78 protein-coding genes and 1 pseudogene (1 of these 79 only partly in view) are annotated in these 83065 nt (G+C 63.9%); 17 read left to right on the top strand and 62 right to left on the bottom strand.

Translation table 11 applies throughout. From position 1 onward, the window contains the following. From HNS03_RS14060 to HNS03_RS13925, 28 genes and pseudogenes are all read right to left on the bottom strand, one after another. A pseudogene (locus HNS03_RS14060) lies at positions 1–290 on the bottom strand (hypothetical protein); the annotation flags it as partial. Between the two features lie 60 nt (positions 291–350). Then, positions 351–1088 (bottom strand): energy-coupling factor ABC transporter ATP-binding protein, encoded by a 738-nt coding sequence (locus HNS03_RS14055; RefSeq protein ID WP_367196133.1) that lies wholly within the window; start codon positions 1086–1088, stop codon positions 351–353. Beyond that, positions 1085–1798 carry a cobalt ECF transporter T component CbiQ gene (gene cbiQ, locus HNS03_RS14050; RefSeq protein ID WP_367196132.1) on the bottom strand — a complete coding sequence of 238 codons (714 nt, stop codon included), beginning with the start codon at positions 1796–1798 and terminating at the stop codon, positions 1085–1087. Before cbiQ ends, HNS03_RS14055 begins: the two co-directional genes overlap by 4 nt. Beyond that, entirely contained in the window at positions 1795–2358 is a 564-nt protein-coding gene (locus HNS03_RS14045) for a cobalamin biosynthesis protein CbiL (RefSeq protein ID WP_367196131.1), read from the bottom strand. Before HNS03_RS14045 ends, cbiQ begins: the two co-directional genes overlap by 4 nt. Continuing rightward, a complete protein-coding gene (gene cbiM / locus HNS03_RS14040) occupies positions 2355–2969 on the bottom strand; it encodes a cobalt transporter CbiM (RefSeq protein ID WP_367196130.1) in 615 nt (204 codons plus the stop codon). The genes HNS03_RS14045 and cbiM overlap by 4 nt, the downstream gene beginning before the upstream one ends. A 6-nt stretch (positions 2970–2975) precedes the next feature. Continuing rightward, entirely contained in the window at positions 2976–3761 is a 786-nt protein-coding gene (locus HNS03_RS14035) for a DUF4198 domain-containing protein (RefSeq protein ID WP_367196129.1), read from the bottom strand. Between the two features lie 129 nt (positions 3762–3890). Then, positions 3891–5282 (bottom strand): SLC13 family permease, encoded by a 1392-nt coding sequence (locus HNS03_RS14030; RefSeq protein ID WP_367196128.1) that lies wholly within the window; start codon positions 5280–5282, stop codon positions 3891–3893. Between the two features lie 92 nt (positions 5283–5374). Beyond that, positions 5375–6616, bottom strand: a complete 1242-nt coding sequence (locus tag HNS03_RS14025) for an ammonium transporter (protein WP_367196127.1) — start codon at positions 6614–6616, stop codon at positions 5375–5377. 96 nt (positions 6617–6712) lie between these two features. Beyond that, complete coding sequence (gene yut, locus HNS03_RS14020) at positions 6713–7699, bottom strand: urea transporter (RefSeq protein WP_367196126.1); 987 nt, start codon at positions 7697–7699, stop codon at positions 6713–6715. 23 nt (positions 7700–7722) lie between these two features. Then, positions 7723–8658, bottom strand: coding sequence for an urease accessory protein UreD (locus HNS03_RS14015; protein ID WP_367196125.1), 936 nt, complete (start codon positions 8656–8658; stop codon positions 7723–7725). Between the two features lie 17 nt (positions 8659–8675). Then, positions 8676–9314, bottom strand: a complete 639-nt coding sequence (gene ureG / locus HNS03_RS14010; RefSeq protein ID WP_367196124.1) for an urease accessory protein UreG — start codon at positions 9312–9314, stop codon at positions 8676–8678. A gap of 26 nt (positions 9315–9340) precedes the next feature. Continuing rightward, the gene (locus HNS03_RS14005; protein WP_367196123.1) at positions 9341–10063 is read right to left on the bottom strand and encodes an urease accessory protein UreF; all 723 of its coding nucleotides are present in this window, start codon (positions 10061–10063) and stop codon (positions 9341–9343) included. 8 nt (positions 10064–10071) lie between these two features. After that, on the bottom strand, positions 10072–10692 hold the full coding sequence (gene ureE / locus HNS03_RS14000) for an urease accessory protein UreE (RefSeq protein WP_367196134.1): 621 nt from the start codon (positions 10690–10692) through the stop codon (positions 10072–10074). A 27-nt stretch (positions 10693–10719) separates the two neighbouring features. Beyond that, positions 10720–11106, bottom strand: a complete 387-nt coding sequence (crcB, locus tag HNS03_RS13995; RefSeq protein WP_367196122.1) for a fluoride efflux transporter CrcB — start codon at positions 11104–11106, stop codon at positions 10720–10722. Positions 11107–11115: 9 nt separating this feature from the next. Next, a complete protein-coding gene (locus tag HNS03_RS13990) occupies positions 11116–11499 on the bottom strand; it encodes a CrcB family protein (protein ID WP_367196121.1) in 384 nt (127 codons plus the stop codon). 59 nt (positions 11500–11558) lie between these two features. Then, positions 11559–13277 (bottom strand): urease subunit alpha, encoded by a 1719-nt coding sequence (locus HNS03_RS13985; RefSeq protein WP_367196120.1) that lies wholly within the window; start codon positions 13275–13277, stop codon positions 11559–11561. A 36-nt stretch (positions 13278–13313) separates the two neighbouring features. Continuing rightward, positions 13314–13724, bottom strand: coding sequence for an urease subunit beta (locus tag HNS03_RS13980; RefSeq protein ID WP_367196119.1), 411 nt, complete (start codon positions 13722–13724; stop codon positions 13314–13316). Positions 13725–13747: 23 nt separating this feature from the next. Further along, positions 13748–14050 (bottom strand): urease subunit gamma, encoded by a 303-nt coding sequence (locus HNS03_RS13975; RefSeq protein WP_367196118.1) that lies wholly within the window; start codon positions 14048–14050, stop codon positions 13748–13750. 830 nt (positions 14051–14880) lie between these two features. Beyond that, complete coding sequence (locus HNS03_RS13970) at positions 14881–15783, bottom strand: LysR family transcriptional regulator (RefSeq protein ID WP_367196117.1); 903 nt, start codon at positions 15781–15783, stop codon at positions 14881–14883. Positions 15784–16017: 234 nt separating this feature from the next. Beyond that, positions 16018–17235: a cytochrome c gene (locus HNS03_RS13965; protein WP_367196116.1), complete on the bottom strand. Its 1218-nt coding sequence runs from the start codon at positions 17233–17235 to the stop codon at positions 16018–16020. Positions 17236–17246: 11 nt separating this feature from the next. Continuing rightward, complete coding sequence (locus HNS03_RS13960) at positions 17247–19007, bottom strand: GMC family oxidoreductase (RefSeq protein WP_367196115.1); 1761 nt, start codon at positions 19005–19007, stop codon at positions 17247–17249. A gap of 5 nt (positions 19008–19012) precedes the next feature. Continuing rightward, complete coding sequence (locus HNS03_RS13955; RefSeq protein ID WP_367196114.1) at positions 19013–19780, bottom strand: gluconate 2-dehydrogenase subunit 3 family protein; 768 nt, start codon at positions 19778–19780, stop codon at positions 19013–19015. A 418-nt stretch (positions 19781–20198) separates the two neighbouring features. Next, on the bottom strand, positions 20199–20909 hold the full coding sequence (locus HNS03_RS13950) for a dimethylsulfonioproprionate lyase family protein (protein ID WP_367196113.1): 711 nt from the start codon (positions 20907–20909) through the stop codon (positions 20199–20201). 305 nt (positions 20910–21214) lie between these two features. Then, positions 21215–22234 carry an NAD(P)-dependent alcohol dehydrogenase gene (locus tag HNS03_RS13945; protein WP_367196112.1) on the bottom strand — a complete coding sequence of 340 codons (1020 nt, stop codon included), beginning with the start codon at positions 22232–22234 and terminating at the stop codon, positions 21215–21217. A gap of 42 nt (positions 22235–22276) precedes the next feature. Next, positions 22277–24238: a TRAP transporter permease gene (locus HNS03_RS13940; protein ID WP_367196111.1), complete on the bottom strand. Its 1962-nt coding sequence runs from the start codon at positions 24236–24238 to the stop codon at positions 22277–22279. A gap of 170 nt (positions 24239–24408) precedes the next feature. Then, entirely contained in the window at positions 24409–25392 is a 984-nt protein-coding gene (locus tag HNS03_RS13935) for a TAXI family TRAP transporter solute-binding subunit (protein ID WP_367196110.1), read from the bottom strand. A 79-nt stretch (positions 25393–25471) separates the two neighbouring features. Next, complete coding sequence (locus HNS03_RS13930) at positions 25472–26137, bottom strand: NADPH-dependent FMN reductase (protein ID WP_367196109.1); 666 nt, start codon at positions 26135–26137, stop codon at positions 25472–25474. Positions 26138–26151: 14 nt separating this feature from the next. Beyond that, on the bottom strand, positions 26152–27000 hold the full coding sequence (locus HNS03_RS13925) for an SDR family NAD(P)-dependent oxidoreductase (protein ID WP_367196108.1): 849 nt from the start codon (positions 26998–27000) through the stop codon (positions 26152–26154). 276 nt (positions 27001–27276) lie between these two features. Here HNS03_RS13925 and HNS03_RS13920 point away from each other — a divergent pair, with 276 nt between their 5' ends. Next, the gene (locus tag HNS03_RS13920; RefSeq protein ID WP_367196107.1) at positions 27277–27987 is read left to right on the top strand and encodes a GntR family transcriptional regulator; all 711 of its coding nucleotides are present in this window, start codon (positions 27277–27279) and stop codon (positions 27985–27987) included. A gap of 34 nt (positions 27988–28021) precedes the next feature. Here HNS03_RS13920 and HNS03_RS13915 read toward each other — a convergent pair whose 3' ends face one another. Further along, a complete protein-coding gene (locus HNS03_RS13915; protein WP_367196106.1) occupies positions 28022–29188 on the bottom strand; it encodes an LLM class flavin-dependent oxidoreductase in 1167 nt (388 codons plus the stop codon). Beyond that, entirely contained in the window at positions 29188–29964 is a 777-nt protein-coding gene (locus HNS03_RS13910) for an alpha/beta fold hydrolase (protein ID WP_367196105.1), read from the bottom strand. Before HNS03_RS13910 ends, HNS03_RS13915 begins: the two co-directional genes overlap by 1 nt. A gap of 232 nt (positions 29965–30196) precedes the next feature. Here HNS03_RS13910 and HNS03_RS13905 point away from each other — a divergent pair, with 232 nt between their 5' ends. The 10 genes from HNS03_RS13905 to HNS03_RS13860 all read left to right on the top strand — a co-directional run bounded on the left by HNS03_RS13905 (position 30197) and on the right by HNS03_RS13860 (position 41385). Next, positions 30197–30985, top strand: coding sequence for an SDR family NAD(P)-dependent oxidoreductase (locus HNS03_RS13905; RefSeq protein WP_367196104.1), 789 nt, complete (start codon positions 30197–30199; stop codon positions 30983–30985). Positions 30986–31122: 137 nt separating this feature from the next. Next, positions 31123–32184: a gentisate 1,2-dioxygenase gene (gene gtdA, locus HNS03_RS13900; protein WP_367196103.1), complete on the top strand. Its 1062-nt coding sequence runs from the start codon at positions 31123–31125 to the stop codon at positions 32182–32184. 87 nt (positions 32185–32271) lie between these two features. Then, complete coding sequence (locus HNS03_RS13895) at positions 32272–33132, top strand: fumarylacetoacetate hydrolase family protein (protein ID WP_367196102.1); 861 nt, start codon at positions 32272–32274, stop codon at positions 33130–33132. Then, positions 33126–33635 (top strand): MarR family winged helix-turn-helix transcriptional regulator, encoded by a 510-nt coding sequence (locus tag HNS03_RS13890; protein WP_367196101.1) that lies wholly within the window; start codon positions 33126–33128, stop codon positions 33633–33635. The genes HNS03_RS13895 and HNS03_RS13890 overlap by 7 nt, the downstream gene beginning before the upstream one ends. Positions 33636–33724: 89 nt before the next feature. Further along, positions 33725–34099 carry a cupin domain-containing protein gene (locus tag HNS03_RS13885; protein ID WP_367196100.1) on the top strand — a complete coding sequence of 125 codons (375 nt, stop codon included), beginning with the start codon at positions 33725–33727 and terminating at the stop codon, positions 34097–34099. 390 nt (positions 34100–34489) lie between these two features. After that, on the top strand, positions 34490–36562 hold the full coding sequence (locus tag HNS03_RS13880) for a TonB-dependent siderophore receptor (protein ID WP_367196099.1): 2073 nt from the start codon (positions 34490–34492) through the stop codon (positions 36560–36562). Positions 36563–36570: 8 nt separating this feature from the next. After that, positions 36571–37380, top strand: coding sequence for an ABC transporter ATP-binding protein (locus tag HNS03_RS13875; RefSeq protein ID WP_367196098.1), 810 nt, complete (start codon positions 36571–36573; stop codon positions 37378–37380). A gap of 4 nt (positions 37381–37384) precedes the next feature. Next, complete coding sequence (locus HNS03_RS13870; protein WP_367196097.1) at positions 37385–38287, top strand: iron-siderophore ABC transporter substrate-binding protein; 903 nt, start codon at positions 37385–37387, stop codon at positions 38285–38287. Continuing rightward, on the top strand, positions 38284–40257 hold the full coding sequence (gene fhuB, locus HNS03_RS13865) for a Fe(3+)-hydroxamate ABC transporter permease FhuB (RefSeq protein ID WP_367196096.1): 1974 nt from the start codon (positions 38284–38286) through the stop codon (positions 40255–40257). Before HNS03_RS13870 ends, fhuB begins: the two co-directional genes overlap by 4 nt. A 54-nt stretch (positions 40258–40311) precedes the next feature. After that, positions 40312–41385 (top strand): DUF2218 domain-containing protein, encoded by a 1074-nt coding sequence (locus HNS03_RS13860; protein ID WP_367196095.1) that lies wholly within the window; start codon positions 40312–40314, stop codon positions 41383–41385. A gap of 101 nt (positions 41386–41486) precedes the next feature. Here the strand turns inward: HNS03_RS13860 and HNS03_RS13855 are convergent, their stop codons facing one another. The 18 genes from HNS03_RS13855 to HNS03_RS13770 all read right to left on the bottom strand — a co-directional run bounded on the left by HNS03_RS13855 (position 41487) and on the right by HNS03_RS13770 (position 60526). Then, positions 41487–42359, bottom strand: a complete 873-nt coding sequence (locus HNS03_RS13855) for a PRC-barrel domain-containing protein (RefSeq protein WP_367196094.1) — start codon at positions 42357–42359, stop codon at positions 41487–41489. A gap of 473 nt (positions 42360–42832) precedes the next feature. Beyond that, positions 42833–43516, bottom strand: coding sequence for a protein-L-isoaspartate(D-aspartate) O-methyltransferase (locus tag HNS03_RS13850; RefSeq protein WP_367196093.1), 684 nt, complete (start codon positions 43514–43516; stop codon positions 42833–42835). A gap of 32 nt (positions 43517–43548) precedes the next feature. Continuing rightward, the gene (surE, locus tag HNS03_RS13845) at positions 43549–44316 is read right to left on the bottom strand and encodes a 5'/3'-nucleotidase SurE (protein ID WP_367196092.1); all 768 of its coding nucleotides are present in this window, start codon (positions 44314–44316) and stop codon (positions 43549–43551) included. Positions 44317–44324: 8 nt separating this feature from the next. After that, entirely contained in the window at positions 44325–45605 is a 1281-nt protein-coding gene (gene serS / locus HNS03_RS13840; RefSeq protein ID WP_367196091.1) for a serine--tRNA ligase, read from the bottom strand. Positions 45606–45649: 44 nt separating this feature from the next. Further along, positions 45650–46441 (bottom strand): twin-arginine translocase subunit TatC, encoded by a 792-nt coding sequence (tatC, locus tag HNS03_RS13835; RefSeq protein ID WP_367196090.1) that lies wholly within the window; start codon positions 46439–46441, stop codon positions 45650–45652. Further along, on the bottom strand, positions 46438–46932 hold the full coding sequence (gene tatB, locus HNS03_RS13830; RefSeq protein ID WP_367196089.1) for a Sec-independent protein translocase protein TatB: 495 nt from the start codon (positions 46930–46932) through the stop codon (positions 46438–46440). The genes tatC and tatB overlap by 4 nt, the downstream gene beginning before the upstream one ends. A 163-nt stretch (positions 46933–47095) precedes the next feature. Further along, positions 47096–47341, bottom strand: coding sequence for a twin-arginine translocase TatA/TatE family subunit (locus tag HNS03_RS13825; protein ID WP_367196088.1), 246 nt, complete (start codon positions 47339–47341; stop codon positions 47096–47098). Between the two features lie 453 nt (positions 47342–47794). Next, complete coding sequence (locus HNS03_RS13820; protein ID WP_367196087.1) at positions 47795–48916, bottom strand: ABC transporter ATP-binding protein; 1122 nt, start codon at positions 48914–48916, stop codon at positions 47795–47797. Positions 48917–49103: 187 nt separating this feature from the next. Beyond that, entirely contained in the window at positions 49104–50642 is a 1539-nt protein-coding gene (locus HNS03_RS13815) for a putative bifunctional diguanylate cyclase/phosphodiesterase (protein WP_367196086.1), read from the bottom strand. Positions 50643–50897: 255 nt separating this feature from the next. Beyond that, the gene (scpB, locus tag HNS03_RS13810) at positions 50898–51566 is read right to left on the bottom strand and encodes an SMC-Scp complex subunit ScpB (protein WP_367196085.1); all 669 of its coding nucleotides are present in this window, start codon (positions 51564–51566) and stop codon (positions 50898–50900) included. Further along, positions 51563–52369, bottom strand: coding sequence for a ScpA family protein (locus HNS03_RS13805; RefSeq protein WP_367196084.1), 807 nt, complete (start codon positions 52367–52369; stop codon positions 51563–51565). The genes scpB and HNS03_RS13805 overlap by 4 nt, the downstream gene beginning before the upstream one ends. Then, positions 52366–53403: a beta-N-acetylhexosaminidase gene (gene nagZ / locus HNS03_RS13800; protein WP_367196083.1), complete on the bottom strand. Its 1038-nt coding sequence runs from the start codon at positions 53401–53403 to the stop codon at positions 52366–52368. Before nagZ ends, HNS03_RS13805 begins: the two co-directional genes overlap by 4 nt. A 123-nt stretch (positions 53404–53526) precedes the next feature. Then, entirely contained in the window at positions 53527–55002 is a 1476-nt protein-coding gene (locus tag HNS03_RS13795) for a mannitol dehydrogenase family protein (RefSeq protein ID WP_367196082.1), read from the bottom strand. A 62-nt stretch (positions 55003–55064) separates the two neighbouring features. Continuing rightward, positions 55065–56066, bottom strand: a complete 1002-nt coding sequence (locus HNS03_RS13790; RefSeq protein WP_367196081.1) for an ABC transporter ATP-binding protein — start codon at positions 56064–56066, stop codon at positions 55065–55067. Positions 56067–56075: 9 nt separating this feature from the next. Next, on the bottom strand, positions 56076–56906 hold the full coding sequence (locus tag HNS03_RS13785) for a carbohydrate ABC transporter permease (RefSeq protein WP_367196080.1): 831 nt from the start codon (positions 56904–56906) through the stop codon (positions 56076–56078). A gap of 1 nt (position 56907) precedes the next feature. Beyond that, positions 56908–57780 (bottom strand): carbohydrate ABC transporter permease, encoded by an 873-nt coding sequence (locus HNS03_RS13780; RefSeq protein ID WP_367196079.1) that lies wholly within the window; start codon positions 57778–57780, stop codon positions 56908–56910. Between the two features lie 172 nt (positions 57781–57952). Next, complete coding sequence (locus HNS03_RS13775; RefSeq protein WP_367196078.1) at positions 57953–59266, bottom strand: sugar ABC transporter substrate-binding protein; 1314 nt, start codon at positions 59264–59266, stop codon at positions 57953–57955. Positions 59267–59569: 303 nt separating this feature from the next. Continuing rightward, on the bottom strand, positions 59570–60526 hold the full coding sequence (locus HNS03_RS13770) for a carbohydrate kinase (protein ID WP_367196077.1): 957 nt from the start codon (positions 60524–60526) through the stop codon (positions 59570–59572). Between the two features lie 247 nt (positions 60527–60773). Here HNS03_RS13770 and HNS03_RS13765 point away from each other — a divergent pair, with 247 nt between their 5' ends. Continuing rightward, entirely contained in the window at positions 60774–62003 is a 1230-nt protein-coding gene (locus tag HNS03_RS13765) for an ROK family transcriptional regulator (RefSeq protein ID WP_367196076.1), read from the top strand. Between the two features lie 24 nt (positions 62004–62027). Here HNS03_RS13765 and xylB read toward each other — a convergent pair whose 3' ends face one another. After that, positions 62028–63473, bottom strand: coding sequence for a xylulokinase (gene xylB, locus HNS03_RS13760; protein WP_367196075.1), 1446 nt, complete (start codon positions 63471–63473; stop codon positions 62028–62030). Between the two features lie 126 nt (positions 63474–63599). After that, complete coding sequence (locus HNS03_RS13755; RefSeq protein ID WP_367196074.1) at positions 63600–66047, bottom strand: heavy metal translocating P-type ATPase; 2448 nt, start codon at positions 66045–66047, stop codon at positions 63600–63602. A 142-nt stretch (positions 66048–66189) separates the two neighbouring features. On the opposite strand from HNS03_RS13755, the gene cueR reads away from it, so the two are divergent. Further along, positions 66190–66591, top strand: coding sequence for a Cu(I)-responsive transcriptional regulator (gene cueR, locus HNS03_RS13750; protein ID WP_367196073.1), 402 nt, complete (start codon positions 66190–66192; stop codon positions 66589–66591). 754 nt (positions 66592–67345) lie between these two features. Continuing rightward, positions 67346–68578, top strand: coding sequence for a porin (locus HNS03_RS13745; RefSeq protein ID WP_367196072.1), 1233 nt, complete (start codon positions 67346–67348; stop codon positions 68576–68578). A gap of 433 nt (positions 68579–69011) precedes the next feature. On the opposite strand, the gene HNS03_RS13740 is transcribed toward HNS03_RS13745, so the two are convergent. Then, complete coding sequence (locus tag HNS03_RS13740; protein ID WP_367196071.1) at positions 69012–69416, bottom strand: SWIM zinc finger domain-containing protein; 405 nt, start codon at positions 69414–69416, stop codon at positions 69012–69014. 905 nt (positions 69417–70321) lie between these two features. Here HNS03_RS13740 and HNS03_RS13735 point away from each other — a divergent pair. Then, entirely contained in the window at positions 70322–70828 is a 507-nt protein-coding gene (locus HNS03_RS13735; protein ID WP_367196070.1) for a bacterioferritin, read from the top strand. A gap of 234 nt (positions 70829–71062) precedes the next feature. After that, complete coding sequence (locus HNS03_RS13730; protein ID WP_367196069.1) at positions 71063–72055, top strand: FUSC family protein; 993 nt, start codon at positions 71063–71065, stop codon at positions 72053–72055. Positions 72056–72075: 20 nt separating this feature from the next. Here HNS03_RS13730 and HNS03_RS13725 read toward each other — a convergent pair whose 3' ends face one another. The 7 genes from HNS03_RS13725 to HNS03_RS13695 form a co-directional block, all read right to left on the bottom strand. Then, positions 72076–72930, bottom strand: a complete 855-nt coding sequence (locus tag HNS03_RS13725) for a dioxygenase (RefSeq protein ID WP_367196068.1) — start codon at positions 72928–72930, stop codon at positions 72076–72078. After that, entirely contained in the window at positions 72927–74012 is a 1086-nt protein-coding gene (locus HNS03_RS13720; protein WP_367196067.1) for a maleylacetate reductase, read from the bottom strand. Before HNS03_RS13720 ends, HNS03_RS13725 begins: the two co-directional genes overlap by 4 nt. Beyond that, positions 74009–75001: a gamma-resorcylate decarboxylase gene (tsdA, locus tag HNS03_RS13715; RefSeq protein ID WP_367196066.1), complete on the bottom strand. Its 993-nt coding sequence runs from the start codon at positions 74999–75001 to the stop codon at positions 74009–74011. Before tsdA ends, HNS03_RS13720 begins: the two co-directional genes overlap by 4 nt. A 25-nt stretch (positions 75002–75026) precedes the next feature. Continuing rightward, a complete protein-coding gene (locus HNS03_RS13710; protein ID WP_367196065.1) occupies positions 75027–76553 on the bottom strand; it encodes a bifunctional 3-(3-hydroxy-phenyl)propionate/3-hydroxycinnamic acid hydroxylase in 1527 nt (508 codons plus the stop codon). 108 nt (positions 76554–76661) lie between these two features. Continuing rightward, a complete protein-coding gene (locus tag HNS03_RS13705) occupies positions 76662–77942 on the bottom strand; it encodes a TRAP transporter large permease (protein ID WP_367196064.1) in 1281 nt (426 codons plus the stop codon). After that, positions 77939–78424, bottom strand: coding sequence for a TRAP transporter small permease (locus tag HNS03_RS13700; RefSeq protein ID WP_367196063.1), 486 nt, complete (start codon positions 78422–78424; stop codon positions 77939–77941). Before HNS03_RS13700 ends, HNS03_RS13705 begins: the two co-directional genes overlap by 4 nt. Before the next feature lie 55 nt (positions 78425–78479). Further along, positions 78480–79487: a TRAP transporter substrate-binding protein gene (locus HNS03_RS13695; protein ID WP_367196062.1), complete on the bottom strand. Its 1008-nt coding sequence runs from the start codon at positions 79485–79487 to the stop codon at positions 78480–78482. Between the two features lie 219 nt (positions 79488–79706). On the opposite strand from HNS03_RS13695, the gene HNS03_RS13690 reads away from it, so the two are divergent. Further along, positions 79707–80138, top strand: coding sequence for a MarR family winged helix-turn-helix transcriptional regulator (locus tag HNS03_RS13690; RefSeq protein ID WP_367196061.1), 432 nt, complete (start codon positions 79707–79709; stop codon positions 80136–80138). A 67-nt stretch (positions 80139–80205) separates the two neighbouring features. Here the strand turns inward: HNS03_RS13690 and HNS03_RS13685 are convergent, their stop codons facing one another. From HNS03_RS13685 to HNS03_RS13670, 4 genes are all read right to left on the bottom strand, one after another. Continuing rightward, a complete protein-coding gene (locus HNS03_RS13685) occupies positions 80206–80736 on the bottom strand; it encodes an O-methyltransferase (protein WP_367196060.1) in 531 nt (176 codons plus the stop codon). A gap of 239 nt (positions 80737–80975) precedes the next feature. After that, positions 80976–81860: a VOC family protein gene (locus tag HNS03_RS13680; RefSeq protein WP_367196059.1), complete on the bottom strand. Its 885-nt coding sequence runs from the start codon at positions 81858–81860 to the stop codon at positions 80976–80978. 13 nt (positions 81861–81873) lie between these two features. Further along, positions 81874–82755 (bottom strand): fumarylacetoacetate hydrolase family protein, encoded by an 882-nt coding sequence (locus tag HNS03_RS13675; RefSeq protein WP_367196058.1) that lies wholly within the window; start codon positions 82753–82755, stop codon positions 81874–81876. A 13-nt stretch (positions 82756–82768) separates the two neighbouring features. Further along, positions 82769–83065, bottom strand: partial view of an NAD(P)-dependent oxidoreductase gene (locus tag HNS03_RS13670; RefSeq protein WP_367196057.1) — the final stretch only. 591 nt of this gene lie beyond the right edge of the window; only the last 297 of its 888 coding nucleotides appear in the window; its start codon lies beyond the right edge, outside the window; the stop codon is at positions 82769–82771.

Here is an 83065-nt window from a genome sequence, read left to right as displayed (position 1 = left end):
TTGTCCGCCTTCAGGCCGAGAAAGGGCGCGACCGAGGCCGCCGCCGCCCCGACCAGCAGGGCGCGGCGGGAGAAATCGGCCGTCACCTTCTCGCTGACGGCCAGCGCGGCCGGCCCGCCGCAGCCGCAGGCATGCCCGCCCCCATGAAGATGCTCATGCAATACTGAACAATTCGTCTGCCGCGCGAGAAACGTCTTCGAATGAAAAGACATGCTTGCCCCCAGTTGAAAGGACGGGACCTCGGCGCCGCAACCATCGTCGCGTCGATAGCTCGGAACATAAACGCCCATTATTCTGACCTCCGGAGAACCGCCGCAGCCCGATATTGAGACTCAGCGGGATTGGAATATTCACGTGTCCGGATCGGACCGCTTCGAAACGTCACCGTTGCGCGCGTGGACGTGAGCGTGCGTGTGGACATGCGCATGGGAGTGGATCTCCGCGTCTTGCAGCCGTCCGTCTTCCAGAAGCATCGCCCGGCTCGCCAATTCGGCGACGAATGCGCTGTCGTGGGAAACCAGTAGGATCGCCCCTTCGAAGTCCCGAAGGGCGCAGAACAAGGTCCGGCCGTTGACCGCGTCCACCCCGTTCGTCGGCTCGTCGAGAAGCAGCACGTCCGGGCGCATGGCGAACAGGCCGGCCAGACACGCCAGCCGCTTTTCCCCGCCCGACAGCCGGTGACTGAACCGATCGGCCAAGTGGGCGATCCCGAGCTTGGCGAGCGCCTCCGTTGCTCGGGATCGGGCTTCGTCCTCGCTACAGCCGATGTTGAGCGGACCGAACGCGACGTCTTCGATCACGGTCGGCGAGAAGAGCTGATCGTCGCTCTCCTGGAACAGGAAGCCGATGCGGGGGCGCAAAGCACGGAAATGCTTTTCCTCGCTGCACACGTCGCCGAACAGGCAAACAGTGCCTGCCTCCGCACGCTCCAAGCCGACGATCGTTCGCAAAAGCGTGGTCTTGCCAGCCCCGTTGGGCCCGACGATCGCCAAACGCTCGCCCTGGTGAAGCGCCAGGGAGGCCTTCCGGAGAACCGGCACGCCATTGCGGCTCACGGTCAGATCGCCGAGGCTCAGAAGCGCGGTCATGGCCACCCCGATATCAACATGACGACCGACAAGGCCGCGAGCAGGGAGAAGCCGATCCAGTCACCGACGGCCGGCGCTGGCAGTGCCGTGTGCAGAAAACGTCCGCTGAAGCCCCGGCACAGCATCGCCTCCTCGACCCGCTTGCCGCGTTCGAGCGCCCTGACCAGCAACATGCCGATCAGATAGCCGTAGCTGCGCCAGGTATGGCGGTTCGATCGGGGCGAGAACGCCCGCGCCCGCATGGATTCGTGCAGGCGAAGCGCCTCCTCGCGAAGGATCGACAGATAGCGCACCGTCGTGACGAACAGCCGGACGATGGTGTCCGGCACGCGCAGGGCCTGCATCGCGGCCCCGATCCGCGTGGGCTCGATCGGTCCGAGGAGCGTCATCACGATCAGCACCGAGGCCGAGACCTTGCAGGCGACCAGTCCCGCGCGGATCGCGCCTTCAACTGTCGCCGTCAGCGGACCGACGGAGAAAAGCGGCGTACCGGCCACGCTGAAAGGCAGCGACAGAAACAACAGAAGCACAAAGCCTTCCACATGGAGCAGGCGCCGCCACAAACGCCTGTTCGTTCGCTCGATCAGCGCAACGAGGCAGGCCACCCCCAATGCGAGCGCGGCCGTCCGGATATCCTCGACCTGGGAAAGCGCCGCCACCAGCACAAAGGCGGCGACCAGGCGCAACCGCTCGTCCTTCGGCAGGATCATCGCAAGCGCCCCCGCGCCCAAAGCGCCATTCCCGCCAAGCCGATGATCAGAAAGATCCCCGACAGGATATCGGCGAAGCGCAACCGAGCGTCCATCTCCTCGATCCGTTCCAGCAACGGCTCGACCTGGCGCTGAACGGCCGCATCGACCAACGCGGCGATGTCCTCTTTTCCCGCCTCCGACGCGTCGTCGGTCGCGGATACGTCAGCGGGTGCATCCGACGCCGCAGCAGGAACCGCCCCGAAGCGCGACGCGGCGAGCGTGGCGGACGCGATATGCCCTTCCTGGGTATCGACCGTTATGGTGATGGCGGACGCAAGCGACGGTGGCGGGACGAACCGGAAGTTCCCCTCCTCGTCCGTCTTGCCTTCGGCGATCACGGCACCCTCGCCGTCCTTGGCCACCCAGGGTGTCTTTTTCGCCCGCCCTCCCCCGATGAAGAAGGCATAACCCATCACGGCCTCGCCCTTCACGGCCGCGAAGACCTTAAGCTTGTGCGCGGCGGCAGGTGCGGTCAAAGCCAGAACCACCGCCAAGCCGATAACGAGCCGCCGGATCATGTTTGCGCCCACCTCAAGGCATCGGGTTGGATGCGGGCGAGGAACGTCACCACCGTCGCCGTCACGAAGGCCTCCCCGATGGCGAGCGGCACGTAGGTCGCCAAAAGCACTGCAGCCACCGGCGTATAGTCCGGCGAAGAGAGCCAGATCGACAGCGCCACGAGGCCACCGGTGCCCAAAACGGACAGCCCGCCGACGAGACCGGCCAGCGCGAGGCGGACTCCGGCCGACTTCGTCGAGCGGATCGCGGGGCCAAGCACCGCCGCCAACAGCACGCCGGGGAGAGCGATGTTGACCATGTTGACGCCCAGCGTCGTCAGCCCGCCGAAACCGAACAGCAGCGCCTGAAGCAACAACGCGATCGCCACGGCCAGGAAGGTTGCGGGGCCGAGCATGATGCCCATCAACCCCGCAAACAGAAGATGGACGCTCGACGGCCCGACGGGCACCGCGATCAGCGATCCGGCGAAGAAGGCGGCGGACAGGATCGCGACCTTGGGGATCGCCCTGTCGTCGAGCCGGCGCAGGCCAAAGGCCAGGCCGGCCGCGGCAACGACCGCACCGCCAACGAGAACCGGAGCCGACAGGATGCCGTCAGGAATGTGAGCCACGTCGGGTCATTCCTCTCCCATGGTGGTCGCCTTCACCCACATCAGCGCGCCGAGTTCCACCGGAACCTGCTCGCCCTCCGGGGACGTCATCGCCTCGTCGCCTTCGAGCAGGGCGGCAAAGCCCCACCAGCCGGCGCGCGGCATGGCGTAGGTGAAGGTGCCGTTGGCATCCGCTTTGATGACCTGCGTGACGAAGGCATCGTTCGGCGCCTCAACGGATCCATCGTTGATGAACTCCACCTCGATCTCGGCGAACGGAACCGGCTCGCCGGACTTGAGCACCACACCGGAGAAGACGTTGCCGGCCCACACGCCCGTCGGCCGGGTCAGCGGCTGGATCTCCACCGGAAGTCCGACCAGGTCGTCCCACCCCTCACCCGAGGCGTAGCTGTCGACGACGGTCTTGGTGTAGTGAACGATGAACTTTCCTTCCGCCGGCTCCCAGTAAGGCTGCGGCTCCACGAAGAAGATCGACGCGCCGGGCTCGACGAGCGTGTCCGTAACGCTCCAAGCCGTGACGCCTTCCTGCGATGTCTCAGTGATCTTCGGCAGAAGATCGACGACCTCGCCGCCGGAATAGACCCCGAGCCGCGCCGGCTTCTTCATGGTCATCACCGGCCCGCCATCGAAGGGATGGGTAAAGACCATATCCACGGTGACCTCACCGCCTTCCGGCAGCACGTCCCGGGACGGGATGAGCTCTTGGAAATGCGCCATGGCCGGCGTCGCCAGAGCGACGATACCGATCAAGCCTGCAAGCGAGCCAGCGACCGATGAAGATGTAAATCGCATTTTATCCTCTTGGGTGTTGTGCCGCTTCCGACAGTTTTCGGAATACAGCGCGGTTGAAACCTTTCCCTTGTCTGCCGATTGGCTTCGGCCCTCACATCGCCGCGTGCACCGAGGCTTTGATAAGCACGGTCACATGGGGCTCCCGATCCATTGCTGGGCCGTCCGCAAATCGGCCACAGGCACGCGATGCGGTTCGTCCACCCTCGCCGCGGCGTCCTGCAAAACGCCAAGGCTGGCCGGCTTCCGCCCTTGATCGTTGTCGGAAAGACCCGGCGCGCTCATTGTCAGAAACGCGATCCAGCCAAGTGCCAGCACCATGCACAGGACCGAAACCGGAATGCCGGCACGACAGAATTCGCGCATTCCAATCTTGATGCCGCGACCTGCCGCCTGCTCCACCACGATGATGCCGGCAAGACTTCCGAAGATGATCAGGTTGCTGGAAAAGCCGGTTCCGAGGGCGAGCGCCGCGCCGAGCGCGTCGACATTTCCGGTGTGCGGAAGAAATGGCGCCAGCAGCATCACCGCCGGGTTGTTGCCGACGACGTTGCTCAACACCGATGAGACCAGAAACAAAATCGACGGATCGGTGAGGTCGAGCCCCGACGACTGCAGGTCATGGATCACCTTCTGCGGCAACCCGGCCTGGGCGAGCGTCGCGTTGACGACGAAAAGCCCCGCCAGAAGCAGAAGCAGGTTGCCATCGACAGTCCCCAGCACCTCTTTGGAGGAGACCCGGCGGCTGACCAGGATGATTGCGGCCGCCGACAACGCGATCATCTCTCGCGGCCAGTCGGAAAAGACGAAGGCGGCGATGACGGCGATCGTGACGATGCCGGCCTTTGCCGTTTCCCCAAGATCATGTCGCGGGCTTCGCGGCACGTCGACGCGAGCGGCTTCACCCGCCGCGGAGGCCTGCAAGGTCCACCTGCGCCGATAAAGCAGCGAAACCATCCCCCACACGAGCGGCAAGGAAATCAACGCCGGGACGAACGCGACCTTCATGAACCCGAGGAACGACAGGCCAAGCGTCTGCGCGGCAATCATGTTTTGCGGGCTACCGATGATGGTCGCGACCGACCCGGTATTGCTTGCGAAGCAAAAGCCAAGAAGAAACGGCGTCGGATTCAAGCCGCGTGACATGGTGATCGTCACCAACAACGGCGTCATGGCGACCACGACGACATCGTTGGTCAAGACAGCGGACAATCCTCCGCTCGCCGCCACCAGAAATGCCAGCAAGACGGGCGGCGACACGCGCAGCGAGGCGATCTTTTCGGCAACCGCGGAGTAGAAGCCCGACACGGTGAAGGCTCCCGACACGATCATCAGGCCGAAGAGCAGGCCGATCGTGTGGTAGTCGATGGCCGCCCAGGCCCCCTCGTCCGTGATCTGGCGAAAACCGATCATGGCGAGCGCGCCGGCCACCGCCGCACCGGTGCGATCGACCCGGAAGCCCGGCAGATAACCCAGCGCCAGCGCCAGATAGACCAGGAGGAAGATGATGACACTGATATCCACAGTGTTTCCTGCCGCTCGCCCGCCACCCAAAGAAATACTGGTTCCGGACCACCTCGACCCGGAACCAGCACGCCTGAGCGAAAGAAAGACCTCTATTTATTGATGTCGTTCTTCATGTTCCAAAGATTGAAGGCACGCTCTCCATACATCTTTTCATCCAGACCTTCTTCCTGAAGATCATCGGAGACGCGCAAGTGTCCGAATGCTGCCAAAACCTTTAAGATGATCATGGTGACGATCCAGGAATAGACCGCGACAACGACCACAGCGAGAATTTGAACCAGAAGCTGATGCGTGCTCGCCGACACCGCATTGATGTGCGAACTCGCCGCCACACCGATCAGGATCGCACCGGTCATGCCACCCACGCCGTGGGCGCGCCAGACTTCAAGCGTGTCGTCGACCTTGAGCCACTTCTGGACATATTTCGCATTGAAGCAGACCGTCGCGCCGATCGCGCCGATCAACAGGGCAGCGATAGGCTCCACGTAACCGGCGGCCGGCGTAATGGTCGCAAGGCCGGTGACCGCGCCGACGAGAACGCCGGAGAACGAGGCTCGTCTCGTTTCAAGCCATTCCCAGGCCATCCACACCAGCATGGCCACCGCACCGGCGAGCATGGTGTTGGTGAAGGCATAGACGGCCAGCGCGTCCGCGGCATAGGCGCCGCCGGCATTGAAGCCGAACCATCCGAACCAGAGCAGCCCCGCCCCCAGCGCCACCAACGGCAGGCTTGCAGGCTGGCTCTCCGGGTCCCCGACCGCGACCTTGCGCTTTCCGAGGAAGCGGGCGGCGGCGAGCGCGGAAAATCCGGCCGACGTGTGGATTACGATGCCGCCCGCGAAATCGACGACGCCGAGCTTGGCGAGGAAGCCGCCGCCCCAGACCCAGTGCGCGGCCGGCAAGTAAATGAGAATGGTCCAAAACGCGACGAAGAAAAGGTAGGCCCCAAACTTGAAGCGTCCGACGAACGCACCCGTCATCAGCGCCGGCGTGATGATGGCGAACATCATCTGGTAGGCGAACACCATCATAAACGGAATGTTGGGCGCATAGGTGGGATTTGGCTCTATCCCAACGTGGTACATTCCGAAGAAGGGGCGGATGTCGCCAATAATACCGTTGATCGATGGACCGAACGCAAGGCTGAAGCCACCGAAGACCCAGATAAGACTGACGATGCCGATACAGACGAAATTCTGGATCATGATGGACAAGACATCGCGCTGCTTGACCAGCCCGCCATAAAACAGCGCAAGTGCCGGCGTCATCATGCAAACCAACGCCGTACACATCAGGACAAAGGCTGTATCGCCCGCATTGATCCCGTGCATTGTCTTTCCTTTTGAGTTCGATCGATATTCGAGCGAGCGCGATCTAGACGTTCCGGGTCGTCGGCCCGCGCCCGCGTGGATTGGCTTGCGCGCCGGTCAGCTTGTGCTTTCCGTCACGAGATGATTTTCGACAGCTCTGTGGGGATGCGGCGCCAACAACTTCTTCGGCGCGATGAAGAGATACATCGTCACCACGTAGGGCGCGGTGAAAGACGGCAGCCCGAGCGGAGAGGTCAGCACGTCGTAGGACCCTTGCAGGAACACCGTGACGATCGTCGCCAACAACGCATAGACAACGACCTTCGCCGAAGTCTTGAGGAACACCACCCCGACCGCCATGGCCGTCAAAACGGCGCTGAAGCCATAGAGACCCTGGATCACCGAGTGCGGATCGGCACGCAGGACGATAGCCGTCGCCATCGCGATCACCGACCCCAGCGCGGCCGCTACTCCCGCGGGTCGTGAGGCGATGAAGATCCCGACAAGAATAATGGCGCCCGAAATCTCGTTGCCGAGAAGGAAAACCTGGCCAATATTCCGGAAGAAGATCTGCACAAGCTCCAGATTGGACGGGATCGTCGCGACACCCTGGACATAGTCCGAAACCAGTTCGGGCCGGTCTCCGGACACTTCCAACGCGCCGAACGTGTAGGCGCCGGCAACAAGCAGCCAGCCCGTCAGCACGAACGGTCCGGTCGAACCGGGAATGCCCCAGCTCTTGGTGATCATGGCGCCGAGGGCCGCCGTAACGACCGTACTCATGGCGGAGCCGATGACGATATAGAACCAGAGTTCCGGTGAAGCGCTGATAAAGGTGGGGATCGCGATCCCGACCAGAACGCCGTTGAAGCCGAACAGTCCGGACGTAACGGACTCCTCGTCGCACTCTAGAAAGCGGGCGGTAAGGGTTGCCACGACCAGGCCGATCACGGCCCCGATCGTCGTCGTCCAGTTTTCGCCCGCGTAGCTCGCATAGGCGATCGCGACGAGAAACAGCGCGCCGGTCAAGGCGTTTTCCATGAAGAACACTTGACCAGCACCGCGCAGGCACTGTGTCAGGATATCTTTTCTTTTCTCGGTCATGATCAACACCCCCTCTTTTCTGCTCAGCGCCACAAAAATTCCGCCGGCAGCGTGTGCCCGCGCGCTTCCTCGCGAACGATTTTCCAGAACCGCCGAACCTCAGCGCGCACGTCGTAGCTCTCGACACCGACCGCGCGCAGCATCAGGCCGGCACCATTCGGCAGCCTCGAAACGCCGGAGATCGCGCGCGGACGATCGTCTCCGAAGTGGATCTCCATCCGCTCCCAGATCTTCTGGGCGATCTCGGGTGGCGTAATGCACACAATATTCGCGAAGACGTCGTAGCCGCGCATGACCGCGGCATAGTCGAGCGTCTCGTTGTTCTTTTCGATGAGAAGTCTTTCGGAAAACAATTTTTGCCCATCCGGACGGCGGGCATTGACCATCGTCAGCAGAAGGTCGAATCCGAAGCGCTCGTTCGCCTGATGATGCTTGCGCCCGCACATGGTCATTTCGCCGTAGAGTAGCGTAGCGCTGTCATGCACGACGAGATCGGTATCGCTGATGAAGCGGGAGTCCCGGTAGGGAATGGTGAAGTCCGGCAGATATTCCAGGTATGACCCGGCCTCCAGGACGACCGTCTGATGTTGGGACGCGTAGTTGGCATCCATCTGATGGATGCGGTTCGCCCCTTGAGACGTGACGTGTGCGCAGGCCCCCTCGCCGACGGTGATGTCGATCGTATAGCGATCGCCCTGCAGAATGCCGCCGCCGACCGAGATGATCGAACAGATCGGCAGCTCCGGCATCGCCTCGTCCCAGTAAAGCGCCTGCTGAACCAGCAACGGGGCGACGCGATAAAGATCGGAGAGCACAGAGCGGCCGCGCTTCAGGGTAAACCCCAGCCTCAGCTCGCCGATCTTTCCTGGGCCGGCCGCACGCATTTGCGGCGGCTCGCTCTGGAAACCACTCAGCTCCGAAAACGTGTCGATCCGGCGGAGGCGCTCGTGCAGGCTCATGGTGTCGCGTGGCCGTCTTACTTCGCCGCTGCGACGGGCGTGACGTCGAAGAGAGCCATGTCCATGATGAGATCGATCAAGGTGTCGATCCCCTCACCCGTCTTGCAGTTGGTGAAGACGAACGGCTTCTTGCCCCGCATCAGCTTGGAATCGCGGTCCATCACCTCGAGGCTGGCGCCGACATAAGGGGCGAGATCGGTCTTGTTGATCACCAGGATGTCGGACTGGCACACGCCCGCCCCGTTCTTGCGCGGGATCTTGTCGCCGGCGGCCACGTCGATGACGTAGATGTAGAAATCCGCCAGCGCCGGGCTGAAGGTGAGCGTGAGGTTGTCCCCGCCGGACTCGATCAGGATCACGTCGCTGTCGGGATATTTCTCCTCCAGCTCCTCGACGGCGGCGATGTTCATGGAAGGGTCTTCCCGCACGGCGGTGTGCGGACATGCGCCGGTCTCCACGCCGACGATCTTTTCCTCCACAAGGACGCCATTCAGCGTCCGTCGCACCTGCTTGGCGTCTTCCGTCGTCACCACGTCGTTGGTGATGATAAGCGGCTTGATCCCCATTTCGATCAGCCTCGGCGTGATCGTTTCGATGACCGCCGTCTTTCCGGAGCCAACAGGGCCACCGATACCGATGCGCGTAATCTTCTTCATTGCGGGTCCTTTCCCACAGCCGAAGTTCAGTTCATGAACAAGCGGAGATGTGTTTTGCTGTGATGCGCGACGAGAACATCGAAGACCGGTGCGAAGACGGCCATCTCGTCGAGCCCGGCCGCACAAATCTCGAGATAATCCGCTTCCACCCGCGACTGGGTCGCGAACAGGATGCGCTGGGTGGCGAGATGGTCGATCCGCATCAGCCGCACCGCCGCGCTGAGGATCATGGCGGCCACGCCATATTGATGCGCGACGAAGGCTTCGGTCTCCTCCGCCCCCATGTGCGCGAAGGCTAGCGCCTGACCGATCGGGAAGCAGCCCGGCGTCGCCCCTGACCGGATATCTCCGAGCCAGCGATCAAGCTGAGGAAATGCATCGATCTTCAGCGCCAGCTCGGCGAGTTTCCGGCCCATGCGCGACAGCATGAGCTGCTGCTCCTCGCCCACCCGGCGGCACCACAGCTCGCGATCGGCCTGGACGACGGCCTCGTAGTCGTCGCGGCGAGCGGCCCGATAGGCATGGAGGAAGGCGATGCCGTCCATGCGCGCCGCCTGTCTCACGACGAGATCGACATAGTCCGCGAGGCTGTCCGCATCCGCGACCACGCCGGTCTGGATGGCCGACTCCAATCCGTTGGAAAAGGCGAAGGCCCCAACGGGAAGCGTCGAGTCGGAAAACTGCAGCAGGCGCCCGAGCCGCACCATGCCGGCCGTCGCCGTCCCCAAGGGCGAAGTGTCCTGGCCCATCCCGCGCCCTATGCGTGTGAGTGGTCGGGCCCGTGGGCGCCATGGTGATGGTGCCCATGCCCGTGCTCGTGCGTGTCGGGATGGTGGTGATGCGGCGTGGCGTCGGCGCCGGCGAACAGCATCCGCACCTCCCGGGCATCCAACTTCGCGGCGATTTCCTCGCCCGGCGCAAAACGGGTCTTCACATGCTCGAAGGCATGCGTGCGCATGACCGAGGCCATGACTTTCTGATCGACCGAGAGCGGAACGTAGACCGTCGAACCCTTGATGACGGCCGGCCAGTGCTGGTTGCCGAGCCCATGGCCGAGCTCAAAGGCGATGCGCAGAATCTCCACCGGCGCCAGCTCGTCCAACCCCTCCAGCTCGATGACCAGCACCTCCTTCAACGCCACGCGCGCCACGACGATCACGTTCGTCTGCGCATCGTGGTAAAGGACATCGCCGTCATGCAGGTGCTGATCGCGGGGCAGCGAAATCGCGAGCTCGACGCCGCCCTCGCTGGCCTTGCGCAGACGGTTCTTCGGCGCTTCCCACTGCTCGATAACGAGCGGATCGATCGTCGCCGCCTGGGCACGCTCCTGCCAGACCGAGTCGTGCAGATTGCCGAGCTTCTCTTCAACGAGGATCATGTCGATCTCCAACGAATGCTTGAAAACTCATGCCGCGCGGCGCCGTGTCTTCGCCGCTGCGAGGCCCAGCCAGGTCGCGAGATAGCCAACGACGGCGCTCGCCACGACATAGAGCGAGGCCACCAACAGGTGGCCGGGCATCATCATCTCGGAGTAGGCGCCGTAAACGTAGGTCGAGAATGTCGACATGCCGCCCATGACCCCGGTTCCCACCAGAAGGACGAACTCGTCCGACACCTGGTTCAGTCGCCGGTTCCCGAAGGTCAGCCCGAGAATGAACGATGCCCCCACGTTGGCGACGAAGATGTCCGTCGGGAAATCGCCGCGCGCCTGCGGAATAAGAAGAATGATGAATTCGCGGACGACGGCTCCCATGCCGCCACCCAGAAAAACCAGGATGATCTTCGACCACATCCGATCACCCTAAATCGAAGCCAGCGCGACCCCGGCCGCAGCCGCCAATAAGCCGCTCGCGATCGAGGAAACGATGTAAAACAGCGCGAGGGCGTGCCGCCCTTCTTCCGACATCTGCACGGTGTCGAGCTGCATCGAACTGAAGGTGGTGTAACCACCGAGCAGGCCAGTGAGCAGGAAGGAGGACATCATGTCTCCATACCGGTGCTGCCAGCCGATCATGAACGCCGTCGACAGGTAGGCGATCACGAACGCGCCGGAGACGTTGGCGACATAGGTGCCGAGCCGGAACCGCATCCCGACATGCGCATCGACGAGCGCTCCGACCTGCCAGCGCGCCAGCGATCCGATGCCTCCGCCCAGGCAGATCCACATGATATCGATGGCGCCCATGGCATCGGATCCGCGGCCCGGCTGCGGAAGGTAGCCCCTCCGCAGCCGAAGCCCTTGCGTCAGCTAAAGAAGTGAAGCTGCGTCAGCGGCACGTTCACCGCCGGTTCGACGGTTGCGTGCACCCCATCCACCGTCACGGCGAAGGTCTCGGGATTGACCTCGATGGTGGGCTGGCTGGCGTTGCGAACCATCGAGCCCTTGCTGATCGTGCGTGTCCCGTAGACCGGCACCACCTGGGACTTCAGATCGTAGCGATCCACGATCCCGTCCTCGAAGGCGGCGTTGGAGGTGAAGGTCACCCGCGTTTTCGGCAGCGTCGAGCCCATTGCCCCGAACATCGGACGATAGCTTACCGGCTGCGGCGTCGGCAGCGAGGCATTGGGATCGCCCATCAGTGCCCAGGACACCATGCCGCCCTTGATCACCAGCTTCGGCTTCGCACCGAAGAAGGCCGGCTCCCAAAGCACCAGATCGGCCATCTTGCCGACCTCGATCGAGCCGATAACGCTGTTCACGCCCTGGGCGATCGCCGGATTGATCGTCACCTTGGAAACGAAGCGCAGCACGCGCTCGTTGTCGTTACCCGAGGTGTCGCCAGAATAGGCGCCGCGGCGCTCCTTCATCAGGTGCGCGGTCTGGATCGTGCGCATCCAGTTCTCGCCGACCCGGCCCATCGCCTGGCTGTCGCTCGACAGGATCGAGATCGCGCCCATGTCGTGCAGCACGTTCTCGGCCGCGATCGTCTCGGCCCGGACACGGCTTTCGGCAAAGGCCACATCGGTCGGGATCTTCGGGCTGAGGTTGTGACAGATCATCGTCATGTCGAACAGCTCGGCCTGGGAGTTGACGCCGTAGGGCAGCGTCGGGTTGGTCGAGCTCGGGATCACGTTCGACAGACCCGCCACGCGGATGATGTCGGGGGCATGGCCGCCGCCGGCGCCTTCCGTGTGGTAAGTATGGATGGTCCGACCTTCGAAGGCGGCGATCGTGTTCTCCACGAAGCCCGCCTCGTTCAGCGTGTCGGTGTGGATGCAGACCTGCACGTCGTACTCGTCCGCAACCGTCAGCGCGGCTCGGATCGCGCTCGGCGTGCTTCCCCAGTCCTCATGGATCTTGAGGCCCATCGCGCCGGCGTGGACTTGCTCCTTCAGTGGCGCGGAACCGGAACAGTTGCCCTTGCCGAGGACGCCCGCATTGACCGGCCACCCGTCGAAGGAGCGCAGCATCATCTCGACATTCCACGTACCCGGCGTGATCGTGGTGCCGTTGGTCCCGTCGGTCGGGCCAATGCCGCCGCCGAAGAGCGTCGTCACGCCGTTGCTCAGGGCCGCGTCCGCCTGCTGCGGCGAGATGAAGTGCACGTGGGCGTCGATGCCGCCGGCGGTCAGGATGAGGTGTTCGCCTGAAATGGCGTCGGTTCCCGGGCCGAGCGCCAGCGCCGGCGTCACGCCGGACATGGTGGACGGATTGCCGGCCTTGCCGATGCCGCAGATCAGGCCGTCCTTCACCCCCACGTCAGCCTTGACGACGCCCTGGATGGGATCGACGATGGTCACGTTGGTGATAACCAGATCCGGGGCGCCAGCCGCGTTGGTCAGCTCGTTGTCGAAGCCCATCCCATCGCGCAGCGTCTTGCCGCCGCCATACACGGCTTCCTCGCCGTATACCCGCAGGTCCTTCTCGATTTCGATGTAAAGATCGGTGTCCCCGAGACGGATCTTATCGCCGGTGGTAGGCCCGAACAGATCCGAATACTGCCGCCTGGAAATCGTTGCCATTTCGTAGTCCTTTCAAACCGGATCGACGTCGGGCGATTAGGCCTTGCTCTTGAAGCCGTATCGCTGAACACGCTCCATCGCGTCGGTCAGCCGGGGGCGGGAACTGTCGTAGTTCTCGTCGCCAACCCAGCCATCGACGAGACCGTTGAAGCCGAGGACCCGCTGCTTGCCCTGATAGGGAACCAGCGTGACTTCTTTCTCGTCGCCCGGTTCGAAGCGCAAAGCAGTGGTGGCCGGGATGTTCAAGCGTTTCCCAAAGGCCTGTTCTCGGTCGAATTCCAAGGCGGAGTTCACTTCGAAGAAGTGGAAATGCGAGCCGACCTGGACCGGCCGGTCGCCCGTATTGCGGACCTTCAGAACTGTCGTCGGATAACCGGCGTTGATTTCGATGTCGCCGTCGGCGAGGACCAAGCCTCCAACCGGCGCCTTTGTCGTTACTTCAGCCATCTTGAAGCCCTCCCGGCCCACATTTACTGAATAGGATCGTGAATCGTGACGAGGCGACTGCCGTCCGTGAACACTGCTTCGACTTGTACGTACGGAATCATCTCGACGACTCCGTCCATGACGTCGTCGCGCGTGATTTCCTTGCGGGCGATCTCCATCACTTCTTCGACGGTCTTCCCCGCCCGGGCGCCGTTCAAGGCTGCAACGGAGATAAGAGATACGGTCTCAGGATGATTGAGCTTCAAGCCCTGATCTTTGCGCTGCTGGGCGACCTGCGCGAGCGTATAGATCATTAACTTATCGACTTCTCTCGGCGTAAAGTGCATCTTTTCTCCTCACCAGGGCAACAACATCGAAGTCACGCCAATTTTGTCTACAAAAACTGCCGAAAGACGCGTCCTTTACAGGACTTTTTGCGGTCGCCGTTCAATCTCTCAAAAAGAGAGGCGCACTCACCTTCCCTTCAACGAAGAAGGGAGCTTTCGATCGTTCCACAGAAGGCATCCCTACGAGAGGATCCTTCCGATCAATGTCCGCCGCTCGCTTGCCGGAAAGCGGGACAACGCAATCGCTGGAAATGACCGAGAGGTGCCCCCAAACAGCCAAAAGCAACCTAAGCGTGTAAATCCGTCTTCCATCGATAGAAACGGAAGACGAACGCAAACCACATTGTCGAAGCCAATCTCACAAGGCAGCCATTTTCTTGGAAAAAGCCAAATATTTGAGCGAATTTCCAATCGACTATTTGCGCCATCTAAAGCGAGCGCCGATCTATACTCAAATACGAATTTCGTATTGCGCCATATTGATCTCCCTATCGACGTGAAGATCGTCAGACCTCGAGCATTGGGAGAAAAGGCGGACGCACGTTTTCGCCGGCGCTCGAAAGCGCCAGCGGGCCGGTACACGAGAGCGTTTCCAGGCCGAGTAGACGCCGGTTCGCCGTCAGAAAGCGCCAAAAGGGGGTGGGTTGTTCGCCTTACGGAGTCCGCAAAAAGGAGGCGGATCTTGGGCTCAGGCCCGCCAGGGCCTTTTGAATCCTGGCGGTTCTTATGTCAGACCGCCGCTCAAACAGGTTGCCGAAGCGCCCGTTTTAGAAAGGCATGTGGTGCAGGAGTAAGCCAGATTTTCAAACTATAAAATGCGGAGTGAGCGCTTAGGCCGACGCATATCCAATTTCCGAATTTTTCACGAAACGGATGAATTCGCGCACCACTTCGTTTCCACTCTCCCGATGCCAAATCATCGAGATACTATGCTCGGTGTTCTCGCCCTGAAAGTCCACGTAAACGACATTGCCGAGATTCATCCGCGCCAAGATGGCCGGCACGATGGCGACCCCGAGTTCCTGCCCCACCAGCGCGACAACGGTGAACCAGTTGCGAAGCTGATAGTCAGTATAGGGCTTTAGCCCATGTTCCTCAAGAATTTTGGAAATGCGATCGAAGTTTGCTTCGGCATATTCACGGGCGAAGACGAGAAAATTCTCGCCGGCCAACTGATCCAAAGAGATCTGGCTGCGACCGGCAAGCCGGTGCTCCCTGGGCAAGCAGCAAACCAGCCGCTGGGTTTCGATGAGACATTCCTCCACCACGTCTGGTCGGGGCACGTCGTGAATGAACCCAACGTCCAGCTCATGTTTGACAACACGCTCAAGCTGAGGCGCCGTATTGAGCTCATGCAGTACGAGCTCGACCTGAGGGTGGGCATCTTTGAACTGCCGCAAAATGGCGGGCAGATCGAGAAACAGCATCGACGGGACGGACCCCACGCTGAGCCGCCCGGTGGCACCTTTCGCGGTCTGTGCCGCGATCACCTCCGCCTGCTTGAGCTGGCTCAGCAACCGCGCCGCATGGCGAGCGAAAACGACACCAGCGGCCGTCAGGCGCACCGACCGGTTGCTCCGGATCATCAGCGGAAAGCCGAGATGATCTTCAAGCTGTTTCAGGCTCGCGGAAAGCGGGGGTTGCGAAATGTTCAGCTTTCGCGCCGCATTGCCGAAATGAAGCTCTTCCGAGAGAGCGAGAAAGTGTTCGAGCTGTCGAAAGGTGATGGCCATGGCCGCAAAAAATGAAAAGGATTCGGCTTTCAGTCAACGCGCATGATTGGCGGAGCAGACATGCACCTTTCCTAAATGGCCTGAGACCTTGTTGACTATTAACGCGAGCACACGTCGAAGTAGCCGGCGAAGAGTGATCGGGCGGCAAACGCACTGCGGCTTGGTCGATCCGGCTCAGCCAGCGTCTGGGGAGCGGGCTGAGCACGGAGCGATCCAATTCATGTGAACGGTGCCTCAATGCCGGTAGTCGGCTACCTCCTCCGCACTGACGGCCGGCGCCTGATTGCCAAATGCGTTGCGCACAAAGGTCGCGACCGCGGCAACCTCGTCGTCGCTCAACTTCCAGGCGAAGGACGGCATCGCGTGCTGGGTGGGATATTGGTCCGTCGCCACCCCTTGGCCACCTTCCAGGATCAGCTTGACGACGCTTTGCGGATTGTCGGCCTGGACGAACGAGGAGCCCTTCAACGGCGGCAACATGTGCGCTACGCCCGAGCCGTCCGACGCGTGACAGGCGGAACACTGGGTGGCGTAGATGAGCTCGCCGAGCGCCTGGGTGTCATCGTCGATCTCGTCCGTCTCGCCCGCGTCCGCGTCATCGTTCTCCGGCAGCGCCTTGATATAGGCGGCGATCGCCTGGAGATCGTCATCGCGCATATATTGAGTGGAATGTTTCACGACGTCGGCCATTGGCCCGAAGGCGATCGTCCGAGCGTTGCGGCCCTCCTTCAAGAAGGCGACGAGATCCTCCTCGCTCCAATCGCCGATCCCTTCGCGCGGGCCGCCGGTCAAGGGCGGGGCCAGCCACCCTTCGGCCGTGCCGCCTGTAAATCGGCTGTCGCCGCCTTTCTCGGCGCCGATGACATTTTTCGGCGAATGGCACATGCCGCAATGCATCAAGCCCTCGACCAGATATTTGCCGCGGTTATAGGCCTCGGAGCGGTCCGGATCGGGCTGAAACGTCTCATCCTCGAAGTTCATGACGTTCCAGCCGGTCATCAGGAAACGCCAGCCGAGCGGCCACGTCAGATCCGGTTCCGGCACCCGGTTGCGCACCGGATCGAGCGAATTCAGATAGGTGAAGATCGCGTCGATGTCGTCGCGGGTCGCATAGGTAAAATGGGTGTAGGGAAAGGCCGGATAGAGGTGCGATCCGTCCTTGGAGATGCCCTCGTTCATGGCGCGGTAGAAGTCGGCCTCGCTCCAGCTTCCAAGGCCAGTGTCCTGATCGGGCGTCAGGTTGGCCGAATAGATCGTCCCGAACGGCGTCTCCAAGGAGTAGCCTCCGGAATAGGGCGCCTGGCCCTTCACGGTGTGGCAGGCGGCGCAGTCCCCCGCGCGCACGAGATAGAGACCGCGCTGGATCTCGCTCCAGTCGTTGTCCTGAGCGATCGCCGGGGCGGCCGCGACGAGCACCGTCCCCACCCCGAGAGAAAGCAGCATCCGTTTCATGGCCGTCTCCTTCAGGCCTGGACCAGCGGCCCCGGCGCGCGCAGATATTGCTCGCGGATGGCCTGAGCGGCCTGGTAGGCGAGCGCCCCGACGGTGCCGGTCGGGTTGTAGCCCGGGTTTTGCGGAAAGGCGCCGGCGCCCAGAACGAACAGGTTCGGCATGTCCCAGCTCTGCAGATATTTGTTGACCACGCTGTTGCGCGGGTTCGACCCCATGATCGTGCCGCCGGTATTGTGGGTGGTCTGATAGGGCACGATGGAATAGTGGCCGGTGCGCCGGTTCACCTTCATTTCGCGGGGGTTCATCTCCTTCGCGATCTCCACCGCGCGATCGGTCAGGTAGTTCGACATCCGATGCTCGTTGTCGGTGAAGTCGAACGTCATGCGCAGCATCGGACGGCCGTAGACGTCGCGGTAGGTGGGATCGAGATCGAGATAGTTGCCGCGATGGCTCATCACCGCGCCATGGGTGCCGACGGAGATCGAACTCAGGTAGTTCTCGCGCACGGCCTTCTTCCAGCCGGCGCCCCAGCGCGGCGTGCCCTCCGGCGTCGGATGGGTCTCGATCGGCCGGCCATTGGTCTGGGACTGCACCAGAAAGCCTCCGCCGATGAAGCCGAGCCCGGTGTGGTCGAAATTGTCGCCGTTGAAGTCGTCGATGATCATCCCCAGCGCACCGGCGCCGACGAACGGATTGAACACCTTGTCGTCGTAGAAAAGGTTCACGCCGGAGGTGATCTGGTAGGCGTAATTCTTGCCAACCGCGCCCTGCCCCGTATCCGGATCGTAGGGCTCGCCGATATCGGAGACGAGCATCAGGTGGACGTTGTGGTTCACGTAAGCCGACAGCACCACGATGTCGGCGGGCTGCTCGTAGACGTCGCCGTTGGTGTCGACATATTCCACGCCGCGCGCGTGCTGTCCGTCCCGGCTCTTCAGCACGCGCAGCACCATGGATTCCGTGCGCAGCGTGAAGTTCGGCTTCTGCATCAGGACTGGCAGGATGGTGGTCTGCGCGGTCGCCTTTGAGTAGTTGCCGCAGGCGAATTTTTCGCAAAAGCCGCAATAGGTGCAGGGCGCCAGCCCCACCCCGAGCGGGTTGGTGTAGGCTTGGCTCATGTTCGCCGAGGGCGTCGGGAACGGATGGTAGCCGAGATTTGCCGCCGCATCGGCGAACAATGTCGGCCCATACACCATCTCCATCGGCGGATTGGGATAGTCCCGGCTCCGCGGCCCCTCGAAGGGATTGCCGCCGGGCTGGATCTCGCCGTTGAGATTGCCCGCCTTGCCGGAAATGCCGCACAAATACTCGAACTTGTCGTAGTGGGGCTCCAACTCGTCGTAGGTGATGCCCCAGTCTTGAACCGTCATGTTCTCCGGCAGCGGGCCGTAGCGGTCCTCGTTGTGCGAGCGCGCGTTGAAATCGGACGGCAGGAAGCGCCAGCACAGCCCGTTCCAGTGAACGCCGGAGCCACCGACATTGGTGCCCGGCAGGAACGAGCCGAGCTTGCGCATCGGCAGCGCGGTCTGGCTGCGGTCGTTGCGGAAAGTCAGCGAATTGCGCGACAGCTCCTCAAACAGCTCGCTGCGCCAGCGGTAGCGGACTTCGTCCTGGGCGTTGGTGACGGAAAAATCGGTGGAGGTATCGCGCCAGACGCCCCGCTCCAGCGCCAGCACGTTAAGGCCCTCGTCCGTCAGTTCCTGGGCCATGATGGCGCCGGTCCAACCGAACCCGACCAGCACGACGTCGACAGGCGGCAGCTTCTTGACCATTTCGGCTACTCCTTCCGTCCGCGAATGCTTGCCGCCGTCATGCCGGCGACGGACACTGGCTCCAGATCGAGACGCTCGTTGTGGCGGGAGACGTAGGGGCGATTGTCGTAACGCGCGCCGGGAAAGCCGATCATCTTCCAGGCGATCATGTCCCGGTTGCCGCCGTGCACGGGATCGCCGAAGAAGCCTTCGATGGTGTTTTGCAGAAACAGATCGAAGAATGTCTTGGCGCTCACACCCTCAAGCTCGATGGTCTCTTCGTCCAGTCCCTTGAGGACGTCGTCCTGTTGCTCCGCGCTCAGCTCCGCGAACCGCTGTCCGTCGAAGGCCGAGCGGCAATGGTCGTCGATCGCGGCGATCGCTCGGCGATAGAGCCCGGCCGGCGCAAAGCGGGACTGATAGCCCTGAGTGTCGGTCCCTTTCGGCCACGGGCCCTGCATGTACCAGCGGTCGCCGCGGCCGAACGAACCGGCGAGCTGATCGTCGAGGAAGTCGGGAACGCCTAGATCGGCCGCCCCCGGCCACTCCTCGTCCGGCGGGATCAGCCGGTCCACCGCCGCCGTCACGAACCGGCGCTCGTCGTCCGTGAAGAATTGGTTGGAGGGAACCGGCGCAACCGTCGGCGGCCTGGCGGCGTTGGGCTCCCACGGCCCTCCGTCGCCACCGTATTCGCGCGCCTCCGCCGGCTTGGCCGCAAGCACGGCCGGGGCCGCCACGAGCGAGCCGCGCAGAAAGCTCCGCCTATCGAGGGCGGTCTTGGACGATTTGGGCATGATCCTGCCTTTCGCGCTGTTGGGGCGAGCAGAAAAAAGCGAGCGGAGCGCGGCCGTGTTCGGCACGCTCCCGTCGCTGAAGACCAGACTTGGGCTGTCGGAAGGAAAGCCGCGATGGCGATTTCGCGGGAGGTCGCGACCGGGATGGAGAGCGCCCACACTCCCATTGCGGAACGTCGCCCGCTTGAGGGAGCGCGTTTAAGGCAAGATGCGATCCGGTTGGCGTCCGCCGGTGGGCACGTCGCAACCGGGCTGAGCCGGCCGGTGGGTCGCTGTCGGGCATGCGCCCTCCAGGATAAGAATTGCTATAGTTCTAGAGACCCAACAGCGACGTCAGCGCGGATGTTCCATAGGGCGCAAAATTTTTTGACGAGCAAAATCGGGCGGCAGGCGCCGGAGTGCCGAAAGCCGCGCCAGTTTAATGCACGGCGCGGGCTCTTCGTGTCGAACTCAGCTTCATGCTGGGATTGGCGAGCCGCGCCCGCGGCCCGGTCCAAGCATAGGCCAGCAGCGAAGGATCCACCTCGCCCGTCGTTATGCGATGCTCCTGGGCCGCCTTGTTGAGGATCAAAGATCCCGGCGCATAGACCGCCGCGTCGTTCTCCGACCAGGCCCCCGCGATCGAGATATAGCTTTCCTCGATGTCGGGATGGCTATGCTGCGGATAGGTCGTGGAAGGGGCGAACAGCACGAAGCCCAGAACCAAGTCCTCCGCATAGACCGGTCCCCTGGGGCCGAGAATTTCGCAGAAGGCATATTTCTGCCGCAGGCTCCGGGAGGCGCGATCGTAGCCATATTCCCAGGTCAATTGGCTGCGCACCTCGCGCAGGGCGCGCGCCACGTTCTGCATCGCTCCGCGCTCCGCAAGATCGAGAGCCCGGCCGAAATGCGCCGTGACCGGTTTCGTGGTCGGCTCCCGGACGACGATTTGCGGGTTGGTCCCGATCACCGCCGACAGCGTGTCCCGCACCCGCTTGCGGTGGCTGCGAATGGACGTGCTGCCGCCCGCGGATCCTTTTCGATAAAGCCCCTCGAACTCGCGGAGCAGATAGAGCCAGTCCGGCGTGTCTTTCAGCCGAGAGAGCGGGGTTTCCTTGTCGGTCTCTTCGCGGTCGAGCGTATCGGTCATCGAACGGCCCTCAGGATGGTTCGTCGCCAATCGGTGCCACTCAAACAGCGGCCCCCGTCAACAGATCCGCTTGCGCCATGCCGTCTGAAAAACGGCTGCAAGCGCTATCTATTCTACGCTGAACATGGCAACGCGTTCGTCGATCCGCGAGATCCGAAATCGGCCAGGAGCACGTTCTTACCGCTCAGAGTTTCCATCTGAGCGAAAAAGGCTGAAGGATCAGGATACGCCCCCTTTCGAACGACAACGCCGATCGCAGTCCTGCATCCGTCCGGAAGCATCGGCGGCAGGTTGCCTCTCCGCCCCTAAAACTCCAGGCAGATCTTGCCGAAGTGGGCGCCCGAGATTTCGTAGTGGAAGGCATCGGCGATCTCGCCGAGTTCGAAGCTGCGATCCAGCACCGGGCGGATACCGGTCGCCTCCAGCCCACGCACGAAGTCCGTCTGGTGGGCGCGACTGCCGACGATCAGGCCTTGCAGCCGCTGGTGCTTCGCCATCAACAGCGCGGTCGGGATTTCGCCTGCCCGCCCGGTCAGAACGCCGATCAGTGCGATATGCCCCCCGATGCGCGCAGCCGTGATCGACTGTGGCAGGGTCGCCGGTCCGCCGACCTCCACGACGTGGTCGGCACCCCGACCACCGGTCCACTTAAGCGCAAGCTCGCCCCAGTTCTCGTGGGTGCGGTAGTTGATGGTGTGGTCGGCGCCCATCGCCCTCAGGCGCTCAAGCTTTTCGTCCGACGAAGAGGTCGCGATCACCGTCGCCCCCATGGCCTTGGCGATCTGCAGCGCGAAGATCGAAACGCCGCCGGTGCCAAGCACCAGCACCACGTCGCCGGCCTTCAGTCCGCCATCGACGATCAGCGCGCGCCAGGCTGTCACGCCGGCGGTCGTCAGCGTCGCCGCCTCGGAGTGACTGTAGCCTTTCGGCGCGTGGGTGAAATAGTCGACCGAGCGCACCACGATTTCACGCGCGTAGCCGTCGACGCCGTCGCCGGGCGTGGTCTGAAAGTTCGCCACCGGCGGCGGGCCGGCTTGCCAGGTCGGGAAGAAGGTCGAGACGACCTGATCCCCGACCGCGAACTCCGTCACGCCCTCGCCCACCGCTTCGACGATGCCGGCCCCGTCCGCCATCGGGATCCGGCCGTCTTCGGTCGGCATCCGTCCGCTGACCACGCCGAGATCGTGGAAGTTCAACGAGCTGGCATGAATGCGCACGCGGATCTCGGCGGCGCCGGGAGCGCCGGGATCGGCCAATTCGGTGGCGACAAGCCTATCGAGACCACCCGGTGCCTGAAGCGTGATGCCCTTCAAACCTGCCTCCATTGGTCGCCGTCATCCCTCGCCGGAACCCGACGAGCGAGCGGTCTATTCGGCAGCCCCCTGCTCGGCCGGCGCTCCGCGGCCGCGACGGCCGGAGAGCTCCATGACGAGCACCGCAAGCACCATCACGACTCCGATCCCGTTGGCAATGGCGGAGCCACGGAACATCTCCACCGGGATCAAAAGCAGCGCACCGCCGACGACCGCGAGCACGCGGGTCAGGAGGCCCATCGGCTGCAAGCCGTAACCGATCGATCCGGCGGAGACAAACCAGACCGCGATGGTCGCCGTCGCCAGCGACACGATCGTCGCCGTCACCGAGGGACTCTGTAGCAAAAGCGTGGGCGAAAACACGAACAGGAACGGGATGATATAGGCGGTCCAGGAAAATCGCATGGCCGTCCAGCCGGTCTTCATTGGCGCGGCGCGCGCGATGTTGGCGGCGAAGAAGGCCGCGATCGCGAGCGGCGGCGTCACGAACGACATCATGCCGAGATAGAGGATGAACATGTGCGCGGCGAGCGGCTGGATGCCGACCTCCACCAGGCTCGGCGCGATCAGCACGGCGAGCAGCACATAGACGCCCAAGGTCGGCATGCCCATGCCGAGCACGATGCACATGATGCCCGCGATCACCAGGAGCGCGAGGATGCTGCCCGCCCCCAGCTTGACCAGAAGCAGTGTCAGCGCAAAGCCGAGCCCGGTAAGCTGAAGGATGCCCATGATGAAGCCGGCGGCGGCCGAGATCATCACGATGTCCACCGCCGAGATCCCGGTGGAGACCAGCGCCTTCCACACCGCCCCGGGCGTCAGCCGGCCACCGCCATAGCCGATCACGAAGCCCACCGCGATGATGGCGACGCAGGCGTAGATCGCCGCGTTCTCCGCCTCGCGGTTCAGCCAGAACAGCGCATAGATCAGCACCGCGAACGGCAGCACGAAGAACCAGCCCTTGGCGATCACCGCGATCAGGCGCGGGATCTCGCTCGCGGGCACCCGCCGGATCCCGGCCTTGCCCGCCTCCAGGTCGGCCTGGATGAACAGGGCGAGATAATAAAGGATCGCCGGTACGAGCGCGGCAAGCGCGACCTCCGCATAGGAAATCTGCAGGAAGTCGGCCATCAGGAAGGCGACGGCTCCCATCACCGGCGGCATCAACTGACCACCGTTGGAGGCGCTCGCCTCGATCGCCGCGGCCTGTTCCGGCTTAAAGCCGGATTTCTTCATCATCGGAATGGTGATGATGCCGGTCGCCATGATGTTCGACACCACGATGCCGGAGATGGATCCGAACAGCGTGGAGGCGAGAATGGATATTTTCGCCGCGCCGCCGCGATAGCGCCCCATCAGCCCCAGCGAGAGATCGTTGAAGAAGGACGCGCCACCAGAGGCGTGCAGCAGATTGCCGAAGAACAGGAACGGGATCACCACCGTGATGCCGACCAGAAGCACGATCCCGAACAGCCCGCTGGTGTCGACGCCCAGATAGAAGATCATGGTGTTGAGGTCGACTTCGTTGGTCTGAAGATCGCCGCCCACCAGATGCCCCACCAGGGCATAGACCGTGAACGCCAGGACCACGATGACCAGCGACCAGCCGGCCGTCCGCCTCAGCCCCTCGATCACCAGCACGAACAGGAGCCAGGAGGCGATCAAGCCGTCGCGCGGCGTGGAGAAGAAGTCCGATAAGATGGTGGGATAGCGCACCGCCATATAAAGGCTCGCGCCGAGAGAGACGAGCGCAAGCACCGCATCGTACCAGGGCAGGCGCCGCGCCCCCACGGCCAGGCGGTTCATCGGCCGCGTGATATAGACCAGCGCGAGGCTGAAGCCGAGCGTGGCGGCCAGGAACTGCTCGGTCAGAAAGGTCCACCCGACGAGGCGGTAGAGGTCGGCCGCCCATGCAAGGCCGGCCGTGGCGAGCAGCGCGCCCAGCGCGGTGCTCGTGATTTTCACCAGTCTTGCGTCCTTGACGCCGTCCTCGGCATCGCTCGTCTCGCCGCCCATCAGGCAGTCCTTCGCTGGATCCACTTGCGTTCGGGCGACACCCGTCCGAAAGCCAAAATCAGGATGGATTCAAATCCGCTCCGTCGGGAGGCAGGCGGAGACCCGAGCTCCGCCTGTCCTCATCGCCCTAGGTCATGGACCCATAAATGCGGGCAATGCGGCGGGGGCGATCAGTCGCCCTGCCAGATGCCGACTTCCTTGAAGAACTTCACCGCGCCGGGGTGATAGGCGACCCGGGGCTGAGGCGTGGCGAGCCCGTCCTGGGTCATGGCGTTGAAGGAGGGATGGCCGGCGACGAGAGCTTTCTTGTTGCCGTAGATCGCCTTGACCAGCTCGTAGACGGTGTCGTCGGGCACATTCTTGTTGGCGACCACGACCATGGCGTACTCCATCAGAGTGGTGTCGCCGTCGATGCCCGCCAGATGCGGCGCCGGCTTCTGCACAGCCAGCTGATATTCCGGCCGGACGGCCGCCATCGCCTCGCGCGCTTCCGGCGTGTCCTTCAGGTTCAGAAAACGAATGCCGCCGGGAATGGACGAGTCCAGCTCCGCCATCTTCGGCGCTCCTACGGCGAACTGGGTCACGTCGATGCGATCGGCCTTCAGGTCGTCCGCGCCGCGCAGAAGGTTCGCCGTCGGCACGCCGTCGGCCTCCGCCACCAGCTTGTCCAGGCTGGTTCCGCCCGTCGCCAGCATGGCGTCGAGCAGGTAAAGCCCCTGCTGGAAGCCCTGCCAGCCGGTGGGAATGCGCTTGCCCTTCAAATCGGCGATGGAGTGGATGTCGGAATCGTTGCGCACCACCAGGCCGACCTTGAACGGGAAGATCGTCGCCGCAACGCGCAGGTCCTTCATCGCCTTGCCGTCATAGGGCGGCGCGCCATCGAAGGCGGCGCCCGTCTCGTCGGTGGAAATGAAGGAGAAATCGGTCTGCCCGGCCTGGGTCGACCCCATGATCGCGCCGGGCGAATTGTAGGTCACCACCCGCATCTGCAGGTCGGAATGTTCCTGCACGACCTTGGCGATCGCCTGGGCCTGAACGTTGTTGATGGCGCCGGGCGGCAGCGTCGAGATCGAAACCGTCTCGGCAAGCGCAGGCGTCGCGGCAATGGCGCCTGCCGTAAGCGCGGCAGCCGTAAAGCGGAAAAACATCTTCATCTTGTTTCCTCCCGGATCTGGGTCCGCTTCGCTGGACCTCGTTTTGTGTGATCGCCCGCTCGTGCCGAACGGCCGAACGCTATCTCCCCTCTGCCACCTCCACGGCCGCGTCGGCCGGGTTGCCATAGCCGGAAAATGCCCCCATCGCACGGGCGAACTGGACGACCTGGCCCGCCACGGTGGCGAGCTGAACCTCGACCTCGGGCTGGGTCACACGGCCGTTTTCGAACGGGGTCGTCTGGGCGTTGATGGCGGCGGCGAACGGCGTCGGCCAGCCACGCAGCGCGTGTACGATGGAGCGCACGCCGGAGAGCGTCGTGCCGAGCGCCTGCGTCCCATAGGCGGTGACGATCACGCCGACGGCGCGGCCGTCGAAATAGGGCCGCGCGTCGCCGCGCATATCCTCCGCATAGTCGATGGCGTTCTTGATGATGCCCGACATGCCGCCGTGATAGCTCGGCGTGGCGATGATGATCCCGTCGGCGCGTCTGAGCGCCTGCACAAGTCGCTGGGCGGACGGGCTGCGATGGTCGTTGGCGGGATCGTAGGCCGGCAGGTCGAGCAGTGGGCCCGCGATCATCTCCGCGGTTGCGCCGAGACGCACCGCTTCGGCAAGCGCCAGCCGCAGCGCGGTCTCCGAGGAGGAGCCGATCCGGGTGGTCCCGCCGATGCCGACGATATGGGGGGCGTCGCCGGAATGGGTCGGCCGAAAGGCGCGCAAGGTGATGTCGAGATCGTGCCGCATATCTGCCTCTCCCCTCATTCCGCCGCTTGCCGGCGATCGCCGGCGGCGCGCAGGCGATCGAAGCCGGAGAGGATCCGCGCGCAGCGATTTGCCAGCCACTCCTCCGTCTCCGGATGGGTGAAGACGTAGAGCGCGTCGGCCTCGATCGCGTCGACCACATGCCTGCCGATTTCCAGCGGATCGGCGCCATCCTGGATCAGCTCGCCCATGAAGTGGTTTTCCGGGCGGACATAGGCGCCGCCAAGCCGCTCCGGCCGGCTGCGCTCGGAGAGATGGATCGACGTGTTCACCGCCGCCGGCGCCAGGATCGAGACCCCGATCGGCGCGTCCGTCAGCTCGTTGGCGAGCGCTTCGCTCAGCGCCACCACGGCATATTTCGTGGTCGAATAGGGGCCAGTGAGAAAGGCCGCGTTGACCTGGAAACCGCCGATCGAGGCGGTGTTGACGATATGGCCCGATCCGCCGTGGGCCAGAAGCCGGGGCACGAACGTCTGAACCCCGTGTATAACGCCATAAAGATTGACGCCGACGACCCAGTCCCACTCTTCGGAGCTAACCTCATGCACCGGGACGCCGTGCATGGCGACGCCGGCATTGTTGCAGACGATCGAGATCCGCCCGAACGCCTGCTCGATCGCGTCGGCCGCGGCCTCCACCGACGCCTTGTCGGAGACGTCGACCTGAAGCGCGATCGCCTCGCCGCCGTCGGCCGTAATCAGCCGAACGGTCTCCGCCGCCGCCTCTTCGCGGATGTCGGCGACACCGACGCGCACGCCGCGGCCCGCCAGCACCCGGGCAACGCCCCGTCCGATGCCCGAACCCGCGCCGGAAATATAGGCGACCATCCCCGCCTGGATATCCATCTAATCCCCTCGTGCGTGATCAATATTATGAAGGTCGGTCGGAATGCGGACGGAAGACCGGCTCCCGCTTTTCCTCATCCCGCTCGTGCGCCACGCGTTGGTTGGTATCGTATGCCACTTCTCAAGCCAATCAATCCCGCCATCGCGGCTATCGACCGAAATCCGTGCATTTCGTGAGCCCGCGGTCGCATGAGTTGCCCATTTCGCATACCATCGACGCCTGTTCGCCCCTCCGACCACCACCGCGCGACCCCGTTCGAGCCGACCACAGAGACCATGACGGACACCCGAAACGCTCCGGACACGACCTCTCCCTCGCCCCGCGCCTCCGACGCCAACGGCGCGGTCGACACGGCCTATCGCTACATTCGCGCCGCCATCATCTCCGGAGACCTGAAATCCGGCGAGACCCTGCAGGAGGCCAAGCTCGCCAAGCTGATCGGGCTCAGCCGGACCCCGGTGCGCGAGGCGCTCAGCCGGCTCCACAACGAGGGCCTGGTCGTGCTGGAGCGCTATCGGCGCGGCCAAGTGGCGAGCTTCTCGCTCGCCGACGTGGCCGAGATCTTCCGCCTGCGCGCCAAGCTGGAGGCCCATGGCGCCCGCCGGGCCGCCCTCAGGATCACGCCGGAACAGATCGCCCACCTGGAGGCCGTCGAGGCGGAGATGGAGGCCCATTTCAACGACGTCGGCTGGCACAAGCACCTGGCGCGCTTCGACGAGCTCAACAACGAGTTCCACGCCACCATCGCCCGCGCCGCCGACAGTCCGCGGCTGGAACGCATCCTCGCCGCCTCGCTGGAGCTGCCGGCGTCGATCTTCAACACCTATTCCGAGCCGGTCGACGAACGGACCCGGCGCACCCACCGCCAGCATCACGAGATCCTCTCCGCGCTCAGGACGCGCAACCCGGATTGGGCGGAGGCGGCGATGGCCGCCCACCTGTTCTCCATCCTGGTCGAGCCCAACCCGGACCCAGAGGGCTGGTAGATCCAGCCCGCCCGGCACCGGGACCGGACGTCCGTCACTGCGCCGCTTCGACCGAGGCGCCGACGGTCTGCCGGAGATAGGGCATCACCTCGCCGGCATAGAGTTCCATGTTCTTGCGGGTGAGATCCGCCGGCAGGGTACCGAACTGCAGCAACGACAGAAGGTGACCGAAGCCGATTTCCTTCTGATAGGTCTCCAGCCGCTGGCGTACCGTCTCCGGGCTGCCGCAAATGAACATGCCTTTATCGATGACGTCGTCGATGGTCTGCTTGCCGCCGATCGACGACTTCGCCTTCATCACGCCGAGCATGGACTTCAAGGAGAGATAGCCCGGCGGCAGCAGCATCTCCTTCGGCATGCGCAGGAACTTGTTCAAGAACGCCTCGATGTGGGGCTTGGCTTCCCGGCGCGCGGCCTCGTCGGTCTCCGCGATATACATCGGCACAGACCAGCCGAGCTGGTCCTCGGTCGCCTCGTAGCCGTGCTCGGCCGCCATGTCCTTATACATCTGCATATACTTGGCGAGCATCGCTACCGGCGTGAACGTCTGCAGATAGGTGTAGCGCCGGTCCGGGTGCGAGGCCCATTCGATGGTCTCGCTGGAACCCTGTGAGGGAATCCAGATCGGCGGATGCGGCTCCTGATAGGGGCGCGGCCACAAATTCACATATTGGAACTCGTAGTGCTTACCCTCGAAGGCGAACGGCCCCGTCTCCGTCCAGGCGCGGACGATCAGGTCGTGGGCCTCGTGAAAGCGTTCGTGGGACAGCGCCGGATTCGCGCTCCAGGAATGATATTCGGAGCCGATGCCGCGCACGAAGCCGGCGATGAAGCGCCCCTCGGTGATGTTGTCGACCATCGCGAACTCCTCCGCGACGGTGACCGGATTATTGAGCAGCGGCAGAGCCCGCCCCAGGATCGCGATCTTCACCTTCTTGGTGCGCCGCGCCAGCGCGCCCGCCATGACGCCGGGCTGCGGCATCAGCCCGTAGGCGGTCTGGTGGTGCTCGTTGACGCAGACGCCATCGAAGCCGAGCTGGTCGGCATATTCCAGCTCGTCGAGATAGCGGTTGTAGAGCTTCGCGCCCTTTTTCGGGTCGTAGTAGCTGTTGGGGAGCGTCACCCAGGCGGAGTTGTGGTCCTGGTCGTAGTCCGGATCGAGCTCGGAATACGGCATCAGGTGCATCAGATAGAATTTCATCACGCGGCTCCCTCGATGAAGTTGACGACCTTCGCCGTGAACTCGTTGGCCTTCTCCACGTGGGGCAGATGCCCGCACTCAGGGAAGGTCTCGAGCGCCGAGCCGGGAATGAGATCGCGATAGGCCGGACCGTAGTCCGGCGGCAGCAGCTTGTCCTCCGCGCCCCACAAGATCAGCGTCGGCACCGAAATGCGGTGCAACCACTTCTTGAGATCCGGATTGTGCATGCGCGGATGCCAGCCGAGCTTGGCCGTGGTGAGCCGGTTCTTCAGGACGACCAGCAGCTCGTCCTCGTCGGCGGGCGCCGGCACCGCCTTGGCGATCTCCTGGTTATGGAACAGGTTGTGGGTCAGCTCTTCCGGCGACCAGGTGAACATGTCGCCGCGCTTGACGCCCTGCACGTGAATGCCCGCCGGCGCCACCAGCGTCAGCGTCTTGAGCTTCTCGCAGTTGCGGGTCGCCATCTCCGCCGCGATCCAGCCGCCGATCGAGGTGCCCACCAGATGGACATCCTCAAGGCCGAACTGATCGATCAGATCGAGATAGAAGAAGGCGAGATCGCCGACATTGTCGAGCCATTCGGGCGTGTCTGAGCCGCCGAAGCCGGGATGCTCCGGCACGATCACGTCATAGCGCTCGGCCAGCGTGTCCATGAACGGGAGCCACGCGCCCGCCCCTCCCGCGCCATGCAGGAACAGCAGCGGCGCCCCCTCCCCTTTGCGCATCACCCGGATGCGACAGCCGGCGACCGTTTCCATCGTTTCGGCGTGAGCCATGCGCTCTTGCCCTCCCTTGATCGCGGCGCCGTTCGTCGGATGCGGCGCCTTTCGCAAGATTGTACACCTTTTTAGATCATATGCGTCAAGCTGCCTCAGGCAACATTCCAAAGGCTTGACGCAATAATTTCATAATATATTGTTTTATCTATATTTTTTAGCCAAAATCATTCCCTTGCCAGGTCAGCGTCTCCGAGATAAGAAATACCAAACAAGAAATGGGAGGAATGCCATGGTGATGGACCGGTTCGCCCTGGAAGGCCGGCTTGGACTGGTCACCGGCGCCGCCAGCGGACTCGGCAAGGCCGCGGCCGAAGTGCTCGCCGAGGCGGGTGCGACGGTCGTCCTCACCGATATCGACCAGGCCGGGCTCAACGCCGTTGCCGATGCGATCACGGATGCCGGCGGGCGGGCGGAGTGCGTTCCGCTCGACGTGTCGGATCGGCCGGCGATTCGAACTGCGATCGACGACGTGGTCGCACGGCATGGGCGCCTCGACGTGGTGGTCGCAAGCGCGGGCATCACCGCCGGTCCGAGCTATCGCACCGAAGCCGGCCGGATCGAAGCGATCGAAGATACCGCCTGGGACACTGTCGTCGCCGTCAACCTGTCCGGCGTGTTCGCAACGGTCCAGGCCGCATCCCGGCATATGAAATCGCAGGGCGATGGCCGCATCGTCGTGGTCGCGTCGGTCGCCGGGCTAAAGTCGGACCCGATGGTCGGCTACGCCTATGCCGCGACCAAGTCCGCCCTGGTCAATCTGGTGCGCCAGGCAGCGATGGAGCTCGCCCCGCACGGGGTGCTGATCAACGCCGTCGCCCCCGGCCCCTTCCGCACCAACATCGCCGGCGGCCGCATTCGTCAGCCCGAAATCGAGGCGGCCTTCTCCGCCCTCGTGCCGCTCGGCCGGATCGCGGATCCCGAGGAGATCAAGGGGCTCATGCTGCTTCTGGCGTCGCCCGCGTCGAGCTTCATGACCGGGACGACGATCCCGATCGACGGCGGCATGGCGGCGCGCTGAGGCATTTCCGCCCATGGGCCGCATTGCGAACCGGCATAATGATTAGTATACCTAATTAATTCACGCCGCCCCGACGCGACGATCGGGATCTCAAGACGCCGCCCGCAAGATGCGCAAGAGCGGCAGGGAGGATCATCATGAACGAACATGCGACCATCGCATCCGACGAGGCCACCCGCGCCAAGCGGCAGGATTTCTACGACCGGCTGGCACCCCACAATCTGGCTCCGCTCTGGGAGGTGCTGAAAGGGCTGATGCCGCGCGAGCCAACCTCGCAGGCCGTGCCGTTTCAGTGGCGCTACGAGGACGTGCGGCCGCTGCTGATGGAGGCCGGCGGCCTGCTCACTGCGGAAGAAGCCGAGCGTCGCGTGCTGGTGCTGGAGAACCCGTCCTTCGTGGGCGAAAGTCGCGCCACGTCCACGATCTATGCCGGCCTGCAGCTTATCCTGCCGGGCGAGACCGCGCCGGCCCATCGCCACACCGCGTCGGCGCTGCGCTTCATGCTGGAAGGCGAAGGCGCCTTCACTGCCGTCGGCGGCGAGCGCACCACCATGAAGGCGGGCGATTTCGTCATCACGCCGAACTGGGCCTACCATGATCACGGCAACGAGGGCGGCGGCCCCTGCGTCTGGCTCGATGGCCTCGATCTGCCGATGGTGCGCTTCTTCGAAGCCGGCTTTTCCGAAGGCTACAACGACAAGAGCCAGAGCCTGACGCGCCCCGAAGGGGACGCGCTTGCGCGCTTTGGCTCTGGCCTTCTGCCGCTCGACGACTCCGGGCGCCGCTACGGCCTGACGACCCCGATCTTCAACTATCCTTACGAGCGCACCCGCGAAGCGCTTGTCGCCGCGGCGAAGGGAGAAGATCCGGACCCGCATACCGCGACCACGCTGCGTTATGCCAACCCGGTCGACGGCGGCTGGACCATGCCGACCATGTCGGCCTGGATGACCCATGTCCCCAAGGGCTTTACCACCAAGCGGATGCGCTCCACCGACGGCATCGTGATGTGCGTCGCGGAAGGACGGGGCGAAATCACCACCCGCGACAAGACCTTCTCCTTCGGTCCGCGCGACGTGATGGTGCTCCCGGCCTGGGCCTGGCGTTCGGTGAAAGCCAGCGAAGACTGCTTCCTGTTCTGCCTGTCCGACCGCGTCGCCCAGGAAAAGCTCGGCTTCTTCCGCGAAGAGCGCGCCTGACCCGGTCCTTTCGTTCGTTTTCCGCGTCGGAGGGGGCTCTCCGGCGCGGCCCCTTTCTCCTGATCCTTTTCCACAAAGAGGCATCGCATGCGCTTCTGCCGCTTCGACGACGATCGTCTGGGCCTCGTCGAGGGCGACGCCGTCCGTGACGTGACGGCCGCCACCGACATTCTTCCCGCTCTGCGCTGGCCATTCCCGCGGGGAGACCAGTTCATGACCCATTTCGAGGATGTACGTCGCGAGATGGAGCGGCTTGCGCCGAGCGCGCCGTCGAAGCCGATTGCCGAGGTCAAACTGCTCAGCCCGATCGCCAATCCGGGCAAGATCGTCGCCGCGCCGGTGAACTATCAGCTCCACCTCGACGAATCGCGCGTCGATACCGAGATCAATTTCGGCAGCCACGTGCGCACCATCGAGGAATATGGCGTCTTCCTGAAAGCGCCGAGTTCGCTGATCGGCCCGGGTGAAGGCGTCGTCGCCGACTGGGCGGATCGCCGGATCGACCACGAGATCGAGCTGGCGGTGGTGATCGGCAAGCAAGGCTTCCGCATCTCCGAAGCCGATGCGCTGTCGTACGTCGCCGGCTATACGATCGGCCTCGACATGACGATCCGCGGCACCGAGGACCGCAGCTTCCGCAAGTCGCTCGACACGTTCTCCGTGCTCGGGCCTTGGGTCGTCACCACCGACGAGCTGCCCGACGCCAGCGCGCTCGACTTCGAGATCAAGGTCAACGGCGTGACCAAGCAGAAGTCGAACACCAGCCTTCTGATCTTCGACATCCCCCGGCTGATCTCCTACGCATCGAAGGCCTACACGCTCTATCCCGGCGACGTGATCATGACTGGTACGCCGGAAGGGGTGGCGCCGGTCGTGCCGGGCGACGTCATGCACGCCTGGATCGACAAGATCGGCGAAACCGAGGTCGCCGTGCGCGGCACATGGTGACCCAAGCCGCCCAGGAGGACGAGTCGGAGACGGCAGCGCCGGAGGAGGCGCTGTCGCTCGCGCCGTTGGAGGGGGTGATCGGCTTCCGACTGCGTCGCCTCCAAGGCCGATTCGTCAGCCACTGGAGCCGGCTGTTTCGCGACCTGCATCCGCAGATTACGCCGGTGCAGGGCGGTATCCTGCTGCTGGTGGAGGGCAATCCCGGCCTCACACAGGTCGGCCTCTCCCGTCTTCTTCAGGTGGAAACCCCCACGCTCCTGCAGTCCCTCTCTCCCCTGATCGAGGCCGACCTGATCGCGCGCCAGCGCTCGCCCCGCGACCGGCGTGCCTACGAGCTCCGGCTGACCGACGCCGGTCACAGCGCGGCCGACACCGTGCGCAGCGTTACGGCCCGGCACGAATCCGCTCTCCTCGGTGCGCTGACCGCGCGCGAACGAGATACCCTGCTGCGCCTGCTCGACAAGGCGATCGCGGGCGGCGAGGAGCGGTCGGGGAACCAATAGCCGGGTCGGCTGCGTTCAAGGAGCACGATCGGAGGCAGATGCGACGACCCTCCGCGTGCCTGGAACATGCAGCTCAGGGAGCGACCGCGATGGCCGGCTCGCACTTCGATTTGGCCGAATCGGCATGGCAGGCCTGGACCGATCCGGTCCATGGCCGCAACGACCGCGTGCGCTGGACCACCGCGTTCCCCGAAAGCTTCGCCCCGATGCTCGGCATCGTCGAGATCGATCCGGGCGGCATCCTGCCCTTCCACCATCACGAACCGGCGGAGATCTACCATGTCGCCGCCGGCTTCGGCGAAGTCGAGATCTCCGGCGAACGGCACCCGCTCCACCCGGGCATCACCGCCTACGTGCCCAGCGACTGCTGGCACGAGACGCGCAACACCGGCGCCGAACCGCTGCGCATTCTTTTCTTCTTTCCCGAGGTTCCGCTCCAGGACGTGGCCTATCGGTTTTCTTAAGCCGACCGGCCAAGGGGACCGGAGCGACGCTCCGAACCGTCCCAAACAAAACTCCAAAATATTGATTTTAAAAGAGAAATTGGCGCGAAATCGGCAAAATCCGTGACCCAAACGCAACACGTTGGGCAAAGCCAGCCGGTGCACGTTGACCTATGCGTCAAAAGCTGACTAGTAGAGTCAAGTTTTGTTGACGCGCCCCTCCCGTGCCGTCTGCAATCTGACAGTCAATCCATGCTTTGCATAGGTCAAGACCTCAGTCTGTCCCAGCCAGTCCACTGGCTTGACGAGACGTGCCAAGACCGTGGCGCACGACCGCCCGACACCGCGTTGGCGACAGACGACCGACCGCGACCTCGCCGGAGCGTGCCCGAAATAACCCAGGACGTCGTCATGTTCGATCCGACTGCCAACCGATCCCGTCCGGCCCTCGTCACAGCGGCCCTCGTGCTCCCGTTGACCGCGATCCCGGCCCTTGCCCAAGACGACACCATCGTTCTGGACACCATCAGCGTCGCGGCCCAGAGCAACCAGGGTCTGGTGCAGGATGGCTATGTCCCGATTTCCGGGCGTATCGGCGCCAAATCGGAAACCCCGATCGTCGATATTCCGCAGTCGATCTCGATCGTCAGCCAGAAGCAGCTGGAAGATCTGAACCCGCAGTCCGTCGAGGACGCGGTCAGCTACGTCCCCGGCATCACGGCGGGCATGTACGGCTTCGAGCCACGCTTCGATTCCTTCTTCCTGCGCGGCTTCAACGTCACCTACAACGGTCTCTACCGCGATGGCCTGCGCCAGTTCGCGGCCCCCTCCGGCCAGTTCCGCACGGAGACCTACGGCCTTGAGGCAATCGAGGTGCTGAAAGGACCGTCGGGCACGCTCTACGGCGCCTCGAGCCCGGGCGGCATCGTCAATCTCGTCACCAAGAAGCCGACCGAGCAGCCGTTCCGCGAAGTCATGATCGAGGCCGGCACCTACGACCGCATCCAGGGCAACATGGACCTCTCCGGTCCGCTCAACGAGGCCGGGACCGTGCTCTACCGCCTCACCGGCGTGCTGCGCGACGCCGACACCGAGATCAGCGGCGTGCCGGACGACCGCGTCTACATCGCCCCCGCGATCACCTTCAAGCCGACCGACGACACCACCTTGACCGTGCTCGGCGAGTACATGAACGCCACCACGGGCGGCGGCGCCTTCCCCTACAACGACGCCGACGGCGCGACCAACATCCTGCTGCACGACGACTCCTACAACGAGTTCACCCAGGACCAGTGGCGGATCGGTTACGAGTTCGAACACCGTTTCGACGAGACCTTTTCGGTCTTCTCCAACAGCCGCTACGCCTACGTCGACACCGACGAACAGTATTCGGGCATCGTGACGCTGTCGCCGCGCAGCTACTATGCCGGCCTGGTCAAGGACGAGATGAAGACGTTCGTAACCGACAACTTCGGAAAGGCGGAGTTCGACACCGGGCTCGCCAGCCACACCCTGATCGTCGGCGCCGCTTACAACTGGGTCGACTACGACGACTATCAGGGCACCGGCACCCTGCCGCGCGACGGCGCCCCGCCGATTGCCACCTGGAACGAAAGCCAGACCCAGCAGCAGTTCGGCCTCTACGCCAACGACGAGATCGAGATCGACAACTTCATCATCAATCTCGGCACTCGCTACGACTGGCTGACGGCGGAAACCAACACGGCGGCCGCAAGTCAGGTCGACCAGAACGACGAGGAGTGGACCTATCGCGCCGCCCTCTCCTACCGCACGCCTTGGGGCTTCGTGCCCTATGTCAGCTACGGCACCACCTTCACGCCGAATGTGGGCACGCTCATCACCGGCGAGCCGGCCGCGCCGACCACGGCGAACCAGATCGAAGGCGGCGTGAAATATGCCGTGCCCGGCCACAACGCGCTGATCACCGCCTCGGTCTACCAGATCGACATGGAAGACGGCGTCGTGTTCGATGCCTCGACCGGCATCAACGAGCAGGTCCAGCAGGACATGACGGCGCGCGGCTTTGAGATCCAAGGCCAGGCATCGCTCACCAATGGCCTCAGCGTCACGGCCTCCTATGCCTACACCAACGTGGAGATCAACGACGGCGCCCGCGACACCGAGGGCAACCGGCTGAACGGCATTCCCCTCCACCAAGCCTCGATCTTTGCCGACTACACCTTCCAGCAGGGCTTTGCGGCCGGGTTCGGTCTGGGCGCCGGCGTGCGCTATGTCGGCGAGAGCTACGGCGACGACTACAACATCATCGAGAACGACGCCCGCACCTTCGTCGATGCCGCCGCCCATTACGACTTCGGCTACCGCAATCCGAAGCTCGAAGGGCTCCGCTTCCAGCTCAACGCCACCAACCTGTTTGACGAGACGCCGGAAGCCTGCGCGGATGGCTACTGCTACTGGAGCCAGGGACGCACGATCATCGGCAGCCTGCGCTACCGGTTCTAGAGCCCGCCATGGCCGCGTCCCCATCCTTGTCCGAAGCCACGCCCCCGCCTCCCTTCGAGGCGAGGGCGCTCGGCTTTGAAGTCGATGGTCGCAAGATCCTCGACGCCATCGAGCTCGCGATCGCGCCGGGCTGCGTCACCGGCCTGATCGGCCACAACGGGTCCGGCAAGTCGACCCTGGTCAAGCTTCTGGCCGGCCAGCTTACGCCGAATGCCGGCAACCTCACCTATGCCGGACAGCCGGTCCGAGCCTGGCCAGAGCGCCAGTTCGCGCGCTCGGTGGCGTACCTGCCGCAGCAGGCGCCGGGCGCGACCGGCCTGACCGTGCGCGAGCTGGTTCGCCTCGGGCGCTACCCGTGGCACGGCGCGCTCGGCCGGTTCGGCAGCCGCGATCACGAGGTCGTCGACGACGCCATCGCCCAATGCGGCCTGGAGCCGCTTGCCGAGCGCATGGTCGACACGCTTTCCGGCGGCGAGCGCCAACGGGCCTGGATCGCCATGACGTTGGCCCAGGACCCGCAATGCCTGCTCCTGGACGAGCCGACCTCCGCGCTCGACATCGCCCACCAGATCGAAGTCTTGAGTCTGGTCCAGCGGCTCAGCCGCGAGCGCGGCATGACGGCCGTGGTCGTGCTGCACGATGTCAACATGGCCGCCCGGTTCTGCGACCGGCTTCATGCCCTCAAGGCCGGCCGATTGATCGCCTCCGGAACTCCTGTCGAGATCATGACGCAGGCCTCGCTCTCCGAGATCTATGGCGTGGAGATGCAGATCTTGCAGCATCCGACCCTTCAGATCCCGGTCGCGTGCGCGGGGTGATGCCATGGCCCCGGTTCGCCCGGCGCTGAGCCGCCGCGCCTTCGTCCTTGCCGGCGCCGCCTCGGCGGCAAGCGCCATCGCCGCTCCGTTGCCGGTGCGGGCCTCCGAGGGACCGCGCCTCGTTTCGCTCGACTACGGCCTCGCCAACACGGCGATGGCGCTCGGGGTCACGCCGGTCGGCGTAGCGGCCGCAGCCGGCTGGTCGAAATGGGTGGTCGAACCGCCGCTTCCCGCAAACGTCGCCGATCTCGGCATGGACCGGCTGATCAACCTGGAGCGCCTGGCCGCGCTGAAGCCGAACCTGATCCTCGCGACGCCCTACGTCGCATCCCTGCGCTCGCGGCTTGAGGACATCGCGCCGGTGCTGTCGCTCACGATTTACGCGCCCGACGGCGAACCCCTTGAGCGCGCCTACGCGGCAACGCGAACCCTCGGAGACCGGTTGGACCGAAGAGCGGACGCGGACGCTTATCTCGCCAAGGCCGATGCCGAATTCGCAGACTGGCGCACGCGCATCGCCAAGGCCCGCCCAGGCCCGGTCGTCCTGATCAATTTCATGGATGCCCGCCATGCGCGAGTCTACGGCGCCCACGCCCTGTTCCAGAATGCGCTCGACCGAATCGGCTTGAAAAATGGCTGGACGGGCCCGACCAATTTCTGGGGCTTCCAGACCATCGGACTTGAGCAATTGGCCCAGGCCGAACCCGGCTCGACCATCGTGGCCATCGAGCCGATCCCACCCGACGTCGAACCAACACTTGCCGAAAGCCCACTCTGGAATCGCCTGCCTGCGGTCGCCGCCGGTCGCTATGCGGAACTTCCCGGCGCGCTCGCCTATGGCGCCGTCCCCTCCGCACTGCGCTTTGCTCGCCTCATCACCGATCTGACTACGGCCGCCCACGGATGACGCACACCGCCCCCCTCCGGCTGCCGGTCATCGCGCTTCTGTTGTTCCTGCCGGCCGCCGCGCTCAGCCTCGCCCATCTCGGGCCGGAGCTGGCCCATCTCGGTACCGCGACCGACGGCTTCGACATCGACCGGCTCGTGCTGCTTTATTCCGATCTGCCGCGACTCGCGACCGCGCTCCTGGCCGGCGCCGGGCTCGGCCTCTCCGGCGTGTTGCTGCAGCAGGTCCTGAGAAATCCGCTCGCGTCTCCGACGACGCTCGGCCTTTCGGCGGGCGCGGAACTGGCGCTGGCGCTCGCGACGCTTTACGCCCCCGGCCTGCTGATGTTCGGGCGTGACGCCGTGGCGCTTCTGGGCAGCCTCGTCGCGGGGCTCGCGGTGTTCGCCATCGGCACACGCCGCAACTTCGCGCCCGTGGCGCTCGTGCTTGCCGGCCTGATCGTCAGCCTCTACGGCAAGGCCCTGTCGTCGCTCCTGATCCTGCTGCACGACCACTACCTGATGAGCCTGTTCATCTGGGGGGCCGGCTCGTTGCACCAGCAGGACTGGAGCATCCCGCTCGCTCTGCTGCCGCGCCTTGCCGTGCTGGCGCTCGCCGCCGCCTTGCTGATCCGGCCGCTTGGCCTGCTGACGCTCTCCGACGAGCAGGCCCAAGCCCTCGGCCTCAAGATCGCGCTCGTTCGCTGGGGCGGCGCAGCGATCGCGCTCGCCCTTGCCGCCGTCATCACCAGCGCGGTGGGCGTGATCGGCTTCGTCGGCCTGGTTGCTCCCACGATCGCCCGGATCGCAGGTGCCCGGCGCCTGTCCTCTCAGATCCTGTGGGCACCGGCGATCGGCGCCGGTCTTTTGTGGCTTACCGATGCGGTGGTGAACATGGCCGCAGGTCCGCTCGCCGCGTTCCTGCCGACCGGCGCGGTCACCGCCGTGTTCGGCTCGCCGCTCCTGCTGCTGCTGTTGCCCCGACTGAAGATCGGCGACCGCCGGGAGCCGCTTCCCACTGCGGTGGCCCGGGTCCGCAGGGCCAAGGGGCCGCTGGTTTTGATCCTGGCCACGCTCGCTCTCGTCGCCATCGCCGGCCTTGCGATCCTGATCGGGCGCGGCACCGACGGCGGCTGGGTGCTGGCCACCGGCGACGCCCTCTCCACCGTGCTGCCCTGGCGCATTCCGCGCGTGTTGGCGGCGATTGCCGCCGGTGGGATGCTGGCCGTTGCGGGCGTCATCCTGCAGCGGCTCACGGCGAACGAGATGGTGAGCCCGGAGGTCATCGGCGTCAGCGCGGGAGCCACCATGGGCCTGGCCGCCGCCCTCTTCCTCACCGCCGCGCCGACCCTGACAACCGAACTCTCCGCCGCCGCGGCAGGCGCCGCTCTCGTCCTGGTCGCGGTTCTGGCCATGGGCCGGCGCTCCGGCTTCGCCCCGGAACGGGTCGTGCTCGCCGGCATTGCGCTGACCGCCCTGCTCGATGCCCTGATCGGGCTGGTGTCGGCCTCGGGAGACCCCCGCGCGCTGCAGCTTCTGTCCTGGATCTCCGGCACCACCTACGGCATGGAGCTGAGGCCCGCGCTCGTCTCGCTCGCGCTCGCCGCCGGGTTGACAGGTGTCGCCTGCTTCGTCGCCCGCTGGCTGGACATCCTCCCGCTCGGCACGGCAACGGCGCGCGCCGTCGGCGTCGCCGTCTCTCCGGTCCGGCTGGCGCTTCTCGCCCTCGCGGTCGGCCTGACGGCAGCCGGCACGCTGGTTGTCGGGCCGCTCTCCTTCGTCGGCCTGATGGCGCCCCATGTCGCTCGCGAGCTCGGACTGCGCCGCGCCTTGCCGCAAATCATCGGCGCCGCGCTCTGCGGGGCCACCATCATGGTGGTCGCCGACTTCGTCGGCCGCAACGCCGGCTTCCCCTACGAGCTTCCCGCCGGTCTCGTCTCCGCCCTCGTCGGCGCGCCGGTCCTGCTGCTTCTTCTGCGGCGGCGGCAATGACCTGGCCGATGGCTTGTTTTCGCCCTCTATCCCCTTGTCCGTGAGTACGTGACCATGAGCGAACCAACATCCTTCGTTGCCCAAACCGTCGTCCGTCTCAGCGATCCCGCCGGGATTCTCGCCAAGATGTGCGATCACATCGCCGCTCATACCGCCGTGCGGGTCCGCTCCGACGGGGCCGAGGTCGACAGCCCGTATGGCCGGGTCGACATCGTGACGAAAACCGACGCACTTTCCGTCAAGGTCGCCGGCACCAACGCCACGGACCTTTCGGTCCTGAAGGCGGTGTTCGCCGAGCATCTCCACCAGTTCGCCGGGGACGACACCCCCGCCTTCACCTGGACCGGCGACGACGCCGCCCGGCGTGACCTGCCCTATCTCCACGAACTCGTGGTCGCCGGCGCGCAGCAGCTCACGCCGCGCATGCGCCGGGTTATCCTCAAGGGCAACACGGCAGCGTTCGACGTTCGCGGCTATCATGTCCGCGTTCTGATCGCACCGGAGGGGCGCGAGCCGGTCTGGCCGACGGCCGGCGCCGATGGTCGCACGGTCTGGCCGACGGGCCCGGACACGCTGCGCCCGCGGGTCTACACCATCCGCAGCATCGACCATGAGCGCGACGAAATCGCCATCGACGTGGTCCTGCACGACGGCTCGCCCGGTAGCGAATGGGCTCTGGATGCTGTGCCCGGCGATCGGGTCGGCCTGCTGGGTCCCGGAGGGACCGGCGCCGCGCCGAAGGCCGACGCTTACGTCTTCGCCGGCGACGAAACCGCGCTGCCCGCCATCGCCCGCATGCTGGAAGGCCTGCCGGAGACCGCCCACGCTATCGTCCGTCTGGAAATCGCCGACGCAGCGGAAGAGCAGGCGCTGGTTTCGCCCGCCACTCTCGATCTTGCCTGGCTGCATCGAGACGGGGCGCCGGCAGGCACCACCGACTATCTCGACACCGCCGTTCGGGCGCTCGATTGGACCGCCCTGCCGGAGAACACCTACGTCTTCGCCGCAGCGGAACAAACCACCACCCGCGCGATCCGCAGCTTCCTTGATAAGGACATCGGTTTCCAAAAGAGCCGGCGCATGGCAGCGGCGTACTGGCGCCTCGGCGCGGTCGGCGACGACGAGTAGTCCTCACGCGGCCTTTGGATAGAAAAAGCCCGCCGGGAAATCCCGACGGGCCGCTTCTGTTTAGAAAAACTTGGTCGTCAGAACAGGGTCAGCGAGGCTGATCAGCCCGCTTCACCGCTCGTGTTGTTCTTGACCGAGCTGAAATACTGGTCGTTCTTGGAGCGCCACTGCTCATCCTCGGTCCAGTCGAAGCTGCCCTGTTCGAAGCGCGGCGCATTCTCCAGCTCGCTTTCGGTCATCGGCAGATAGTAGACGTCGTTGTTCTGAGACACGCGCAACATCTTGAACGGAACCGCCGAAGCCTCTTCGCCGAGACCCAGGAACCCACCATAGGTCACGACCGCATAGGTCGGACGGCCATCGTTGCCGAGCACAAGCTCGTCCACTTCGCCGATAGAGTTTTCGTCACGTCCGCGAACGTCGGAGCCGAGGATCGTTTCGGCCCTGAGACGGCCTTGCATGTCGGAGACGGCCTGAGCGTTGGCAAAGCCCTGCTGACCATCCCTGCCGGACGTTCCGGCCTGCTGGTTCTCAGGCTGCGGCGCCGAGGCGGCCGACTGGTCGACCGTGTTGCCGGACGTCGTGCTGCCGCTCATGGACTGCTGGTTGCCGGTCGCCTGACGGTTGTCAGCGGAGGCCTGCTGCTGTCCGGTCTGCGGCTGTTCGGGGTTCTGGGTGATCTCGTGCATGGCCTCCGCGAGCGACTGGCAGGCTTCGGTCTTGCCATAGGACTGGAGCGTCTGCGCGGCGTCGCGAAGCTGGCGAAGGTCTCGCATCACCTGGCCGCTATACTCAGACCGCATCTCCGGATTGGCGGCCATCTGCTGTTCGATCTGCTGGTTGACGACCTGGCAATCGTTGTTGCCACTCGCGTTGGCGGTCGCCTTCATGTTGCCGCCGTCCTGAGCTGCCGCCGGAAGCGTCAGCGCAGCCAAGATCGCACCCGTGGCGACGGACGTCGTCATGCGCAACATTTCGGTCTCCTCCATCATTGATGGTCTGAATTCTACGTTTATGACTCGAACCAATAGGTGTTTTATTGGTTCCGACGATCGCTTTCGACCCCTCTCCTCGCCTATTGGCGATCTATAGAGGATTTCTATTTCGCGACCTCCCCGCCACAACGATCTTTTCGGACCCTTGTTCCATAAAAAGGGACCGATCCGGCCAATTTTTTGCCACTTCTATTTTCGTGCCTGCTGGCCAGAGCGGATCTCTGCGCATTGCGCGCCGCGCAGCCTTTGCGCGCGCGAGGGCATATCCAGGCAGAGCGGAAACCGGTTCGCCGTCCGGCGGGCGCATCAGACCAAAGACTTGGCGCTATTGCGCACTTTCGCGAAGGCGGGGACAACGCGCGCGCACCGTTTTGCGCACGACCGTGCGCGCCCCGTTGCGCAAAACGAGAGGCGACGCAGCCCTTGTTGATGCGGAAAAGGAGGCCGTCGCCTCACAACCGTTCGGCGATGCCGTGGACCATCGGCACGAACCGCACAGCGCAAATCGTCTGCTGTTCCAGCCGGGTCCCGACCTTCACCGCCTTGATCAGATCCTGGACGTTGCCTTGCTGGCCGATCGGGATGACGATCACACCATGGTCGCTAACGAGCTGCTCGACCAAGGTTTCCGGGATCTTTTCCGCCGCCGCCGTAACGATGATGCGATGAAAGGGAGCCGCCTCCGGCCACCCTTCGAACCCGTCGCCAATCCGGGTGTGAACGTTATCGAGCTTGAGGACGCGAAACCGGTCCTTGGCACCCTCCATCAGCGAGCGGTAGCGCTCGACCGTGTAGACCTCTTTGGCGAGCCGGGCGAGCACGGCGGCCTGATAGCCCGAGCCGGTGCCCACCTCCAGCACCCGATGCTCCGGCGAAACATCAAGCGCCTCCGTCATCATTGCGACGATGGTCGGCTGCGAAATGGTCTGGCCGCACTCGATCGGCATTGCCTGATCGGCATAGGCGAGCGCCTGATGGCGGGAGCCAAGAAACAGGCGACGCGGGATGCCCTCGATCGCCGAGAGCACGCGGCGGTCGCGGATCCCGTTGGTCCTGAGTTTCAGGATCAGCTCGGCAAGCGCGATCCGATCCTCTTCGGTCGGCTCCCCGTCCCGATCGTCGTCACGATCCTCCATGGCGCTCTCGATTGATTGCGATGGCCGCCCGGCTATTCGGCCGAACCAAGCGCCCGCTCCATATCCTCAAGCACTCTGTGAGCGGTCAGGTCGAGACGCAAGGGGGTAACGGAGACGAACCCGTCCCGCACCGCCTGAAGATCGGTCCCCGTAACGGGCTCGAACGGCTGGCGCTGGAAGGCAATCCAATAGTAGGGATTGCCGCGCCCGTCGAAGCGCTCGTCGATTTTCAGCATCGCCTGATCGCGCCGCCCCTGCACCGTCACCTTGACGCCGGCAACCTCCTCGGCCGCGACCGCCGGGAAGTTGATGTTGATCAGCACATCCTTAGGCAGGTCGATTGCGAGCAGATCGCGGATCAGCTCCGGCCCATGGGCCACGGCGGTCTCATAGGGCGGCTCAACGCCACGGGCATGGGAGAAGGCCTGGGAAACCGCGATCGAGCGCACGCCCAGGATGGTGCCTTCCATCGCGCCCGCGACGGTGCCGGAATAGGTGAGATCGTCCGCCAGGTTGTGGCCGCGATTGATGCCGGACAGCACCAGATCCGGCGGCGCGTCCAGGATCTGCCTCAACCCCATGATCACGCAGTCGGTCGGCGTGCCGCGCACGGCAAAGTGCCGCTCCGAAACGCTGCGAAGCCGCAGGGGATCGTTCACGGTCAACGAGTGGGACGAGCCCGACTGGTCGGTCTCCGGCGCCACCACCCACACGTCATCGGAAATGGCCTTGGCGATTTCCTCCAGCGCCCACAGGCCGGGCGAGTGAATGCCGTCGTCGTTCGTCACCAGAATCCGCATGGCACTCCTCAGGCTTGGCCGATCGTCTCAATACCGCCCATGTAGGGCTTCAGCGCGTCGGGAACGGCGATCGATCCGTCCGCCTGCTGGTAGGTTTCCATCACCGCGATCAACGCCCGCCCAACGGCGACGCCGGACCCGTTGAGAGTGTGGACGTAGCGGGTGCTGCCACCTTCCGCCGGCCGGAACCGCGCATCCATGCGCCGTGCCTGGAAGTCACCGCAAACGGAGCAGCTCGAAATCTCGCGATAGGTGTCCTGCCCGGGCAGCCAGACCTCGATGTCGTGGGTCTTGCGGGCGGCAAAGCCCATGTCGCCGGTCGACAGCACCACGACGCGATAGGCCAAGCCCAGCCGGCGCAGGATGGTCTCCGCGCAGGTCGTCATCCGCTCCAGCTCGTGGAGCGAGGCGTCCGGTGTCGTGATCGACACCATCTCGACCTTGTTGAACTGGTGCTGGCGCAGCATGCCGCGCGTGTCGCGCCCGGCGGAGCCCGCTTCGGAGCGGAAGCACGGAGTGAGCGCCGTCACCCGGATCGGCAGTTCGCCTTCTTCCAGAAGCCGTTCGCGAACGAGATTCGTCAGCGGCACCTCGGCCGTCGGAATCAGCCAGCGGTCATCGGTGGTGGCAAACAGGTCTTCGGCGAATTTCGGAAGCTGGGCGGTGCCGAACACGGCCGGGTCACGCACCAGCAACGGCGGCTGCACCTCGGTGTAACCGTGTTCGCTGGTGTGGATATCGAGCATGAACTGACCGAGCGCACGCTCCAGCCGCGCTAGCTGGCCGCGCAGGACGACGAATCGCGACCCGGAAATTCGGGCCGCCGTTTCGAAGTCCATCAGGCCAAGCGCCTCGCCGAGCTCGTAATGCTCCTTGGCCGGAAAATCCGCCTTGAGCGGTTCGCCGGACCGGCGAACCTCGACATTGGCGCTCTCGTCGGGGCCCACCGGCACATCGTCGAGCGGAATATTCGGGGTGGATGTGAGGATCGACTGGAGTTCGGCCTCCGCCGCGCGCTCGGCCTCCTCGCCCTCCTGGATCAGAGCCTTCAGACTGGCGACTTCGGCCATCAGCCGCTGGGCTTCGTCCTCGTCCCCAGCGCCCTTGGCCTTTCCGATTTGCTTGGAGGCGGTGTTGCGCCGGGTCTGGGCGTCCTGGAGGCGCTGAATGGCGCCACGGCGCGCCTCGTCGAGGGCCGCAAGTTTTTCAGCCAGAGGCGACAGACCACGGCTTCCCAGCGCGCGATCGAACGCCTCCGGGTTTTCACGGATCCAGCGGATATCCAACATCGGGGAACTCCGGACAAGTCGGCAGTGGCGGCAGAAAGCCGCCGTCAGCTCGCGTCGTCCGTCTCCGCTGCCGCCGCCGCTCTGGACCGCTCCACGTACCGGACCGCGATGATGGAAATCTCGTAGAGGAGCAGCGCGGGCACTGCAAGGCTGATCTGGCTGATCGGATCCGGCGGCGTCAGAACGGCCGCCAGGATGAAGGCGATCACCACCGCATATTTGCGGCGTTTCTTCAGCTCCGGCGCCGTCACCATGCCCGCGCGAGCAAGCAGCGTCAGCACCACCGGCAACTGGAACACGAGCCCGAACGCAAAGATCAGGATCATGATCAGGCCGAGATATTCGCTCACCCGCGGGAGGAGCTGAATGCTCGCTTTGCCGGCGCCTCCGTCCTGCTCCATCGACAGGAAGAAGTTCATCGCCAGCGGCATCACCACGAAATAGACCAGGCACGCCCCAATGAAGAACAGGATTGGCGTCGCGATCAAAAACGGCACGAAGGCCTTGCGCTCGTTGCGGTAAAGCCCTGGCGCAACGAACATATAGATCTGCGAAGCGATGATCGGAAACGCCAGGAACAGCGCGCCGAACAGCGCCAACTTCAGCTGGGTGAAGAAATATTCCTGCGGTGCGGTGTAGATCAGCTCGATCGACTTGGATTCGCCGGCCGCCTGCTCGTACGGCACCACCAGAATGTTGAAGATGTCGGAGGCGAAATAGAAGCAGACGACGAAGGCGATCGCGATCGCGATCAGCGCCTTCATCAAGCGGCCGCGCAACTCGATGATGTGATCGATCAGCGGGGCCTTGGAGGCATCAATATCGTCTTGGGTCATGTGCGCTGTCCGCCGCCGACGGCGGCATCGCGTTGGGGCTCGCTCACCGGAAGCGCCGATTCGGCGTCGCTCGCGACCTGTTGCGGCGGCGGAGCCTTCTCTTCCGTTGGCGTCTCGGTCGGTTCGCTGGCGGGCGTGTCGGCGGGCTTGGTTTCGGCGGCAGGCGCTTCAGCCGAATCGGAGGACGTGTCCGCGCTGGACCGCTTCTCGTCCGGCATCTTGGCGCCGGCTTTCGGATCGAGCGTGTGGCGGACAGACTTGAACGGATCCGTCACCCCCTCGATGTCCTTGCGAACCTCGTCCAGGTTGGCCTGGCGTTCCGCCTCTTTCAGCGCATCGTTGAAATGGGACTGGAACTCATTGGCCATGCGCCTCATCCGGCCGACGGTTCGGCCGAAAGTCATCAGCATCGAGGGAAGCTCTTTCGGGCCGACCACGAGAATGGCGACCACGGCGACCACCAAGAGTTCGGTCCAGCCGATATCGAACATCTGATTACGCCTCGGATCGGGCCGGACGCCGATCGGCCAAAAGAGGTCGGGAGGCGACCGACACGCGGGACCTGCCCGGCATCCGTCCGATTTGATCCCGGCCCGTCACATTACACGACATTGCGTGGCTTCATCCCAAAACCGTCGCGTCCTGGCGCGCCGATCAACCGGCCTTCGACCGGTCCTCCGTCTTCTGGCTGCTCATGGTCTCCGACGGCGAATGCTCGATGGTCTTGCCCGACGCGGACGACTGGTTGGTCTGCTCATCGTCGTCGTCATCGGCGAGCCCCTTCTTGAAGCTCTTCACGCCTTTGGCCACGTCACCCATCAGATCGGAGATCTTACCCCGGCCGAACAGAAGGATAACCACCACGGCAATGATGAGGATTTGCCAGACACTGATACCCATAATCAGACGTTCCTGTTAACTGCGGCCGAGCCGGACAGCGGCATTCGGAGACCGGCACTATTTCAAAAAGCAGCCGCGCCCGCAATGACGCAGCCGGATAGCCGCATCCAAGCAAGGCCAGATCGCACGCGGTTTTGCTCCCGGTCCGGTCACAAGGATTTCGACGCAATCCGGCCCGAACCCATAAAAACATGTCTTTCCAACAGCTTAGATCAATATCGAAACCGCTGTCGGATGCTCATCTTTTGCGCATTCCGGTTCAGATGCGCCTCATTGGGAGCAATTTGAAGGGATGAACTCAACTTTCAATCTTAGAGCGCAATCCGGGCAAAAAAGCGCCATTGAGCATGTACTGGTCAAATTGGTTCAATTTGAACGGGAAGGATTTGCTCAACCTGTTGGAGCTGCTGCCATTTCTTATCGCTCGGATTTGCCGTCCGAGCGGAAAAGGCGCTAGCCGGCGTTGGCTGAAAACACCAGGACGGCTTCAGGGTCGAGCGAGACGCCAACCGTATCCGCCTCACCGGAAAGGGCTGGCCCGAAACCGACCGGGATGCGGGCCACGATCGGCCGCTCAATGCCCGCGACCGACAGCTCGAAGCGCTCGATTTCACCCAGGAATCGGCGATCGAGGACGGTTGAGCGAACGCCCTCGGCGGCGCCTCGATGGACACGAATGCCGTGCGGGCGAACGGCGACCACGACCGGTTCGCCATTGGCATAGGTGCCGGCGGGCACCTCCCCCAGCGGCGTGTTGGCGACGCCGCCCTGCACCAGGGCCGGGATCTCGTTGAGCTCGGAGAAAAAGCGCGCCGTCTGCAGATCAACGGGACGACGATAGAGCTGTTCCGGCGGCCCGACCTGAATCACGTGCCCAGCCCGAAGCAGCACGATCCGGTCACCGATCTGCATTGCCTCTTCCGGATCGTGCGTCACGATCACCGCGGTCGAGCCGGTCTCGCGCAGGAGCGCCAGGGCATCCCGACGCACGCTCTGGCGCAAGGTGCGGTCGAGGCCGGAGAAGGGCTCGTCCATCAAGAGCACGCGCGGGCGCGGCATCAGCGCCCGCACCAGCGCGACACGCTGCTGTTCACCGCCGGAAAGCGCGTTCGGATAGGCGTTCATGTAGCGAACCAGCCCCATCCGATCGAGCGCCTCACGTGCAAGCCGAACAGAGGACGACCGGTCGCGCCGGTTCATGCCGAATAGGACGTTCTCCAGCACCGTCAGATGCGGAAACAGAGCGTAGTCCTGGAACACGAGCCCAAGCCCGCGCGCTTCGGCCGGCACGAATCCGGCCGGCCCGGCAACCTCCTCGCCATCGAGATAGATCCGCCCCTCGCTCTGCGGCTCCACCCCCGCCGCAAGGCGCAAGAGCGTGGTCTTACCACAACCGGAGGGCCCTAAGAGACACAGGATTTGGCCAGGATCCACCGAGAAAGAGACATGGTCCAGCACTGTCGCCGTGCGATAGCGGTGACTGACCTCTTCAAACCTCAGCCGAGCCGGCGTACCAGGGGCGGGCGACCCGGCGCCGCTGGCGCGCTCCTGAAGGTGCGAGGGTGCGTCGATCACCGGCGGCTCCTGAGTTAAGCGGGTGGCAAGGCGGATCCAGGCGAAGGGGGAAGCCAACTGTCCCGGCCGTCTCTCCCACCTCGTCGAATCGCGCGCACTTTATGAATTCGGAGCGGCCCGATCCACTCTTCTCGCCCGATCCGGGTTTTGCGGCCAGGCGCCCAGGAGGCCTCGGTCGGGACGCCGGTCAGCCTTCCCTGCCCGGATTCATCCGGGAAAGCACCTCAAACAGACGGCTGGCCTCGACGGGTTTGGAGAAGAGAAAGCCCTGTCCGACCTCGCAGCCGTGGTCGCGGACCCAATCCAACTCTTCCGGCGATTCCAGCCCCTCCGCGATGGTCGCAAGGCCGAGCGCCTGGCCAAGCCCGATCACCGAGGCGACGATCTTGCGGCTCTCCTCGTCGCTTCCCACTCGATGCACGAAGGTGCCATCGATCTTCACCTTGTCGAACGGGAGCTCGCGGAGCTGGCGCAACGAGGCGTAGCCGGTTCCGAAATCATCCAGCGCGATCCGGACACCGTGTCCTTTGAGCGTGGCAAGCGTGCGGCGGGTCGCCTCAATGTCCAGCAGAAGCGCCGTCTCGGTGATCTCGATTTCCAGGCGCGCGGGGTCGAAATCCTCCTCTTCCAGCACGGCCATGATCTTGTCGGCAAGCCGCAAATCGCGGAACTGGGTCGCCGAAATGTTGACGGCAACCGGAAGCGACATGCTCCAGGTGCGGGCGTCCTTGCAGACCTGACGCAGCAGCTTGCGGAAGATCTCGTTGATCAATCCGGTGTCTTCGGCAATGGCAATGAACTGGCTGGCTTCCACCACCCCTTTTTCCGGATGCAGCCAGCGCGCCAGCGCCTCAATGCCAGTCGGCTGCATGGTCTTGAGGTCCATCAGCGGCTGATAGTAGGGAACGATCGCATCTTCGCGGACCGCTGCCTTGAGCTCGGTCTCCATGTCCATGCGCGCCTTCAGCATCCGATCGAGCTCGGTGTCGTAGAGCGCATAGGTGTTCCGGCCGGCGGATTTCGACTGATACATGGCCTTGTCGGCGCACATCATCAGCGTTTCGGCGTCCTCGCCGTCGGCCGGGTAGACCGCGATCCCGATCGAGACCGACACGTCCGCCGAAATGCCGTCGGCCTCGAACGGAACGGCGACCGCGGTGAGAATGCGCTGGGCAATCCGAAACAGCGTTTCCTCGCCCGCTTGCGCGTTGACCAGAAGGGCGAATTCGTCGCCGCCGAGCCGGGCGATGAAGTCGCCATCGCGCAGCACGTTGGCAATCCGGTCCGACACGGCCTGCAACAGCTTGTCTCCGGCGGCGTGGCCAAAGGTATCGTTGATCACCTTGAAGCGGTCGAGATCGAGCAGGAACACGCCGAGATGCTGATCGCTCGAACGCAGGCCGTGCAGACGGTGCTGAAACTCCTCCTGCAGCATGCGCCGGTTCGGAAGCCCGGTCAGCGCATCGCTGCGCGCAAGCAGCGCCGCTTGGGCCTCCGCACGACGCCGGAGCACGATTTCGCGCCTCAAGTCGAAGTTGCGAACGATGAGAATCGCCAACAATGCCAAGGACAACGCGAAGAAGACGGTGAACGCTTCATCCAGTTGATAGTCTTCGTGCGCTCGGGTGAAATCGTAGATCCGATCAAACGTATCGATCGAGATTAGAAAGATTTGCAACGCGACAGCGAGCGCGGCAATCACAAGGTAGACGGGGCGAATGTGCATCAAACGGGACCACAGCGACGAAAGGACGGGCCTTTTTATCACTGTGATTGCGACATTTGCCATCCAAGTCCTTGCCGAAGGCATCGCCACCGCCGATTGTTTGAAGATCTGCCACGCATAGGGCTGATCGCCGGCCTCCTACCGCAGACGATAACGCGCAAAGACGGAGGTCGCTCCTTCCCAACATGGTGAGCGATCAGTCTGGCGCGGACCTTGCCCGGTGCGCTTGACAGGCAATCGGCAAGCGGCAGGCCGCTATTCGTCGTCGTCCTCGCCGAGAGGATCTTCATCGTCGGATAGCTCGTCGCCGTCACTCGGCACCGGAACCCGGAAGCCCGGCGGCGGCGTCCCTTCCAGTAGCCCTGCCCCTTTCAGCTCGTCGAGGCCCGGAAGGTCGTCGATCGCCTGCAGATTGAACTGGTCCAGGAAGGTCGGCGTGGTGCCGTAGGTCACCGGCCGGCCGGGCGTGCGGCGGCGGCCACGCAGCCGAATCCAGCCGGTTTCCAACAACACGTCGATGGTGCCCTTGGAGGTGGACACGCCACGGATCTCTTCGATCTCGGCGCGGGTGACGGGCTGGTGATAGGCAATGATCGCCAGCGTTTCCAATGCCGCACGTGACAGCTTGCGCGGCTCAACCGCCTCACGCGTCAGGAGGAAGGCGAGATCCTCTGCGGTGCGAAACGCCCAGCCCCCGGCGACTTCCACCAGATTGACGCCGCGCCCGGCATAGGCTTGCCGAAGATCGCGCAACAGGCCGGACACGTCGGCGGCACGTGGCAAGCGCTCGGCCAGCGTAGCCTCCGAGAGTGGCTCTGAGGACGCGAATAGGATCGCCTCCACCATCCTGAGATGATCGCGCCACTCCTTTGAGGACAGGTTGGTGACGTTGCCGCCGAACAGCCTGGGTTCGTCTTCACTCATTCCTGGCCGTCGTCCCCGCTCTTCGTCCTCACATAGATCGGCGCGAACGCCCCTGTCTGGCGCAGCTCAAGCCTGCCTTCGCGCACCAGCTCCAGGCTGGCGGAGAAGGTGCTGGCAAGCACCGTCGTGCGCTCCGACGGATCGGAGAGATAGCGCAGCAGAAGCTGATCGATCGGCGTCCAGTCGACGATCCGCCCGACCATCCGCTCCAGCGCCTGACGTGCATCGGTCAACGACCACACCACCCGCCGGCGCATGCGCACCACGGTGACCATCTCGCGCTGACGCTGGGAGGCATATGCCGACAATAGGTCGTAGATGGTGGCCTGCCAGCGGGTCTGGCGCTTCACGCCGATCGGCTCCGGCGCGCCGCGCGCCATCACGGCACGGCCAAGCTGCGGGCGCGCGGTCAGATCCTCCGCCGCCTTGCGCATGGCTTCCAGCCGCTTCAGCCGAAAAGCAAGTTCCGCCGCCAATTCCTCACCGGTCGGCTCGTCGTCGTTCTCCGGCTTCGGCACCAGCAGGCGCGACTTCAGGTAGGCAAGCCACGCGGCCATGACCAGATAGTCGGCGGCTAGCTCCAGCCGGATACGGCGCGCCTCCTCGATGAAGGCGAGATATTGTTCGGCCAGATCGCTGACGGAAATCCGCGTCAGATCCACTTTTTGGGAGCGGGCGAGCGCAAGCAACAGGTCGAGCGGTCCTTCGAAGCCGCGAATGTCGACATGCAGCGCGTCGGCGTCAGCGTCGGTGCGCTCGGCACGGACGGGCGCCTCGAACGAATCGCCCTCCGCCTCGCTCATTGCGCCGCTCCACCGGCAGCACTCAAAGGCGCGAGCAAGTCGGCCAGGCGCCGGCGCGCAGCCCTCACGTCGAACGGCTCCGGCGCCCGGCGCATCGAAAGAGCCCGCTCGGCGCGTTCCGCCGCACGGCCGGCAAGCTGCGGGACGTTGGCCGCGACCTGATCCATCTCGTCGAGCCGGCCGTTGCAGTGAAGCGCAAGATCGCATCCGGCCGCGATCGAAATCGCCGCCCGTTCGCCAAGCCCGCCGCTCAGCGCCTGCATGGAAAGATCGTCGCTCATCAGGCAACCATCATATCCGATCTGGCCGCGGATCACCTCCCCGATCACGGTTTTGGAGGTGGTCGCCGGCCGCAACGGGTCGAGCGCGGTGTAGACCACGTGCGCCGTCATCGCGAGCGGGCAATCGGCAAGTGTGGCGAACGGCACGAAGTCGCTCGCCTCCAGCTCCGTGCGGGCGGCCTCCACCACAGGCAGAGCCTCATGGCTGTCGGACCGGGCCCGGCCATGTCCGGGAATGTGCTTCATCACCGGCAGCACACCACCGGCCATCAGCGCGTCGCTGGCCACCCGACCGAAGGCGACAATCGTCCCCGGGTCCATCGCATAGGCACGATCGCCGATGATGTCGTGGGCGCCGGCGATCGGGACATCGAGCAGAGGAAGGCAATCGACATCGATGCCGAGGGCCGCAAGATCGGCGGCGATCAACCGGGTCGCCAGCCGGCATGCCTCCAGCCCGGTGGCCTGATCGGTCCGGAAGAGGTCACCGAAAGTTCGGGCCGCCGGGTAAGTTGACCAATAAGGCGGCTTCAGGCGCTGAACCCGCCCGCCCTCCTGGTCGATCAGGACCGGCGCCTGCCACCCCAGCACGGACCGCGCCTCGGCCACCAGCGCGCGCACCTGAGCAGGATCGACGCAATTGCGCTGGAACAGGATCAAACCCCAAGGGGCGGCGGTTTGCAGGAAGGAGACCTCGTCGGCGGTCAACGTCGTTCCCGACAGGCCGGTGATGAAGGCACGGGTTTCGCTCACGGCATCCCTTCGCGTCTGCCCGACGCCCAACGTTCGGACCGACCCTTTTTAGCGGAGAAGGGAACCCCGTTGAAAGCCATTCACGGCAGCTCGATGGACCCTCGGATTTCCACCCTTCCCGGATCAGAACGCCCCTGCCAGGTAGCGCTTCAGGACGGCTTCGGTGCCTTCCTCAGCGAGCGCCCGCACCGCATCGGCGAACCGGAGGCGGAACGGTTCGGCCTGCCCCACCTCCCCGTAAACCGACACCATCGCCAGCCAAGCGTCCGGATCGGTCTGAGCCGCCTTCGCGATCGGCACCAGAGCGTCCCAGTTCGGATCGTTCGGCTCGATGACGGCGCCGCTTTCCGTCGTACCGGTGCAGTAGCGGCACCAAAGTGCCGATTCCAGGGCAAGCCCGGTCACGTCGGCTCCCGCCTTCAGCCGGTCCGCGATGGTCGGCACGATGAACTTCGGCTGTCGGTTGGACCCGTCCAGGCACAATCGACGCACCGTGTCGCCAATCTTCGGATTGGAGAAGCGTCGAACGATTTCTCCGAAATACCAGTTCAGGTCCGTCTCGGGCACCGGCGGCACGACAGGCATGATCTCGTCGCGCTCAAGCTTGTCCAGGAACCGGCGCACCAGATCGTGCTCCATCGCCTCGTGCACGAAATGGATGTCGAGCAGCCCGGCCGGATAGGCGATCGCCGCGTGGCCGCCGTTCAGAATCCTAAGCTTCATGACTTCGAACGGCGATACGTCCGGCACAAACTGGACGCCGACGGCTTCCAGCGCCGGCCGGCCCGCCGGGAAATGGTCTTCCAACACCCACTGGCAAAAATCTTCGCAAAAGACCGGCCAGGCGTCCTTTATGCCGAAATCGCGGGCGAGCATTTCGCGCTCGCGGTCGCCGGTCGCAGGAGTAATCCGGTCGACCATGCCGTTCGGAAAGGCGACCGCTTCCCCAATCCAGTCGGCCAACTCACGGTCGGCAAGACGGGCAACACCGGTCACCGCATTCTTCGCCACCACGCCGTTGTGGGGAATATTATCGCACGACATCACGGTAAATGGGGTGATGCCCTCCGCTCGCCGGCGCTTGAGGCCGGCGGCGATCAGGCCGAACACGGTCTTCGGCGCGTCCGGCTCCGCCCCATCGGCCACGATCGCGGGATGAGTGGGATCAAACGTGCCGGTGGAATCGACGAAATAGCCGCCCTCGGTCACGGTCAGCGAGACGATACGAATGGCGGGATCGGCGAGCCGTTCGATCAGCGTCTCGATTTCGCCGACGGGCAACATGTCGATCATCGCGCCGGTGACCTGCGCGATGCTTTTCTCCGCCGATTGCTCGACCACGGTGGTCAGCCAATCCTGGCCTTGAAGCGCAAACCGCATGCTCGCATCGCCGGGCATCACGCCGGCCCCGACGATCGCCCAATCATGGTCACGCCCGGTGGCGAACAGATTGTCGAGATAGACCGCTTGGTGCGCCCGGTGAAAATTGCCGACGCCGAAATGTAGAATACCTGCCCTAAGCGCAGTCCGGTCGTAGGCCGGAATCCGCGCGGTCTCGGCGATTTCGGGAAGGAAGGCGGCGGAAAGCCGTGTCGTCATGGGTCTCCTTCGCCCGGCTGGTCGCGGCCGGTCAGTTCGTTCAGATTCAGCGCCAGGATTGATCAGGCAAGCGCCAGCCCTTCCGCATCGAAGCGATGCAGCTTCTCCTCCTGAGGCGTCAGCCAGACCGTGTCGCCATGATGGACCGGCCTTTCCCCATCGGCCCGGGCGGTCAGGACGCCGAGATCGTCTGTCTGGACGTGCAGCAACGTATCGGAGCCCAAGTGCTCGGAAATACTCACCCGGCCCTTCCAGAGACCGCTTTCTGTGGAGAGCGCAAGGTGTTCCGGGCGAATGCCGACAGTGGCTGCACCGTGCTCCTTCGCGACCTCGCCCTCGATGAAATTCATGCGCGGCGAGCCGATAAAGCCCGCCACGAAGCGATTGCGCGGGCGGGCGTAGAGCTCCAGCGGACTGCCCACTTGCTCGATACGACCAGCGTTCAGAACCACGATCCGGTCGGCCATGGTCATGGCCTCCACCTGGTCGTGGGTGACGTAAATCATGGTGGTCGACAGGTTGTTGTGGAGCTCCGAAATCTCCAAGCGCATGTTGACGCGCAGTGCCGCGTCCAGATTCGACAGCGGCTCGTCGAACAGGAACGCGGACGGCTCGCGCACGATCGCCCGCCCGATCGCGACGCGCTGTCGCTGGCCGCCGGAGAGCTGACCCGGACGTCGGTCCAGATAGTCGGTGAGGTTCAGGACCCGCGCCGCATCCGCCACGCGCTTTTCGATCTCCGTCTTGTCCAGCCCGGCCATTCGGAGCGGAAAAGCGATATTCTTGCGCACGCTCATGTGCGGATAGAGCGCATAGGACTGGAACACCATGGCGAGCCCGCGCTTGGCCGGCGGCACCTCGGTGGCGTCGCGTTCGTCGATTTCGATCACGCCGGAGGAGACGTCTTCCAGGCCCGCGATCAGCCGCAACAGCGTGGATTTTCCGCACCCTGACGGTCCGACGAAGACGATGAACTCGCCGTCGCGGATCTCCAGATCGAGCGGCGGAATCACCTCCACATCGCCGAAGGCTTTGGTGATTTTCTGAAGCGAGATATGGCCCATGGCGTGTTCCTATTTCACCGCGCCGAACGTCAGCCCGCGAACGAGCTGCTTCTGGCTGAACCAGCCGAGCAGCAGGATCGGCGCGACCGCCATCGTCGATGCCGCAGAAAGCTTCGCGTAGAAGAGCCCTTCGGGGCTGGAATAGCTGGCAATGAAGGCCGTCAGCGGCGCCGCGTTGGCCGCCGTCAGGTTCAAGGTCCAGAACGCCTCGTTCCACGCCAGGATGATGTTGAGGAGAAGCGTGGAGGCGATGCCCGGCACCGCCATCGGCGTCAGCACGTAGAGCACCTCCTCGCGCAAGGTGGCGCCGTCCATGCGGGCCGCCTCCAGGATCTCGCCCGGGATCTCGCGGAAATAGGTGAACAGCATCCAGATGATGATCGGGAGATTGATCAGCATGAGGACGATGACCAGGCCGAGCAGCGTGTCGAGCAGGCCGACATCGCGGAAAATCAGGTAGATCGGGATCAGCACACCCACCGGCGGCAGCATCTTGGTGGAGAGCATCCACATCAAGACGTCCTTGGTCCGACGGCCCGGTACGAACGCCATCGACCAGGCCGCGGGGATCGCGATTACCAGGCCGAGCGCGGTGGAGCCGAGCGAAATCACCACGGAGTTCCAGAAGTGGCGCAAATAGTTGGAGCGCTCCTGAACCTCCGCGTAGTTCTCCAGCGTCCAGTCGAACATCAGGAACGACGGCGGCGAAGCGATCGCCTCGGCCTCGGTCTTGAAACTGGTCAATACCGTCCAGAGCACGGGAAAGAAGATCAGAACCCCGATCACCCAGGCGATGACGGTGAAGACGAGTTTACGTTGGGGCGTGACGGCGCGGGCCATATCAAACGTCCAGATTCTTGCCGATCATCCGCATCAGGAAGATCGCAACGATGTTGGCCAGAATGACCGCGACCACGCCGCCGGCCGAGCCGCCGCCGACGTCGAACTGCAACAGCGACAGGGCGTAGACCAGATAGGTGATGTTGGTGGTGGCGTAGCCCGGCCCGCCATTGGTGGTGACCAGGATCTCCGCGAAGATCGAGAGCAGGAAGATCGTCTGAATCAGGATCACCACGGTGATCGCGCGGGCGAGATGCGGCAGCATGATGTGGAAGAAACGGCTGACCGGGCCGGCGCCGTCCATTTCCGCCGCCTCGAGCTGCTCGCTATCGAGGGACTGCAGCGCGGTCAGAAGGATCAGGGTGGCAAACGGCAGCCAGCGCCAGCCGACGATCCAGATCATCGACAAAAGCGGCGCCTCGGCCAGAAAGTCGAACGGCTGCATCCCGACCGACTTCGCCAGGAAGGCGAACAGGCCGTTGACGGGATTCATGAACATGTTCTTCCAGACCAGCGCCGACACCGTCGGCATGACGAAGAACGGCGCGATCACCAGGATGCGGACGATGCCACGCCCCCACATCGGCTGGTCCAGCAGAATGGCCAGAAGCACGCCGCCGACGATGGTCAGGATCAGCACACCGCCGACCAACATCAGCGTGTTGGTGAGGGCAGCGAAAAAGGCCGGATCGGTGAAGAAGAACTGATAGTTCAGGAACCCGATCCACTCGTTCATTCCCGGCATCAACAGATTGTAGCGCAGGAAAGAGAAGTAGATCGTCATCCCCAACGGGATCGCCATCCAGCAGAACAGCAGGATGACGGAAGGGGAGATCATGAACCGCGCGGCGGACCGCGAATGGGCGGTGGCCATCGTCTGACACTCCGCAGGAGGCGAGCGGCACCGAACCCGGGCGGCTCTTCGATTGCTTTATTTTAGACCGGGATGCGGACGGCACGCAGACCCGATCCTGGACGATTTTGGTTTCGAAGAGAAGGATCGGGCGCCCGCACAGCGCGGGCGCCTTCATCTTTGGTCCGGGCCGCTACTTGATGTAGCCAGCCTTGGTCATTTCACGCTTGGTCACGGCCTGGGCGTTCTGCAGCGCCTGGTCCGCCGACATCTGGCCGGCAAGCGCGGCAGAGAACATCTGCCCCACCGTGGTTCCCATGCCCTGGAACTCCGGGATCGCCACGAACTGGGCGCCGGTATAGGGGATTTCCTGAACCGACGGCTTCTTGGTGTTCACCGCGTTGATGGACTCAAGCGTCATCTTCGCGAACGGCGCGGCTTCCTGGTATTTTGGATTCTCGTAGAGCGAGGTCCGTGTGCCGGGAGGGGCGGCGGCCCAGCCTTCATTCTCGGCCACCAGATCGGTGTATTGCTTGGAGGTGGCCCAGGCGACGAACGCCTTCGCAGCGTCCGGCGCGTCGGTAGAAGCCGGGATCGCCAGGTTCCACGACCACAGCCAGTTGCCGTGGTTATCAACGCCCTGCTTGTTGGGAAACTGGGCGAAGCCGACTTTGTCGGCGACCTTGGACTCATCCTTGTCGGTCACGAACGAGGCGGCGACGGTAGCGTCGATCCACATGCCGCACTTGCCTTGCTGGAACAGCGCGAGGTTCTCGTTGAAGCCGTTGGAGGAGGCGCCGGGCGGACCGTACTTCTCCATCATGTCGAGATAGTCGGTGATCGTCGCCTTCCACTCGGGGCTGTCGAACTGCGGCTGCCAATCCATGTCGAACCAACGCGCGCCATAGGAGTTCGACATGGCGGTGATGAAGGCCATGTTCTCGCCCCAGCCCGCCTTGCCGCGCAGGCAGATGCCGTAAATCTCGTTGTCCTTGTCAGTCATTGCCTCGGCCGCCTTCTTGATATCGGCCCAGGTCGGCTGATCGGGAATGGCGATGCCGGCCTTTTCGGCAAGATCGGTGCGATACATCAGCATCGCCGACTCGCCGTAGAACGGCGCGGCATAGAGCGTGCCATCGACCGACAGACCGCCGCGGATCGCCGGCAGGATGTCGTCGACATCATAGCCGTCCGGCATGTTTTCCAGCGGCATCAGCCAGTTCTGCTTGGCCCAGAGCGGCACCTCGTAGTTGCCGATGGTCATGATGTCGAACTGGCCGCCCTTGGTGGCGATATCCTGGGTCACGCGCTGGCGCAGCGTGTTCTCCTCCAGCGTCACCCATTCCAAGTCGATGTCGGGATGATCCTTCGTGAAGTCGTCGGTGAGCTTCTGCATCCGGATCATGTCGCCATTGTTCACCGTGGCGATCGTGATCGTCTCCGCCTGGGCAGACACAGTCAGCGCCAGAACCGACGCCGCACCAACCAGCCATGCTGGATAGCTCATGCTTTCCTCCCATGCATATGCACGTGCCGTCATAGGGCATCGCGCTTATTGTTCAGGCGCGGCGATCGCGCCGTCCGTTCCAACTTCCGGCTGCACCGTGACCGCGCGCCCGAAGCCTGTGACGAAATTTCACGCTTCAAAAACTACATCACCCGACCTGGCGGCTGTCAATTATTAAATCACTTTGATTTTTCTATTCTAAAAAGTGACCTTGCCTAGCAATTGCGCATTCCCCAAGACGGACGGCAACGCATCATTGGCGCGTGCGCTGCAGCGAAATGCGGCCGGGAAACCGGGTCACGTTTATTCCGAACTTTCGTTCCAGGCTTTCGCGTTCGCACCGATGTCGCTGCGATGGGGCAAGTCGGCCCCGCGCCGGCTGCAAGTGATCGCAGCCGCATCGGAGGCAAAGCCGAGGAGCTGGAGCACATCCTCTGCGGACAGATCGGCGAGGTATCTGCGCGAGGTCAAACCTCGCTCCGCGAGCCGGGCAATCATGGCAGCCATGAAGCTGTCCCCGGCCCCGACGGTGTCGGCCACCGCGACCACCCGGCCCGGTTCGGAGACCTTTCCGAACGCGCCATAAGCGTCGGCCCCGCTCGCCCCGCCCGTTACGATGACCAGCGCAGCGCCAGCCTCCAGCCAGCGCGCGGCGACGTCATCAGTAGCAAAGCCCGGAAACAGGAGCTCCAGGTCCTCCGAGCTGACCTTCACCACATCGCTCACGCTGACGAAGTCGTCCACCCGCGCGCGCCAGAACGCCAGATCAGGCTCCGCGTTCAGCCGCACGTTCGGGTCCAGCGTGATAAGCCGGCGCCCCGCCTCGCGTCGGGCGAGCGCGAGCAACGACGAGCCGGTCGGCGCCGTCACCAGCGAAAAGGACCCGACATGGAAACCCCAGACGTTGGAACCGAACGCGGGCAGATCGGCCTCCGTCACGCATCGGTCCGCAGTCCCCTCCCCGTAGAAGGCATAGACGGGCGACCCATCCGGACCGAGATCGACCAGGCTCAACGTCGTCGGGCGCTCCGTGCGCACCAGATAGGAGGTCGAGACCCCTTCGCGCTCCAGCCGATCGAACAGGCGCTCGCCAAGCCGATCCCGCGACAGGCCGGTCAGCAGCGCAACGTCCTGATCGAGGCGGGCAAGACCGACCGCCACGTTGAACGGAGACCCACCGACGCGGGCATCGAACGACAGGCCCGAGGGCCTTTCCCGGCCGAAGAAATCCCACAGCGCTTCGCCGCAGACGACGAACATCCTCCCACCCGATCCTTATCTTGTTGCGCACCTGCTCTTGCCGGCGCGAGCCATTCGCCGCAATACATGCAGCCGGAAAGTTTAGCGAGACACAGCCGCCCGGAATCGTCAATAATTAAATCATATTGGTTTTATAATCCGCTTTCCGCTAGATTCGGATCGTCCCTTCGGCGATCCATCGCCAAAAGGACGCGGGCTCGGCGCGACCCACCCGGGTGGCATCGCCCGAAGGAGGGATGACGCGCGCATGCGAGGCGGAGATACCAGCGGCCTTCGTGCCTACAATGAACGGTTGATCGTTAGCGCCCTGATCCGAGAGGGAGCGCTCTCGAAAGCCGAGATCGCGCGCGAGACCGGCCTGAGCGGCCAGGCCGCTTCGGTCATCGTCAATCGCCTGCTAAGCGAGGGGCTTCTGGTCAAGCGTGAAAAGATCCGCGGCCAGGTCGGACAGCCCTCGACGCCGATCGCCCCCAATCCGCAAGGCGCCTTTTCGCTGGGCGTGAAGATCGGCCGGCGCTCGACGGAAGCGATCCTGGTCAACCTGTTGGGCGAGGTGATCGGCTCCAGCATCGAGGTCTACGACGCGCCCCTGCCCGACCGAACGATCCCCTCCGCCGTCACCCAGGCGAAGCGCCTTCTGGAGCGCTCGTCCGGAGCGGTACGCTCCCGCGTGGTCGGGCTCGGGATCGCCATGCCGGGCGAGATCTACGCCTGGTCGGAAGAGCTGGGGCTTGCCCCCGGCGCGCTCGACGGCTGGCGCGGTGCCGACGTCGCCGGCGCACTGGAAACCGCCACCGGGCTCGAAACCTCGCTCCACAACGACGCCACTGCGGCATGTGCGGCGGAAATGATCTCCGGCGAGGCGATCACGACCCGCAGCGCGCTCTATATCTATCTCGGCACGTTCATCGGCGGCGGGGTGGTGATCGACGGCAAGCTCTATCCCGGCGCCCAGCTTAACGCCGGAGCGATCGGCTCCATGCCGGTGGGCGACCGCGCCTTGGGCCAGCCGCCGAACCAGCTCATCCACACCGCCTCGGTGGTCAAGCTGGAGCGCGCGCTCTCCGCCGCGGGAATCGATCCATCGGAGGCGCTTGGATCAAGCTGCGGGAAACCTGAGACAACGGCCATCTTCGAGGCCTGGGCCGAGGCGGCGATCACGGATCTCTCGCGGGCGGTCGTGGCAGCCCTCAGCATTATCGATTTCGAAACGGTCGTGATCGACGGTCTGTTGCCGCCCCCATGGCGGGCGCACATGGCCGATCGGCTGTCGGCAGCGCTTGGCGATTTCAACCGCGCCGGGCTGGCGCCCACGGAAATCCGAACTGGTTCGATCGGGCCGATGGCGCGGGTGCTGGGGGCCGCGATGCTGCCGCTGCACGATCGCTTCTCGCCGGACACGGGCCTGCTCGTCCGTCTCAGAAGACAGCGGCCGACCACCTGGGCCGCGGCACGCGAGGAAGCCCAAAGCGCGTGAGTCCGAGCATGCGGCGAGGCGGGCTTATGCCTCGGCCACGCCCTTGAGCGCCGGATAGAGTGCACGGTAGCTGGCAAGCCGCTCCCGCCGGGCTTGGTGGCGATCCGGATCCGGCTCGATGGCACGGCGGATCGGCGGAACCGTGAAAACCCCGTCCAGCGAGCCAACCTCTGCCGCCATGGCGAGCCGCGCGGCGCCAAAAGCGGCGCCGTGCTCTCCCGTGACGGGAACGTCGAGCGAAATGCCCAGCGTATCGGCCAAGATCTGCAGCCAGACATCGGAGCGCGAGCCCCCACCGATGGCGATCGCCCGATCGAGTTCCGTTCCTGCCGCCGACAGCGCATCCAGATTGTCGGCGAAGGCAAATGCCACGCCTTCCATCACCGCCCCCGCCAGGACGGTACGGTCGGAGCCGTAGTCGAGACCTACGAACGCACCGCGGATTTCCGCGTCGTTGTGAGGCGTTCGTTCGCCCGCGAGATAGGGGAGGAAGATCGGCCCTTCGACGCGTGCTGGATCGACCCCTGCCCCAATCCGTCCGGCATCGGCCGCGTAGACATCGCCGAGCCACCGCATCGCCCCGCCTGCCGCCAGGATCACGCCCATCTGGTGCCAGGTGCCGGGCAGCGCATGACAGAAGGCGTGAACGGCGCTCTCCGGATTGGGCCGAAACCGGTCGTTGGCGGCAAACAGCACACCCGAAGTGCCGAGCGACAGGAAGCCTTGCCCCGGCTCCGTCACGCCCACCCCACAGGCCGACGCGGCATTGTCGCCGCCGCCCCCGGCCACCATCGCCGCCCCCATGCTCCAGCGCGCCGCCAAGTCCGGCCGCAGCGTTCCCGCTACCTCCGTGCCTTCCACCAGCCGTGGCATCTGCTCGACCGTAAGGCCGGTCGCCTCCAGAAGGGCGGAACTCCAAGTGCGCCCGGCCACGTCCAGCCACGCGGTGCCGGCGGCATCCGACATGTCGGAGACCGCTTCGCCCGTGAGCCAAAGACGCAGATAATCCTTCGGCAGAAGCACCCGCTTCACCTGGGCGAACGTCTCCGGTTCGTGGCGCTTCAACCAGGCGAGCTTCGGCGCAGTGAACCCGGGGAAGACGATGTTGCCCGTCAGCGCGCGGAAGCGCGGATCGCCATCGAGCGCTGCTGCCTCCTGATGAGCGCGGACATCATCCCAAAGGATGGCCGGCCGAAGCGGCCGCTCGTCCCCGCCGATCAGGGTCGCGCCGTGCATCTGGCCGGAAAGCCCGATCGCGCGGACCGCGGACATCTCGGCCGGCAAGCGGTCGGCCAGATCGTCGAGCGCGACGGTGCACGCCGCAATCCAGGCGCCCGGATCCTGTTCCGACCAGCCCGGATGGGGCCTCGAAACCGTTAACGGCGCCTCCGCATGACCGACGACCCTCTGGTCATCGTCGACGAGAAGCGCCTTGAGCCCGGAGGTGCCGAGATCGATACCGAGGAACATGAGGCCCCTGTTTTCGAGCGCCGAGCGACAAAGTGGATCCCGGCTTTTCGCAAAGGCCGGCGCGTCTGCCAATCGACCGGAACGGTGCACCAATCACACATTCCGGTCGAGAGGAAGCATCAAGCATCAGAGTTTGATGGTGCGCAGGCGCAGCGCGTTGCCGATCACCGACACCGACGAAAGGCTCATCGCCGCCGCCGCGATCATCGGCGACAACAGGACGCCGAAGACCGGGAACAGAATGCCGGCCGCAATCGGGACACCCGCAGTGTTATAGACGAAGGCAAAGAACAGGTTCTCGCGGATGTTGCGCATGGTCGCCTGCGCAAGCACGCGAGCGCGCACGATGCCGGTAAGATCGCCCTTCACCAGCGTCACGCCGGCGCTTTCGACGGCGACGTCCGCGCCGGTTCCCATGGCGATACCGACATCGGCCGCCGCCAGCGCGGGCGCGTCGTTGACGCCGTCGCCCGCCATCGCCACCGATCGGCCCTTGCTCTTATATTCCGAGATCAGCGCAGCCTTGTCCTCCGGCGAAACCTGGGCTCGCACCTCGTCGATCCCAAGCTCCTTCGCCACGGCAAGCGCCGTCGCTCGGCTATCGCCGGTCGCCATGACGACGGTTAGCCCCGCCTCGTGAAGCGCTCGGATCGCGCCCGGCGTGGTCTCCTTGATCCGGTCGGCGACCGCAACAATTCCGGCAAGCGCCCCATCGGCGGCCAGCAGCATGGCGGTCTTACCTTGCTCCTGAAGCTTGGTCACGGACGCCGACACCTCCGATAGATCGATGCCGAGCTCGCTCATGAGGTCCGCGTTACCGAGGACCACCGGGCTTCCCTCGACGCTTCCGCGCACGCCCTTGCCGGTCACGGCTTCGAAGTCGTCCGCCTGAAACTCCGGAACGCCGCGCTCGCGCGCGCCCCGAAGGATCGCCTCCGCCAACGGGTGCTCCGACCCGCGCTCCAAAGCCGCCGCAAGCGCCAGAACCCGCTCCTCGCCGGAATCGCCGAAGGGAACGACATCGGTCAGGCTCGGCTTACCTTCCGTGAGCGTGCCGGTCTTGTCGAGCACCAGCACGTCGACCTTGGCGAACCGTTCCAGCGCCTCCGCGTCGCGGATCAGCACGCCCGCCTGGGCGCCGCGCCCCGTCGCCACCATGATCGACATGGGTGTGGCGAGACCGAGCGCACAGGGACAGGCGATGATGAGCACGCTGACGCCCGCCACAACCGCATAACCGAGCGCCGGCGATGGCCCAACCAAGAGCCAGACCAGGAACGCGATGACGGCAATGGCAATGACGGTGGGCACGAAATAGCTCGCCACCCGATCGGCAAGGGCCTGAATCGGCGCGCGCGAGCGCTGGGCCTGAGCCACCATGGCGACGATCCGCGACAACACTGTGTCGCTGCCGACGGCCTTGGCCTCCATCACGAACGAGCCGGACTTGTTCAGCGTACCACCGGTCACCGTATCGTCGACGCTCTTTTCCACCGGAACCGGCTCGCCCGTGATCATGCTTTCGTCGACCGACGAGCGGCCTTCGATCACCAAGCCGTCGACCGGCACCGCCTCGCCCGGCCGCACGCGCAGCCGGTCGCCGGCCTTCACGACATCCAGCGACACTTCCTCGTCACCTGCGTCGGTGACGCGCCGAGCCGTCTTCGGCGACAGGTCCATCAGCGCGCGGATCGCATCACCGGTGCGGTCGCGTGCGGTCAGCTCCATGACCTGCCCGATCAGGACCAGGATCAGGATCACCGCAGAGGCTTCGAAATAAAGCGGCGGACCGTGCTCACCCCTGAGCGCCTCCGGGAAGATGCCCGGCAAAAGCAGCGACACGAGGCTGAAGGCGTAGGCGGCCCCCGTACCGATCGCGATCAGCGTCCACATGTTGAGCCGGCCGGTGACGATCGACGACCAGCCGCGCTTGAAGAAGGGCTTGGCGACCCAGACGACCACCGGGGTCGCAAACAGGAACTGCAGCCAGCGCACTGCCTCCGCCCCGAACCAATCGTTCCAGGGCAGGCCGATCATGCCGCCCATTTCCAGAAGGAACACGGCGAACGCCAGTGGCGCGCCGATCCACAGCCTGCGGCGGAAATCGATCAACTCCGGATTTGGCCCGGAATCCGCCGACGGCATCATCGGCTCCAGCGCCATCCCGCAGATCGGGCAGTCGCCAGGGCCTTCCTGAACGATTTCCGGATCCATCGGGCAGGTGTAGAGCGTGCCTTCCGGCATCGGTTCCGGTGCCGGCCGGTCGCCGAGATAGTCCTGCGGCGCCGCCTCGAACTTTTCCTGGCAGTGGCTGGAGCAGAAATAGAACTTCTCGCCCTCATGCTTCGACAGATAGCGCGCCGTTCCCCGGTTCACGGTCATCCCGCACACCGGGTCAATCGCTTGCGTGTACGCGGCGGGATCGGCGGCGAACTTGGTGCGGCAGCCTTCGCAGCAGAACCGATAGACGTGGCCATCGTGCTCGAAGCTCGGCTTGTCGGCGTTGGGGTCGACCGTCATCCCGCAAACGGGATCACGAGTGGGGGCTTGGTCCAGACCAGCGGTTTCGGACATGGCAGATCTCCTCAGTCCGCAGCAAGATAGGGACTCCAGTCACTGGAAGGTCAAGGGCCGGTCCCCATATTCTCGTAGGAGAGGGAGCGAACCTCGGCCTTCCCGTCGAGCGCATCGTTGCCTCATCCGAAGGAGACGCGACATGAATATCGGCGATGTGGCCGCCACGACCGGCCTGCCCGCGAAGACGATCCGCTACTACGAGGATATCGGCCTGGTACGTCCGGCCCGAGGCGAGAACGGCTACCGCGACTTCAGCCAGCGCGACGCTCACAAACTCGCTTTTCTGGGCCGGGCACGTTCGCTCGGCTTTTCAATCGAGGACTGCCGGACACTGCTGTCGCTCTACGAGGATCACAGCCGCGCCAGCGCCGATGTGAAGGACCTGGCTCGCCAGCACCTCGTCCGCATCGCAACCAAGATCGCGGAGTTGGAGGCCATGCGCGGCACATTGGAAGACCTCGTCACCCGCTGTCACGGCGATGATCGCCCCGACTGCCCGATCCTCGACGACCTCGCCGGCGATTCCCGACCGCCGGCTTAAGAGATGACGAGACCGATGTGCGCACGCCTTGCGCACTGCGCAGCGGCCTGCGTCAACGCACGGTCTGCGGTTTGGTCTGAGCGCGGGCCGCTCAACGGCAAAGGTAGGGTGAGACAGGCTCGTGTCCGACATTGAGATCACGGCCAGCGACGGACAGACGATCGCCGCCTTTCGCGATTGGATCGGCGGCGGCATCCGGCAGATCACGCGACAAGCCGTCTTTGGAGGGGTGTCGAAAAGAGAGAGAAGAGGGAAAGGGCACTGGCCGACTCGCCAAGCGGATCGGATCATCTGAGGCCTGCCGATCCAGACGGGATCTGCGTATCCGACCTTTTTTCTGCCCGATTCCCGCCACCCGACGGTCGCAGTCGCGCAAATAATGGCCAGTAAGCGCCAAGATGCGCTCGGACAGAAAAATATTTCACGAGCCGACGTTCAGGTATTCGTAGCCCCTTCGAATTTCCAATTCCTTGGTCGGAAATCAACTAATGCGATGGAATCCCTGATGGATTCGCCTTTGGACAGCTTGTCGCAGATTTCCAACCCATTTTCGGAAACATTTCCGAAAATCGTCTAGAAATTACTGTTGCCATTTTGCCATAGCCGCCATCGACGTCTTCGGTAGATTTTAGGCCATCCGGGTTGGTCAATGCCCGGCAGGCGCATGCGCCAACCGAGCCAAGGTCCATGTCAGTGGACTGAGAACAATGTTGAGTCAGGGTCCCGTGCGGGACGAAGCTTGGAGTTCCCTATGATGTTGAAGCGTCTCCTCCTGGGTGCCGCGGGCGGCATTCTGGCGGTGCCGGCTGCCCAGGCGGCCGACCTACCGGTCGCCCCAGAGCCCATCGACTATGTCCGCGTCTGCGATGCGTTCGGCGCTGGGTATTATTATATCCCGGGCACCGACACCTGCCTTTCGGTGCGCGGCCGCGTCCGCGCAGAATATCGCTTTGCCGAGAACGAGCTCGCACAGAGCTACGGCGCCCATTGGCGCGACATGAACTCGTCGCAGTTCCGCGCCCGTGGTTACCTCTACATGGACTCGCGCACCAACACCGAGTTCGGCCTGCTGCGCGCCTACAACGAGATCTGGGTCACCGACGACTCCTCGGGCCTGTTCGGCTTCAACGGCAACGGCGGCGGCTCCTCCGTGACGCTGTGGAACTCGTTCGTGCAGTTCGGCGGCTTCACCTTCGGTCGCACGCAGTCGTTCTACGACTTCGTGGGCTACCCGACCTGGGCGTCGGTGTTCACGCCGCAGATCTCCGACCAGCGTCAGACCCTCGGCGCCTACACCTTCGCGTTCGGCAACGGGTTCTCGACCTCGATCGCGGTCGAAAGCGCGGACGACCGTCGCAGCGGCATCGAAGGCTGGGGCTACGGCGGCACGAAGTATCCGGACCTCGTCGCCAACCTCCGTATCGACCAGGGTTGGGGTTCGGCCCAGTTGATGGGTGCCCTTCACCAGGTCTGGCCGGGCTACGATTCCTACGGAACCACGCCTGAGAGCGAACTCGGCTGGGCCATCGGCGGTGGCGTCGTGTTCAATCTTCCGTTCGCCGCGGGTGCCACTGTCAACCTGCAGGGCGCTTACACCAAGGGTGCGTTCGCCTACGCCACGTCCAGCTCGACCGGGCCGGGCAACGCGTTCGGCTTCACTGGCGACGCCGGCGGTTATGACGCCGTGCTCTCTTCGCCGGGCAACCTGGAGCTTTCGGAGGCTTGGACCGTTTCGGGTGGCTTCGGCTTTGCCGTGACCCCGACGGTGAACATCGCGGTCGCCGGTGGCTACCTCGACTACTCCAACGACGCCAACCCGATGAACGACTTCAAGAACTACGATGCCCAGGGCCAGATCGTCTGGTCGCCGGTCAACGGTCTGATCATGGGTCCGGCCGTGGAATACCGGTATGTGGACGCCGAGGATGCCTTCTATGAGGACGGCAGCATCTGGACCGGCCTGTTCCGCGTCCAGCGCACCTTCTAGTCAGTCGGACATCATATGAACGGCGCGCGTCCGGGTGAACACTGACGCTCGGGCGCGCGATTGACGACGGAGCACGCGCACAGGCGCAATCCAACGCATGCGGGACGGGAAAAATGGGCAACGGTTCCCCGCCCTTCTCCCGTTCCAACGCGTCGGAGGTGATCACATAGGGCGGTACGGGGTCGCATCGGCCCGACGACATCGCCCTGATCTCGGAGCGTCTCGCCAGCCCCGTCGTCTTTTCCTTTTGGGGGGCCTTGCCCTCCCTTCCCTCTTCGCGGACCTGACCTCCAAGCGCCTTTTACGGCAAGAAGATCCGCGGGGTCCGCTTCGGGTCGACTGAGCTTACCGGCAAATGTCGACCCGGAGCGGGTCATGCCACGTCCACGCATCCAGACCGCATGAGTATTCGGGCCGGGGCCCTATCCGCGCCTCAATTCTCGTCGCTGTGGTCGATCGAGCCGGACGCATCGGCGGCAATTTCCAGCTCGCTCAACAGTTCCGGGTCCCACTCCGCGATGCTTACGATCATCCCGGCGAGAGTGTCGACGTCCTTGGTCTCAAGATAGGCTTGGATCTTCTTCAGCACGTCACCGGCCCCCGTCGCCCCCTCGGCCAGGCCCGCGTTGACCGCCAAAGCCACCGCGACCATGTGCTTGCAAAACCCGTCACGCTCGAAGGCCGGACACGAGCACTCGCCGTCAATCATGGCGCCTGCGCCCGTAACGACGGTGCGGTAGTCCTCCGTTCCAGCGACATGGGCGACGACCCGCCCCGCTTCGGCCCCGAGAATGTCCACGGCTCCGTCGTGAAAATAGGCTTCGCCGCGTGCGAACACCTTGTCGCCGGCCAGCTTTCTCAGCGCGTATGGATCAAAGTGAGGCAAATTATTGGATATCATAGCAATGGATGAAGCAGTCCGTCGGTCTCGATCAACCTAAGGGCCTTATCGAGGGTTACCAACCTATGGCGCGGAAACCATTGTCCGGTGTGGCGATGCCACATGACATGGAAGCGGATGTCCTTGAGATCTTCTTCCACGCAATCGAGACGCACAAAAGCCGAATTAAATTCGTCACCACGGCATTACGGAAAGCCCGAAGATAGCAGGTGATGAAACTATACTTGCTACCGCGCCACTTTCCGACGATGTCCAAGGGATAGGTCAATTCGGTAGGGTCGATTTCCGGCAGGAATCGAGGCTTCAGAACATCGGCGATGAAGCGGTCACAAACGGTCCCGATCTCCCCGCTTTTGCTCTTTCGTCAGGCCCTTGACCCATTGTCCGTTCGGTCGCGCCATACGCCCCTCTCCCTCAAAAATGCCGGCGCAACGCACAAGATCTGCGGCGGCCTCTGTGCCAGTAGGACCAGCTAACGTCTTCGGCAGCGAACCGGCCGTCAACCCGTCGCGGATCGGGGTCGCCGCGGCCGTCGGGATCCGCTACATCACGTCATGCACGGCGAGTCCCGTTTTCCGTTCGGAGGCGGCTCCTCTCGCCGGAGCGACTGCATTGGCGCGGCCGATCAACGCGGATCGGCCTGTCATCGGGGGGAATTCGATTTTGGGGCAAGTCGCCACGGTTCGCGAATCGTTTGAATTTGCCATTTGAGATGCGAGTCGACATCAAAAGGCGCTTTCGATCCATGATCTCGTCGATCGGACGAGACCGGACCCTATTCGAAGTCCCTCACGGCCTCTATCGTTTTAGCCGCACACAGCCGTCACGGAAAGGAGCGAGCAATGTCGAGCACGTCGAACAAAAAGACGATTGAAAATCTTCAAAGCGCGATCGAAATGGAACTGACCGCCGCGCACCAATACCAACTTCATGCCCATGTGCTGGAGGATTGGGGCCTCGACAAGCTCGCAAACAAAATGCGCGAAGAGATGAGCGAAGAGCTCGGTCACTCCGACAAGTTCATCGAGCGGGTCTTCTTCTTAAAGGGCGAACCGGCCCTTGCTTTCCAGAAAAAGCCGGTCAAGGCGGAAACCCTTGTTGGCATGTTCAAGTCGGATCTTGCCGATGAAGAAGAGGCGATCGACTTTTACACCAAGGCCGCGCAGGAAGCTGCGGAGGTCGGAGACATCGGAAGCCGGAGCCTGTTCGAGAGCATCGTCCTCGACGAAGAAGGTCACAAAGCCTGGCTTGAGTTGCAGATCAGCTTGATCGACCGCCTGGGCGAGCAGGCCTATTGCGCAAAATATGTCACGCCGGCGGATGAAGAAGAAGAGCAAGGCGACGACTAGTCAAGAGAGTCCGCTATTTTCATCGATTCGCGCTTGCGTATGCGTGAAAATGTCGGACTCGAGCGACAAGACCTCCGGATAAGAACGTCGAATCCATTTTCTTCGCAACATCCGGAGCGAAATTGACAAAAGACAGAAGCATCAGGCGACGCCCATCACTCGCCTGATGCGTCGGAGATTGCGGTTTTTTTCGCTACGATGGGGGAATAAATCTTCAAGGCTTCAGCGATTGGATTGACGTGGGCCAAAGCCTGGAACGCGTTGGCGATGGCGCTTGGCGTCTGCGCGCCGTGGCTTGCGGGCATTGCCGCGGGCCATGCTTTCCAGGGCAGCATCGCGTCTTTCGGGGCATACTTGTTGACCGTTTCCTTTCCGCGCCTGCCTGCTTCGGGCCGCGTGAAAGTTCTGCTGGCCTCGTCTCTTATCATCAGCCTGTTTGCGACGGTGGGTGGAAGCGTTGCGCTCGGAACCGGTGCCTTTTTCGTGTTGGCGCTGATGGCCGCGATAGCGCAGGGCGTTGGCGAATTGCGCGGGGGCTATCTGCGTCTGCCGATCGCGCTCGGCGCTCTGGCGTTCTTTCTGTCCGTTGGTCAAGTGCCAGCCGGCAGCGAGATGAGCTACGGGATCAGCTTTCTTCTCGGAACGCTCTGGGGCGCCGTTTTCGTGCGCTTTTGCATTCCGGCGGTCAAAGAGGACACAAATACGGCTCGGCCCCCTCTCCTGAAGGAGGCCGGCGAGAGACGCTTTATGGCCGGCATCGCGTCGGTCTCGCTGCTGGGAAGCTTCGCTGCCTGCTTCAGCCCGGGATCTCATCCCTGCTGGCTGACCGCTGCCGGCCTCAGAGTGACGAAGCCCACCCGCCCGGAGACGATCTACCGGATGAAGACGCGTGGGATGGGAACGCTTCTCGGCGCGGCGACGGGAGGTCTGCTTCTTGGCCTCTCGCCCCTGCCCTGGCTGCACGCGCTGCTGGTCGGTTTTCTGGTGCTCTGCATGCTGATGATTGGGGCCAAACGGTACGGGATCTGGACTTTCTGCCTGACGGCCGTCGCATTGGCATTCGATCTGACGCCGGAAGCCGGGGCCCTTGAAATGGCATCCAACCGCGTTCTTATGACGATTGCCGGCATCGGCATTGCCATGTTGATGCTGCCACTGCTGCCGCGGGCGACGAAGGAAGCCCGCACCGAGGCGCCATCGCCGTCCTCTGCTTCCAAGGCGAAATGACGATTGTGCGCCCGGTCGCTCTATGAGACCGGCTCTGCGGCCGGCACCATCACGAAATCGAAAGGCGAACGCCAGATCGTCTCGCCGTCGTTCACGTATTCGAACGGGGCAATCAGCGTCTCCTTCACGCCGAAGACCGCATCGTCTGCGATATACTTGTCGTCGCCGACGAATGTATGAGTGACGATCTTCTGAAATCCGGGCGCCGTGACGAGATAGTGCATGTGCGCCGGACGGTAGGGATGGCGTCCGAGCGCTGACAGCATCTTGCCCACCGGACCGTCGTCGGGGATCGGATAGCTGACCGGCTTGATGCCGTAGAAGAGATAGCGGCCGTCCTTGCCGGTGAAAAAGCGACCGCGATTGTTCCACTTCGGCTGAATGTCCGGCTGCTGCACGTCGTAGAAACTGTCGGCATTGTCGGACCAGACATCGACGCAGGCGCCTTCGATCGGCGCGCCGTGAAGGTCCATCACCCGGCCTTCGTAACGGCACCGTTCCCCCTTGCCGTCGAGGCTGATGGTGTCGCCCATTTCGCGAATCGGGGCGTTGTCCACGTGGAAGGGACCGAAGACGGTGTTCTCGGTGGCTTGGGACGGTCGGCGATTGTTGATCGCGTCGACCAGCATGGAGAAACCGAGCACGTCCGACAGCAGGATAAATTCCTGCCGCTCCTGCGAGCAGATCTGGCCGGTCTTGGTCAGGAAGTCGATGGCGAAATCCCATTCCTCCTGCCTGAGATCGACGTCCTTGGCGAAGGCGTGCAAATGCGTCACGAGGCTGGCCATCACCGTTTTCAGGCGCGGATCGATGTCCTCGCCCATGCGCGCGTTGACGGCCTCTACCGAGGTATCTTCGGTGAAATATCGGGTCATTGTCGCTCACCAGAATTCGGCGGATCGCCCAGATAGGCATCCTGCAACAGCGCGCGCAGCGCCGCGCGCTCCACGGGGCGTGGGTTCCAATAAGGATTTTGGGTCGCCAGATCGGCGACGGTTTCCAGCGCGTCTTGCGATACGCCGAGGTCCCGCAAGGCGAGAGGTGCGCCGAGCCGCTTCGCCAGTATGTAGAGCCCGCCGGCGGCCGTGTCCGCGCCCAACAGGTCGGCCACCGGCTTCAGGGCGTCCCTTGCCGCGCCTTCGTTGTAGGCGACCGCATGGGGCAAGACGATCGCGTGGGTTTCGGAATGAGGAAGGCCAAGAGTGCCTCCGAGGGTGTGGCAGAGCTTGTGGTGAAGCGCCATTCCCACCTGCCCCAGAACCGTACCGCACAGCCACGCGCCGAAAAGCGTGTCCTCGCGTGCAGCCAAATCGCCCGGCGTTTCGACCACGTTCGGCAGGCCACGGACGAAGGCCCGGATCCCCTCCATCGCCAGGGCGGACGACAGCCGGTTGGCATCCCGGGAGTAAAGCCCTTCCACGGCATGGGCCATGGCGTTCAGCGCGCTCGTCACCGTCAGGCCGGCCGGCAACGTCGCAACCAGTTCGGGATCGTAGACGATGGCCTCCGGCTGCACCCTCTGGGAGGCGAAGGTAGACTTCACGCCGTTTTCCGTCTGCCCCAGAACCGGCGTCGCCTCGGAGCCGGCGTAGGTCGTCGGCAACACGATCTGCGGGAGATCGCTGCGCCAGGCGACCGCCTTCGCCAGTCCGATGGTCGAACCGCCGCCGATGGCGACGACGCCATCGGCCCCGCAATCCTTGGCGCGGTCCATCGCCGTCTCGGTGGTTTCGACCGGGGTGTGCATGGCCGCGCCGCTGAACAGGCCTACGGCTCGGTCTCCGAGAGAGCGGACGATGTCCTCGCCCTGCTCAGCCTGATGCGGCGTGGTGAGCACCAGGGCGCGCGCGATGCCCAGAAGCTCCAGTTCCGGGCTCAGGTCATGGCGCGCGCCGGCCCCGAAGCGCACCTGCACCGGCGCGCCGTCGGCCGCAAATCCAGCGTAAAATCGGCTCATCCCCGATCCAATCCGAACAGACGTGCCGCGTTCAGCCGGCCGATCTTGAGCCGATCGGCCTCGGAGATCGACGCAACATCGAACCAGTCGGCAGCGTGGTCGATATTTTCGAACGGCCAATCCGTGGAGAACATGATCCGATCGGAGCCCAGCTCCAGAATCGCGTCAATCAGCGTCTGGGTGCGGAAGTTGCCAGAGGTCGTGATGTGGAAGTTCTCGTTGAAATAGTCGACGAACTTCCGCTTGGCCGGATGTTTCGGCGGCAGTTTGACCCAGGCGTTGCGATGGTCGATGCGCCAGAGCATGTAGGGAATGCCCTCGCCCATGTGGCCCAGAATGATCTGCAACGAAGGATGCTCGTCGAACAGTCCCGATCCCATCAACCGCAGCGCGTGCACGGCAGTTTCCTGGGCGAAAGCCCAGGTCGGTCCGAGCAGCCACGGATGGCCGTCATAGATGCGGGCATCCTGCGGCAGAGGGTTGCGGGGATGCAGATAGAAAGGCACGCCCAGCTTCGCCACTTCGCTCCAGAAGCCGCGATATTGGGGTAGGTCGTAGTAGAGAAGCTCCTGCCCCTCTCCCTGGGCGGCGTCCTGGGAAAAGCCGTTGACCAGCGCACCAACAAAACCCAGATCGCGCACGCAGCGCGTCAATTCCGCCGCAGCCGCCTCCGGATCCTGCAGCGGAAGCGCGGCAAAGGCACGGAAGCGATCCGGCCTCTTCGCGCATTCCTCGGCCAGTGCGTCGTTGGCGCGCTTGGCGATCTCGATCGCTTCCGCGCGATCTGTGATCGCCTGCACGGCGGGGGCGTTCAGCGACAGGATCATGGTCTCGATCCCGTGCGCGTCCATGAGCTTCAGCCGGGTGTCCTGGATATCCAGAAGCCGGTGTTGGAGTTCCTCCCAATAGCTGCCCGGCACGAAGCCGGCGGAATCCTGCAGCGTATCGGGAATGGCGAAGTGTTCTTCCAGCGCGATCTTGCCTTGCATGGTCAGCCTTTCAATACGATGCGCGTTAGGACCGGACGATGGCCCGGGAGAGCTGCGAGAGTAGGTCGTCGAGGGCGGACGACGTCTTGGCGAGCCCGTACACATAGCTGTCGGGTCGCACCACGGCGGCGACTGCACCGGTTTCGTCGAACCAGCGCGTGTAGATGCCGGAGGTGTCCGACAGGTCGCCGCCACCGACAATGCTGTGCAGATTGAACACGGCCGTCCGACCGCCGAGCTCCGACCAGAACCGGCGAACCTCCGGCGTCAGATCCTCAAGCACGCCCGGCCCCTTGGCCACGAGCGTCCAGCCGGTTCCGACCACGTCATCGAACAAGGCCGTCTTCGTGCTGGACGACACCAACCCTTGCGGAAGCAAGCGGCCGTCGTTGGCAATCATGCCACCTGTCAACCCGGGATAGAGAAGCTTGTCGGGCTTCTGGTTTGCCTTGCGCGCGGCGATCATCCTCTCGTCGCGCTCGCGCGCCTCGTCCGGGTCGCGCATGGTCTGCACCCGGCCGAGCTCGATCGCTTTTTCGGTGATGAAGCGGACGTGCGGCTCGCGCTCGGGCTGGTAGGTGTCCAGCAGGCTGTCGCCGTATCCCGAAAGCACCATGTCGAGCTTCCAGGACAGGTTGCGGGCGTCGCGTATGCCCGAGACCATGCCTTGGGCGAGGAAGGGCGGCATCTCGTGGGCGGCGTCGCCGGCGAGCAGGATGCGTCCCTTGCGCCAATCGCCGACGATGCGCGAGCGAAACGTGTAGTTAGCCACCCGGATCAAATCAGCCTGATCACGCGTCAGATAATCCTTTACCCGTGCCCAGACGCGGTCGGGATCAACCACGGCCTCGCGGTCGTCGTCGGCCTCAAGCCGGAACGAGAACCGATGGTGTTTCGGCCCGATATTGACGATCGAGATCGGCTGCGCCGGATTGCAGACTTGGCGGAACGAGGGCAACCCCTCGACCTCGTGCTTCATCTCGAAATCGCAAACCAGCCAGTTTTCGAAGAAGCCATAATCCTCGACCGGACCGTCCAGATGCCGGCGCACAAAGCCGTTGCCGCCATCGGCGCCTACCACATAGCGCGCGGCAAATGTCTGCTCGGCGCCGGCTCCGTCCGTCGCGGTGACGGTAACCTGCTGCCCGTCGTCGTCGAGGCCCGTCACGGTGAACCCCTGATGGACCGTGACACCAGGGATCGACTTCGCGGTGGCGTCCAGCACGTCCTCAACGTGCGGCTGGAACATCATATATTGGGCCGGCCAGCCGCAGGGGCCGGGGTTGTCGTATTCGATGTCGAGCAGCAGCTCGCCCGCGCCATTGACCCATTCGTAGCCACGCTGAATGTTGGTTCCTTCCAGCATGGCCTCGGCGATACCGAGATGCTGAAAGGTGCGCATGGTCTCGTCGTCGAAGGCTGCCGCTCTCGGGAGGTTGTACAGACCGCTGTAGCGCTCGATGACCACCACCTTGCGCCCGAGCTTGCCCAAGAGCGTGGCAAGCACCATCCCCGTTGGACCGTAGCCGACGATAGCTACGTCATATGTCATTCGTCGTCCCTCCCTTCGAGAGCACCGCGCGGGCGGATTTCTTGTGAAAACAAAATTTGCATTTGCAATTGTTTGGCGTGACTCATCCCTGCTGCCACGGCTCTGCTCCTACTTGCCCATCAGGAGCCAAACCCCGGCCAGCGAAAGATCCGGCACGTAGGTGATCAGCAGCAGCGCGAACAGATAGAGGCCGAAAAACGGGACAATTCCCCGGTAGATCGTCCCAAGCGGCATCCTGGAGAGCGACTGCAGAACGAAAATGTTGATGCCGAACGGCGGCGTGAACAGACCGATGGCGAGGTTCACCGTCACGATGATGCCGAAATGCACGGGATCCACGCCGACGGCGGTGATCAACGGCAACAGCAGCGGGGTCAGAAGCAGGATCGCCGACAACGGATCGATCAGGCAGCCCACCAACAGCAGGAACAGATTGATCACCAGAAGCAGCGCCCAGTTGGGGAGAGCCATGTCCTGAATCACCCCGACCATTGCGATCGAGATCTGGTTCACGGTGATCAGCCAGGAAAACACGCCGGCACAGGCGATCACGATCATGATCTGCGCGGTGTAGGCGACCGTCGTGCGCGCCGAAGCCAAAAGATCGCGAAGCGTGAGCACCCGCATGACGGCGAACGAGACGACAAAGGCATAGAGACAGGCGACGGCGGCGGCCTCCGTTGGCGAGAAGATGCCGCCATAGATACCGCCGATGATCACCACCGGCACACCCGCCGCCCAAATGCCCTCTTTCGCGGCGGCGAGGAAACGACGCAGCGTGAACGCTTCATCGCCGGCAACCTGGGACTTGCGCCCCACCCAAAGGGAGTAGAGGCCGATCAACCCAACGATCAACAGCCCCGGAAGGATGCCGGCCGAGTAGAGCCGCGGGATCGATTCATCGGCGGCCGCGGCATAGACAATCATCGGGATCGAAGGCGGCAGGATCACGCCCACGGCGCCGACCGAAACCAGAAGGCCGGCATTGAAGCGATCCGGATAGCCCTCCTCGCGCAGGTGCGGCAGCATCACCCGGCTGATCGTGGCGACGGACGCCGCCCCCACGCCGGTGATGGCGCCGAAGATCGCGCCGCTGGTGGCCGCCGTCAGCGGAACCTTGGCCGGCACGCGCCCCATCGACGCGCGCATCAGATCCACCAGACGCTGGGCGATTCCTCCGCGCCCCATCAAATCGCCTGCCAGAATGAAGAAGGGCAGCGCGAGCAGCGCGTAGGCATTCACCGACGAGAACAGGAATTGCTGCAAGGCCACCAGCGGGATCTGCATGGTGAAGACCATGGTCGCGGCCGCAGCGGTCAAAAGCACCAGGAAGATGGGAAAGCCCATCACCATCAGCAGCAAGGGAAGAAGCAGAAGGGTCCAGGTCATTCGTCGACCTCCTGCCCGTGGCGCAGCGCCGCGACGAGGCGCGTCAGCGCCACCAGCGCCATGCCGGCCAGCCCGACGAGAACCAGCCCGTTGACCAGCCAAAGCGGCACCTCGGCCATATTGCTGAGGGTTCCCCGCGCGTAGAGGCGGGAGACCACCTGCCACGACTGGAATCCAACGAACGCGCAGACGACAATCGTTACGAGATACTCGACCAACCGAACCGCAAAAGTGGCGCGGCGGCCGGCCCATTGCAGAACCATGGACATGCGGAGGTGCTGGTCGCGCGCCGACACGCCGATCAGGCCGAGAAAGCTGACGGCGACCATGGAGAAGACGAGCGCCTCGTCAGCCCAAAGCAGCGAGAAGCTCCAGATATAGCGCAGCGCAACGTTGACGCAGGCGAGCACCACCATCGCGAGCAGCCCCAGCGCCAGCACCGTATCGAGGGCGGCGGCCAGCCGTTCGATCAACACTTTCATGCAGACTACCCAAATGGGGGCCCGGCACTCGCGCCGTGCCCCGTGGTCCCTGGGATCAATTGTCGGCGAGACGCGCGGTCGCAGCCCGGAAGAACTCCAGCTCCTGCCCTAATTCGGGGTTCGCGCTGAGCGCCTCCGGCATGGTGTCGGCGACGGCGTCCAGATAGGCCTGCGCCTGATCCTCCGGCAATTCGATCACCGTGCCGCCCTTCTCCGCCCACATGTCGGCCATACGGTCCGCCATCTGCAGGCTCCATTCGTTGGTGGCCGGCAGCGCCTCGCGCGCGGCGGCGCGAACCTTGGCCGCCAGATCATCGCCGATCCGATCGAGGAACGCCTGGCTCGCGACTGCGGTCACGATCAGGTAGCTCTCCGGCAACATGGTCATGTCCGTGGCAACGTCGTAATAGCGCCCCAGCACGTAGACCGGCATCCCGGCGATCAGACCATCGACCACGCCGTTCTGCATGGCGGGCAGGACTTCGCCGAGCGGCATCGAAACCGGCGAGGCGCCCAGCCGGCTGAACGGGCCGGTGTTCAGCGCGGTTGGCCCCGCCACACGGATACGCTGACCTTCCAGATCCGCGACCTTCGAGACACCCTTGGTGCTGAGCAGCGCCAGCGGTCCGTGCGGAAACGCGGCGATGGTCTCAATCCCCTGATCCTGGCCGTAGGTCGCCAGCCGGTCCAGCACCTCCGGATCCTGAAGGACCCGCTGCGCCTGGCTCATGTCGTCGAACACGCCCGGCACGCTCAACACTTCGAAGCGGGGATCGAGCTGGACGAAGAAGCCGGAAGCCGGCGCGGTCACCTCGATCGTGCCCATGGCCACGCCTTCGACGGTGGCCGGGATCTGTCCGAGCTGATTGGCGGGGAAAAGCTGAACGTCGATCGCCCCGTCGCTAGAAGACTCCAACTTCTGCTCGAACGTCTCCATCCATTTCAGGATCGGATCGTTGTTGGTCGGTGACGAGACCTTCAGAACATAGTCAGCCGCGTTCGCAGCGGGGCTCAACAACAGGGTGAGCATGGCGCAGGCGGCTGCGCGCATTGCGTTCTTCATCATTTTCCTCCCTCAGACCGTCAGGTGCCTGACGTGTCGGCGCACCGTACATATCAAATTTGCAAATGCAAAGGTTTGAAATGCAAAATTTGGTGATGCGCGAGAAGGCGCTTTGCCATATGGCTCCGACTCAGCATTATTCGCGTGCAACAGTTGCAAAGGAAAAGTTTGCCTTCGCGCGGGCTCTGCCGACCGCCGAGGGAGAGAGGCAAGACTGACATGCGCTATCAGTTCACCAACTCCGTGCCCTACCTGATCAACCGGGCGGGTGTGGGGGTCGGAGCCCAGTTCTCCGATCGCATCCGCGTCTACGGCATCACGCTGCCGATGTACCGGGTGCTGGCGGCGTTACGGCAGACGGGCCAAAAGACCCTCGGTGACTTGTCGGACATGGTGTCCAAGGAGCAATCCACGCTGTCGCGTCTGATCGGGAAGATGGAGGCAAAGGGGTTGGTGACGCGCGACCGGCCCAAGGACAACGCCCGGATCGTTCTGATCGACCTGACGCCCAAGGGAGAAACCCTGGCCGACGAACTCATGCCGATCGCCATCCACTTCGAACAAACGCTGACCGAAGGCTTGGACGAAGCACAGATCGACGCGCTGAAAGCCATGCTGACGCACGTCTACACCAAGCTTTCCGAGCTTTAGGGCGAACCTCTACATCGACAAATGCTGGTTCCTGCCATCGCCTCTCTTGCTTGAGGCGCAGCGCAGCTCATTGCTTGATGAAAGCGCGGGTCTTGCCGCCCTCGATGGCGTCGGCGGGACGCCAGCGCCGAGAATCCCCGAGTTCCTGCGCGAGATCGCACTTGGCCATTTGGAGGTTGGCGCAGGCCAGCATCCCTCCGGGGACGAGCAAGTCCCGGATTCTCCCGATCAGCGTCACCGCCGGGGCGAACCCGTCGAAGAAGGCGAAATCGTAGCCGGGCGCAAAGCCGGCCATCACCGCTTCGAAATCGCCTTCATGAACGCTGATGCGGTCAGACAAGCCCGCTGCAGCGATATTCTCGCGGCCAAGGCGGACATGAACCGGATCGAGCTCCACGGTGTCCACCATGACGGCAGGTCCGGCGGCCGCGATGCAGCAGGCCGTATAACCAAGGGCAGTCCCCAATTCGAGCGCACGTGAGGCGCCAGCCTCGGCGGCAAGCGCCGTGAGCCCGGGGCCATCCTCGAATGTGTAGGCGCCGCACCCGTGTGCATTCCGATGGTCGCGGGTCGCCTGTTGGATGGTATCAAAGGTCATGCTCGGCCTTCCAGCCACTCATTGGACAACGCCGCTTCGAGCACGGTGCGATACTGCGAACCACGCATGCCGGGTTCGCGGCCTGCAATCAACAGTGGTCCGTTGAGCCATTCCGCGCTTCGCTCAATCGCAGGGTAACATCTGAAATAACCTCCGACTGAGCGAAATTCGGAAACCCATAGATAAAGACCGCGGCGAAAACCGCGGTCTCGGTCGTCGACAGCGTGCGTGCTATCGCCTCAGTCCAGGAAGCCGTCCGGCGGGGGCGTCCCCCACATGTTGGCGGCAAGCTGGATGTCGTCCCAAACCTTGCCCTTTTGCGGGAACTCTTGGTGCGTGCGCCGGGGCTCGTAGATCTCCAGCTCCTCGTTTACCCGGTCCAGCTCACAGAAAAGCTCGATGATCTGGCCATCGGCGTTGCGGTGGTAGGTGGAGATGTTGTGCCCAATGCCATGGCGGACCGGTCCCCAGACCAGCGGGATCCGGTCTTTCGCCAGCCAGTCGCACGCGTCGCGGATGTGGCTCCAGTCGCGCAGCTCAAACGCGATGTGGTGCATCTTGGTTTTCGCGCCCTGCACCAGGTTGATGGTGTGGTGGTCGGGACCGCAGCGCAGAAAAGCGAAGAAATCGCCCATCCAGTCGCTCACCTTGAAGCCCAGCACGTCGCAGTAGAACTTCACGTCCCCCTGTACGTCGGTGCAATTGTAGGCGACGTGGCCCAGCTTGTTCGGCGAGATGCCCGCGGCCTGGAAGCCGACATTCGCCGCTTCCGCCTCCACGAAAGTCTCGATTTTCGTACCCTTGCTGTCGGCGAAGATCAGCGCGTCCTTGATGTTTGGCTGCGCATCCGACCGGCGTTCGGTCGCAAGACCGTGAGCCTGGATCTGCTTGTCATAGTCGCCGAGATCGGTTCCCGGCGGCAACTGGAAGCCGAGTGCGTTGCATCGCGCGTCGCTGCCCTTACGCAGCACGACCGTGTGATGATCCGCACTTGCCGAGAGGTAGGCGGCGTCGCCGTCGCGCTCGACGAGGGTAAGACCCATTATCTTCGTGTAATGATCAATCTGACCTTCCAGGTCAGGTGTCTCAAACGCCGCATAAACAATGCGGTTCACCTTGATCATGGCGTTTCCTTTCTTATACGAACCTGTTTTCCAGAGTGCCGAGCCCCTCGACCGTCACCGATACGCGGTCACCCGATTTGATGAATTCCTGCGGCTGGCGCCCGAAACCCACCCCGGCTGGCGTGCCGGTCGCGATAATATCGCCGGGCTCCAGCGTCATGATTGCGGCAAGATGGCGGATAATATCAGCGACACTGAAGATCATCTTGCCGGTATTCGACTTCTGCTTGACAACGCCGTTCACGGTCAGCTCGATATCGAGATCCTGCGGGTCGTCCACGAAGCGCGCGGGCGTAATCCAGGGGCCAGTCGGCTGGAACTTGTCCCACCCCTTCTGCATGACCCAATCGATGCCGACCCAGGGTCGGTTCGCGATCCAGTCGCGCGCCGAAATGTCGTTGAGGACCGTGTACCCCGCCACGGCGTCGAGCGGATCGCCTTTGTCGCCGGGACCGAAACGACGGCCGATCACGATCCCCAGTTCGGCCTCCCAGTCGATGAGGTCCGCGCCTTCAGGCAGTCGAATCTCCTCTCCGTGCGCCGCCAGGGATGTCTGCGGACGCAGGAAGGCGTAAGGAAATTCGGGAACGTGGGTCACGTTCATCTCTTCCAGATGATCGTGATAGTTCGTGCCGATACAGATAACCTTGCGCGGGTTCGAAAGCGGAGCCTGGAAAGCAATCGTGGAGGGATCGAGGCCCGGGCCGTCGAGCTTGGCGACACGTTCGGCGATATCGGGCCCCAAAGCATCCCATCGGGCAAAGACCTCCTCGAGATCTGGAGGTCCCTCGGCGCCCAATAGCTCGACGAGCGGATAGATCCGCCCGTCCACCAAAACCAGCGGCGTGGACGCACCGTCCACTCGCCCCGTTCCGAGCTTGTACTGTATTGTCATGTTGTTTTCCGCGTTACTTGCCAGGAACGGGGAGGCCGGCTGCCGTCGCAAATGCGGCGTACACGGCGGCAACGTCGAGCTGCCCGTATCCCTCTTCGATGGCCTGCTCATAGAAGGGGTCGACGCTGGTGAGCACCGGCATCGGAGAGCCGAGCGAGCCTCCCATCTTCTCAATCAGGCGAATGTCCTTGGCGAGCAACGCGGTGGAGGCGAGCACCTTGTGCCAGTCTCCCTTGGCCATGCGCTCCGCCCGTGCGGAGAACTGGACCGAACCGCCTGCCCCGTCGCGAAGCGCCTCGATCAGCTTGAC

Origin of the sequence: Amorphus sp. 3PC139-8, assembly GCF_040750475.1 — a bacterium.
Taxonomy (GTDB): domain Bacteria; phylum Pseudomonadota; class Alphaproteobacteria; order Rhizobiales; family Amorphaceae; genus Amorphus.
This window is presented reverse-complemented; position numbering and strand designations above follow the sequence as displayed.

Excerpts from the sequence above, each read along its gene's own strand:
- HNS03_RS14055 (WP_367196133.1), bottom strand. The coding sequence starts at position 1,088 with ATGACCGCGCTTCTGAGCCTCGGCGATCTGACCGTGAGCCGCAATGGC.
- cbiQ (WP_367196132.1), bottom strand. The coding sequence starts at position 1,798 with ATGATCCTGCCGAAGGACGAGCGGTTGCGCCTGGTCGCCGCCTTTGTG.
- HNS03_RS14045 (WP_367196131.1), bottom strand. The coding sequence starts at position 2,358 with ATGATCCGGCGGCTCGTTATCGGCTTGGCGGTGGTTCTGGCTTTGACC.
- HNS03_RS14035 (WP_367196129.1), bottom strand. The coding sequence starts at position 3,761 with ATGCGATTTACATCTTCATCGGTCGCTGGCTCGCTTGCAGGCTTGATC.
- HNS03_RS14025 (WP_367196127.1), bottom strand. The coding sequence starts at position 6,616 with ATGCACGGGATCAATGCGGGCGATACAGCCTTTGTCCTGATGTGTACG.
- yut (WP_367196126.1), bottom strand. The coding sequence starts at position 7,699 with ATGACCGAGAAAAGAAAAGATATCCTGACACAGTGCCTGCGCGGTGCT.
- HNS03_RS14015 (WP_367196125.1), bottom strand. The coding sequence starts at position 8,658 with ATGAGCCTGCACGAGCGCCTCCGCCGGATCGACACGTTTTCGGAGCTG.
- ureG (WP_367196124.1), bottom strand. The coding sequence starts at position 9,314 with ATGAAGAAGATTACGCGCATCGGTATCGGTGGCCCTGTTGGCTCCGGA.
- HNS03_RS14005 (WP_367196123.1), bottom strand. The coding sequence starts at position 10,063 with ATGGGCCAGGACACTTCGCCCTTGGGGACGGCGACGGCCGGCATGGTG.
- ureE (WP_367196134.1), bottom strand. The coding sequence starts at position 10,692 with ATGATCCTCGTTGAAGAGAAGCTCGGCAATCTGCACGACTCGGTCTGG.
- crcB (WP_367196122.1), bottom strand. The coding sequence starts at position 11,106 with ATGTGGTCGAAGATCATCCTGGTTTTTCTGGGTGGCGGCATGGGAGCC.
- HNS03_RS13990 (WP_367196121.1), bottom strand. The coding sequence starts at position 11,499 with ATGGGCGCCATCGATATCATGTGGATCTGCCTGGGCGGAGGCATCGGA.
- HNS03_RS13985 (WP_367196120.1), bottom strand. The coding sequence starts at position 13,277 with ATGGCAACGATTTCCAGGCGGCAGTATTCGGATCTGTTCGGGCCTACC.
- HNS03_RS13980 (WP_367196119.1), bottom strand. The coding sequence starts at position 13,724 with ATGGCTGAAGTAACGACAAAGGCGCCGGTTGGAGGCTTGGTCCTCGCC.
- HNS03_RS13975 (WP_367196118.1), bottom strand. The coding sequence starts at position 14,050 with ATGCACTTTACGCCGAGAGAAGTCGATAAGTTAATGATCTATACGCTC.
- HNS03_RS13970 (WP_367196117.1), bottom strand. The coding sequence starts at position 15,783 with ATGGCCATCACCTTTCGACAGCTCGAACACTTTCTCGCTCTCTCGGAA.
- HNS03_RS13965 (WP_367196116.1), bottom strand. The coding sequence starts at position 17,235 with ATGAAACGGATGCTGCTTTCTCTCGGGGTGGGGACGGTGCTCGTCGCG.
- HNS03_RS13960 (WP_367196115.1), bottom strand. The coding sequence starts at position 19,007 with ATGGTCAAGAAGCTGCCGCCTGTCGACGTCGTGCTGGTCGGGTTCGGT.
- HNS03_RS13955 (WP_367196114.1), bottom strand. The coding sequence starts at position 19,780 with ATGCCCAAATCGTCCAAGACCGCCCTCGATAGGCGGAGCTTTCTGCGC.
- HNS03_RS13950 (WP_367196113.1), bottom strand. The coding sequence starts at position 20,909 with ATGACCGATACGCTCGACCGCGAAGAGACCGACAAGGAAACCCCGCTC.
- HNS03_RS13945 (WP_367196112.1), bottom strand. The coding sequence starts at position 22,234 with ATGGAGGCAGGTTTGAAGGGCATCACGCTTCAGGCACCGGGTGGTCTC.
- HNS03_RS13940 (WP_367196111.1), bottom strand. The coding sequence starts at position 24,238 with ATGGGCGGCGAGACGAGCGATGCCGAGGACGGCGTCAAGGACGCAAGA.
- HNS03_RS13935 (WP_367196110.1), bottom strand. The coding sequence starts at position 25,392 with ATGAAGATGTTTTTCCGCTTTACGGCTGCCGCGCTTACGGCAGGCGCC.
- HNS03_RS13930 (WP_367196109.1), bottom strand. The coding sequence starts at position 26,137 with ATGCGGCACGATCTCGACATCACCTTGCGCGCCTTTCGGCCGACCCAT.
- HNS03_RS13925 (WP_367196108.1), bottom strand. The coding sequence starts at position 27,000 with ATGGATATCCAGGCGGGGATGGTCGCCTATATTTCCGGCGCGGGTTCG.
- HNS03_RS13920 (WP_367196107.1), top strand. The coding sequence starts at position 27,277 with ATGACGGACACCCGAAACGCTCCGGACACGACCTCTCCCTCGCCCCGC.
- HNS03_RS13915 (WP_367196106.1), bottom strand. The coding sequence starts at position 29,188 with ATGAAATTCTATCTGATGCACCTGATGCCGTATTCCGAGCTCGATCCG.
- HNS03_RS13910 (WP_367196105.1), bottom strand. The coding sequence starts at position 29,964 with ATGGCTCACGCCGAAACGATGGAAACGGTCGCCGGCTGTCGCATCCGG.
- HNS03_RS13905 (WP_367196104.1), top strand. The coding sequence starts at position 30,197 with ATGGTGATGGACCGGTTCGCCCTGGAAGGCCGGCTTGGACTGGTCACC.
- gtdA (WP_367196103.1), top strand. The coding sequence starts at position 31,123 with ATGAACGAACATGCGACCATCGCATCCGACGAGGCCACCCGCGCCAAG.
- HNS03_RS13895 (WP_367196102.1), top strand. The coding sequence starts at position 32,272 with ATGCGCTTCTGCCGCTTCGACGACGATCGTCTGGGCCTCGTCGAGGGC.
- HNS03_RS13890 (WP_367196101.1), top strand. The coding sequence starts at position 33,126 with ATGGTGACCCAAGCCGCCCAGGAGGACGAGTCGGAGACGGCAGCGCCG.
- HNS03_RS13885 (WP_367196100.1), top strand. The coding sequence starts at position 33,725 with ATGGCCGGCTCGCACTTCGATTTGGCCGAATCGGCATGGCAGGCCTGG.
- HNS03_RS13880 (WP_367196099.1), top strand. The coding sequence starts at position 34,490 with ATGTTCGATCCGACTGCCAACCGATCCCGTCCGGCCCTCGTCACAGCG.
- HNS03_RS13875 (WP_367196098.1), top strand. The coding sequence starts at position 36,571 with ATGGCCGCGTCCCCATCCTTGTCCGAAGCCACGCCCCCGCCTCCCTTC.
- HNS03_RS13870 (WP_367196097.1), top strand. The coding sequence starts at position 37,385 with ATGGCCCCGGTTCGCCCGGCGCTGAGCCGCCGCGCCTTCGTCCTTGCC.
- fhuB (WP_367196096.1), top strand. The coding sequence starts at position 38,284 with ATGACGCACACCGCCCCCCTCCGGCTGCCGGTCATCGCGCTTCTGTTG.
- HNS03_RS13860 (WP_367196095.1), top strand. The coding sequence starts at position 40,312 with ATGAGCGAACCAACATCCTTCGTTGCCCAAACCGTCGTCCGTCTCAGC.
- HNS03_RS13855 (WP_367196094.1), bottom strand. The coding sequence starts at position 42,359 with ATGTTGCGCATGACGACGTCCGTCGCCACGGGTGCGATCTTGGCTGCG.
- HNS03_RS13850 (WP_367196093.1), bottom strand. The coding sequence starts at position 43,516 with ATGGAGGATCGTGACGACGATCGGGACGGGGAGCCGACCGAAGAGGAT.
- surE (WP_367196092.1), bottom strand. The coding sequence starts at position 44,316 with ATGCGGATTCTGGTGACGAACGACGACGGCATTCACTCGCCCGGCCTG.
- serS (WP_367196091.1), bottom strand. The coding sequence starts at position 45,605 with ATGTTGGATATCCGCTGGATCCGTGAAAACCCGGAGGCGTTCGATCGC.
- tatC (WP_367196090.1), bottom strand. The coding sequence starts at position 46,441 with ATGACCCAAGACGATATTGATGCCTCCAAGGCCCCGCTGATCGATCAC.
- tatB (WP_367196089.1), bottom strand. The coding sequence starts at position 46,932 with ATGTTCGATATCGGCTGGACCGAACTCTTGGTGGTCGCCGTGGTCGCC.
- HNS03_RS13825 (WP_367196088.1), bottom strand. The coding sequence starts at position 47,341 with ATGGGTATCAGTGTCTGGCAAATCCTCATCATTGCCGTGGTGGTTATC.
- HNS03_RS13815 (WP_367196086.1), bottom strand. The coding sequence starts at position 50,642 with ATGCACATTCGCCCCGTCTACCTTGTGATTGCCGCGCTCGCTGTCGCG.
- scpB (WP_367196085.1), bottom strand. The coding sequence starts at position 51,566 with ATGAGTGAAGACGAACCCAGGCTGTTCGGCGGCAACGTCACCAACCTG.
- HNS03_RS13805 (WP_367196084.1), bottom strand. The coding sequence starts at position 52,369 with ATGAGCGAGGCGGAGGGCGATTCGTTCGAGGCGCCCGTCCGTGCCGAG.
- HNS03_RS13795 (WP_367196082.1), bottom strand. The coding sequence starts at position 55,002 with ATGACGACACGGCTTTCCGCCGCCTTCCTTCCCGAAATCGCCGAGACC.
- HNS03_RS13790 (WP_367196081.1), bottom strand. The coding sequence starts at position 56,066 with ATGGGCCATATCTCGCTTCAGAAAATCACCAAAGCCTTCGGCGATGTG.
- HNS03_RS13785 (WP_367196080.1), bottom strand. The coding sequence starts at position 56,906 with ATGGCCCGCGCCGTCACGCCCCAACGTAAACTCGTCTTCACCGTCATC.
- HNS03_RS13780 (WP_367196079.1), bottom strand. The coding sequence starts at position 57,780 with ATGGCCACCGCCCATTCGCGGTCCGCCGCGCGGTTCATGATCTCCCCT.
- HNS03_RS13775 (WP_367196078.1), bottom strand. The coding sequence starts at position 59,266 with ATGAGCTATCCAGCATGGCTGGTTGGTGCGGCGTCGGTTCTGGCGCTG.
- HNS03_RS13770 (WP_367196077.1), bottom strand. The coding sequence starts at position 60,526 with ATGTTCGTCGTCTGCGGCGAAGCGCTGTGGGATTTCTTCGGCCGGGAA.
- HNS03_RS13765 (WP_367196076.1), top strand. The coding sequence starts at position 60,774 with ATGCGAGGCGGAGATACCAGCGGCCTTCGTGCCTACAATGAACGGTTG.
- xylB (WP_367196075.1), bottom strand. The coding sequence starts at position 63,473 with ATGTTCCTCGGTATCGATCTCGGCACCTCCGGGCTCAAGGCGCTTCTC.
- HNS03_RS13755 (WP_367196074.1), bottom strand. The coding sequence starts at position 66,047 with ATGTCCGAAACCGCTGGTCTGGACCAAGCCCCCACTCGTGATCCCGTT.
- cueR (WP_367196073.1), top strand. The coding sequence starts at position 66,190 with ATGAATATCGGCGATGTGGCCGCCACGACCGGCCTGCCCGCGAAGACG.
- HNS03_RS13745 (WP_367196072.1), top strand. The coding sequence starts at position 67,346 with ATGTTGAAGCGTCTCCTCCTGGGTGCCGCGGGCGGCATTCTGGCGGTG.
- HNS03_RS13735 (WP_367196070.1), top strand. The coding sequence starts at position 70,322 with ATGTCGAGCACGTCGAACAAAAAGACGATTGAAAATCTTCAAAGCGCG.
- HNS03_RS13725 (WP_367196068.1), bottom strand. The coding sequence starts at position 72,930 with ATGACCCGATATTTCACCGAAGATACCTCGGTAGAGGCCGTCAACGCG.
- HNS03_RS13720 (WP_367196067.1), bottom strand. The coding sequence starts at position 74,012 with ATGAGCCGATTTTACGCTGGATTTGCGGCCGACGGCGCGCCGGTGCAG.
- tsdA (WP_367196066.1), bottom strand. The coding sequence starts at position 75,001 with ATGCAAGGCAAGATCGCGCTGGAAGAACACTTCGCCATTCCCGATACG.
- HNS03_RS13710 (WP_367196065.1), bottom strand. The coding sequence starts at position 76,553 with ATGACATATGACGTAGCTATCGTCGGCTACGGTCCAACGGGGATGGTG.
- HNS03_RS13705 (WP_367196064.1), bottom strand. The coding sequence starts at position 77,942 with ATGACCTGGACCCTTCTGCTTCTTCCCTTGCTGCTGATGGTGATGGGC.
- HNS03_RS13700 (WP_367196063.1), bottom strand. The coding sequence starts at position 78,424 with ATGAAAGTGTTGATCGAACGGCTGGCCGCCGCCCTCGATACGGTGCTG.
- HNS03_RS13695 (WP_367196062.1), bottom strand. The coding sequence starts at position 79,487 with ATGAAGAACGCAATGCGCGCAGCCGCCTGCGCCATGCTCACCCTGTTG.
- HNS03_RS13690 (WP_367196061.1), top strand. The coding sequence starts at position 79,707 with ATGCGCTATCAGTTCACCAACTCCGTGCCCTACCTGATCAACCGGGCG.
- HNS03_RS13685 (WP_367196060.1), bottom strand. The coding sequence starts at position 80,736 with ATGACCTTTGATACCATCCAACAGGCGACCCGCGACCATCGGAATGCA.
- HNS03_RS13680 (WP_367196059.1), bottom strand. The coding sequence starts at position 81,860 with ATGATCAAGGTGAACCGCATTGTTTATGCGGCGTTTGAGACACCTGAC.
- HNS03_RS13675 (WP_367196058.1), bottom strand. The coding sequence starts at position 82,755 with ATGACAATACAGTACAAGCTCGGAACGGGGCGAGTGGACGGTGCGTCC.